93 protein-coding genes, 1 tRNA gene, 1 other RNA gene and 11 pseudogenes (1 of these 106 cut by a window edge) are annotated in these 115,343 nt (G+C 36.8%); 59 read left to right on the forward strand and 47 right to left on the reverse strand.

Annotated features, from left to right (window positions below; genetic code table 11):
• Positions 1-427: 427 nt before the first annotated feature.
• Together CICURV3402_RS03650 and CICURV3402_RS03655 are read right to left on the reverse strand one after the other, a co-directional pair.
• Positions 428-688: a hypothetical protein gene (locus tag CICURV3402_RS03650; protein ID WP_158379886.1), complete on the reverse strand. Its 261-nt coding sequence runs from the start codon at positions 686-688 to the stop codon at positions 428-430.
• A complete protein-coding gene (locus tag CICURV3402_RS03655) occupies positions 678-923 on the reverse strand; it encodes a hypothetical protein (RefSeq protein ID WP_158379887.1) in 246 nt (81 codons plus the stop codon). The genes CICURV3402_RS03650 and CICURV3402_RS03655 overlap by 11 nt, the downstream gene beginning before the upstream one ends.
• Positions 924-1,559: 636 nt before the next feature.
• Between CICURV3402_RS03655 and CICURV3402_RS03660 the strand changes: the two genes are divergently transcribed.
• The gene (locus CICURV3402_RS03660; protein WP_222837042.1) at positions 1,560-1,715 is read left to right on the forward strand and encodes a hypothetical protein; all 156 of its coding nucleotides are present in this window, start codon (positions 1,560-1,562) and stop codon (positions 1,713-1,715) included.
• A gap of 300 nt (positions 1,716-2,015) precedes the next feature.
• Here CICURV3402_RS03660 and CICURV3402_RS03665 read toward each other — a convergent pair whose 3' ends face one another.
• From CICURV3402_RS03665 to CICURV3402_RS03680, 4 genes are all read right to left on the reverse strand, one after another.
• Positions 2,016-2,210 carry a hypothetical protein gene (locus CICURV3402_RS03665; protein WP_158379888.1) on the reverse strand — a complete coding sequence of 65 codons (195 nt, stop codon included), beginning with the start codon at positions 2,208-2,210 and terminating at the stop codon, positions 2,016-2,018.
• A 111-nt stretch (positions 2,211-2,321) separates the two neighbouring features.
• The gene (locus CICURV3402_RS03670; protein ID WP_158379889.1) at positions 2,322-2,576 is read right to left on the reverse strand and encodes a hypothetical protein; all 255 of its coding nucleotides are present in this window, start codon (positions 2,574-2,576) and stop codon (positions 2,322-2,324) included.
• Positions 2,577-2,813: 237 nt separating this feature from the next.
• A complete protein-coding gene (locus CICURV3402_RS03675; RefSeq protein ID WP_187306927.1) occupies positions 2,814-2,972 on the reverse strand; it encodes a hypothetical protein in 159 nt (52 codons plus the stop codon).
• A gap of 283 nt (positions 2,973-3,255) precedes the next feature.
• On the reverse strand, positions 3,256-3,642 hold the full coding sequence (locus tag CICURV3402_RS03680; RefSeq protein ID WP_158379890.1) for a hypothetical protein: 387 nt from the start codon (positions 3,640-3,642) through the stop codon (positions 3,256-3,258).
• Positions 3,643-5,585: 1,943 nt separating this feature from the next.
• Between CICURV3402_RS03680 and rpmH the strand changes: the two genes are divergently transcribed.
• The 7 genes from rpmH to CICURV3402_RS03715 all read left to right on the forward strand — a co-directional run bounded on the left by rpmH (position 5,586) and on the right by CICURV3402_RS03715 (position 14,316).
• Positions 5,586-5,726, forward strand: coding sequence for a 50S ribosomal protein L34 (gene rpmH, locus CICURV3402_RS03685; RefSeq protein ID WP_158379891.1), 141 nt, complete (start codon positions 5,586-5,588; stop codon positions 5,724-5,726).
• 14 nt (positions 5,727-5,740) lie between these two features.
• Positions 5,741-6,088: a ribonuclease P protein component gene (gene rnpA / locus CICURV3402_RS03690; RefSeq protein ID WP_158379892.1), complete on the forward strand. Its 348-nt coding sequence runs from the start codon at positions 5,741-5,743 to the stop codon at positions 6,086-6,088.
• Positions 6,067-6,336, forward strand: coding sequence for a membrane protein insertion efficiency factor YidD (gene yidD / locus CICURV3402_RS03695; RefSeq protein WP_158379893.1), 270 nt, complete (start codon positions 6,067-6,069; stop codon positions 6,334-6,336). Before rnpA ends, yidD begins: the two co-directional genes overlap by 22 nt.
• Before the next feature lie 53 nt (positions 6,337-6,389).
• Complete coding sequence (gene yidC, locus CICURV3402_RS03700; RefSeq protein WP_407079076.1) at positions 6,390-7,979, forward strand: membrane protein insertase YidC; 1,590 nt, start codon at positions 6,390-6,392, stop codon at positions 7,977-7,979.
• A gap of 112 nt (positions 7,980-8,091) precedes the next feature.
• Positions 8,092-9,468, forward strand: a complete 1,377-nt coding sequence (gene mnmE, locus CICURV3402_RS03705; RefSeq protein ID WP_158379895.1) for a tRNA uridine-5-carboxymethylaminomethyl(34) synthesis GTPase MnmE — start codon at positions 8,092-8,094, stop codon at positions 9,466-9,468.
• Positions 9,469-10,021: 553 nt separating this feature from the next.
• The gene (locus CICURV3402_RS06615; RefSeq protein ID WP_235667656.1) at positions 10,022-10,177 is read left to right on the forward strand and encodes a phage integrase SAM-like domain-containing protein; all 156 of its coding nucleotides are present in this window, start codon (positions 10,022-10,024) and stop codon (positions 10,175-10,177) included.
• 3,986 nt (positions 10,178-14,163) lie between these two features.
• Entirely contained in the window at positions 14,164-14,316 is a 153-nt protein-coding gene (locus CICURV3402_RS03715) for a hypothetical protein (protein ID WP_187306928.1), read from the forward strand.
• Between the two features lie 1,169 nt (positions 14,317-15,485).
• Here the strand turns inward: CICURV3402_RS03715 and CICURV3402_RS07625 are convergent.
• Together CICURV3402_RS07625 and CICURV3402_RS03725 are read right to left on the reverse strand one after the other, a co-directional pair.
• On the reverse strand, positions 15,486-15,743 hold the full coding sequence (locus CICURV3402_RS07625; RefSeq protein WP_158380013.1) for a glycoside hydrolase family 3 N-terminal domain-containing protein: 258 nt from the start codon (positions 15,741-15,743) through the stop codon (positions 15,486-15,488).
• A 455-nt stretch (positions 15,744-16,198) separates the two neighbouring features.
• Positions 16,199-16,420 (reverse strand): hypothetical protein, encoded by a 222-nt coding sequence (locus tag CICURV3402_RS03725; RefSeq protein ID WP_187306929.1) that lies wholly within the window; start codon positions 16,418-16,420, stop codon positions 16,199-16,201.
• A 1,999-nt stretch (positions 16,421-18,419) separates the two neighbouring features.
• Here CICURV3402_RS03725 and CICURV3402_RS07165 point away from each other — a divergent pair.
• The 4 genes from CICURV3402_RS07165 (at position 18,420) to aspA (ending at position 20,894) form a co-directional block, all read left to right on the forward strand.
• Complete coding sequence (locus CICURV3402_RS07165; RefSeq protein WP_268904297.1) at positions 18,420-18,554, forward strand: hypothetical protein; 135 nt, start codon at positions 18,420-18,422, stop codon at positions 18,552-18,554.
• Positions 18,555-18,879: 325 nt separating this feature from the next.
• Complete coding sequence (locus tag CICURV3402_RS06620) at positions 18,880-18,975, forward strand: hypothetical protein (RefSeq protein WP_235667657.1); 96 nt, start codon at positions 18,880-18,882, stop codon at positions 18,973-18,975.
• A 145-nt stretch (positions 18,976-19,120) separates the two neighbouring features.
• Positions 19,121-19,197 (forward strand) — tRNA-Ile (locus tag CICURV3402_RS03735).
• Positions 19,198-19,463: 266 nt separating this feature from the next.
• Positions 19,464-20,894 carry an aspartate ammonia-lyase gene (gene aspA, locus CICURV3402_RS03740; protein ID WP_158380014.1) on the forward strand — a complete coding sequence of 477 codons (1,431 nt, stop codon included), beginning with the start codon at positions 19,464-19,466 and terminating at the stop codon, positions 20,892-20,894.
• Between the two features lie 168 nt (positions 20,895-21,062).
• Here the strand turns inward: aspA and CICURV3402_RS06625 are convergent.
• The 9 genes and pseudogenes from CICURV3402_RS06625 to pstS form a co-directional block, all read right to left on the reverse strand.
• A pseudogene (locus tag CICURV3402_RS06625) lies at positions 21,063-21,682 on the reverse strand (EscU/YscU/HrcU family type III secretion system export apparatus switch protein).
• 204 nt (positions 21,683-21,886) lie between these two features.
• The gene (locus tag CICURV3402_RS06635; RefSeq protein WP_235667659.1) at positions 21,887-21,955 is read right to left on the reverse strand and encodes a hypothetical protein; all 69 of its coding nucleotides are present in this window, start codon (positions 21,953-21,955) and stop codon (positions 21,887-21,889) included.
• 67 nt (positions 21,956-22,022) lie between these two features.
• Positions 22,023-22,751, reverse strand: a pseudogene (locus CICURV3402_RS07630) (EscT/YscT/HrcT family type III secretion system export apparatus protein); the annotation flags it as partial.
• A gap of 308 nt (positions 22,752-23,059) precedes the next feature.
• A pseudogene (sctR, locus tag CICURV3402_RS03755) lies at positions 23,060-23,705 on the reverse strand (type III secretion system export apparatus subunit SctR).
• Between the two features lie 142 nt (positions 23,706-23,847).
• Positions 23,848-24,561: a phosphate signaling complex protein PhoU gene (gene phoU, locus CICURV3402_RS03760; RefSeq protein ID WP_158380015.1), complete on the reverse strand. Its 714-nt coding sequence runs from the start codon at positions 24,559-24,561 to the stop codon at positions 23,848-23,850.
• A gap of 13 nt (positions 24,562-24,574) precedes the next feature.
• Positions 24,575-25,339, reverse strand: coding sequence for a phosphate ABC transporter ATP-binding protein PstB (gene pstB, locus CICURV3402_RS03765; protein ID WP_187306930.1), 765 nt, complete (start codon positions 25,337-25,339; stop codon positions 24,575-24,577).
• Positions 25,340-25,492: 153 nt separating this feature from the next.
• Complete coding sequence (pstA, locus tag CICURV3402_RS03770) at positions 25,493-26,395, reverse strand: phosphate ABC transporter permease PstA (RefSeq protein ID WP_158379897.1); 903 nt, start codon at positions 26,393-26,395, stop codon at positions 25,493-25,495.
• Positions 26,396-27,352: a phosphate ABC transporter permease PstC gene (gene pstC / locus CICURV3402_RS03775; protein WP_158379898.1), complete on the reverse strand. Its 957-nt coding sequence runs from the start codon at positions 27,350-27,352 to the stop codon at positions 26,396-26,398.
• 234 nt (positions 27,353-27,586) lie between these two features.
• Positions 27,587-28,606: a phosphate ABC transporter substrate-binding protein PstS gene (gene pstS / locus CICURV3402_RS03780; RefSeq protein WP_158379899.1), complete on the reverse strand. Its 1,020-nt coding sequence runs from the start codon at positions 28,604-28,606 to the stop codon at positions 27,587-27,589.
• A 409-nt stretch (positions 28,607-29,015) separates the two neighbouring features.
• Here pstS and CICURV3402_RS03785 point away from each other — a divergent pair, with 409 nt between their 5' ends.
• The 4 genes from CICURV3402_RS03785 to CICURV3402_RS07370 all read left to right on the forward strand — a co-directional run bounded on the left by CICURV3402_RS03785 (position 29,016) and on the right by CICURV3402_RS07370 (position 32,482).
• Positions 29,016-29,282 carry a hypothetical protein gene (locus tag CICURV3402_RS03785; RefSeq protein WP_158379900.1) on the forward strand — a complete coding sequence of 89 codons (267 nt, stop codon included), beginning with the start codon at positions 29,016-29,018 and terminating at the stop codon, positions 29,280-29,282.
• Positions 29,283-31,871: 2,589 nt separating this feature from the next.
• Entirely contained in the window at positions 31,872-32,090 is a 219-nt protein-coding gene (locus tag CICURV3402_RS06655) for a hypothetical protein (protein WP_235667636.1), read from the forward strand.
• A 73-nt stretch (positions 32,091-32,163) separates the two neighbouring features.
• On the forward strand, positions 32,164-32,286 hold the full coding sequence (locus CICURV3402_RS07170) for a hypothetical protein (RefSeq protein WP_268904298.1): 123 nt from the start codon (positions 32,164-32,166) through the stop codon (positions 32,284-32,286).
• A gap of 112 nt (positions 32,287-32,398) precedes the next feature.
• Positions 32,399-32,482: a hypothetical protein gene (locus CICURV3402_RS07370; protein ID WP_320410066.1), complete on the forward strand. Its 84-nt coding sequence runs from the start codon at positions 32,399-32,401 to the stop codon at positions 32,480-32,482.
• Between the two features lie 425 nt (positions 32,483-32,907).
• Here the strand turns inward: CICURV3402_RS07370 and CICURV3402_RS03795 are convergent, their stop codons facing one another.
• The 5 genes and pseudogenes from CICURV3402_RS03795 to CICURV3402_RS03810 form a co-directional block, all read right to left on the reverse strand.
• Positions 32,908-33,123 (reverse strand): hypothetical protein, encoded by a 216-nt coding sequence (locus CICURV3402_RS03795; protein ID WP_158379901.1) that lies wholly within the window; start codon positions 33,121-33,123, stop codon positions 32,908-32,910.
• Between the two features lie 157 nt (positions 33,124-33,280).
• On the reverse strand, positions 33,281-33,433 hold the full coding sequence (locus CICURV3402_RS03800; RefSeq protein ID WP_187306931.1) for a hypothetical protein: 153 nt from the start codon (positions 33,431-33,433) through the stop codon (positions 33,281-33,283).
• A gap of 314 nt (positions 33,434-33,747) precedes the next feature.
• Complete coding sequence (gpmA, locus tag CICURV3402_RS03805; RefSeq protein ID WP_158380016.1) at positions 33,748-34,497, reverse strand: 2,3-diphosphoglycerate-dependent phosphoglycerate mutase; 750 nt, start codon at positions 34,495-34,497, stop codon at positions 33,748-33,750.
• Positions 34,498-34,680: 183 nt separating this feature from the next.
• Positions 34,681-36,640, reverse strand: a pseudogene (locus CICURV3402_RS07635) (ATP-binding cassette domain-containing protein); the annotation flags it as partial.
• Between the two features lie 153 nt (positions 36,641-36,793).
• Positions 36,794-37,579, reverse strand: a complete 786-nt coding sequence (locus CICURV3402_RS03810; RefSeq protein ID WP_187306932.1) for an alpha/beta fold hydrolase — start codon at positions 37,577-37,579, stop codon at positions 36,794-36,796.
• 272 nt (positions 37,580-37,851) lie between these two features.
• On the opposite strand from CICURV3402_RS03810, the gene CICURV3402_RS03815 reads away from it, so the two are divergent.
• Genes CICURV3402_RS03815 through nuoF form a run of 5 tightly spaced genes read left to right on the forward strand, consistent with a single transcriptional unit; the run spans position 37,852 to position 42,739 of the window.
• A complete protein-coding gene (locus CICURV3402_RS03815; RefSeq protein ID WP_158379903.1) occupies positions 37,852-38,304 on the forward strand; it encodes an NADH-quinone oxidoreductase subunit A in 453 nt (150 codons plus the stop codon).
• 5 nt (positions 38,305-38,309) lie between these two features.
• Positions 38,310-38,990 carry a NuoB/complex I 20 kDa subunit family protein gene (locus CICURV3402_RS03820; RefSeq protein ID WP_158379904.1) on the forward strand — a complete coding sequence of 227 codons (681 nt, stop codon included), beginning with the start codon at positions 38,310-38,312 and terminating at the stop codon, positions 38,988-38,990.
• Between the two features lie 7 nt (positions 38,991-38,997).
• Positions 38,998-40,797 (forward strand): NADH-quinone oxidoreductase subunit C/D, encoded by a 1,800-nt coding sequence (nuoC, locus tag CICURV3402_RS03825; protein ID WP_158379905.1) that lies wholly within the window; start codon positions 38,998-39,000, stop codon positions 40,795-40,797.
• A gap of 2 nt (positions 40,798-40,799) precedes the next feature.
• Entirely contained in the window at positions 40,800-41,324 is a 525-nt protein-coding gene (nuoE, locus tag CICURV3402_RS03830) for an NADH-quinone oxidoreductase subunit NuoE (RefSeq protein WP_187306933.1), read from the forward strand.
• On the forward strand, positions 41,321-42,739 hold the full coding sequence (gene nuoF, locus CICURV3402_RS03835) for an NADH-quinone oxidoreductase subunit NuoF (protein WP_158379906.1): 1,419 nt from the start codon (positions 41,321-41,323) through the stop codon (positions 42,737-42,739). The genes nuoE and nuoF overlap by 4 nt, the downstream gene beginning before the upstream one ends.
• 522 nt (positions 42,740-43,261) lie before the next feature.
• On the opposite strand, the gene CICURV3402_RS06665 is transcribed toward nuoF, so the two are convergent.
• From CICURV3402_RS06665 to CICURV3402_RS07175, 4 genes and pseudogenes are all read right to left on the reverse strand, one after another.
• Positions 43,262-43,462 (reverse strand): ATP-binding cassette domain-containing protein, encoded by a 201-nt coding sequence (locus tag CICURV3402_RS06665; protein ID WP_235667637.1) that lies wholly within the window; start codon positions 43,460-43,462, stop codon positions 43,262-43,264.
• A 416-nt stretch (positions 43,463-43,878) separates the two neighbouring features.
• Entirely contained in the window at positions 43,879-44,016 is a 138-nt protein-coding gene (locus CICURV3402_RS06670) for a hypothetical protein (RefSeq protein WP_235667638.1), read from the reverse strand.
• A gap of 238 nt (positions 44,017-44,254) precedes the next feature.
• The gene (locus CICURV3402_RS06675) at positions 44,255-44,485 is read right to left on the reverse strand and encodes a beta-barrel domain-containing protein (RefSeq protein ID WP_235667639.1); all 231 of its coding nucleotides are present in this window, start codon (positions 44,483-44,485) and stop codon (positions 44,255-44,257) included.
• 938 nt (positions 44,486-45,423) lie between these two features.
• Positions 45,424-47,483 (reverse strand): annotated as a pseudogene (locus CICURV3402_RS07175) (ABC transporter transmembrane domain-containing protein).
• Between the two features lie 606 nt (positions 47,484-48,089).
• Here CICURV3402_RS07175 and CICURV3402_RS07640 point away from each other — a divergent pair.
• Positions 48,090-49,234 (forward strand): annotated as a pseudogene (locus tag CICURV3402_RS07640) (aminotransferase class III-fold pyridoxal phosphate-dependent enzyme).
• A gap of 484 nt (positions 49,235-49,718) precedes the next feature.
• Here CICURV3402_RS07640 and CICURV3402_RS03875 read toward each other — a convergent pair.
• The 5 genes from CICURV3402_RS03875 to CICURV3402_RS03895 all read right to left on the reverse strand — a co-directional run bounded on the left by CICURV3402_RS03875 (position 49,719) and on the right by CICURV3402_RS03895 (position 54,240).
• A complete protein-coding gene (locus CICURV3402_RS03875) occupies positions 49,719-50,105 on the reverse strand; it encodes an autotransporter outer membrane beta-barrel domain-containing protein (protein ID WP_187306936.1) in 387 nt (128 codons plus the stop codon).
• 254 nt (positions 50,106-50,359) lie between these two features.
• The gene (locus CICURV3402_RS03880) at positions 50,360-50,758 is read right to left on the reverse strand and encodes a hypothetical protein (RefSeq protein WP_158379908.1); all 399 of its coding nucleotides are present in this window, start codon (positions 50,756-50,758) and stop codon (positions 50,360-50,362) included.
• A gap of 1,513 nt (positions 50,759-52,271) precedes the next feature.
• Complete coding sequence (locus tag CICURV3402_RS03885) at positions 52,272-52,667, reverse strand: CS1-pili formation C-terminal domain-containing protein (protein ID WP_158379909.1); 396 nt, start codon at positions 52,665-52,667, stop codon at positions 52,272-52,274.
• The gene (locus CICURV3402_RS03890) at positions 52,667-53,029 is read right to left on the reverse strand and encodes a hypothetical protein (protein ID WP_158379911.1); all 363 of its coding nucleotides are present in this window, start codon (positions 53,027-53,029) and stop codon (positions 52,667-52,669) included. The genes CICURV3402_RS03885 and CICURV3402_RS03890 overlap by 1 nt, the downstream gene beginning before the upstream one ends.
• A gap of 914 nt (positions 53,030-53,943) precedes the next feature.
• Positions 53,944-54,240, reverse strand: coding sequence for a hypothetical protein (locus CICURV3402_RS03895; protein WP_158379913.1), 297 nt, complete (start codon positions 54,238-54,240; stop codon positions 53,944-53,946).
• A 549-nt stretch (positions 54,241-54,789) separates the two neighbouring features.
• On the opposite strand from CICURV3402_RS03895, the gene CICURV3402_RS06690 reads away from it, so the two are divergent.
• The 11 genes and pseudogenes from CICURV3402_RS06690 (at position 54,790) to zapD (ending at position 62,448) form a co-directional block, all read left to right on the forward strand.
• Complete coding sequence (locus CICURV3402_RS06690; protein ID WP_235667642.1) at positions 54,790-55,221, forward strand: DMT family transporter; 432 nt, start codon at positions 54,790-54,792, stop codon at positions 55,219-55,221.
• 17 nt (positions 55,222-55,238) lie between these two features.
• Entirely contained in the window at positions 55,239-55,412 is a 174-nt protein-coding gene (locus tag CICURV3402_RS06695; protein ID WP_235667643.1) for a hypothetical protein, read from the forward strand.
• A 123-nt stretch (positions 55,413-55,535) separates the two neighbouring features.
• Positions 55,536-55,664, forward strand: a complete 129-nt coding sequence (locus CICURV3402_RS06700; RefSeq protein WP_235667660.1) for a hypothetical protein — start codon at positions 55,536-55,538, stop codon at positions 55,662-55,664.
• Positions 55,665-55,811: 147 nt separating this feature from the next.
• Positions 55,812-56,918, forward strand: coding sequence for a 3-phosphoserine/phosphohydroxythreonine transaminase (gene serC / locus CICURV3402_RS03905; protein WP_158379915.1), 1,107 nt, complete (start codon positions 55,812-55,814; stop codon positions 56,916-56,918).
• Positions 56,919-56,987: 69 nt separating this feature from the next.
• On the forward strand, positions 56,988-58,337 hold the full coding sequence (gene gltP, locus CICURV3402_RS03910; RefSeq protein ID WP_158380019.1) for a glutamate/aspartate:proton symporter GltP: 1,350 nt from the start codon (positions 56,988-56,990) through the stop codon (positions 58,335-58,337).
• A 63-nt stretch (positions 58,338-58,400) separates the two neighbouring features.
• Positions 58,401-58,574 carry a hypothetical protein gene (locus CICURV3402_RS03915; RefSeq protein ID WP_187306937.1) on the forward strand — a complete coding sequence of 58 codons (174 nt, stop codon included), beginning with the start codon at positions 58,401-58,403 and terminating at the stop codon, positions 58,572-58,574.
• Positions 58,570-58,849 (forward strand): annotated as a pseudogene (locus CICURV3402_RS03920) (helicase-related protein); the annotation flags it as partial. The gene CICURV3402_RS03915 and the pseudogene CICURV3402_RS03920, both read left to right, overlap by 5 nt.
• A gap of 505 nt (positions 58,850-59,354) precedes the next feature.
• The gene (gene purE, locus CICURV3402_RS03925; protein ID WP_158379919.1) at positions 59,355-59,879 is read left to right on the forward strand and encodes a 5-(carboxyamino)imidazole ribonucleotide mutase; all 525 of its coding nucleotides are present in this window, start codon (positions 59,355-59,357) and stop codon (positions 59,877-59,879) included.
• Positions 59,876-60,973 (forward strand): 5-(carboxyamino)imidazole ribonucleotide synthase, encoded by a 1,098-nt coding sequence (purK, locus tag CICURV3402_RS03930; protein WP_158379920.1) that lies wholly within the window; start codon positions 59,876-59,878, stop codon positions 60,971-60,973. Before purE ends, purK begins: the two co-directional genes overlap by 4 nt.
• Before the next feature lie 102 nt (positions 60,974-61,075).
• Complete coding sequence (gene coaE / locus CICURV3402_RS03935) at positions 61,076-61,696, forward strand: dephospho-CoA kinase (RefSeq protein WP_158379921.1); 621 nt, start codon at positions 61,076-61,078, stop codon at positions 61,694-61,696.
• Entirely contained in the window at positions 61,696-62,448 is a 753-nt protein-coding gene (zapD, locus tag CICURV3402_RS03940) for a cell division protein ZapD (protein ID WP_158379922.1), read from the forward strand. The genes coaE and zapD overlap by 1 nt, the downstream gene beginning before the upstream one ends.
• 151 nt (positions 62,449-62,599) lie before the next feature.
• Here the strand turns inward: zapD and tal are convergent, their stop codons facing one another.
• Entirely contained in the window at positions 62,600-63,556 is a 957-nt protein-coding gene (gene tal, locus CICURV3402_RS03945; RefSeq protein ID WP_158380020.1) for a transaldolase, read from the reverse strand.
• A gap of 316 nt (positions 63,557-63,872) precedes the next feature.
• Between tal and rpsL the strand changes: the two genes are divergently transcribed.
• From rpsL to rpoC, 12 genes are all read left to right on the forward strand, one after another.
• Complete coding sequence (rpsL, locus tag CICURV3402_RS03950; RefSeq protein ID WP_158367542.1) at positions 63,873-64,247, forward strand: 30S ribosomal protein S12; 375 nt, start codon at positions 63,873-63,875, stop codon at positions 64,245-64,247.
• A 97-nt stretch (positions 64,248-64,344) separates the two neighbouring features.
• Positions 64,345-64,815: a 30S ribosomal protein S7 gene (gene rpsG / locus CICURV3402_RS03955; RefSeq protein ID WP_158379924.1), complete on the forward strand. Its 471-nt coding sequence runs from the start codon at positions 64,345-64,347 to the stop codon at positions 64,813-64,815.
• Positions 64,816-64,945: 130 nt separating this feature from the next.
• Positions 64,946-67,051 (forward strand): elongation factor G, encoded by a 2,106-nt coding sequence (fusA, locus tag CICURV3402_RS03960; protein ID WP_158379925.1) that lies wholly within the window; start codon positions 64,946-64,948, stop codon positions 67,049-67,051.
• A gap of 85 nt (positions 67,052-67,136) precedes the next feature.
• A complete protein-coding gene (gene tuf / locus CICURV3402_RS03965; RefSeq protein ID WP_158379927.1) occupies positions 67,137-68,321 on the forward strand; it encodes an elongation factor Tu in 1,185 nt (394 codons plus the stop codon).
• Between the two features lie 77 nt (positions 68,322-68,398).
• Positions 68,399-68,782, forward strand: a complete 384-nt coding sequence (gene secE / locus CICURV3402_RS03970; protein ID WP_158379928.1) for a preprotein translocase subunit SecE — start codon at positions 68,399-68,401, stop codon at positions 68,780-68,782.
• 1 nt (position 68,783) lies between these two features.
• Entirely contained in the window at positions 68,784-69,323 is a 540-nt protein-coding gene (gene nusG / locus CICURV3402_RS03975) for a transcription termination/antitermination protein NusG (protein WP_158379930.1), read from the forward strand.
• A 373-nt stretch (positions 69,324-69,696) separates the two neighbouring features.
• Positions 69,697-70,125 (forward strand): 50S ribosomal protein L11, encoded by a 429-nt coding sequence (gene rplK / locus CICURV3402_RS03980; RefSeq protein ID WP_158379931.1) that lies wholly within the window; start codon positions 69,697-69,699, stop codon positions 70,123-70,125.
• Between the two features lie 4 nt (positions 70,126-70,129).
• Positions 70,130-70,831 (forward strand): 50S ribosomal protein L1, encoded by a 702-nt coding sequence (gene rplA / locus CICURV3402_RS03985; protein WP_158379933.1) that lies wholly within the window; start codon positions 70,130-70,132, stop codon positions 70,829-70,831.
• Positions 70,832-71,189: 358 nt separating this feature from the next.
• A complete protein-coding gene (gene rplJ, locus CICURV3402_RS03990) occupies positions 71,190-71,687 on the forward strand; it encodes a 50S ribosomal protein L10 (RefSeq protein WP_158379934.1) in 498 nt (165 codons plus the stop codon).
• Between the two features lie 53 nt (positions 71,688-71,740).
• On the forward strand, positions 71,741-72,115 hold the full coding sequence (rplL, locus tag CICURV3402_RS03995) for a 50S ribosomal protein L7/L12 (RefSeq protein WP_158379936.1): 375 nt from the start codon (positions 71,741-71,743) through the stop codon (positions 72,113-72,115).
• 431 nt (positions 72,116-72,546) lie between these two features.
• A complete protein-coding gene (rpoB, locus tag CICURV3402_RS04000; RefSeq protein WP_158379937.1) occupies positions 72,547-76,572 on the forward strand; it encodes a DNA-directed RNA polymerase subunit beta in 4,026 nt (1,341 codons plus the stop codon).
• A gap of 264 nt (positions 76,573-76,836) precedes the next feature.
• Positions 76,837-81,060, forward strand: coding sequence for a DNA-directed RNA polymerase subunit beta' (gene rpoC, locus CICURV3402_RS04005; RefSeq protein ID WP_158379938.1), 4,224 nt, complete (start codon positions 76,837-76,839; stop codon positions 81,058-81,060).
• Between the two features lie 273 nt (positions 81,061-81,333).
• Here rpoC and CICURV3402_RS06705 read toward each other — a convergent pair whose 3' ends face one another.
• The 7 genes and pseudogenes from CICURV3402_RS06705 to hemC form a co-directional block, all read right to left on the reverse strand.
• Positions 81,334-81,480, reverse strand: coding sequence for a hypothetical protein (locus CICURV3402_RS06705; RefSeq protein WP_235667645.1), 147 nt, complete (start codon positions 81,478-81,480; stop codon positions 81,334-81,336).
• 898 nt (positions 81,481-82,378) lie between these two features.
• Positions 82,379-82,576 (reverse strand): autotransporter outer membrane beta-barrel domain-containing protein, encoded by a 198-nt coding sequence (locus CICURV3402_RS04015; RefSeq protein WP_158380021.1) that lies wholly within the window; start codon positions 82,574-82,576, stop codon positions 82,379-82,381.
• 504 nt (positions 82,577-83,080) lie between these two features.
• On the reverse strand, positions 83,081-83,476 hold the full coding sequence (locus CICURV3402_RS04020; RefSeq protein ID WP_158379943.1) for a hypothetical protein: 396 nt from the start codon (positions 83,474-83,476) through the stop codon (positions 83,081-83,083).
• Positions 83,469-83,978, reverse strand: a complete 510-nt coding sequence (locus CICURV3402_RS04025; RefSeq protein WP_158379944.1) for a hypothetical protein — start codon at positions 83,976-83,978, stop codon at positions 83,469-83,471. Before CICURV3402_RS04025 ends, CICURV3402_RS04020 begins: the two co-directional genes overlap by 8 nt.
• A gap of 412 nt (positions 83,979-84,390) precedes the next feature.
• Positions 84,391-85,098 carry a heme biosynthesis HemY N-terminal domain-containing protein gene (locus tag CICURV3402_RS04030; RefSeq protein WP_158379945.1) on the reverse strand — a complete coding sequence of 236 codons (708 nt, stop codon included), beginning with the start codon at positions 85,096-85,098 and terminating at the stop codon, positions 84,391-84,393.
• Positions 85,099-85,103: 5 nt separating this feature from the next.
• On the reverse strand, positions 85,104-86,189 hold the full coding sequence (hemX, locus tag CICURV3402_RS04035; RefSeq protein ID WP_158379947.1) for a uroporphyrinogen-III C-methyltransferase: 1,086 nt from the start codon (positions 86,187-86,189) through the stop codon (positions 85,104-85,106).
• Between the two features lie 700 nt (positions 86,190-86,889).
• A pseudogene (hemC, locus tag CICURV3402_RS04040) lies at positions 86,890-87,805 on the reverse strand (hydroxymethylbilane synthase).
• Between the two features lie 106 nt (positions 87,806-87,911).
• Here hemC and smpB point away from each other — a divergent pair.
• From smpB to CICURV3402_RS07180, 6 genes and pseudogenes are all read left to right on the forward strand, one after another.
• Positions 87,912-88,394 carry an SsrA-binding protein SmpB gene (gene smpB / locus CICURV3402_RS04045; RefSeq protein WP_158379948.1) on the forward strand — a complete coding sequence of 161 codons (483 nt, stop codon included), beginning with the start codon at positions 87,912-87,914 and terminating at the stop codon, positions 88,392-88,394.
• A 102-nt stretch (positions 88,395-88,496) separates the two neighbouring features.
• Positions 88,497-88,898, forward strand: a transfer-messenger RNA (tmRNA) gene (gene ssrA, locus CICURV3402_RS04050).
• Between the two features lie 462 nt (positions 88,899-89,360).
• Positions 89,361-89,570 carry a hypothetical protein gene (locus tag CICURV3402_RS04055; RefSeq protein ID WP_158379949.1) on the forward strand — a complete coding sequence of 70 codons (210 nt, stop codon included), beginning with the start codon at positions 89,361-89,363 and terminating at the stop codon, positions 89,568-89,570.
• A 1,690-nt stretch (positions 89,571-91,260) separates the two neighbouring features.
• Positions 91,261-91,584 carry a hypothetical protein gene (locus CICURV3402_RS06710; RefSeq protein ID WP_235667646.1) on the forward strand — a complete coding sequence of 108 codons (324 nt, stop codon included), beginning with the start codon at positions 91,261-91,263 and terminating at the stop codon, positions 91,582-91,584.
• Positions 91,585-92,083: 499 nt separating this feature from the next.
• A pseudogene (yfbR, locus tag CICURV3402_RS04065) lies at positions 92,084-92,587 on the forward strand (5'-deoxynucleotidase).
• 704 nt (positions 92,588-93,291) lie between these two features.
• Positions 93,292-93,426 (forward strand): hypothetical protein, encoded by a 135-nt coding sequence (locus CICURV3402_RS07180; RefSeq protein ID WP_268904299.1) that lies wholly within the window; start codon positions 93,292-93,294, stop codon positions 93,424-93,426.
• Positions 93,427-93,868: 442 nt separating this feature from the next.
• On the opposite strand, the pseudogene CICURV3402_RS04070 reads toward CICURV3402_RS07180, so the two are convergent.
• The 6 genes and pseudogenes from CICURV3402_RS04070 to putA all read right to left on the reverse strand — a co-directional run bounded on the left by CICURV3402_RS04070 (position 93,869) and on the right by putA (position 104,835).
• Positions 93,869-94,705: pseudogene (locus tag CICURV3402_RS04070) on the reverse strand (malonyl-ACP O-methyltransferase BioC).
• Between the two features lie 604 nt (positions 94,706-95,309).
• Complete coding sequence (locus CICURV3402_RS04075) at positions 95,310-95,450, reverse strand: hypothetical protein (RefSeq protein ID WP_187306938.1); 141 nt, start codon at positions 95,448-95,450, stop codon at positions 95,310-95,312.
• Between the two features lie 475 nt (positions 95,451-95,925).
• A pseudogene (locus CICURV3402_RS04080) lies at positions 95,926-96,655 on the reverse strand (biotin synthase BioB); the annotation flags it as partial.
• 141 nt (positions 96,656-96,796) lie between these two features.
• Entirely contained in the window at positions 96,797-98,551 is a 1,755-nt protein-coding gene (msbA, locus tag CICURV3402_RS04085) for a lipid A ABC transporter ATP-binding protein/permease MsbA (RefSeq protein ID WP_158379950.1), read from the reverse strand.
• Between the two features lie 774 nt (positions 98,552-99,325).
• A complete protein-coding gene (locus CICURV3402_RS04090; RefSeq protein ID WP_222837043.1) occupies positions 99,326-99,544 on the reverse strand; it encodes a ComEC/Rec2 family competence protein in 219 nt (72 codons plus the stop codon).
• A 1,466-nt stretch (positions 99,545-101,010) separates the two neighbouring features.
• Positions 101,011-104,835: a trifunctional transcriptional regulator/proline dehydrogenase/L-glutamate gamma-semialdehyde dehydrogenase gene (gene putA, locus CICURV3402_RS04095; RefSeq protein ID WP_158379952.1), complete on the reverse strand. Its 3,825-nt coding sequence runs from the start codon at positions 104,833-104,835 to the stop codon at positions 101,011-101,013.
• 214 nt (positions 104,836-105,049) lie between these two features.
• Between putA and putP the strand changes: the two genes are divergently transcribed.
• Positions 105,050-106,537, forward strand: a complete 1,488-nt coding sequence (gene putP, locus CICURV3402_RS04100; protein ID WP_158379953.1) for a sodium/proline symporter PutP — start codon at positions 105,050-105,052, stop codon at positions 106,535-106,537.
• 294 nt (positions 106,538-106,831) lie between these two features.
• Here the strand turns inward: putP and CICURV3402_RS06715 are convergent, their stop codons facing one another.
• A complete protein-coding gene (locus CICURV3402_RS06715; RefSeq protein WP_235667647.1) occupies positions 106,832-106,969 on the reverse strand; it encodes a hypothetical protein in 138 nt (45 codons plus the stop codon).
• A 1,448-nt stretch (positions 106,970-108,417) separates the two neighbouring features.
• Here CICURV3402_RS06715 and CICURV3402_RS04115 point away from each other — a divergent pair.
• Positions 108,418-108,558 carry a hypothetical protein gene (locus tag CICURV3402_RS04115; RefSeq protein ID WP_187306939.1) on the forward strand — a complete coding sequence of 47 codons (141 nt, stop codon included), beginning with the start codon at positions 108,418-108,420 and terminating at the stop codon, positions 108,556-108,558.
• Positions 108,559-108,625: 67 nt separating this feature from the next.
• On the opposite strand, the gene CICURV3402_RS04120 is transcribed toward CICURV3402_RS04115, so the two are convergent.
• Complete coding sequence (locus CICURV3402_RS04120) at positions 108,626-109,252, reverse strand: riboflavin synthase subunit alpha (RefSeq protein WP_158379954.1); 627 nt, start codon at positions 109,250-109,252, stop codon at positions 108,626-108,628.
• A gap of 203 nt (positions 109,253-109,455) precedes the next feature.
• Between CICURV3402_RS04120 and gmk the strand changes: the two genes are divergently transcribed.
• The 6 genes from gmk to groL form a co-directional block, all read left to right on the forward strand.
• Positions 109,456-110,073 (forward strand): guanylate kinase, encoded by a 618-nt coding sequence (gene gmk, locus CICURV3402_RS04125; protein WP_158379955.1) that lies wholly within the window; start codon positions 109,456-109,458, stop codon positions 110,071-110,073.
• A 104-nt stretch (positions 110,074-110,177) separates the two neighbouring features.
• Complete coding sequence (gene rpoZ, locus CICURV3402_RS04130; RefSeq protein ID WP_158379956.1) at positions 110,178-110,414, forward strand: DNA-directed RNA polymerase subunit omega; 237 nt, start codon at positions 110,178-110,180, stop codon at positions 110,412-110,414.
• 44 nt (positions 110,415-110,458) lie between these two features.
• On the forward strand, positions 110,459-112,561 hold the full coding sequence (gene spoT, locus CICURV3402_RS04135; protein WP_158380022.1) for a bifunctional GTP diphosphokinase/guanosine-3',5'-bis pyrophosphate 3'-pyrophosphohydrolase: 2,103 nt from the start codon (positions 110,459-110,461) through the stop codon (positions 112,559-112,561).
• Positions 112,562-112,671: 110 nt separating this feature from the next.
• The gene (gene recG / locus CICURV3402_RS04140) at positions 112,672-114,753 is read left to right on the forward strand and encodes an ATP-dependent DNA helicase RecG (protein ID WP_235667662.1); all 2,082 of its coding nucleotides are present in this window, start codon (positions 112,672-112,674) and stop codon (positions 114,751-114,753) included.
• Between the two features lie 223 nt (positions 114,754-114,976).
• On the forward strand, positions 114,977-115,282 hold the full coding sequence (locus tag CICURV3402_RS04145) for a co-chaperone GroES (RefSeq protein WP_158367599.1): 306 nt from the start codon (positions 114,977-114,979) through the stop codon (positions 115,280-115,282).
• A gap of 58 nt (positions 115,283-115,340) precedes the next feature.
• On the forward strand, positions 115,341-115,343 hold the start of the coding sequence (gene groL, locus CICURV3402_RS04150) for a chaperonin GroEL (protein WP_158379959.1). It continues 1,656 nt past the right edge of the window; only the first 3 of its 1,659 coding nucleotides appear in the window; its start codon is at positions 115,341-115,343; the stop codon falls past the right edge of the window.

Consider the following 115,343-nt stretch of genomic DNA (forward strand, 5'->3'; position numbering starts at 1 on the left):
AAGTTTTGTTTACTGGGTCAAGCAAGGCTGGTTGAGAAGAGGCTTGATCATGATCAACGATATATATCGTATTAAATTTCAGTTGAAATGGTATGTTTCATTGCTTCACAGGGGTCTTTATAAACGCAGGGAAAAGAGTCGCTAATAATAACCCGTCGTCTGTAATGAGGGTCAACCTATTGCTTAAAACAAGTAACACTTCGTTCTTTGTATCTAATCGGTAGACATCTTTTATTTTTATAATAGCTGCGCTGCTATTTTTATTATTCATTGAAAGCAGAACATAAAACGAATCTCCTTCTTGTAATAATTCAATTTTTTGAGCTCATTACAGTCATAATTTAGCATGATGTAACCGAACTCTCCAGGTTGATCGATGATATTCATTGTAAATTTATTAACTACGTTTGGATGCATATACGGTCTTTTAAAGACGCCTGCGAATAATATAATACGTATCCATTCCAATTCCTCCCATCGCCAGGCCGTTCTGTAGCGTTAAAATGTCATCGTCTACATGTGCACTAACACTCCTCAGCTGATTGTTAGAAAAAATTAATACATGATTTTGATCTAAACCATTAAGGTCATTATAATGAGTAGGTTTAGTAATCAATGGCTTATTCAGGAAAGACTCTCTTTCGAGCTGCTCAACAAGAGAAGAATTTTCTGATAATTCATATGGCATTAATCACATCATCTGACTCAGCGAATTGAACAAAATCGTAATAAAAATAGGAGTTTTCATTTTCTTGGTAATGCGTGATAAGAATGATCTTCCCTGGATTTGGCTTCATTTCATTGATTATTTTTGCATAAATATGTTTTGCTTCCACTTTTGCAAGATGCAGATAACCCGGTAAATTAGAATGGTCATAAATTTTGCTTTCTGTTAAAAAACCTTTAAAAGTAGGAGGAACCATTCATTTGGTGTGGGTGTGCGTGAAGTAGGCAATCTCTATATAATGCTTCTCTTATAAAATGAAATCCGATGTTATATAAAAATAGTCACTTGAATAGATATTTTGCAGTAAATTGAATGTTGTATAGGCCTTTTCAGCTACTTGTATATCAAATTTTTCTTTTAATATGTCTCTTATTTTCTTTTCAGTGAGCCTCTTTTGTGTTTTAGGTGTGGGATGATTTATTAAATAGATATAAAGATCCTCTCTTACTTTTTCGGCAGTGCTTAACCTGATCTCTTGTGAGATGATATTCAGCATACTGATAGAAGAATAGAATTTGGTTTCCAGCGCTATTGAGATGGACAATCCTAATCTCCACACGCTTATTTTTATCTTCTTCATTCGATGATAAAAATGTATTGCATCTCATCCACCATAAAATTAACCGTCAGATTGATGGCTTTCATATTTTGATATTTGGTTAGTTGAGATTCTTCTTAGCTCTTCCTCTTCTTTTTGCTGAAAAGGATAAAATATTTTATATAGTCGATCACAAAGTCTATTGTTAATCCTATTTTTACGATTTTTAAAGTCGTCTCCATACGCTGATCAATTTGTCTGAGCTTCTCTTGTTGTATTTTTTGCGACGCATTCTTGAATGCCGTGTTAGGCTCTGTCTTTTTAATAGAAGAACCTTTTGTCTCAGGTTTACTAGTGGTCACTTCTGGATTGACTGCAGAGGAAAGCAGATGTACGATTTATGCTCCAACGGTAATAGAAAGACTCTTTGGTTTATCAAAAACTTGTTGAAGATCGTATGATAATAAAAGTGCGTGAAGCGCACAGAGCGCGCTTTTTAGTTCAGATGCGGTATCAGAAACCTCTGTTAAAACGGGCCGGGGCAGTCATATTAAAATATGATAGCGATTATTTTCTTTTCTAAAGCTATAATACTCACCGATGGTGCGAACACTTTGATTTAGCGAGTCAATTTTTAATTGAAATACTTTTTAAAAGCCTATCAGAGTATTCGAGATGTCGTAGCAGTTTTATTCATACTAATTTTTAATTCACCGATGTTGGGGTCATACAAGGTGTAATGTCAAAGTTTTATTCTCTTAACGCCACGTTGATATTGTGTTGCACTTTAAACCTGCGTTCTAGAGCATACAATGCCTGAGAACCTTTAAAAGAAAATGTGAAATCTATTCCCTTTAAGTTAAAAATATAAGCGCCACAGTGGTTTGAAATTTCAGCATTAGTGATATCTAAAAGTAATTTTTTGGTGTCTAAAGTGCCTTTCATGTTATGAAAGGACGGCTAAATCTTTCTATTGAGTGGCATTAAGATAATTAAAACTCAGTTGTTTTTACTGCCGTGCTTCTAACAGTGCAAAAATGCGAAGACCTCTTTCTATCAATGGCTCATGGACTTCATAGGGATACGGGCAAAAATACCCTGCTCACGGAGAGACGAAATCAATATACTGTTAAATTCTTTCGTATTATCTATATTGTCACTGACAACGCTAAGGTTGATCGAATTAGGTCGAGGATTAAGCTGCAATTCTTCTTGTAGACTCGAAGTTAGATCGGCGATAACTTCCGCTAAAATTCTTATGGCCGAATATCCTCCGATAAAACGGCTTTTTCTTTCTCCTACTACCACCAATTTAATGATCGGTTTAAAATAGGTTTATTACAAAAAGCTTCGTATTCTTCTTATATTGTGAAAATAAGAAACAGTAGATTTCCTGATATTCATTGGCCATTTTGTGCGCGATTTCAGTAGATTTCTATTGATAATGAAATTTAAAATCACATTGCCCTACAATAGCATTCGTATCTGTCTCTGAACCTAATCTGAAATTGGGGGGGCTGCCTTGCAAGAATATTCATTTCCATTTCTTTAATAAGGGTATCGATATTTACGCTTGACCAAAGTTGGTAAAGGATTATTTGTAAATTTAGAGGCATTCTGAGGTTCTGTGGGAGGATTTTGAAAGTAACCAATGGTTTCTTCTTTTTCTGTATCTGCTTTTTCTTTATGAGTAACACGATAAACCACTTTCGCATATGTTGTGCGGTTGGCTGCCTGAGAAGCAGATACTAAAACATTACTTTGTAAAATGGATCGTGACTTTAAATGCTAAATTTATTCAGAAGTGAGTTTTATGAGAATTTTAACTGTGGCTTCTATTTCTTGCCTACCATCATCGATGGTCTTCGTTTCTAAAGTATCTAGCCTTGCTTTAAGTGGTGCACTGATAATTTTATCGGTAAAATTAATTTTAAAATTTCCCCCGAGAGCCAATGGAGCAATATCAGCGCAGCCATGCTGTAGATAATCATCAGGAATAAAAATATTTTTTATAAAAAACTTGATAAATGATTTCGTTATCGAAACCCGGTAACTGCAATTTACTTTCACCAAAACGATACCAGTCTAATATTTGTATTTCTCGAGGATTAAGGCATGAGATCTTAAGTTGAAACCCAATTATTTTACGATCAGTAGACTCATAATTACGCTCATTATAAATAAGATCAACTCGCGCATAGCTCATCATATTCTTTAAAAGAATAGGCGATTTTTTACCAAAATCATCCATATTTAATGCTCTATTTATTATCAAAGATTTTTGGCAAGTCTCTTGTACACTCATTATTTTTAATGCAGTAGGAGGGGTATTAAGCATTTTATTGAATATATCGTGGATAATTTCAATGCTTTTCATCTATCAAATAAGTTAAATCTGCTGTTGCAATATCTTTTATAGTGATCGGATTAATATAAGTAGAGATAAATTCATTTAAATTATTTTGAATCATTAAAAAATTGGGTTTTAAAAAAATTTTTATCTCACAACTCTCTATTGATGAGTTTATTTACAAAAATTTTATTATTTTTTATTAAGCTTTGAAACGCTAATTGAGTTAAAGAATTTAATTCTGAATTTTCAAAAATTATTTTGAAAAAAGTGCACTGTCTATTGATCATAATTTTTATGATTTAATAAAATATTAACAAGTTTTTCTTTCAAATATTTTTGAATATTTTCAATTGGTCATCTATGGTGAGTTTTAAATCTTTATGTATCATATTAATTAGATGATGATTATGTCGATGTGGTTCTCAAAAATTTAAGGTAGTACCATCATTAAATTTATATATAGCACGGCCAATTATTTCTTCTCTTTCTTTTGTAGTTATTAGAGCTAATGTTTGTAATATGTCTTTTTTAGTATAATCAAAATTATTTTTTATTTTAAATCTGACGTTAAAATTGGAATTTTATTAAATATAGAAAGATTCCATAAAAAATTATTTAAATATTATATTTTTTGACCTTAACTGCTTTACTGGTGGTTTCGTCTGATTTTTGTTTTTTAAAATATAGATATGAAGCGATTCTTCTTTAAATAAAACCTGATATTCATTGTTTTTTACAAAAATATAAAATAGCGGATTTTAGATATCACAAAATTTGGAATAACAATATCTATTTTTATTCCTGAGATTTCTAATTTAAAAATAAATTGATTTACTTTATTTTCTTGAGGTGTTTTATTTTTTTTTGACACGTGCAAATATCTTTTTCGTCAGGCAATGCTAATTAAATCATTTTATTCATATCAAAATCAAAAAACTACAGGTTGCCTTTTTTAAGTTATTTTGCCACCGTGACCTATAGCATTGCGGCGGAAATATATATTACTTAATTGATGAACTTGAATGGTAGCTTTCTTATGAAACCTAGGTTTCAAAATTTGAATAGGCCAATCTTCTTTTAATGTTTCCCAAAACATGTTCTATTAAATAAATTTAAGTTTTTCTTTAAAATCAACTTAGGGATATTGCTTCATTTCTTAGGCTATTTTATTGATATCTTGTGCGTTGATTTGAGAAAAGATAAAAGATTTAAGATGATGCTAATACTTCGTCCGCCTTCTGTATAATGAGAAAAATATTCTTTTCGACTTCTCGCGTATTCATCAACTCGTGGACATCTTTCTCTATTTCCTAATCCCAGTTATTCTAAATAGAAAAACTAACAGATCTCATGATCTCGTTTATTTTTGATTCTCTTTCCATAAGAAAGAGATAAAGGTCTGATTGACCTATATTTTACGTAAACCTGGCAAACGATTCAATAGAGTTTTCGATTTTTGCATTGAATTTTGATGTCATCCCTTCAATTTGGAAAGATATCTAGCTGATAAGCGCTTTTTAAAAATCTTTTTTAATCTATCCATGTGTTCTGTCCTTGTAATATAAGTTATCCTAATATTCTTTTTTAATAAATATTAACTAGTCATAATCATCATATTTATGATATATAAAATAAGTTAATAAAGTACATAATATAGTATAAAAATCATTTTTAATAATAAATATAAAAAATTATTTTTATTCATTAAAATGCAATATATTAAAAATCATTCATAATAAAATAACCGCTTCTGTAGATTATCTTAAATTAAACAATGCCAAAACCTGCAAAATGGAATGAGTTTTGAACACTTTCCTAAAAAAACAGTAAAGAGTTGTACTTTGTTACAGAATAAATTTGCTATCTAAAATTGACTCTAAAAGATGTAGTCATTAGAATCGCCGCCATAAGTCTATCAATTTTTTGTGCTTCATCTGTCATTATTTTAAGCTCAGGTAAATATTTTCATGAAACGTACCTTCCAACCTTCTATTTTAAAACGCAATCGTAGTCATGGTTTTCGTGCTCGGATGGCCAATAAAAATGGTCGTCAAGTTTTGGCTCGTCGTCGCGCAAAAGGCCGTACTCGTCTCACCGTTTCTCACTAATTATACATACAGCATTGGTTATTCAGTTTAGTTTTCCAAGAGAGTTACGTTTATTAACTCCCCATTCTTTTGGTTTTGTCTTTGAAAAATCTCAGCGAGCCAGTACTGAACAAATCACAGTGCTTGCTCGTATTAATGATTTAAAGCATCCACGTATTGGATTGGCTATTTCAAAAAAAAATGTGAAACATGCACATAACCGAAATAGGATTAAACGGCTGACTCGAGAAAGTTTTCGTTTACATCAGCATTTTTTGTTGCCCATGGATTTTATCATTTTGGCTAAAAAAGGAGTGGATAAACTCGATAACCAAGTTTTGAATGCAGTTTTGGAAAAATTATGGCGTCGTTACTCTCATTAAGTTCAAAAATTTTAATTGAGTTAATTCTGTATTTGATAAAATCTTATCAATTGATCTCCCACTTTTTTTTACCTCCTTCGTGTCGATTTTATCCCTCCTGCTCTGATTACGCCATTGAGTCGTTTCGCCGATTTGGAGTGATAAAAGGCAGCTGGGTTACTGCTAAACGTATCATAAGATGTCACCCTCTACATTCAGCAGGAAATGACCCTGTGCCACCGAAACATTACGATCACAGAGAATATTAAAGATGGATTCACAACGTAATCTTCTACTTATCGCTTTTTTTTTCATCTCTTTTATGATCTGGCAAACTTGGCAAGTCGATTGTAACTCGTTAAAAGCGGTTGAAAATGGTACTGACTTTGTGACTAATAATCGCACAGAGACTCCAACCCTGATGCCGCTCTCCAATACTCAAAGGCAAAAGATCGCTGTCAAAACAGATGTGTTGTCATTGACTATCGATACACAAGGAGGAGACATTCAACAAGCGAACCTTCTTGCATATCCAGATACTTTAGGCTCAAAGAAAAGCTTTCAGTTACTTGAAAGTACACCGAATTTTGTTTATGAAGCTCAAAGTGGACTCACTGGGAAAAATGGTCCAGATAATCCTATTAATGGTCATCGCCCTGTTTATTCCGTAAAACAGTCTCATTTTGTTCTGCCTGAAGGTCAAAATGAATTGCAGATCCCTCTGACTTTTACGGATAACAATGGCTTGGTATTGACCAAAACTTTTATCCTCAAACGTAATGATTATGCGATTCGTGTGCTTTATCGGATACACAATGCTTCTAGCACTCCATTGGAGTTTAATTTTTTTGGTCAATTAAAACAAAGTACTCAGCTTCCTAAACATCATGATACCGCTAGCAGTAATTTCTCTTTACATACGTATCGAGGTGCCGCTTACTCTTCTAAAGAAGATAAATATAAAAAGTACAGCTTTAGTGATATTAAAGATGCAAATTTAAATATCACGACTCAGGGAGGATGGGTGGCTATGCTACAGCAATACTTTGCGACAGCCTGGATCCCTAACGCCGGTGAAATGCATGATTTTTATTCTCGTCATCTAGGACATGGTGTGGTCGCATCTGGTTTTAAAAACCTTTCTATCTTGCTCAATCCTGGCGAGAGAAAGGAATTATCAGCGACCTTATGGGTGGGCCCCGCGCTACAAGATAAGATGGCGGTGATCGCACCTCATCTTGACCTGACTGTAGATTACGGTTGGCTGTGGTTTATCTCACAACCGTTATTTAAATTATTAAAATTTATCCATGGCTTTGTCGCTAATTGGGGGCTTTCTATCATCCTGATTACTTTTATTGTCAGAGGAATCATGTATCCATTGACCAAAGCACAATATACGTCCATGGCCAAGATGCGGATGTTACAACCTAAGCTGACAGAGATGCGCGAACGCATAGGGGATGACAGACAACGCATGAGTCAAGAGATGATGGCATTGTATAAATCTGAAAAAGTGAACCCACTCGGTGGGTGTTTACCTGTGATCATTCAAATGCCGATCTTTTTAGCGCTATATTACATGTTGATGAGTTCTGTTGAGCTCCGTCACGCGCCCTTTATCCTATGGATTCACGATTTATCTGCTCAGGATCCCTACTATATTTTACCGATACTGATGGGGATAACCATGTATTTTATTCAAAAAATGTCTCCAAGTACCATCACAGATCCCATGCAAAAAAAGATCATGAACTTTATGCCCGTGATCTTCACTGTGTTCTTTTTATGGTTCCCTTCAGGATTAGTACTGTACTATATAGTGAGTAATCTGGTTACCATTATACAGCAACAATTAATTTATCGTGGTTTAGAAAGTCGAGGCTTACATAACCGTGATAAAAAGAAATAATTTTCAATAAATACTTTATTGAGCGGTCAATAGATAACCTTATTTTTTAGAACAAGCTCAATCTGCTTTTGATGTATCAATGATACACAAAAGATTCTCAACCGAGGTTTGCATGAATCACACTGACACCATCGTAGCCCAAGCCACCCCTATCGGACGTGGTGGTATAGGAATTTTACGTATTTCAGGGTGTGCCACAAAAAAAGTCGCAACAAAGATACTGGGTAAACTGCCACGCGCGCGTTACGCCGAGTATCTTCCATTTCAGGATTCAGAAGGAAATATCTTAGATCAAGGTATTGCCCTATATTTCCCTGCGCCTCATTCATTTACAGGTGAAGATATTTTAGAGCTACAAGGGCATGGCGGCCCTATTATTTTAGATTTATTACTCAAAGCAATTTTAAATCTGCCTGATGTTTGTATTCGTATTGCTCGTCCGGGAGAGTTCTCTGAACGGGCTTTTTTAAATGACAAATTAGACTTGGTTCAAGCGGAAGCCGTTGCGGATCTTATTGATGCCAGTACCGAACAAGCCGCCCGTTGCGCTCTACATTCTCTTAAAGGCACTTTTTCTTTACGTATTAATCAATTGATAGAATCGCTCACTTATTTAAGAGTCTATATTGAAGCTTCAATGGATTTTTCTGATGAAGAAATTGATTTTTTATCTGATGGCAAGATTCAATCTCAATTAGATAGTTTGATTCATGATTTAGATAAAGTGAGATTAGAAGCTCGCCAAGGTCAGCTGTTACGTGAAGGCATGAAAATAGTGATAGCGGGTCGTCCAAACGTAGGTAAATCCAGTTTATTGAATGCACTAACAGGCAGGGAAACAGCTATCGTGACGCAGATACCAGGCACAACCCGTGATGTATTGCGAGAGCAGATTCAGATTAATGGCATGCCTTTACATATTATTGATACAGCGGGGCTTAGAGAAACGGAAGATCCAGTTGAAAAAATAGGTATTGAACGAGCTTGGCATGAAATTGAGCAAGCAGACAGAATATTATTCATTGTTGACGGAAGCACAAGCTCAGAAAAAACAATCTATCCACTTTGGCCAGAATGGGAAGCACGTGTATCCAGATCTCGTTTGCCTATTACGCTGATACGCAATAAGGCTGATATTACGGGTGAAGACGTTGTATTGACTGAAACCGAGAACGGTGCATTCATCTCTCTTTCTGCTCAAACAGGCGAAGGGATCGATCTTTTGCGTGAACATCTGCAACAAATAATGGGTTTTTCAGGAAATATGGAGGGAGAATTTATAGCGCGCCGGAGGCACTTAGAGGCACTAGAAAGTGCGGCCCATTATCTTTTATCCGCTAGACAAAAATGGTTATCTGGAAATTTTTTGAGCGAACTCTTAGCCGAAGAGTTACGGTTAGCACAACAGGTTCTGAGTGAAATAACAGGTCAGCGTAGTTCTAACGATTTATTAGGAAAAATTTTTTCCAGTTTTTGTATTGGGAAATGAAGTGACCCATTGAAAAGAAAAACGATGTAAAACCTTGCAAACATATTAAAATAAACCACTGTTTTTTTGATTATGTTTATAATTTCATTTTTAATCGGTTTTGTTCTCCATTATATGCCTTTGCTCCGTTTTGCGAAATATTGATCCGCGTTTGCTCCCAAGTTAAAAATTTGGATTAACGAGAGTAAAACGGAGCAATTATGAAGGTATCAGTAAACAAGCGTAACTTCTAACTCGAAGGGACTTCAGCAACTTAAGCTGTTGTACTACTGCGGTGTTGTTGAAGATAAGGATGTTACAAAATGTGCAAAGCGCGACCACAAGCCTGTATAGCGCTATCTTTATGAGAACTTAAAAACTTAATCTGACAGTCAACACAATAAAGAAATGTTGTGTCAGGCATAGGTTGCACGGTCAGCTTGGCTCACTGGATCTCATAGCAATAATTTCAAGCTTGAAGAGCGGGTAAAACCTTGCTTCGAGCCTTTACGAGTACTACGACAAGTTAACTACCAGCAAAAAGTCTGGAATTACCTCAAACTATTTTATTTAGATTTCTGCGGTTAAACATTTTCGGAGTTACCACGGAAGAGCAGAGCTAACTTTTGAAGAACTTGATAAAAAATCCCTGGAAAGGTTTAAGGAATATCTTCTGGAGGAGACTCTAACGACATCGAAGTTAAAACTTACCAAAAATACCGCCTCATAGAGATAAAAGAGTCTGTAAAGGACTTAAATATAGCACTTATACCAACGTGTCTTTACGACACTGGGCAATGCTAGAAGGAGTTCAAAAGTATGTTACTTTCTAGGTCGCAGACATACATTTTCTGTGGCTCAGCTTAACTATGGGGTTGATATTTATTCTCTCTCGGCTTCTTCTACACTCAGAGTTGAAAAAAACGGAAATTTATGCTGATTTCCTCGAAAACGGCCGAGTAACAGCAATAAGGAGTTTTCCAGATATTTTTGAAGATAAAGTGAAAGAATCTAGCACTTGCTGTCCTCACTTCGGAAAGTCCGCATTCCAAAAAAACTTGAAGATGCTCTACGGCTACGAGGCGAGTACGCAATGTAATTAGTAACGTCTTGATGAAGTTCATCTTTATACTGCACCCTATTTTTAAGCCATACTTGAAATTCTGATCGTTGAATTAGCACTCTATTACCTCCCGGCTTAGTAAAAGATATGTGCTTTTCATGGATTCAACGGTAGATGTCGGAGCATTTTGCTCCGATATAAGACTGTGCAGCTTCATCAAGCTGTAAGATACTCTTTATCGGACGGTGTCAAATTCGCTTTACCGCTGTCACTCAGGGTATTTTCAACAAACTGGGTCAGCAATTGTTTCATGTCCGCAATTTCGCTCCTAAAGGCATTTCCAGTTTTCATTTACGTATATAGTCATCACCCTATCCGTTATAAATAAGCTATTGACAGGCCTGGTTTACAAGCAGTATCAGCTGACCCCCAGGCTCTGGATCTGCTATTTTAGGGCGCAAATACAGTTATTAACACCTAAACATGATTAAACTATAAGGATCTTTATAAAATATTTTAAAGGCAATACCTATCGGTTGAGTGAGGCTGCTTATGTATAAAGATTTATACTCGCTGTTGCCCAACTATGCGTGGATAAAATCTAAAACTAACAGGGGTTTTCACAACTTTGTAAAGCGATTAAAACCGGTATATTGTTCGGTTTTCAATTCAATTACGGTAGAATATTGGTGGGAGATGGAAATCATCAAAATTTCGCCTGTCATTTGCTTAATTTTTTTAGCTGGATAAACAGAAAGCACTCGCTGTAGTGCAGGAATGAATTTTTTCTTAACGTTCTTGTCCGCATCCTCTCCAGGATATTTTTAAGCAAATCGCTCACGCAAATTATGCCAGTATAATACAACAGGTGTATCGTTAATGCGATGTAACCTATCCTGCAATGATGATATAGATGTCGAGAGCACTACTGCCAGTAAGCTCCTTGAAAGTCCTTAAATCAAGCGGTACAGCATTCGGTTAGAGTCGTAAAGTACTCGTGCTACAATCTAATAACACCAGGCCATAAAGCATCTTGATTCTCATTGTTACCAATCCAAGCCTCAATTTTTTAAATTGGGTTACCATCACACGTAAATGCTTTTTAGGCGGTACAAACTTATGATTTTTAAAAATTTTTATCTATCCGTTGTTACATTTTCATAAAGCAATGGCACTTTATTTCTAACAGAGTAGCTTGTCTCCGAACGCAATAACGTCAACGGTAATAATCATGATCAAAACGAACGTCGATAAAGTACGAGCACCTCCAATAGTTGGAATTAAATGTTTTATGCCGCATAACCGGTGATCCCGGTTGCTGGATATATTGATCATATGTTATTTGTTTTTGGCGACCCGATATCGCACATACTCAGCATAAGATTAAAGTTGATAGAAATTTAATAGCTCATACCTAAATCAACATGCGGTGTATTCGCCCTTTTGGGGCAATATTAGAAAATGCCAAAACAATATTATTGCGCAAGAGTACTCTTTAGATTTCTGTTTACCATAATTATAATAATGATAAACATATAAAAACGGTGATCTGGCGAGGTGTAAGTTCTGTTTAAAGAGTATATGACATCGGCATGATGGTTGCATCAGTAAAAGCAGAGTTTTTAGGACGTGAAGGTTCTCAAGGACGGTTAAGTAATTTTTACAAGAATCGGAACGCATAGAAGTGATTCCCTCATGTCGTCGTACTTCATCCCTGATGCCTGGTATAATACCTATGGATATAGGCTATTCCGACTTGCGGAGACGGAGCGTTGATTCCTGTCTCATTGGCGGCAATATCATTCAGGGCCGCAATAAGCTGTTTTACTATCTCTTGCTGAGAAGTTGCTCCTCACTGCACATCAACATAGCTTATTTCTCTAACCCATTTTTCCATTAATTCCTCCTTATGTTGCTTACCCCATATAGAAGTTTGTTACGTCTACACGACTATAGCCCAGCTCTAACGTAATCTCTATCACTCGATGTACAGCACTAAGGTAGTTGATGAGCCGTGGCTGTGGATGGCGCGATTCCTGCGCGTTCATAGCGATACTTAAGGTGGCTACATAGACGACCGAGTGAATCTTCTCTCTGTCGCGCATATTCCTAATATCCTGCTCGAACTTAATCCAGGTAAAGAATACGTTCCATCTGTCATGGATCGTGGCTATTGATTTAAAACTTTTCATTTCTTCAGCGCTTTTAAGCCAGCCTTGCCCATATCGCGGCTTTGGAGGCCGCGAAATACGTGGTTCGTTCTGAACGCATTGTGCTCCTCTTTTTATAATTAAAAAACATATAATACCTTAAATTTATTTAAGAAAATAAAAAAGAAGGTACGTATTATGAGGTTGTTTTCATATCTAAATTGTCTAAGGTTTAATCGAACAACTAAAACTCTAATGTAGTTTTAAAAATAAAAAAAAAGGAATCTGGCAACGATTCAAAAAATTTTTTGTAATGCTCAAAAACTTAAAGAAGGATAGCAAATCTTTTGTGTTAAGTAGAAATGCCTATTTAAAAGAAACCGGAAAATCAGCGGCTAGCGTAGCGTCAAACAGGCTCACCGTCAAAACCAGATCATAAGAATTAGTAAATGAAATTAAAGGAGCAATAGAATTATTCAAGCTCATTTAAAATGGAAAATATAAGTTATACACCGAAACTGCAAAAGAATACGAAGAAAAAGGCGGAGAATACTTAAGAGCAATCCAAGCAGCAATAAATCCTGCATCTTTCAATGGAATAGAAAAAAGTGTCAAGATCTGGATCCAGGAAATAAACACATTACTAAACTGGCATTTCGATTCGCTGCTCCCTAACAGGACACCAAGTATCGGTTCCTTAGATGGCAGTAATTATACCTCTACTCAGATCAGTCATGATGAGACTTTAGTGCCTAAATCTTCCAGTTTAGTTTCTTTAAATATGGCTATTGATCTGACAGGTGAGGCAAAATAATCTATGATTCTTTAAAAAAGTCTCAAGACACTTTTTTAGAGATTAATTCAAATAATCCTATAAAAATTAAAAATTTTATAGTTAACGAAAATGCAAAATTAGCAAGGATTACTGCTTTGATGAAGAATCTGGGACAAGATTTTATTAAAATACAATAAGATTTTGATATAGGACAAGCCTATCTAGAAGAAATAGATCGAATAAATGAAGAACATAAAAATTATTGATGCAAACACGATTTTTTATGAATAAATGGCACAAATTCACGGCCTAAAGAAAGCTCTTGATATTAATGATCAACGAGATAAATTCAAACGAAAAGAGTAACTTTCAGAAATAATTCGAAATTTTACGGAAAAATGAAAAAATTTATCTAAATACAATAAATCATTCCTGTTCTGAACATGCAGCAACTTTTTTAGCCCACATATTAGGTATGAAAATGATCTTTGTATGAAAATATCATATCCTAATAATGATTTTGAACCGGACTTAATGTCTTCTTTCTTTCTAAAGAAAGCTCTTGATAGTGTTAAAGCAAAAATAATTTTTAACTCAATAAAGGTAATTTTATGGAACGCCTCAACAAATTAGGTTACTATTTTTATAGTAAGATCAGGAATAGGTAATTTTGAACATTTTTTAGAATTTTAAAGCATCAGGGTGATTTGTATAAAATTTATTTACATATGAATAATACTGTACGAATATTAGAAAAAGGCAAACCAACAGAAGAAGCAAAAACGTTTTGCAATCAAGAATTAGTGATTGCACCTTTCGGCCTTAACACGCTTTCGAGTATGCTGACAAAAACACAAAATTTTATAAAATGTAAACGTTAGGAATAAAAATAGTCATGTGACTCTTAAGCCATTCTTGAACTGAAATGGTTTTTTAAAATATCCAATCGGTTGGCACTCCTTGTGATATCGAGGAAAATATCTTAATAAACCATTGATTTTATTGTACGCTATACTAGATTCGAACCAGCGACTTACGGCTTAGAAGTGCTCATATCCTCTTATTAAATCTTTCAATTATCGCATAAATTCTTGCCTATGACTGCTATCATGTAATAGTGATAAACAAGCTTATAAAGCCTTATTCTTTGTTCTGTATCCCAATTTTGTCTCAGTGTATTTGATAATTTTAAAAATAAAAAACGGAGATAAAAGAAAGCGTCATAAAACGTGTGCCATAATATGTGCCATAGCTTTTTGAAGTGATTTAATAATGAACAAAACTACCGCATATCTTATTTGCGTCGAAAATATCATCGTTAGACATGTTTAATTGTTTATCAAATTATCTTTCTTTTATCATGAACACCATCAATACTTTCAATTTTTTCAAGCATCTGCTCATTTTCAGATTTTTTGTTATTATGAAAACCTATGAAGAGTAAGAATCCGCTCGCAGGCCGGGCAACTGTGTTTACCTGGTCCCCAAATCGGATCAATAAATTTAAATCATCCTGATTGGTCTGGTTGAACTACCTTATAATATATCGAGCCAAACTCATCTTTCATCTTTGGTGTTAAATGGGGTGCAGCCGAGATACTGTCTAAAATTTCCTTTAACGTAATTTGTGATGGTGTTTTACCCGGTTTTTGTCATGTTCGTATCTTAAGCTCTTGTTCATGTTCTTTGTTTTACCCTAGATCACCAAGATATCAGACGACCCCATAATTTTAAGTTAATCAACGAAATTAAGATAATTGTTTGATATATATTCAATAAACTTGAAGATGCGGGGTAATAAAGTGCTATGCCCTTACATCCCACGCCTCTTTGTGCGATGAGCGACTGCATTGTGAGTATATAATCCTCTGTCACTATCAACCAAAATGCGTTACAATCTAATTGTATATCACAATTGTATGTGAATTATGTTAGAAATGTTTAAATCTACATGTAGCAATTTTTTTTAGGTGGATTAAACGTTGATAAGTGCTCTCAATTCTATTAGATTTGATCTCGCCTGATTATACAGGCGTATAAATAAGATCAATTATATCTGCGGGATTTTGCCAAATAGGAGATGCTGATTACTAAAAACCAATATATCTGGATCGGAATTAATAGACAGCTTTAAGGCCTCACTCAAGTTATAATTATCCGCGATAGCGCTCATTTGTATGCAATCGGTGCTGATAATGCCCTTAGATCGCATCTCATCACGAAACTTTCCTTGTATGATAGCCTTAGAGCAAGCCGATTTATTGCTGGGATATAAATGACGATTAACAATATGCGCAGTTATAACAATCTGGCAGGCGTCCTTCTGAGAAAGTAGTTATTAATATGGTTTTAATTCTTTTTTCTTTCAGGTATCGGTTACATTTACAAAACCCAGGTGAATATCACCTACTGCACTACCATGCTTGAGAAAATGTTTATAAGAAGAAACTATTCCAGCTTTTCCATAAGCAGGAGAGAACACTTCTGGCTCTATTCCACTTCTTCAGGAATGTTTGAAGAACTGCATTTTTCCTGCAATAAATGTTTCGGATTCGCATAACAGATAAGCAACTGTCGCAAAATTTACATTGATACATGAGGGTACTAAGGTTTCAGTTATATTTTTATCTTGCTGTACTGCTTGCTTAGCTGGTAATTTAGAAAATTGTTGTGCTAAATATATTTTAGACAAGCCATATCGGAAGTTTAACTAATCTACGGCTCCACCTTCATAATCAACTGCAATAATTAAAAATATAAAGATTATGCTAAATTCACTCTATATTGGTCAGCTTCTTTAGTCATATTTTGCAATTCTGTTATTAATCTCTTTAATTGAGCAGGATTCCTAATATTCCTTTGATGGGCGTGACGTTTCAAATCATAATCAATCAAAATGCTTCCTCCAATCTGTCTGTGGTGAATGACAAGAGCAATCGGCCTGTTAGGCTCTAAAATAAAGCCATCAAAACCTACAGTCAGCATTTACCTGTTTTTTATTGCATTGAAGTTTCTGTAATAGAAACTATCTGTTGTTTTGATGGAAAAGAACAGGCAAAAAGGGTAAAACTAGCAATCTACAAAAAAGTTTAATAGTAAAATGATTAAAAGAAATACTATATATTTCTCAATAATTTGTTTGTGATAAAGTTTTATTGATCAGCTATATTTTACGTCTTTTTAAAAAACTATCCGCTACAATCAACAAGTCTCAGTCACGACTCTACTTTTTGATTGATTTTACCTTTAAAAATCTGCTCATAATTTGCAAAAATGAGTGTTTTTCTATAAAGTGGTTTTTTAGTCATTTTGTAAGAACCTTATATAGCTAACTTTTTTCTAAGTTGATGATCAAACGAGTTAAAAAAGAAGAACTTGCTCGCACCCCGGGCAGCATATTTAAAGATGAAGTTAATGTTTGTATGACCGTTTCTTATTTTTTCACATAGTGAAACTTAATTACCGTTACCTGTCCAAGATAGATCCAGTTTTTCAGGTATATCCATATTTATCGCACGTTTTCCTTTTAAATATCTTACGTACCATCATCTGTTAGCATTGATGTAACTGTAAAAAAGTAGAATAGAATGTTCAGGTTAAGCCAAAGAATAATTATTCAGATAGTGGTTTGTGACCTTAATCTACTCTTATTTTAACATTTTTCCCCGCCTGTCTCACTAAATATATGTAAAATATTGATATATATCATGATTTAATATTTTATATTAGGAGGAGAGGACAGAAAAACAATGGCATAAATGCATCAAATAGAAAAAATCATCAAACCAAAATAAATTAACTTTAACTAATCAGGGGTGAGCGAAAATTATCATTAACATACCGCTCATACATTAATCGGATCATATATCTCACTACCCTATTAATTCCTTTTCCGCTCCATGTTCAGTATTTTAGTGGTCTGACGATGGAAAGCGTAGTCATTGTCAGCCGCCATGGCGTAAGAGCGCCCAGTAAATTCACACCTTTAATGCAAAGGGTGACTCCTAATAAATGGCCTTTTTGGGAGGTTTCTCATGTATGGATGACTCCCCGTGGAGAGTAAATAGTTTCATTCATAGGGAGATATCAACATCTAAGATTTGTCAATGACGGTCTGTTCCAGGAAGGCAAATGCCCAATAAAATACGCAGTTTCTGTTCTTGCTGATATAGACCAGAAAATATGAAAAACAGGAGAAGCTTTTCTTTTAGGGTTTATGCCATCATCTTCTTAACTCGTACATGACCCGCTAATTTTCAACAAAAAATCTCTATTTTTAATTAAATAAAAGCAGCTGTCTGTCATATGGATGAGGGGCATGTGAATCTAGCTGTTCTTATGCGTGTCGGGGGATCTGTGAATATTTTACTCAAAAGAAGCAGTCGGCTTTTTCTTTTCTAGAGAACGTTTTAAATTTCGCGCATTCTGATTTTTGTAAAAACAATACACTAGGAAAATCCTGCACGCTTACAAACGTTCTCCCAGCTGGCCTCCAAGTACATAGAGATAATGTGTCACTCAGTGGTGCACTTGTCCTTGCTTCAATGTTGAGTGAGCTTTTTCTTTTACAACAGGCCAAAGGAATGTCTCATATCGTATAGGGAAAACTTCTCATTAGAGAAGAGTGGGATTAATTTCTGAGTTTACATAACGCTCCAGTCGATCTTCTACAGCGAATGCCTTAGATAGTCCGCCACTGCGCAACGCCTTTGTTAGATTTAATACTGATAGCACTGACTCCGTAGAATAAAGGGAAAAATATTGACGGCATTATACTCACTGCGTCTTTGCTGTTTATCGCTGGACACGATATGAATATTGCGAATATTGATGGTGCGTTAGGTATGAAATGGCAGCTTTCTGACCAACCGAGAACACCTCCACAGGCGGAGAACGTGTTTTTGAACGTTGGGTTCGTGCAACCGATAACACATAATGGATAAAGATATCTATCATCTAGAAGACATTAGCGCAAATGCGAAATATGAGCCAGTTGTCACCCGAAAATCCGCCTGTTCAAGTGAACTTGGCTTTGCCTGCATATGAAGAACAAAACGAGCAACAGATGTGTGTACTGAAAAGTATTCATACAATCATTCAATCAGTACGTATGCTTTAACATAGCATCTGCAGTAAGCATCATTAATACTTTTAGTACTAAACAAATTTAACTGCTCAATTCAATTAAACATAACATCATGAACTGCACTTAGGATAGATGAGTCATCTTATTAATTCACCTATGAATAAAATAGCTTTTCCGCTCGATATTCCAGGGACTCTATTCCAGCTGAGCGTCCTGGCAGGCATGACGAGATATATCGTTTGGGAAGACACTGAGTCAAGATATGGCCAGAAGAATACACCGTCTTAATGCGGTGTGAGCGGTAGAAAACGTTTTTCTCTCTCATTACCTATCGCTGCTCATTCCTTTTCACCGTGTTATTGATACCGATGGTACGCTATCTGTTTATCGTTGTTGCATTGACCGCAACGGCAAACTATTAGAAAACGAAGTAAGATGTTTGTATGATACGTGACTTTTTGACGATGCAAACACCTGTGAGAAGCCATGCATCATCTCTGCCTGAAAAGGCTCAATTGAAACCAACTTATTTTAAAATCCTGAGCTGCTTAGATCTAGACCTACTCGATAATAATACCGTATAATGCCGGCCTTATTCGGGCCCCTTAGCTCAGTTGGTTAGAGCGCGCGACTCATAATCGCTAGGTCGCTGGTTCAAGTCCAGCAGGGGCCACCAATGAGAAATGAATTGACATTTCCTCCCTTCTTTTTTCATCTTCAATACAAAAGCACAGCCTATAGTTTTTGCAAGAGCTCTATTGTGAAAGAAATTTATTATAAATTGTTGAGCTTTTTAATCATTATATTTATTAAAACCTGATTTCTTTTTTAACTGATGTGATTAGGCTAATAGAAAATTTAAAGTGAAATTACCTTATTTTTTATAATGGCAGAGTCGTCAGACTCTTGGAATGCAGATACTTCATTAAGAGAATGATAATGATGACAAAAAAAAGCTTTCGTATAGAAGAAGACCTTTTAGGTAAACGATTCGTTCTCAATACTGCTTATTATGGGATTCATACCGTAAGGGCCATTGAAAATTTTCAGATCAGTAGTCACAAGATTAGCGACGTGCCTGAGCTGATTCATGGAATGGTGATAGTAAAAAAAGCCGCCGCCATTGCAAATGGTGAGCTAGGTATACTTTCTTGCGAAATTGCTGAGATCATTATAAAAGCCTGTGATGAAATTCTAATTAACCAAAAATACATGGATCAGTTCCCTGTAGATATTTTTCAGGGCGGTGCAGGGACTTCCTTGAATATGAATACGAATGAAGTACTTGCTAACATTGGGCTGGAGCTCATGGGGTATCAAAAAGGCCAATACGAGCACCTTAATCCTAATGATCACCTTAATCAATCTCAATCTACAAATGATGCGTATCCTACAGGGTTTCGCATTGCGGTTTATGTGTCTATTAAAAAATTGATCATTGCAATTAAAGAGTTACATCAAAGCTTTGGTAAAAAAGCAAAAAATTTTTGCGGGATTCTAAAAATGGGCCGAACCCAGTTGCAGGATGCTGTTCCTATGACATTAGGGCAAGAATTTAAGGCTTTTGAAGTTTTGCTTAAGGAAGAAATAAAAAATCTAGAGCACACTAGAAAACTATTATTAGAAATTAACTTAGGGGCTACAGCGATTGGTACCGGCTTAAACACACCGGAAGGTTACCAAGTGCTGGTGATTAAAAAATTGTGTGAGCTGACTCAATTAAAATTTGTAGCTGCAGATAATTTAATCGAAGCCACTTCAGACTGCGGTGCGTATGTCATGGTGCATAGTGCGCTAAAGCGTTTAGCGGTAAAAATATCAAAAATTTGTAATGATTTACGTTTATTATCTTCCGGCCCTAGAGCGGGATTAAATGAAATTAATTTACCTCAACTACAAGCAGGTTCTTCCATTATGCCTGCGAAGGTCAATCCTGTGATTCCAGAGGTGGTCAATCAAGTCTGCTTCAAAGTGATTGGTAATGATATTTGTGTGACTATGGCGGCTGAAGCGGGCCAACTTCAATTAAACGTCATGGAACCCGTCATTGCTCAGGCTATGTTTGAATCTATTCATATTCTGACGAGCGCTGGTAAGAATTTAAAAGAAAAATGTATAACAGGTATCACTGCTAATAAGGAGGTTTGTGAATATTCTGTTTTTAACTCTATCGGTATAGTGACTTATCTTAATCCTTTTATTGGACACCATAATGGAGATATCGTTGGTAAAGAGTGTGCAAAAACGGGTAAAAGTGTTCGTGAGGTTGTATTACAAAAAGGCTTACTCACAGAAGCGGAGCTAGATAATATTTTATCCGTTGAAAATTTGATGCGCCCCAGATACACCGCAAAGCGGTATTATGATGATTAGTTTTTAAGAAAATTTTTCTTACGAAAATATGCTCAGACTAGTCCTTTTACGCTGACTAAAGTTTTATCATTATGTTGATTTATCATCGGATTGATATGCTAAATTTAAGACAAAAAGTAATATCGCCGCCACAGGTTTCAAAAAATGCTACGGGATAATTTCATCATACTACACTGCATTGTGAAGTATTTGTGTGAGTCTCACATTTTCAGCCACTGACACATCAAATTTTTTGGCTAATTTAATAATGGTGTTAGCCCTTGTACCCTTTTCCTTTTCAAGCACGATAGGTAGTGGCGCTTCTTCTGGATGATAAAATAAATACACCATAAAATGAGTGGGATTTTTAAACATTGCGGTTGAGCCTGCAACTTTATTAGAGAGGCTTCTGTTTTGAATTTCTTGTTGTAATTATCGACGTTTAGATTTTATTTCAGGATCACCAACGGTATCTTTGTATTTCCGTTTGATTTCTTCACGGGATATTTTCATTTTTTGCATGGTGTTATAATGTTGCAGGCTGTAATACAAGATACCAAATATCACGTAACACGCGAGCAAAGATTTGAGCAAGCATTGCATTAAAGTACCCAATATCGGAAAAGTACAATGAGTGCTACAATAAGATAAATATCCAAATGTAGGTGCATATTTGTAAAGTAAATAAGTAAAAATAAAGAGATTAAAATCATTTTAAATAATGATTTATAAATTTCAAATAAGTTGCGGAGGGCAACTAAATTTTTAAAATTACTGAGAGGATTGATATGTTGGCCTTTAAAACCGATTGCTTTGGTTGCGAATAGAGGGCCAACCTATGCCATAACTACTAGTATGGTCGCTAATGCTAATTCCACTCCTAATACCCCCATAATCTGTAAAAACACATTAGCTATTTCAGAAGTCAGATCGCGAGTACTGCAATTCCTATAGGTTTATCTAATTTTTATACTACTGGTAATTAAAAGACCCATCAAATTCACTCAATTAGGCTAGACTAATGAAAAATAAATGAGAATAATGGCCAATTGTGTGCCTGAAGTAATTTCGACACTTTTCATGATCTCTTCCTTTTCTCGGGATTCTTTTATGCGTTTCTCCGTAGGTTTTTCGTTTTTGCAGGCATGCGCCGCCGCTCGTTAAAATTTTAACCAGATAGGTCATATTTTTAACATGTTTAATTGCATTCAAATAATGGTGAAATGTAACAGGCAAACTGATCAGCAATAAAAAGTGCGATAATGCTTTTAATAGGCATAGCAAGAAAAAATATTAAGTTGTTGTTAATAATCCCTAGCGAAAGGTCTGTTATGAGAATCACTAACAATGCAGATAAAGCGAAGTCAAAACAAAATGCGAACATTAATCCCTATTGCATTTTTATAAATGCTAAATAATTTCTCTCTAAAAACAGAATTTTTTCTCCTGGGTATAATAGGTCATAAGAACCATAAATTACTCTCAATAATGAATTAAATCCCACTGAAATTAAAAATTGCACAGCCAAAACTTGGCTAAATAAAATGCCGAAAACAGAGAATTGCATTCCCATATTCGGGTTAATAGCACTGACCATAGTCGCGCCATGCATGGTGTTTATTAAAGAAGTAGCCATTTCGATCGCCTCAAATGGCAACGTAGCAAAGAAACCTATAGTGATACCGATGACCAGCTCTGTCATGATAGGGAAGCGCTAATGAATTAATATGTAAGCATGTATTAAAGAAGAAGAAAAATAGTGCTGGGAGTGCTAGGCAAAGCAATCGCCACCAATAACCCATTACGTAATAGAGAGCTACCTAAACTGTGAGTCGTGAATACAGGAAAAATTAAAAAAATTCCTAAGGGGCGAGCCATCGCAAAGCCAATGTCGGTCAGCCAAAGAATATATTAAGTCATTTTATTGGTGCATATTTCCAATTTGTAAGAAAACTTAATGGGTATAATTCAGCATGGTACTTTCCATTTAGTGATAGCTTATCAGCAATTACAGGAAAACTGCCAATAATTTAATTAAAATTGTAATCTTTGATCCTGAATCTGTGTCAACGATTGAAATCAACTGACCAGCAAACCTACTAATAAAGCAACTAACATAATAAACATGAAAAGAATTAAAACAATCCAAAGTACCTGCGTGGTTAATTGAATAATAATAGAATTACTCATCGGTAAGATACTACCAAGTGCCCAAATATCATGTCCAAACCTCCCAGCAGAAGAAAAATAAGTATTTTGAAAGGTAATGAAATAGTCATAGGGAACATCATCATGCCTATTGCCAATAGAATATTGGATAAGATCAAATCGATGGCTACAAAAGAAAGGTAAAGCAATAGACCTATTTTAAAGGCTTCAATAAGCTAGCTTACGGTAAAAGCTGGCATTAATATTAGCAACGAATCTGAAGCAACTTTATTACAGTACTTTTTTAGCCAATTATTTTTAATTATATCTGAAAAAATTGATTTGCTCCGATGAGGCGTTATGAAGAAGAAATTGACGATAAGGATCGAGCGCTTTGTTGTTAATTTGTTCAATAAAAGCGCCAAAATTCTGTGATAATTTTTCTCATTTTAAGCTTTCATTTACCTCCAAACCGACCGGAGCCATGATAAAAATCATCACTACCAAAGCCAAACCATAGATAGCAATATTCGGAGGTGTTTGTTGCACACCTAATGCATGATGTAATAAAGGAAAAACGACCGACAACTTTAAAAAGCAAGTCCCCATCACGACTAATAATGGAAAAATAGATAATAAAAAGAGTAAAGTAAGTAATTTATAAGAGCTATTGACTAATTCCATAACCTATCTCAATAGAACTTTTGCAAGATCATTTCAAAAATCTATTAAAAATGACTATATATTATTGGAGACGATCAATAAATATCATGGGGTGATAACTGGATATCGAGCATTCAAGCGATATTATTTATGAATGATGATGTTACCTGGATAACAGCTTTTTTAATTCATTCCCACCCTTATGACGAATATCCTGTCCTTCAACATAATAAACAATAAACTCACAAATATTTTGGCAACGATCTCCTATCCTTTCGATGGAACGAGCACAAGAAAGCGCAGTGATCACACTGGGGATAGTGCGCGTATCTTCCATCATATAGGTCATTAATTGGCGAACTATTCCTTCATATTCTTGATCTACCTTTTCATCTTCTTGATAAATTTTGATGGCCATATTAAGATTCATGGTTGTAAAAGCATCTAGAACATCGCCGAGCATATGGATAGTGTGCTTCCCTAAAGATTCGAGACTGGCTAAAACAACTGATTTTTGTTGATCAGATAATGTTTTAAACGCCGTAGAACAAATTCTCTCAGAGACATCTCCGATACGTTCTAATTCTGAAATGATTTTGATAATCACTATCACTAAACGTAAATCCTTTGCAATAGGTTGACGTCTTGCGATAATAAGGACACACTCTTCATCGATTTTCATTTCCATTTCATTCACTTTTTTATCTGCTTTGATCACTTTTTTTGCTAATTGCATATCTTGGTCGTGCATGGCTGTAATAGCATCAGTTAATTGTTTTCTGACTAATTGTCCCATAGATTGTACCTGAGTATGAATTCCTTCGAGATCAGCATTAAACTGTCCTGAAATATGTTTATCTAAATTAAGATCGTTCATAAAGTGCCCTACGTTAGCCATACCTTCCTGTAATATAATCTTCTGTTTGTTTTTTTTTCGGCGTGGTAAACAAAATATCTGTATCACTGAATTCAATTAATTCACCCAAATACATAAATGCGGTATAATCAGAACAGCGAGCCGCCTGTTGCATGTTATGCGTCACGATGACTACGGTGTAATCTGATTTTAATTCACTGATGAGTTCTTCTATTTTACCGGTAGAAATCGGATCAAGAGCAGAACAAGGCTCATCGAGCAATAAGACTTCGGGTCGGATGGCAATCCCCCGTGCAATACACAATCTTTGCTGTTGTCCCCCGGATAAACTATAGCCACTTTGTTGTAGTTTATCTTTAATTTCATTCCAGAGTGCGGCTTTAGTCAGCGCCCATTCAACTCGCTCATTCATTTCAACGCGTGAAAGATTCTCAAAGAGCCTGACTCCAAATGCAATATTGTCGTAAATAGACATGGGAAAAGGCGTTGGTTTTTGAAAAACCATCCCGACTTTTGCTCGCAATAAGGCAATATCCTGTTTATCGGTCAGAATATTTTGACCATCCAACGATATACTGCCTTCTGTTCTTTGCTCTGGATATAATTGATACATTTTATTAAAGGTGCGTAATAGAGTTGATTTTCCACAGCCTGAGGGCCCTATAAAGGCAGTGACTTGATTTTGAGTAATATCTAAAGAAATATTCTTTAGCGCCTGAAACTTTCCGTAATAAAAATTCAGAGAACGCACCTGAATTTTGCTGATATCAGTAAGCATAATAATTAAGACTCATCTCTTTGATGACATTTTTTGTAGTGTACTTTATAGCAAGTATGAGAGTTCTATAAAAATTTGTTTATTTCTTAAAAAGAAAGTCGACATATTTAATATCCACTTATAATTCAAGATAAAAGCCTAATATCATAATTTTTAAACTTTCTTCTTTTGAGAGAAGATGATGTGCGCTAATATATTTAAAAATAACACACAAAAGGTAATTAACAACACGCCCGCCCAAGCTAACTGTTGCCATTGAGAAAAAGGGCTCATCGCAAATTTAAATATGATAACCGGCAAATTAGCAATCGGTTGACTTAAATCTGTGCTCCAAAATTGATTAGAAAACGAAGTAAATAGTAGGGGTGCGGTTTCTCCGGAAATACGAGCAATCGCCAAAAGAATACCGGTCAAAATACCGGGAATAGACGCTTTCAACGTGATAGAAAAAATTATACGCCATTGAGGAGCCCCTACTGCATAAGCCGCTTCTCTTAAACTATCTGGTACCAAAGTGAGCATATTTTCAGTGGTACGTATCACAATTGGGATCTGTAATAATGCCAATGCAACTAACCCCGCCCATCCAGAAAAATGTTCCATTTGAGTTACGACAAAAGTATAAACAAAAAGACCGATCACAATTGAAGGGGCTGACAATAAAATATCATTGATAAAACGAATCATCTCTGCCAAACGAGATTGACGACCATATTCTGCCAAATAAATGCCTGACATGACCCCCACTGGGGTTCCTACTAAAGTGGCTCCTAAAATTAACAAAATACTGCCTATAATCGCATTAGCTAAACCCCCTCCTTCTGTATTCGGAGGTGGGCTCATCTCAGTAAATAAAGCTAAAGACATACCATTCATACCTTTAACGACTGTAGAAAACAGGATCCATATTAACCAAAACAACCCAAAAATCATTGTGATCATTGAAAGTAACAAAGCCATTTTATTTTTATTACGGCGCCAAGCTTGCTTTCTAGTTCGAGTTTCTATTAAAGTCAGTCGATGCTTTATTTTTCTATTCTGATGAGCTTCCTTCATCTAATGCCCTTCTTTTTTAGAGATGCGTAAAATCATCCATTTAGACAGGGTGAGCACGATAAATGTAATGAAAAACAAAATCAGACTTAATTCCATTAACGCGGCAGTATGTAAACCAGATTCAGCTTCAGCAAATTCATTTGCAATGGCGGAGGTAATACTGTTGCCTGGCATGAATAATGAAAAACTGTTTAATTGATAGGTATTCCCGATAATAAAGGTGACTGCCATTGTTTCGCCGAGTGCTCGCCCAAGGCCTAACATGATCCCACCAATCACTCCGTTTTTTGTAAATGGCAACACAACATGCCAGATGACTTCCCAGGTTGTGCATCCAATGCCATAGGCAGATTCTTTCATCATAATAGGTGTTTGATCAAAAACATCCCTCATCACAGAAGCAATATAGGGAATGATCATAATAGCTAAAATCACCCCTGCAGCTAAAATACCAATCCCAAAAGTAGGGCCTGAAAACAACATTCCAATCATAGGAATTCCTGAGGCAACATCAGCGATAGGCTTTTGGAAATATTGAGCGAATATCGGTGAAAAAACGAACAATCCCCACATTCCATACACAATACTAGGAATAGCCGCCAAAAGTTCAATTGCCAATCCTAATGGTCTTTTTAACCAATTGGGTGCTAATTCTGTTAAAAACAACGCGATGCCAAAGCTGACCGGGACGGCAATCACAATAGCGATGAGCGATGTTATTATCGTTCCGCAAATGGGAACTAAAGCACCAAAATGATCAGCAGGAGGATTCCATTCTTTGGTCCAAAAAAAAGAAAACCCAAATTTTTCTATGCTAGGCCAAGAAGTCAACAGCAACGATAGGATGATCCCGGATAACAAAAAAAGAGTGAAAAAAGCGGCCAATTTTACTAAAGTACTAAAAACAATATCACCGTATTTACTGGGTAATTTTACAGAAAGACTGGACTGAACCATGTATAATTTCCATCGCAAGCAAAGTATTATTTTTATAAAAATCAAGGGTAAAATAGACATGAAATTTTCATGTCCGATTATAGTTGTTTAAAATGAGTTAAAAATACTTGTTTTTCGTTATTAAAAACAAGCTTATACAAAACATATCACAGACAAAAAATACTGCCTTTTTCGCTTTTTTATATTCGTTTGAGAATTGATTAAGCTTTTTAAAAAGCTTAATCAATTTTATTCTTATAGCTGAGTTTCCCATACATTACGTATCTGATTAATGACAGAGTCGGGCAGGGTGGCATAATCAAGATCATGTGCTTCTTTAGCGCCATATCTATAAGCCCAATCAAAAAATTTGATCACATCGATACGTCTATCATCAGTATTTTTAGGTGTTTTCTTTAACAGAATGAACGTTGCTGTTGTGATTGGCCATGAATTATCTCCTTTTTGATCTGTTAAATCCTGAGCAAAAGAGTGTGTCCAATCAACATCCTTGGCCGCCGATTCAAAGCTAGTTAAATTTGGTGTAATAGATCGATTATTTGCAAACATTAATCTAGTGTAGGCTAAATTATTTTGCTTCGCGTAAGAGTATTCCACATAACCAATCGAACCAGGTAAACGTTGCACAAAAGCGGCGACTCCATCGTTACCTTTCCCTCCTAATCCAATTGGCCAATTAATATTGGAGCCCTCGCCTATTTTTGCTTTCCATTCAGGATTTTTTTTAGAAAGATAATGCGTAAAAACAAAAGTCGTGCCTGAGCCATCTGCACGACGTACAACAGCAATATCCTGATCAGGCAATATCATCTTAATCTCAGGATTTAAAGCTATGATTTTAGGATCATTCCACTTTTTAATTTTACCTAAATAAATATCTCCCAGCACTTTACCATCTAATATGAGCTGATCTGATTTAATACCAGGGATATTAATGGCCAAGACGATCCCTCCAATCACAGTGGGAAATTGAAATAAATTATTTTTCAGTAATTGTTTTTCTGTTAAAGGAATATCTGAAGCCGCGAAATCAACTGTATTAGCAATAATTTGTTTGATACCTGCGGATGAGCCGATACCTTGATAGTTAATTTTAGCGCCCATCTTTTTTTGATATGAATCTGCCCACTTGGAATATAAAGAAGTAGGAAATGTCGCGCCAGCCCCCGTTAAGTTCGTACTAGAAAATGCTGAGGCCGTGATTAACAAAATACTACTTAAAACAAAAAGGAAAGTGATATGCCGTAATTTCATAATGGGCCTTTTATATTTTGCGATCTGAAATGAAAGTTAAAAAACTTGCTTGAACAAATTGTCTTCATAAAAAGAAAGATGTGCAAGCGATAAAAAATCATAGATTTTTTGTAAAATTATAGCCTGATGATTCAAATCATAAGTAAAATTCAAAAAAACACCATTCCCCATTTTTTCAGAAGGTCTTTTAGAAGAAAATTTGGATAAAACCCGCATTTTTATGTAAAGAAAAGAAATAACAAAAAATATTTTCAGATTTTCTTAGAAGCTTCTGCATTAAGTCCCCCAATCAAATTTTATCAATAAATTCATCGTAGTATAACGGACTAACAGAAAACGCAGATAAATTTTTTTTCATTTAAGCGGCGGCCGCGCGCTTTCTGTTTTAAAACGCCGTTATGGCTGTCAGGTGCGTTATTGGTGGTATTATCCTATTGATAAAGGTGTTCTACAAAACGGAAATTTACAACATCCTGAAAAATTAACTGAGATTTTTCATTTATTGGCTCAACTTATTTCAAAAAATATTTCATTATGTATTGATGTGCCCGCACAAAAAATTTTACAAAAAAGTATTCCTAAACTAGATAAACGATTAAGAAAGCCATCCTGCAGAGAATTTATTCAGTTTAATGCCAAAAAGCAGTTTTCATTAATGATTAAACCTTATCATTGAATTATCGAGCTCCAATAAAAAATGGCACGTCATTATTAATGACAGCGGCTCATCAACAAGAAACAATGCCTGGCAAAATTATCTGTAAAATGCGGGACTAAAACCGAATATAATTGACATTGCGCCTTGTGCTTTAGGCTATATGGCTATAGAAGCTAAATTATCATAGGAACATATTTTGTTACATCAGTGAGAAAATGAATGGCTATGGATATCCCCGTTGAACACGCCTTTTCGATATAGCTTATTTCTGGAACGCAAGAAAATATAATCGAAGAGGTCCGTTTTGTTTATTCAGACAGATATTGTCCGATGTCGCAAATTTATTACACGATTCTGCTAGAGGAAGCTTAACCTAAAAATACCATTTTATAGTCTCCTTTTTAGTATTGAAACAGTTTTAACCCCTATTATCTGTGTTATCTATGTCTTTTGCATTAGCAGGTTGTTTGGCTGTAAGTCCAAAGAATTTTTAATGTTTCAGGTTAATTTTTTATCTTTAAGGGAGAATAAGCCAAAAAATTGGCTATTTTTAGAGCGGGGTTTTTTTACTACAAATACTCATCATCATAAGAGTCACTCTATTTATTCATTTTTTTGAAAAATGAATATCAAAAAAGAGAAATAACTCTACATTTATTATTAAAACATAAGAAATTACAAAATACATATAATAAAACTAAACAAAGTTTAATTGATTTGCAAGACATACAATCAAGCATACAAATTTATGAAAATATATATCAAAAGCAAAAATTTATTTAACATGATTAAATCAATTATCAAATTTTATTCCATAACGTTGTTGGTTATTAGAAATAAAACAAAAAGATTAAATATTGATTTTTAATGGAATCAGTCATGACTACAATAGTAATGTATTTTTGATATAAGTATTAATTTAAAAATATTGATCTACAATATAAAATGACAGAAATTAAGTTCAAAAGGAATGTTTTACTATAGCGATAAATGAGTTTTTATCATTATAAAGTTATCAATCATAAATAAAAATTTAAAAATTATTTTTATATACTAATATGACATATTTTTATATCAATGGTTTTCAGGTATATTAATTCATGTTTATATATATTATATTTACATCTAATATTTAATCTATTTAACTTTAAAAGACGAAGTTTTAAATCAAAAAGATCGAAAAAATTAAAAATAAATTATTTTATTACATGAGTCATCTTCTTTAAAGGAAAAATATAAATATTAAATTTAGAAAACATTTTTTATTAAAATAGAGCATTAAAAAAGATGAAAATGATTTTTATCAAAAAATTAATAATGTAAACATTCAACTTGTCAATTTGGCAAAACAAAATTTTATATATAAAAATCGGATAGCTTACATTAATACTGATTATTATGGAGTCATCAACTTTTTAGTGTAATTACTAATTACCAATCTTCTGATTTTAATGAAAATATAGATATATTTAATAAATCAAAAAATTTTTATGATCTCATTTATGAAAAAGAAAATCTTGAAATGACTATGCAGATCATACAGATTTTACCTATAAATACGAGAATTAAGAATGAACAATAACAACAAAAATATAAATTTATTTATTTTTAATGTATTAGTCGATATATTTTTTCTGATAATCATATTCACTATGAAGAATTAAAAGAGATCCCTTTAAACCTTTTTATTAAAACCTTGTAACCAAGGTTTGGATAAAATAAAACAATGGAAAATGAATTGGTATTAAATAAATAAAATCATTATAAAGCTGTGGTGATCAATAAAAATTAGGAATGCATTTATTAAAAACAAAAGAATTTATTTTAACAAATTGGAAAATAAATTATATTACTCTAAATCAAATTAATATAAATTATACTTTCTTTTATCATTCTAAATATCACTTTTCCTTACTTCAGGATAAATAGAATCATAAATGATTGAGAATAATTAAAAAGTTTAAAATTTAATGATTAAAATAATAAAATTTTTTTCGGAGCCAATTTATTTTTATTAATCAGATTGAGTTGTTCTAAAGAACAAAAAGATATTTTGTCAATATAGAATTCCCAGATACGCCTGTGGTTGTTATTTTATAAGCTTTATCAGATTATCAAAAATTGAATTTTGTCATTACAAAAGGGGTACATGAAAATATAATCCTAAGATTAATAACGGTTCCTTATTTACATGTATTAGATGTGATTTTACGGATGAGTCAATTACGAATTGAGCATAAAGATAATATTCTTATGATTTTTACAGAACAGGAAATCATTAATAAATAAATATAAAAATTACAGATACAAAACGAAAAAAACCCAAATCAAAAAATGAATTATTTAATGTTTACATTCCAACGAGCAGGCTCGGAAGAAGTAGCAAAAAATTTGAATGATAACAGAAGTTTCTTGCTTTCGCAAGAAGATAATGTGATAACAGATAAAAGAACTAATAACCTTTTTATTCATGATAGCGCACAATCTTGAGCGGGATTAATAAAATAGTTAAAAGAAATAAAGTCTCCTTTACAGAAAATAGAATCATTGGCTCATATTGAGACAATGAGCAGTGAAAATTTATATGAATTAGGTATTAAATAAGGCATGAATGCCTTAGAAAAGGGCAACCCTCTTGGAATTAAAAATTTTAATATTAATTTACCGCTAAAAAACGCTGCAATTGCTCCAAATATTCAGGTTGCAAACATTAATAGCCGTTTTTTAGATCTTGAGTGCAGTGCATTAGAACAAGAAAATCAATCAGATATTATTGCGAGTCTCCACTTAATAACTTCTCACCAGCAAACAGCCAGTATCAAGTAAGGCACCAATATTCTTTATCAAATTAATGGTAAGAGAATGTTAGCATTAAATTTAAAGAAGCGGTATTAGAGGGATGAAAGTCATTCCTACCGTATTAGGCAATGATTACATTAAATTAAAACTAAAAATCAGTCAGAATATACCCGGTATTCTGATTAAACGCGGCGATGCAGAAACTCTTGCGATCGATAAATAGGAAATCACCACATAAATTATAGTAAAGCATAGCGAACCGATTGTTCTTGGAGGGATTTCAGAAAAAATAATCATCGAATCGATAAAGTGCCAGGGTTTAAAATATTCCTTTTTTGGGGGCTTTATTTAGACAAGATGTTAATCAACAACGACGGCGTAAACTGATCATTTTTATTACACTCAAATTGATTCATTAGAGTGATTTTCATATATTTCAGCTTGTTAGATATGCCACTGTTAACAAATTCTATTTGCAAAAATAAAATGCATTATTTTTGCTTATTTTATTCGAAACTTATTTGATTCCAAAAATTAGAAATGGATTCTGGTTGAAAATATCCGCTCTAAAAAATTAGAACTCTATGACTGATAATCTCCTTCGCTTTCGTCTAAGCTGCTATCAATAGGTTTATCAATATAAATAGATGCTTACCAAAGATCGTTAAAATCATATTGATTGTGATCTTGAGATAATACTTTAGACTTTATCAAGATGGTGTCTATAAAATATTTTAAAATATTTTTTTTGGTTTTTGCTCATCCTTATTTGAATTTTTTGATATATTTAAAAAAACGATCCGGGATCAAAGTATTAATAATTTTGTTGTGCCTGTTCTAAGGATCAATAAGCAAAAGCACGTCTTTTCTTTATGTTTTCAGTACACATATCGATAAAATGAGAATATGAATTATTATGAGCGTTATCTGCTCCAATATCACACTCATTTTCTATCTTTTTTAATAACTCTTGATTTGAAGAGTAAATAATTAAGGCGTGATTGTTTAAAGAATCAGGATCAATATCCGAATATTTTTGTGTAAAACAAATCAGCCACATTTCCTTCGAATCGACTCCTTCCTGATATAAAAATAATAGAATAAATAAGACATTTCTCCGCAGAAAATGGGGCGCCCTCTATATATTTATCTTCAGTTTCACTTATCATCTCAATTGTTTTAGGTAATGCTGATGTTGTCTTCTTAGAAGTTTTCTCTTAAAATAAAAGAGAGTCTTGATATGTTTTTGCTACCAGTTTAGCATAAATTCTTTGTATAGTGACCAGATCCCCATCTAGTTTAGCCTTATCAAATTCTTTTTCTAGGTCATTAAGCATATTGTCTAGATAAGCAGATAGACCAGTACACATAATTTTAATATCACTTGCCCAGAAAGCACCGTCTGTTATAACGTCCTGTCTGCTTGCTTTTTAAAATGAAATCTTTTCCAAGAGATGGATAGTATTTATTTTTAACATTATCAATGTCATTATCGGTATTTTCATGCCGTATGAAAGAGGGTTTTGATTTATATAACCGGCTTTTGATATCGCAGTTAGTTTTTGAATTTGAAATATAGATTATTCGTTATGCTCCTAAAATTTGAATTAACACTACATTAAACCACAATTATCCGTTATTCGAATCGAAAACCAGTGACAGAGAAATCATTTTATGAAGGCGTTCAAGATTTTCCTTGAGCTGCCACAGAAGCCACTTTTTGAATAATTTCTTCTGCGTTTCCTAAATAATAATGGTTGATAGGCTGCAAAGATGAATTAAATTCATACACCAAAGGAACGGCCGTTGGAATGTTAATTTCCATAATTTCTTCTTCACTTAAATGATCAACATATTTGATGAGCGCACGGATGGAATTTCCATGAGCGACAATAATTACCCTTTTTCCATCGATTATACGTGGCTTAACAACTTTATCCCAATAAGGCACTACGCGATCGACGGTGATGGCTAAGCTCTCTGTAAGAGGTAGATCATTTTTATTGAGTGTGGCATAAAGGCTATCATGAGTAGGAGCACGGGGATCATCTAAAGTTAATGCAGGAGGCAAGGTTGAAAATCCCCTACGCCATTGTTTCACTTGTGCAGCTCCGTATTTTTCTGCTGTCTCTGATTTGTTGAGACCTTGGAGTGCGCCATAATGACGCTCATTTAGGCACCAAGATTTTTCAATCGGTAGATTTTGTTGTTGCAACACTTCTAGAATGAGAGAAAGCGTATGAGTGGCACGTCGTAAAATGGAAGTGTACGCAAAGTCAAAAGAGAATCCTTTTTTTTTTAGTAAATTACCGGCTTGTTGTGCTTCAACCTGACCTTTTTCGGATAGCTCAACATCAGCCCAACCAGTAAAACGATTTTCTTTGTTCCATTCACTCTCTCCATGTCTTACTAAAATTAATTTTTTTATTGTCATCATTAAAATTCCTCAATAGATCACTGATTAAAATAAATATGGCTAACTCAGTTGGCCCACCCAAACACGCAGGGACCCTGCTTTTACTCTTACTTTGATTGTACAACATCAATTTTCTGGTGGACAATCACAGGTACTCTATCAATTTTGCATGACTAATACGCGATCGAAATATTCGATTCAATTACGCCTAGGTGTCACCATTAAGAATGTTTATCCGTCATAAAAGTATCTAAATTTTCAAAAATCTTTTTCTCGTTATTTTCGTCACATCCCACAAAAAGATACTAGCATCGCTACTCAGGCTACGTGCAATCGACAGCTGCTGCTGTTGACCGGCAGAGAGATTTTGAGCCATAAAATTAACAGGAAAACATAAGCCCATCGGATGTTGCAAGATAACATTACAGTTAGTCGAAGCGAGCGCTTGTAATATTCGTTTGCGATCTGAATGTGCTTTAAAAGCAAAGTTACTCTCTATTTTCCTGTAAATAATACATCATGTGCGTTGACTACACTCAATTGTTGAGACAAAAAGATTGAGATAGATGACATAGATTATATCCATCATAAAGAATAACCCCTTCTGCAAGTGAGATATAACCAGATAACAATGTTAATAATGCGCTTTTATCTGCTCTAGAATCACTACGTGTTGACCTGATGGAATATCGAGAGAAAGTTTACTAATTACCGCCGGTGACTGCGGATGATATTGATCATTAACTCCTATAAGAGAAATTTAACCACTGCAGTGGTTGATAGATTGTAGCGTGGGTTTTTATCATTTTCAAAAAAAAGCGATTAAATCTTTATCGGTTTTTTCAGTAGAAAGTAAGGAGATCAGCGTTGACGAAAAGTGAAAGATAATCCAAGGTATTCTACCTGAGACAATCACCGAGGAAACCATTGCTTCAATGGTAACGCTACCATTCATTACGATAAAAAGCGATTACCATAATACTAATATGAAAAACAAAAGATATGCCATTCTACTAGCATGGATTGATAAAAGAGATTAAATCTATGAATTTTTAAATTAAGATAAGATTGCTAATTAAAACTATTTATCCAATCTAATAACAAATTTTTATTACTTAACGTCTGGATCATTTTAATAGAATAAAAAACTTCAGTCATAAAAAACATTTTTATTTTTTGGCACTTTTCTTTTTTATTAATGAATATGTGTAGTAGTGATGAATTAATGCAATTAACATCGAAAATAAAAACATAAAAATGGGGATAAATATCACACATTCTCCATTGAGATAAATCACTAAAATAAAGATAATTAATAAAGGGATGCCTTCTAAGCGCTGAAAGACGGTATTAAGTAACACTTATTTTATTTTTTGAAATTCGTACCATCAAACGAAGCAGAAGACATCGATCGCCCATCTTTTTTTATTGTAAATAACCGCTTTCAAAAATGAGACATCAATATCCATATCATCTTTTCTTGAAATAATTGATTTATAAATATCTTTTGACGATCTCAGAATAAATTCAAAACTAATAAATAAGACCGCAATCAATATAATCCAAAACAATGACGCAGTTTAGGCACTGAGCACCCGTTTATCGTGATAAAGATTACTATAATACATGGATAGTTAAGGCAAATAGCGCCATAAAAAATGATGAGAAAACATATTTACTGTAAAAATTTTTTGGCAGATAGCGTCTGCTGTAATATATGATGCATTCGAATGCCATCGACCACTTTGTGTAATGGTTGCAATCTGAAAGCCGAAATCAGATAGAGCCTATCTGCTCATAGGCTCTTGTCACAAAGCTGCCCTCTAGCCTCAATCAATTTTAATTTTTCCCTCCTCCTATGCACGCCATCCATTCCATATATGGTGTTAATAAAATTATTGGCATGGCGTCATTAAGCAAATCTTCCGAGCCATTAAAAGGATTTTCCTTTAGCACGAGGCCTAATGATAAAAAATTTTTAATTTTACCATATTATTGGTGTTCTTTCTATTATATTGTGTATATAGAAGCTCCAATTCATTTGAGTCAATATTAATTTTAAGATCAATGCTTTTAGCAACAAGATATAAAAATCCTCTACTGAGAAATAGTAAGACTTAAATTTTTTCATGCATTTTATCCGTTGCAGGAGTAAAAACATCATTACTTACGATAGATTTCATCAGCGCTTATTCTACTGCATTCAGTAGAACTCTTAAAAAGTGATTGTTCAAATTTCAATTGAAGAAAAAAAGGTCGTCATAATATAAATTAGAAGTGGTTTCTGGGCTTACCTTTGATAATTTTAGTAAAGTTAGCTAAACTGGTTAATGTAGGTTTTTTCAAAAAAACGATGTATAGAACGTAAAACGACATCAGGTTTTTCGGCATGAGGGGAATGGCCACAGCCGGAAATCACATGTAACCGTGCTATAGGGAAATAGCTTACAATCTGTTCTCTATGCTCTCTTTTTATGTAATGAGACAACTCACCGCAGAGAAATAGTAAAGGGCCTTGCCATGTCGGAATAGGTTCCCAGCCCACAATATATTGGTATTGATCCCATAAAACCGGCACATTAAATCGCCAAATGCCTTCATGAAAAGATTTTAGTAAAAATAAAATAATATTTTCATCTTTGACAAAATTCCGAATTAATTTACCCGCCATATGACGCTGAGTGATTTTAGCATCAGTTACCGCATTCAGTGCCATAAATATCTCATTATGCCGGTGAAGAGGGTAAACAACAGGTGCAATATCAATGATCACCAACGTTTTAATTCTCTCTGGTATCAGAGCAGTCATCGTCATAGCAACTTTTCCGCCCATCGAATGCCCAATGATGATCATTTTTTCCATTTTTAACTGATCTAATAGTTCCAATACATCTTGAGCCATAACAAAATAATTCATCTCAGGTGAATGAGGAGACAGACCATGGTTACGAAGATCAAGCTGTATAATATCGTGGTGTTTTTGAAAATTACGACCAAGTATGCCCAAATTATCTAAATTACCAAAAAGTCCGTGGATCAGGATTATCGGTAAATTAGGAGAAGTACTGTCAGATTGACGTAAAATAAAGTTTAATTTCATCTCAAAATTCACACTGATTAAAAATAAATTTTAAGTTATTCTATTACGAATGAATCGAACAAAAATGGCACACAGACAAAACCTAAACAAATACCTACAACATCTTATTGAGTGATAATCAATACAAATAGTAAACACAAACGCACCATGTTAAAAATATGATAATCGCCATGCAATTTCCAAATAAAATAACAAAAAAGTGTCTCAAACAATATAGATATTTTATCATCCTACCTGACTTATCTACAGGAAAAATAAAGAGGCTAAATAAAATGCAAAATACACTCCAAATTTTTGCGCATCATTGGTCATTTGCCATTTTTGGTGTATCTGCAATAGGACTGTGTGTTGCTATACTGTTGGGGTCTTTTTTTTTGGGAGGCAGGGCCAAAGCCAGATCTAAAAATATCCCCTATGAATCTGGTATTGATTCGGTTGGCTCAACGCACATGCGCTTATCTGCTAAATTTTATTGTATCGCCATGTTTTTTGTTATTTTCGATATAGAAGCCATTTACCTTTATACTTGGGCTATTTCTATTCGTGAAAGCGGATGGACAGGTTTTATTGAAGTGAGTGTTTTCATTTTTGTATTATTGGTGGGGTTACTTTATTTATCTCGAATAGGTGCATTAGATTGGGCAGCGATTGGTTCTAGAGGTCGTGCTCAATCTAATCCCTCTATTTATAAAATGGCACAGCAGCGTCAGTCTAATAACGAGTAACTATCATGAAATACACTTTAACGCGTGCAGAACCGAATGATAACGATCATGTTATCTATCCTTTACAAACACAAAAAAATGTCAGCCGCGATCCCCTCGATGAACAAGCTCATCGTAATATTTATATGGGGAAGCTTGAACGTGCCTTGCATGATACAGTGAATTGGGGCCGAAAAAATTCGCTATGGCCTTATAACTTCGGCCTTTCTTGTTGTTACGTGGAAATGGTCACTTCTTTTACGGCGGTTCATGATATCGCGCGTTTTGGTGCAGAAGTATTACGTGCCTCACCTAGACAGGCTGATTTTATGGTGGTAGCCGGCACTTGCTTTACTAAAATGGCACCGGTGATACAGCGTTTATATGACCAGATGCTAGAGCCGAAATGGGTTATTTCTATGGGTGCCTGTGCTAATTCTGGCGGGATGTATGATATCTATTCTGTGGTGCAAGGTGTTGATAAATTTCTTCCCGTTGATGTCTATATTCCTGGTTGTCCTCCTCGACCTGAAGCTTACATGCAAGCCTTATTCCTTCTCCAGGAATCGATCGGTAAAGAACGTCGCCCACTGTCTTGGGCAATTGGCGATCAGGGTGTGTATCGCGCTGTCATGCCAGCAGAAAGAAAGCGTAAACATGCCGAGCGTATTGCAGTGAAAAATTTACGCACTCCAGACGAGATTTAATCTATTTATGACCGACTTAATCATAGCTGAAAACCTTCAGAAACCTTGCGAAACTAATGATCATCTTGATGATTCTGTGATAGAAAGGCTATCAGCCCGTTTTGGGCACAAATCACTGTTCGTTCAAGCAACGCGTACCGGCATGCCGGTCGTTTGGATCAAAGCAGATCAGCTTATTGAAGTTATTTTGTTTTTACGTCAAGCGCCAAAGCCTTATGTGATGCTTTTTGATTTACATGGGGTCGATGAACGACTTCGTACCCACCGTGAAGGTTTACCTGAAGCCGATTTTTGTATTTTTTATCATTTATTTTCAATTGAACGTAACAGAGACATTCTACTGAAAGTCGCTCTGTTTGAAAAAAAATTGTGCTTACCGACTATCACTTCTATTTTTCCCAATGCGAATTGGTATGAACGTGAAACCTGGGAGATGTTTGGCATTACTTTTGACGGACATCCGCACTTAAAACGTATTTTGATGCCGGATACTTGGAAAGGCTATCCTTTACGCAAAGATTATCCCGCGCGCGCAACAGAATTTGATCCTTTTGAGCTGACTAAACAAAAACAAGATCTAGAAATGGAAGCCTTGACTTTTAAACCAGAAGATTGGGGCATGAACCGAGGCACACAGAATGAAGATTTTATGTTTCTTAATCTTGGCCCGAATCATCCTTCTTCTCATGGTGCTTTTCGTATCGTTTTGCAACTCGACGGAGAAGAAATAGTCGATTGCGTTCCAGACATTGGATATCATCACCGTGGGGCTGAAAAAATGGCCGAGCGTCAATCTTGGCACAGCTATATTCCGTATACCGATCGTATTGAGTATTTGGGCGGCTGTATTAACGAAATGCCTTATGTTTTAGCGGTTGAAAAATTGGCCGGTATCACGGTTCCTGATCGAGTTAAAAGCATTCGTGTGATGCTGTCAGAGCTCTTCCGTATTAATAGCCATTTACTGTATATCAGCACTTTTATTCAAGACGTAGGTGCCATGACGCCGATATTTTTTGCCTTTACTGATCGACAAAAAATTTACGATCTGGTGGAAGCCATTACTGGATTTCGCATGCATCCTGCTTGGTTTCGTATTGGAGGTGTCGCACAGGATCTGCCTCAGGGTTGGGAAAAATTGCTTCGTACTTTTCTTGATTGGATGCCAAAACGCCTTAATTTTTACATCAAAGCCGCGCTTGAAAACAGCATTTTAAAAGGCAGATCTATGGGGATTGCCAGCTATAATGCATCAGACGCTTTGGCTTGGGGTGTGACGGGGGCAGGGCTACGAGCAACCGGCATTGAATTTGATGTTCGTAAATGGCGGCCTTATTCAGGTTATGAGCATTTTGAATTTGATGTTCCCGTGGGTTATGGTCAAAGTGATTGCTACACGCGAGTGATGCTCAAGGCAGAAGAAATACGTCAAAGTATGCGTATTCTGGAACAATGTTATCAATACATGCCCGCTGGGCCTTTTAAAGCAGATCACCCACTTACTACACCGCCGCCTAAAGAACGCACCTTGCAGCATATTGAAACCCTAATTACCCATTTTTTACAGGTCTCTTGGGGGCCAGTCATGCCTGCGAATGAATCCTTCCAAATGATTGAGGCTACCAAAGGAATTAATAGCTACTACCTAACCAGCGACGGGGGCACTATGAGTTATCGCACAAGAGTTCGCACACCTAGTTTTGCACATCTTCAACAAATTCCATCTGTGATCCGAGGGAGCTTAGTATCTGATTTAATTGTTTATCTGGGTAGTATCGATTTTGTTATGTCTGATGTGGATCGCTGATCATGAGTCATCATAAAAATATTTCTGAGCATCAAATTAATGCCATGAATGTCGTGCCATTTGTATTAAGTTTCGAAGAACGTGATGCGATAGAAGAAGAAAAGCACCATTATGAAGACGCTAGAGCCGCCTCTATCGAAGCGTTAAAAATAGTACAAAAAAAACGTGGATGGGTCCCTGACGAGGCGATTCATGCAATTGCAGAAGTACTCGGAATCCCTGCTAGTGATGTCGAAGGGATTGCGACCTTTTACAGCCAAATTTTTCGAAAACCTGTTGGGCGCCACGTGATCTGCTACTGCGATAGCGTTGTGTGTTACATCACGGGCTATCAAAAATTAAAAGCTATGCTTGAAGAAAAACTCGGGATTCAGTCTGGGGAGACCACAAAAGATGGCCGCTTTACTTTATTGCCAACCTGTTGCCTCGGCAATTGTGATAAAGGACCGACTATGATGATCAATGATGACACCCATAACCACTTACAGATAGAAAATATTGACACCTTATTGGAGCAATATCCATGAATTTATCCCCTGCTTCTATCACTGGTGCGTTTAAAAAAATTCACAAAGCCCCTGAAACGCACCCATTGACTTGGCGTTTACGTGATTCTCAACAACCACTTTGGTTGGATGAATATCGCAATAAAAATGGCTATTTAGGAGCAAAAAAAGCATTAACCTGCCTCACTCCTGAAGAAATCGTGCATTCAGTGAAAGAAGCGGGTCTTAAAGGTCGAGGTGGTGCAGGGTTTTCCACAGGCTTAAAATGGAGCCTCATGCCTAAAGATCCCAACAGGCATATTCGCTATTTGCTTTGTAATGCGGATGAAATGGAGCCGGGTACTTACAAAGACCGGCTTTTAATGGAGCAACTGCCGCATTTGCTGGTGGAAGGCATGCTCATTTCTGCTTTTGCGCTTCAGGCCTATCGTGGCTATATTTTTTTGCGAGGAGAGTATATTGAGGCGGCAGTCCATTTGCGGAGAGCAATTGTTGAAGCCACTCAAGCAGGGCTGCTCGGCAAAAACATTATGGGGAGTAGATTTGATTTTGAACTTATGGTCCACACTGGGGCAGGACGTTATATTTGCGGGGAAGAAACAGCCTTGATTAACTCCTTAGAAGGGCGTCGTGCCAATCCGAGATCCAAACCGCCTTTTCCTGCCTCCTCCGGAGTTTGGGGGAAACCGACCTGTGTTAATAATGTAGAAACTCTTTGTAATGTTCCGGCGATCATGGAGCACGGCGTAGCTTGGTATAAAGGCATTGCTCCTGATGCGAGTCATTTTGCTAAAAGTAAAGATACAGGCACTAAATTAATGGGGTTTTCTGGAAGGGTGAAAAACCCGGGTGTCTGGGAATTGCCATTTGGGATCTCTGCTCGTGAAATTCTAGAAGACTATGCCGGTGGAATGAAACACGGCCTTAAATTTAAAGCCTGGCAACCTGGCGGCGCAGGCACAGATTTTTTGACAGAAGAGCATCTCGATCTCCCTATGGATTTCGAACACATTGGAAAAGCCGGCAGTCGCCTTGGAACGGCGCTTGCAATGGCGGTAGATCATGAAATCAATATGGTTTCCTTAACTTGCAATTTAGAAGAATTTTTTGCCCGTGAATCCTGTGGCTGGTGTACTCCTTGTCGAGATGGCCTTCCTTGGAGTGTTAAAATTTTGAAAGCGCTTGAACGAGGCGAAGGTCGAGAAGGCGATATAGAAACACTGGAGCAGCTTTGTCGCTTTTTAGGCCCAAGTAAAACCTTTTGTGCACATGCACCTGGTGCAGTCGAGCCTTTACAAAGTGCTCTTAAATATTTTCGAGAGGAGTTCATAGCAGGTATCACCAAAAAAGAGCACCCTCATCTTTATCTCAAACCAATTAAAGGGGTTCAGCCTAATGATGTGATAGCAGATAACTTATTGAAAACACGTTGGTAATAGAGATTAAGTGGGAATTGGTAAACCTCTTGAAGAATTTCAGTAACCAATTTTCCAGAGGTTCTATTTCTCTTAGAGAAATAAAGCGATTAAGTGGTTTTTAGCGACCATAAACGTGCCTCATGACCGGACTGTTCAATCAGTTCGTGAGTCCCTTCCTCGTTAACACCCCTTCTTTTAACAAAAAAATACGATCACGACCCCGTCATGTATTGATACGATAGGCAATACAAATAACCGTATGATTGCGTGTGATTGTAGGCTATTGACGTATAATAGCTGCTTCTGACTCAGAAGCTCAGGCACTGATCGCTTCATCTACAATTAAAATAGGAGGATCCGCCATTAATTCTCTTGCCAACGCAATGCCTTAGCGTTGACCAAGAGAAAGCATACCTCCTTTTCAGCAACCTGTGGTTCATATCTCTGAGGTAAGTCCATGATAAAACCATGAGCTTCGGCTAAACAGGCCACGTTTTCTATTTCCATATTAGCACTAGGTCAACACTGATAAATATTTTCCTATATTGTCCCAGAAAACAAGATACTTTCTTGTAAAACCACACTCATTCTGCAGCCTAAATCGGTTGGATCTGTGATTGCTAAGTCTTGTCTATCGACTAAAATTTGACCGCTTTGTGGCATGTATACACGTTGTAATAATTTGGTCAGAGTGGATTTCCCAGAACCAGAAGGCCCTGTTATTCCAAAATAATTCACCATTTTTTATGGATATATGCAAATTTTGTAGTATTTCTGGGGTGTCCGGAGAATATCGAAAAGAACATGTTTAAAAGCGATACAGCTTTCACTTTAAACAGATGAAACCAAACCAGAATTACTGGGTTCACTTGGGCTATCTAAAATAGTGCTCACTCTCTTTAATGCAATTTTTATATGTTGCAAATCTTGCTAAATTCAGGCTAAACGTAATATGGGTTGGGTGACGTAACTCGAAAATATATTAAATGCGACTAACTCACCAGGAAAAAATTTGCCTTCTACGCGAGCTGAACACCATACCAAAGTAATAAATCGGAGGTTATTTTATAAATTTAATTAATGCCATAGACTGCTAAATTATCTCTTTATTTGGTAATGAAAGCCGAACGAACAAAATTCGCTAAATATTACTGAGACTAACAGTTAAATTGTTTTTCTGTCATCGTGGTTTTAATGGTTTCAAGACCCGTGATCACCTCGGTTAAAAAAGAAGTGGCATTGGCACTCTCTGCATATTTACGTTCGACTCTTTTTGTAAAATTTTCTCCACACACAGCCAAAATACCAGGTGACAGCACAAGGATATCAATACAATTGCAGTCAACTTGACAATTTAATGAAACATGATAGCAATAAGGTGCTGACAAAAAATAAATCTAATAACATGGTTATGGCTGATCCTGTCAGGAAGCTTATAATTTGCTCCATCTCACGGACCCTGGCAATAATTTGCCACGTTTGTCTGCTACCAAAATAGTTTAAAGATACACTCATCTTTCAAGGTATGATCCATTAATTTAATACGAGCATGGAAAAAAGTCCCTGTTTTTTGTCTGAAACCGCATACAGAGAAACGTGTTTGACTTCTCCTTGTAAAGTACCGTAAAGAGTATCAGGAAAACTGTAGGCCTTCACTGTAACTGTTTGCCATGGTAATATAAATGCGACATCTTTATTTAATACCATGGCTTCAATTTTTAGATGCGTTTCTTTTGGTACGATGGCCATTAATTTTTGTATCAAAGAGATGGCCCTATCTAATGTTGTATAGTACGTTACTGCACCACACCATCAATAGGTGATCTCAACATGTGTCAACGCTTTTTATCTATTAATTTGATTTTTTATTGTGTAAGTTGACCGATGTTTTCCTTGACCTTCTTAAGGCGTTCACCGTAATTGCGTTTTTTCTGCCATATAACGCTATTTTCCTACATTTCACTTAAAAGCGCTTTTCCGTGCAATCATTTTTTCTCTTACTCCAAAAGATTTGTTTTTTGCAATAGACTGCGTTTTTGCCAGCTTAGTAAGGGCCGGTAAGCCTTGCTCAATATTTTGAATAAGTTTTTAAATTCGATATTTATTTTTGTAGTGCTTTATAATGCATTTGATTGACCGCCATTTTCACATCTTGACGTTTTAACTCGGCGTTCACTGCATCAAACTCTCCTTGCACTCCAGTAAGGCATGGCTAGTTTGAGTAACTCTGCTTAATCATCAGGGGGAGAAAATTTGATAAAGGAGATTCAGTGAGTAGGGTCGTTAACCTGGCTTTTTCTAGTTTAGGAAGAGCGAGTTGTTCACTCACTTTCAGTACTGCAGTACTAATTCTAACTGGATTAAGCTCAAGCCAAATCTACCCAGATTTCACTTTTTGGCCATCTCTTATATTGATGGCAACGACCGTACCAGGGTAAAGAGATTGGATCACTTTAGTACGATTAGAAACGATAACTTTATCGAAAGTACTGGATGAATGTCCAGTTTTCCAATAATTGATCAGAGCAATACCAACAATAAAAATCCTAAAATTAACTAAGCAGTACGACGAGCCACTGGTTCTACGGGGCGTGCAATGATTTTTAAATAAGAGGGTAAAATCATATTCATCCCGAGTGAGTTGTACTTTTTTTTATTTCTCGCGCCCTTTCATTATTTTTGATAAAAGTCCTGCAAAAATTTCATTTCATTTTCTCAGTCCTAAAGTTAATTTGTTGTTGCCATAAACGGTAGTAGCCTCCCTTAAAGACTAATAATTTATCATGTGATGCTAATTCTGTTAGTACTCTTCCTGCAATAACGGAAATCCAATTACAATGACTGACTGTAGATAAACGATATGCAATGGTGATCACCGTTCGGCTAGCCATAATCTATGTCATATTTTCATGATTTGACTTTGAGAATTGTCATCTAATACGCTAGTGGCTTCATCAAAAATCAGTATTGCGGAATCCGCTAACAACGCATGTGCGATGGCAATACGTTGACGGTTCCCTCCTGAGAGAGAAGCTCTCACTTCAAATAAAACAGGGTCATATCATAGAGGTAAAGCCATAATAAATTCATCCGAACCTGCCGACACGCGACCTGCATCACTTGTTCCAAAGGCGCTATAGGAAAAGTATCGGCAATATTTTCTCGTACAATGCAATTAAATAAGTAATTTGCATGCATCATTACTCCGACCTGATGTCTTAAAGTATGAGCCTCGAACTGATTAACATTTTTTCCGTCTATTAAGATCTCCCCTTGTGCTGTTATATAAAGGTGTTTTATCAGACGAGCAATCGTGCTTTTGCCTGATGCAGAAGGCTAAACTAATCCAATATACTCCCATGAAGAAATTCGTAATGTCAATTCACGTAGTACGTGAGGAAGATCAGAACGATAACGAAAAATGACTTTATAAAGACTGATTTCCTCTTTAAGAGGTTGTTTTGGTTTAAAACCAGACCCACTATGCTCCATAGGTAAAGTCAATATATCTGATGATAAAGATAATCCCACTGGAGCACGGATGCTTTGTTGCGACAAATCTACCAGTTTCGTCATCGGTAACATGGCTTGCACTAATGCCATATGAAAGGTGATCAATTAATCAATACTCAGGTGAATCCCCATAACCTCGTAAGCCACAAACACGATCACTGAGGTTGTGGTTAATTTTTGTAACAGCTATGCTGTTTGAGTACTGAAATTTTGTACATGCTGTACGGCAAAATTCGCTTTAGCAAAATCGCGTGTTTTTCCTCCCTAGAATGTTGCATGCGGGGCTCTAACGTCAAGCTTTTCAGGGTTTCAATGTCTGCTACAGTTTCCGTTAAAAAAGCCACATTTTAGGACGCACAGAAATCCAGTGTTTCTACTTTTTTTGTAAAGGTTTTGTGGTCATGAAAGCCAAAACGAAAAACGTGGTAAAAACGCTAAAGCAATCATTGTGAGATAAAGGAAAATAAACCACATCACAGTAAAGAGAGCGACAGAAAAAACAACATCCACTGATAAAGTGAAAGCAGGCCAGTAATAAATTTACGAATACTGCCGAGCTCGCGTACTCGGGTGAGCATATTCCCCCGTGTCATTTTTTAAAGTAACTTAAAGGCAGACGAATCAAATGATGAAATAATTTACCAACTCTAGTTGAAGATCGACCCGAGTGGTCGTATGGGCAAATAAATATTTTCGTAAACTTTTGATCATCACTTCAAAGACACAAACCACCATTAAAGTTATAACAAGCACATCAAGCGTTTCCAATGCGTTGTGAACGAATACTTTATCTATCACCACTTGAAAAAAATAGAGGCGCAACTAGCGCTAATAATTACAACATCAAAGACGCCAATAATACTTGAGTTAATTGGCGATGATTACGAAGAAAAACAGGAATAAACTAACGCATATCAAAAAGAGATTGCTTACAAAGTAAACAAAGGCCGCCCCATAGATTTCTAATTCTGATCTATTGATCATTTCCGGTTTTTGTGTATTAAAGTATTGTAATAAAGCTTGTTGTTGATGTGTGCCAGCAAATATTACAAATTGATCTAGTTTATCACGGAAGGTTAAAAGTAAGTGTTATGGTTTTAATTTTTCTAATGTGAATGAACGCAAAGAAAATTTTGCGAAAAGAAATTTTTTAAACTAGTTTAAGTTTCTTTTTAACTGCTTTTGAGTAACTCGATCTTCATCATTTAAAAGGCAACTATCGCAGATTTTTAATACTAATGTTATGCAATCCAGCAAAGTTTAATCAACGCGCAGAACAAACCAGAGCTGATAAAAGATGATTTTCAATAACCAAAGTCAATTGTTTCTAAAGAATTTTTTATGTATTACGAAAATGAATGATTTTTGCTTAAGTTATGAACAAATATATTTGTTCATAAGATTTAATAGAAAGACGAAGGGAAAAAAGCGAATTTAAGAAAACACTTGTTTATTTTTTAATCTCTTTAAAATTTATTTACCCCAGAATTTATTTCTTATATTAATTATTGCAACTTAAAAAATAATCACATGGATTGTCAAATTTCTTTTCGTTAAAGAAGTGTCGAAAAATAAAGAGAGAAAAGATCTTAAAAATTTTAGCTTGATTTTTATAAATTAATATTCGAATTGTGAATAATTAAATCATAAGAATTATTAATATTTAAAACTAAAACTAAATTGAAACGACTATATTATGAACATAGATGTAAAAAATTCAATTAAAAATATACTGAGGTTTTCTTTAAATAAATTTACATTTTTAATTTATTTTTACGATGCATTTCCTGATATCTAGTATATTGCATATGGTGTTTTTTAGCACGAAAATAAGATAAAGAGAAAATCATTTTTGATGAAACAAGATGATCTGCATTTTGATCACCATCAAATCTGGCACCCTTAATACTAGAATGATCGATCCTGTACCCTGCTATCCCTTGAAGAGGGTTTATGGCGTTGAGCTCATACTGGCAGATGGGGGCGATGTTAATCTATGGGATGTCTTCTTGGTGGGCAGTTATTCTCGGCTATAACTGTTGAAAGATAAACAAAGTAGTTCATTAGACAACAGAAAAATGTTTCATGTCATGTTTGGTGGGATCACCCATTCGCCGTCCATTGATCTATGTCGACAATTAATCGCTCTGACACCTGATCCCCTAGATTGTGTTTTTCTCGCAGATTCTGGATCTATGTCAGTCGACGTGGCGTTAAAGATGACGTTGCAATATTGGCACGCCACAGGAGAGCGTCGATTAAAAATCTTTAGATTTTGTCAGGGTTATCATGGGGATACCTTTAATTCTGTTTCAGTGTGTGATCCTGAAAATTCTATGCAGGCGCTTTATCAGGGATATGTGGCGCAAAATTTATTTGCGCCCGACCCTCCTTCCTATCAATTTTCAGAGGGTCATTTTTTGACGCACTTTGGAATAACGAAGAAATTCAAGTATTTTCATAACTCATAGAAACAAATAATACGGATATTTCATCGGTTATCTTAGAGCCGATTGTACAAGGGGCTGTGGCATACGTATTTATCATCCCGCTTTTTTGCGGGAAGTCAGTGCTCTGTATGAGAGGCATCAAATTTTATTAATAGTCGATGAAAGCGCCATAGGATTTGTGGGCGCACGTGCATAGGCCAACCATTGCAGGCCAGATATCTTATGTTTAGGGAAAACAGGCTGTTTTATGCAGATTCCTACTTTTATGGCAAATCTATTGGCCTGTGCGATTACAAATGAAAAGCTGGCAATTTTGGCGCATCATAAATGGTAACATCAGGTGAACGCCATCGAACATCAGCTTTAGACAGAATTATCTCCTTTATCCGCGGATCCTACCATTTTGGATGTACGGGTGTTAGGCGAGATAGGGGAAAAAGCAGTGGATGTGGCCTCATTACAACGTGAATTTGTTGCGCAAGTAATGTGGATCTGGCCTTTTAGAAAATTGATTTATGTGATGTTCCTTTATATTATTCGCCCAGAATAGCTCACGCAATTAACTCAAACTATAATACATGTTATTTTTAATAGACAAAATTTAAAAATAATTCATTTAAAACAAGCAGACATATTACCATCCTAAATTTGTCTCAAGTATGACAGGCAGATAAGGTTTGTTTACGGCCATCCTTCAAAAATGATATTTAACGCCCATCGCCCATCTCCGTAGCTTTTTTGCTTATTTGATGTGCTACATGGCCTATAAATGTAAATCCTCATTCATTTTCGCTTACACATCCGTTTTGAATTCAGCGATCTGACGATTTCCCTGAATCTCATGCATGGATGTCATCCATGCGGATAGGCACGTATTTGCGATTATGTATCTAATTCGCTTCAATAGACCAGCGACAGGGCTATCCTTTGACATGGCTTCGGTATACCTGATTTTCACTCAGGCGTTCATGTAACATCATATAAAACATCCTATTTAACGCGTGAAGATTCTACGAATAGCTAAAGCTCTCAAGTCAGATAAAAAATAAAGATAGTAAATACCCAGCGTTTTTTTTGTCTTCTTTCGTTCTTTTTTGTAAAGAGTATTCATAAGAGCCTGCCACGATGAGGCCATCCTGAATAAAGGTTCCGTTCATGCCATCTTTGGCTTCAATTAATCGAATGCCGTCTTTGGTGGCACTCCCTTTCCCACCTACATTACGCACTGTAATACGGGTGGTGCCTTTGAAGGATTCATTGATAATCAGCTGATTTGTCGGCGAATCGTCGCCTTCCAAATGGGCGTGAAACAGGATTTTCCAGAAATCATTTTTGTAATGGTCTGTCGTGAGGGTAGAAAACGAAGCGGTGTCATGAAGAGGTTTAAAGACAATCTTTCCCGCATGCTTCAGCTCTGTCACATTGGCATTCTTCTTAAACGACAGGTACTGCCAGAGTCAAACGTCACGTGGGCTTTGTTGTTCTTTTCTGCAAGCATCTTCCCCTAAAGTGTTGTCTAATTCAGCGTTAAATCAACTTCTCCTCCTGTCCCAGCAACATGCATGGTATTTGCACTTCCCAGCTGGGAGGTGAGCACATTGTTAAGAATAACCTTCATTTTCCCCGTTAGACTAGATCAATTCCCCAACGGCGTTGAGAGAACTCCCTGTGATGGTCACTGTGTTCCTATAGAGTATTTGTACGAATAAAGAATCGCGTAGTGTTTGTCCATGGTTTGAATATAACTGTCATGAATATGAATCATTAAATTATCAACAGCTACTACAGCCTTAGCAGCTTGACTATCTACTTTGATGTCCAAAAAATGTCTTGTCACTGTGGCATCCTCCGATGCCCAAATACCACGAGCGTTTTGCCCGTGACTGCTGATGGTACTGTCTTTGAGAGTGTTCTTTTCACTGTAAGCAATGACCGTCTTACTATTATTTTTCTGTAAATTGATTTTCAGTTGATTACCCGTGACCTCTGTATTTTGTCCTGTCGCCCAAAGACAATAAAATTTATTTTGGGTGCCAGTAATGGTGTTATTCCCGACATCGATTTTTACTCTCATTTGAAGGGTGACTGCGTTTTTTATGAAGAAACGGAATGGAACGACAATGGTAAAATCGATAGAGGAGCACCGTTATCAGGTTGGCTGGGTTTAAAATCAGTGTGTTTACTTTTGATATGTTTACAATCCTAGATATTTATTTATTTTCTATTTAAATGATTAAAGATGTTTTACAAAAAAGCAATTTTTTGATGAACAACAGAGTAAACAGGATGACACTGTAAGCCCGAGCTCGGTGTTGAGAGTTGAAACGTTTACTAACAGAAGCAAGGTACAAGGGCCATGATCTGCGGCACTGTGCCTACTCAGTTTACTGAGATTTAATTGAATTCAGTGTCAAACAGAACCGTGATTTTTCCACTGTAAGTATCTGGTACGTTTTTTAGCATTGTTTCCACATTATCCGAAGTGACTGAAAAATTTATATCTCCTTGTTGATTATTAACATCCGGAGGAAAATAATATCATCGACATGATTTTTTGTTTGAACCAATTTATTTTCCGGAACAGCAAAATTAGGTAGCGACAGCTATGTTTGAACCGGCACCAATTTTTATTTTTTTACTTTCGATAGTACATCCACTTTGAGATTCATATTCACCTTCCAGATAAACTTTAAAAGGCTCAGAACTTGATAAAGAAAAATTGGGTTTTACCGGTTAGTGGGTATCTATTTTAGCGCCAGTTTTGCTAATTTTGATTGATCGTGGTTGCTCTACAGTTGCCTACTTGAGTACATTGGCCCCAGTTGCATCTTTGAAGGACCTATTAGGTGAACATTCAGGTGATGTTTCATCATTTAAAACAAACATAATTATAAAATAGTTTATGTTTTTACTGAAATTTGAATGTGTGTTAACAATATTGTCAATTGAATAACCCACGTCTCCTTGGTATCTTGCTAAATGAATTTTAAGAGATTATTGTTATTCACAAATATTTGAATAAGCACAACATATTGCAATTTGATCAGCTTGATTGCGATCAGTAATTTCAAATTTACAATTTTACCGTTTTTCAAGTTTATTAAATATCTTTTTTCAATTACGCCAAGATATAATTCTGTATTGGTTAATCTTTCACAGAAAGATTCTTCGTAATTGATATTTTTAAGATTATTTTCTATCGATGGTTGATATCTGAAATCTAATATATTTAGATGAAACATCAAATTTATTGTTTTCAAAGAACGATTTCGTAATTTTAATGTCACTGTTTTTAGGGGAATAGATTGCAAATTAATATTTGACTTTTGAGTATTAACATTAGAAGTCAGTTTCAAGTGTAGTGATGATGATACAAACTGCCTCGGAGGATCTCACAATCCATTCACGCAAGTTTGTATAAAATATGGTATCTTAAGAAGAATCAACTCCTTGTCTCACTTCAATGAATGTAGGACTGTTGTGATTTTTAGAATCCCATTCATAATAAAATATTACTTTATTTGCCCTCTCTGCCATGTTCAAAGTAAGCAATAAGATGCTTATTGAGAGCACACTGAATATTAATCTCAGGATTTTTCTTCTCCTACACTGACTGCTCTGTACAAGACAGTTTTGATAAAGTAAATTTGTTTTTTCTTCTCTATCGCTGAAGATGGCGAACATTGTATATTAGGGTGCCCTTCTTTTTCTCTGACGGTCAGAAATCGATTCAATACCCCAAAATCAAGGGTCAATACGCCGTCGGCATTGATCATCGCACCGGCCACATCGCTGCTCACGTGTCGATTCTGGAGCACGTTTCCTTGCTTGTCTTTTAACATGCCGAGCAACGTGAAGGTGTTCGTGGCTTGTACTTTGAGGTACTGCCTTCTTCCGAGATGCATTTGTACGCTATGATGCTCAGGGAAACACTGCACATCGTAGCCCCTCTGACCGTAAACTAGATCTTGTTCTTTTCCCATTACTGGATTAGCACAATATTTTTGCCCTTGAACAAACGTTTTTCGCCCATATAGGCATAAGCCAAAATATTGGTACTGTCATCATCTGCATCGCAATCTACAATAATCGCTGACTCCATTCTGTTATTTCCGTTAGCAGCGCCTACCTTGCCGACGCCAAATACTAATACCTGGCTCAAATTTCCGCCCACAGTATTGGAACTACCTGTTATATGATGTTGCGTGTAGACATTGCCGCTCAAGTAACGTGCTTCGAATGCCTCATTTGTGCTGATGATAGTATTTCTCGAGCTCTGTGAAACACAGGCACCCAGTGTGAGCAGAGGATTGTTATCATCATCTGGGTGCCATTGAGAGTTCAAGCTGGAGTAATTCTGATGTTGATTTAAATTCGTCTCTGCTGAAATTTTGTGCTGGTTAGTCAGCGCAAGCGTAATACTGACGCTCAATGAAATGCCTTGGTCACGATCTTTTTTGTGAAAGCCCAGTCTGTGAGACCTACTGGGTCTGAAATTCGTATTATGGCTTAATATCTGGATTTCTTTACTAACTAAGAGAGATATCCGCATCGAATTCCTTATTTTGTATTCTATCTATATATTCGGCGCTAAGCATGAGTGACGTTGATTAGGGTAGTCTTAGAGACAAATTCGTCCCCTAGGTATTTTGACGCTCACGAGAGCGTGTTTTCTGATCATGATATTTTTTGTTCGTGATATCGTAGAGACCATGTGGAAGCTGACTGATATCTAGTAATTATATGCCAAATTGAAGCTGTCGGTATAGATTAGTTTCTAATTTTGCTAGACTTCGGCAATGGATTGATTGCGCCAGGTGACATAAAGCGGCAATGTACTGACGCTGTCTTGCTGATGAGCAATGTATCAAAGGTGCCCCCACATAGCACCGACCACCGAGTGATGGCTAAACCTGATGTTTGGACGTTACTGGTATCTAAGCTGGGTGTGAATAACCCTAAACGAATAAAACTGCCTTGAAGCTCTTTTGAGAGAAAAGTTGATACAGGCTTGAGCTGCTTTTTCGATGATGGCTCTCTTCAGTGCCGGCAGAATAGAACGAAGCATTTTGTCTCTAGCTAGCAAGCCAGGATTTTAGGTTGGAGTTAATCCTCAAGCTGCGTTCTTTATGGGATATTCCCTTGGCAGACAACGTGTTATACATCATCACCCCGACAGGTATGTCTTTGGGCAGATAGATAAAATCCCTTTTGACCTAATCTTTTTTATACTGCGAGGTGTATAGTTTCAGCATAGAATTATCCAGGTAGTATTCCACCGCCATCAACCCAGAAGGGTAATGTTGGGTGCAGTGACATACAGAAACCCTGCTTTATGATGTAAGCCCATCGCGCCTTAATCTCTGGATCAATGTCATTATCCTGAAAAGATGTATCAACAATACGAATGAGCCGAATTTCACTATTTTCTTTCAACGAAATCGCCGCATCAAAAAGCGCCGTATCATTCAGATAAACCTGCACAATCAACTTATAGTCATAAAAATACCGCTTGAAATTGTCAGGCAACCCGCGCATATGAGAGGCCAGTGTCATTATTGTGCAGGGGCGAAAAGAGGTGTGATATTCAATAAAATAGATAAATATTTTTTCATAAATCGGCTGCCAAAAGATCTTGTCGGCCTCTGGGGGAGTAAATGATGATGAATGCAGTATCCTGCACTTCAGTTTATTTTCGCGGGTTTTATAATTTACATATTTGCATCAAATTGCAGAGTAACAGTTACTTCATACGTACCTTCTGGTATTTTTCATAAGATTTAGAGATAATTTCTAAAGGAATCATTTGATAAATAGAACTCAGATCATCTTAAGTTAGAGAAACTCCGAACTATTACTTACTAATTGTTTACCATTAATCAAAAATACTTTCCATAAAAGCCGTTTAAAACGGCTCATCATATCCTCATATATCTGACCATTTTCAGGGAAAAGGTAAAATGAATCCTAGATAACTAGTAGGGAATATGAATGGATTTTAAAATGACTGGTTGTGACTACGCTTTCATTTTTAATATTATTTATTAAAATTATTCATCGATATCTTTTTTATGATTAATGATCAAAAAATATTGATTTTGGGGTATGTACGGTTTATCTATCGTCGGCGATGGTGAACCTGCTTTCATTTTTGTGGAATATGATGATGCGCAAATTGATTGTATTCATGCTATTTACGTTAGTAACCTTCACTTGGGGAACCACTTGGATAGCAATGAAATAGCTGTTGATACCATCCCCCCCTATACTTGCAACAGGACTGCAATTTTTATGCGTGGCTCCTGTTTTGTTTTGTATTGCCTGTGCCAAAAAACACCGCTTTTATTTCCTTCTGGACAAATAGGGTTTCAATTCATTGTGTGTCTGTTTTATTTCGCTATTCCCTTCACATTAACCATCTATGGTAAACAATTCGTAGGCTCAGGCCTGGCTTCGATTATGTTTGCAAATATGCCTGTGGCTGTTTTAGTGGCTTCTCTATTTTTTTTGAAAGAAAACCGTATTTTTTACAAATAGTGGGATTAACCCTCTCAGTGACCGTCTTGTCATCTATCTTATTTCAAGAATATCAAACAGAGGCTAAAAGCAATGTATTCGGTGTTTTAAGCCTTTTTATAGTCGTTATTATGCATGCTTGCATGTATGCACAGTGTACAAAACGCGCTTGTCATGTTGCAGTCGTGACTTTCAATGCACTCCCTTGTTGAGGAGCAGGTATGATTTTATCTATTTTGGGATGGCACGCTGAGAAAGTGCATGTTTAATATTTCTCTATAGCTTCTCTATGGGCGGTAATTTATTTGGGGCCTTTTGCGGGTATTTTTGGTATTTTGTGTTACTTTACGCTTCAGCAAACAGTCAGTGTTTTTAAAGCTTCTATTGCCTTTTTGATCTTTCCTTTAATTGCGCTCAGTTTTGAAAATCTGGTGTGTGGCATACACTTTCCAATTGCTCTATGATTTGTGTGGTCCCATTGATTTTCGGTATTTTATTAACGTTGATTCCTAAAAAACACTTAAAAATACATTGAGATCAGTAAAGGGCGAGACATAATCCATTCTTAATCAAAAGAAATCAATGAATCAAAAATAAAAAGGTAAAGATCAATGCCTCTGATTTATAATTTTAGTGCGGGCCCCGCTATGTTGCCTGCAGAAGTCGTATTTCAAGCAGAACAGGAGCTGGCTGAAAGAAAAAAGAAAGGGATATCGGTGATGGAAATCAGTCATCGAAGTGAATATTTTCAAAATATAGCAAAAGAATCTGAGCAAGATCTCAAAGATCTGTTGCATATCCCATCAAATTATAAAGTGCTTTTTTGCCAAGGAGGTGCTAGAGGGCAATTTGTAGCAGTTCCTATGAATTTATTAGGTGAAAAAAAAACCGCGGACTATATTGTTGGAGGATATTGGTCAAAAAGTGCTATTCTGGAAGCAAAAAAATATGGAGTCCCGAACATCATTGATGTCAGGTTTCGTAAGCCAATCAGTGGTGTTTTTTTCCAATCGATCAAACCCATAAAAGAGTGGCAATTAAGTAAGGATGCCGCTTACGTTCATTACTGCCCTAATGAAACTATAGAAGGCATTGCCATTCATACCCCTCCGATTGTCTTTCATCGTAAAGATGTGGTGGCCGATTTTTCTTCTTCTATTTTATCTTGTCCGATTGATGTAGGCCGTTATGGGGTGATTTATGCCGGAGCTCAAAAAAATATCGGGCCTGCTGGCTTGACCGTGGTAATTGTTCGTGACGATCTTTTAGGAAAAGCACACCAACACACTCCCTCTATTCTCAATTATCAAGTTCTTGCAGATAATCAGTCTATGTTTAACACCCCGCCGACTTTTGCTTGGTACCTCTCTGGCTTAGTATTTAAGTGGCTCAAAGATCAGGGTGGGCTAATTGAAATACAAAAACGTAATCGCGAGAAGGCTCAATTGCTCTATTCCACTATCGATGAGAATGAATTTTATCTCAATCAGATTGACCCGACTCATCGTTCATTGATGAATGTCCCTTTTTCATTATCGACATCTATCCCAAGATTAGATGAGTTGTTTTTAAGCGAAGCTAAAAGAAGAGGATTAGAAGGTTTAAAAGGTCATAGAGAAGCAACAGGAATGCGAGCTTCTATTTACAATGCCATGCCCATAGAGGGCGTCCAAAAGTTAACGGAGTTTATGGTTGAGTTTGCCCGGCGTTATGGTTAATTTTTTCAATTGGCTAAGGTCAATTTTATATGTTTTCTATTAAATCATTTTTTGAGTGACATATTCATGATAAAAAATATCAACATCAGTCTGGCATGGCAAATTTTAATTGCATTAGTTTTGGGAATAGTCGTAGGGGCGGTGCTTCACCAAAATATCGAAGCAAAGGATTGGATAATTAAAAATATACTCAGTCCCGCAGGAGAGATTTTTATTCGTTTGATTAAAATGATAGTTTTTCCTATCGTGGTTCCAACTTTAGTTGTCGGCATCGCAGGGGTTGGTGATGCAAAAAAATTAGGCCGCATTGGTCTAAAAACCATTATTTATTTTGAAATAATCACCACCTTAGCTATTTTTCTCGGTATTACTTTGACGAATATTTTTCATCCAGGTGATGGCATTGACATGTCATCATTGGCTGTAATCGATATCTCGCAATATGAAAAAACCATGGAGAACGTACAACGTTCCTCTCACAGTTTAGCGAACACTATTTTATCTTTAATCCCATCCAATATATTTGCTTCCATGGCAAATGGAGATATGTTACCTGTTATCTTTTTTTCAGTTTTATTTGGTTTAGGTCTGTCATCCTTACCAGAAAAAACTCAAAAGCCGTTACTTCAAGTGTTTCAATCTGTTTCAGATACCATGTTTAAAGTCACTTACATGATTATGCGCTATGCACCTATAGGTGTGTTTTGTCTGATTTCTGTGACCGTCATTCAATTCGGGGTTACCTCTTTAATCCCATTAAGTAAATTAATCATTTTAGTTTATGGTTCTCTTCTTTTTTTTGGTTTTGTGGTGTTTGGTATCGTTGCAAGATTATGTCATTTGCGGATCTGGACCTTAATCTGTATTTTAAAAGACGAGCTGATACTGGCTTATTCGACTGCCAGCTCAGAAACAGTACTGGTTAAAATAATAGAAAAAATGGAGGCCTATGGCGCGCCTAAAGCGATCAGTAGTTTTGTTGTGCCAACAGGATATTCGTTTAATCTAGATGGCTCTACTTTGTATCAAAGTATCGCGGCTATCTTTATTGCTCAGTTGTACGGTATTGAGCTTTCTTTGAATCAAGAAATTAGTCTAGTCTTAACCATGATGGTGACGTCGAAAGGAATTGCAGGCGTGCCTGGAGTTTCTTTTGTGGTGTTATTAGCTACTTTAGGGAGTGTGGGAATCCCCCTCGAAGGTTTGGCTTTTATTGTGGGAGTAGATCGAATTCTGGATATGGCTCGTACCGCGTTGAACGTTGTAGGGAATGCTTTAGCGGTTTTAGTAATAGCGAAATGGGAAGGGCAATTTGATCACAAGAAATCATTAGAATACGAACGCACTTTTTTATTAAAACGTTTTCTCATTGTTACAAAAAGTAAACATAGCGATGTTAAGTATTCATCCCGTGGGTGAAGTACTATTAGAATGGTTCTCAACTGATACTAGAGATCTCTTCAAAAATCTGTAGCTTTTTATATGTCATTCTATTCTCTGGGCTTAAATTCTGATATCCTGCGATCCGTGTTAGAGCACAATTACTCTTTCCACACGCCAATACAACGCCAGGCGATACCTCTGATTTTAGCTAAACGTGATTTAATGGCAAGCGCACAGATAGGCATAGGAAAACGACCTTTTTTACTTACATAGCGCTAATCATCTTTCTGAACAGCATAACAAAGATGGTATTAACGCTGCTGCGATTCATGGCAATTAAAGTCAAGGGGGACCGTACCCGTGCGTTAGCCGATTTTAAGGAAGGTAAAATCACAGTATTAGTCGAGACTGACATCGCCGTTCGTGGTTTAGATATCAATCAATTCCTTTATGTCGTTAATTATGTTCTACCACATATTTCAGAAGATTGTGTGCACCGTATCGGTCGAACTGGAAGAGCTCAGCACGTTGGAGACGCTATTTCACTTGGACGCTATTTCACTTGTTTGTCTTAATGAGGTTCTTTCTTTGGCTACAGAGGTTTTATTAGCGGATGCTTCTAATAATTTCATCAGATACTTCCAAAAAAGACCTTTATATCATCTGCTTGGTCTTGCACTAAGGTTTTAAGAAAATTAAATAAAATTAAAGACATATTTTAATGGCGCAAACTCAGAGGTGCCATTAATTAAGTGTTTGTTTTTTATAAAAGCGTTCCATTAAAATAAAATTGCATTAAATATAATAATAAAATTATTAATTTTATTATTATATTTAATGCAAATTGATATTAAATAATTAGGTTTACTTTATATAAAATAACTTTATTTTGAGTGAAAAGAGTAGGGCATGTAAAAAAGTAAAAATTGGAAAAATAAAAAAATAGGGTCCCATTCAATTAAAAAATATTTCTCTCATTTTTCTTTATATTGGTCTCATGTTATCATCTCGCTCTTTTTTGATTAAAAAGTGTAAAGTTTGAGTAAAATTTTTATGACCATACATGTATTGTCTTCCGAAAAAATCCGAGCGAAAATTGCGATTATTATGGGCTCACAAAGTGATTGGGATACCATGAAACCAGCAGTAGATATATTGAGCGAGTTAAAAATTTCTTATGATGCTGAAATTATTTCAGCTCATCGCACCCCCGATAATTTATTCAAATTTGCTGAACAGGCAGAAACTCGTGGATTCAGTGTTATTATCGCAGGCGCGGGTGGAGCGGCGCATTTGCCTGGCATGATCGCAGCTAAAACTTTATTGCCCGTATTAGGTGTTCCCATAGCAAGCACTTCATTAAATGGAATAGACAGTCTTTATTCGATAGTGCAGATGCCACGTGGTATTCCTGTTGGGACACTGGCCATTGGAAAGGCAGGTGCAGCAAATGCCGCCTTACTCTCAGCGCAAATTTTGGGCTTACAAGATCCTACATTGTCATACCGTTTGACAGAATGGCGTAAACAACAAACACAGAAGGTTCTCAATCATCAGGATCCTCGTGAGAAAAAATGAAAACAATTTACATCTTAGGTCAGGGTCAGTTAGGGCAAATGTTAAGACAGGCAGGGGAACCCTTAGGGGTAAGGGTATATCCGCTTTGTCTTGAAATAGATGAATCAAGAGAAAAGAGAGCGCCACCGGACATCATTACAGCTGAAATTGAACATTGGCCCGACAACGTCTTTGTTCGTCAATGGGCTCAGCATCCCTTATTAATTAACCGTGATACCTTTCCGCTTTTAGCCGATCGATTCACCCAAAAGCAATTATTAGACGAACTGTCACTCCCAACAGCACCTTGGCAATTATTAACAAAAGAAGAGCATTGGCCAAAAGTGTTTTCTTCTTTTGACTCCTTAGCCGTAGTAAAACGTCGAAAGGGAGGCTACGATGGAAAAGGGCAATGGTGGTTGCGCCCTGGAGAAGAACATTCGCTGCCTCCTGATCTTTATGGTACCTGTATTGTTGAAAAAGGGATTCCCTTTTCGTACGAAATATCATTAATAGGGGCACGTAATCATAGAGGGGAATCGGTCTTTTATCCTATTACCTATAATTGGCATAAAGCAGGTATTTTACGTACTAGTGTTGCTTTCCCGACAAAGCAGCAAAAATTACAAGCTCCGGCAGAATTGATGTTATCTCGTATAATGAATAAACTTGATTATATCGGTGTTATGGCGATGGAATGTTTTGTCGTAGGGAATGATTTATTAATTAACGAACTTGCTCCTCGGGTACATAACAGCGGGCATTGGACACAAAATGGGGCGTCTATCAGTCAATTCGAGCTACATTTAAGAGCGATTTTAGACTTGCCTCTACCTTTACCAGTGGTTAGTAGCCCCTCGGTCATGTTGAACTTAATTGGTACTCACCTGAACCCATCTTGGATATCACTACCTTTAATACATGTTCATTGGTATGGCAAAGAAGTCAGAGCGGGGCGAAAATTAGGGCACCTAAATTTAAACGATTCTAGTATCAATCGATTAATCGAAACCTTGGATGCATTAGCGCCTTTGCTGCCTCAAAGTGACCAAGTGGGATTACTTAAAGCAAAAGAAAAATTGGAAAATCCGCCAAAAAATTTTACAGATCTTTAAAAAGAGGCGCCTACATTTTTATTTTTAATTTATTCTATTTTTTTTCTAAAATACGATATATTAAATTTTTATTTAAATTGCCATTTAATATTGAGAATAATCATGAGCTACATTGTTGCTCTGACAGGTGGTGTGGGGAGTGGAAAAAGTACTGTTTCGGATATTTTTGCAAGCTTGAATGTTTCCTTGATAGATACCGATATTATTGCTCGTCAATTAGTTGAACCAAGGCGTTTTGCATGGAATGCAATCATAAAACGATACGGCTATCATATTCTTTTAGATGATTCCACCCTTAATAGGGTGGCATTACGTCAAAAAGTATTTAATGAGAAAAAAGAAAAAGAATGGCTAAATCGATTATTACACCCACTTATTGAAAAAGAATCGCTGCATCAAATGCAGCAGTCTTCTCAACCCTATTTGATCTGGATCGTGCCTTTATTGTTTGAAAATCATTTACATTACAGGGCAAATCGAATTTTGGTCGCGGATGTCAGTGCTAAAACACAATTACTACGTACCATGAAAAGAGATAATGTCACTCAAGAAGAAGTTAAAAAAATTTTAGCGTCACAGCTTTCTCAAAAGCAGCGCCTCGCGTTAGCTGACGATGTGATTAGCAACAATGGGGGTATTGATAAATTGCCTGCAGTAGTACGATCACTTCACTATCAATACTTAAAACTGGCGTCCTATTTTTCATCAGAGGATTTACATTGATGAGTGATATCAACACAATGATACTTGTTGAACATCCACTCAATGAAAAAATGCGTACTTTGCTTCGTATCGAATATTTATTACAACAATTGTTGTATCAAAAAAATTTCAACAATATTGCATCTGCTTTAACTTTTTTTCGTGCTGCTTCAGATTTAATAGATATACTAGAGCGCTTCGAAATTCGAGGTGATTTATTGAAAAAACTAGAACATCAACAACAAAAATTATCAAATTGGCTCTGTGCACCTAACACAGATAAAGATCTGATTGACTCTTTAATCACAAAATTAGCAGACTGTACGAACGCACTCATATCGGCATCTCGTATTCAAGATCATCTAAAAGAAAATCGCTTAATTATATCGGTTCGACAACGATTAAGTATTGTTGGGGGATGTTGTAGCTTTGATTTGCCGGCATTACATCTATGGCTACATTTACCTGATGAAGATCAAACTCAGTATATTGATCATATCATTCAAACTTTAAAACCTTTACATCATGGACTGATGATGATTTTAGATTTCGTTCGGCAGTCTAGTTCGATCGAGATAGTAAATAGTTTGAATGGATTTTTTAAAGGGAATACAGAAAAAGGGGAGTTATTGAGGTTAGGTATTCCATTAAAACATCGTGTGTATCCGAAAATTTCGGGTCATAAAAACCGTTATGTGATTCATTTTATCCCCTTAGAGCCTGAACAGAGTCGCGCTGTAGATGATTTTTCATTTGAACTGGCATGCTGCTAAATATGCTGAATCTGGAACAGGTTTAAAACGAAAAGATTTACATACGTATGAAGACGCTACGCTTTACAAGATTGGGAATTGAGTTGATTTTTAGGCCATTGGTCAAAAAAATATTAGAAAAATAAAAAGGAAGTTCAATTAAAAAAGCATTTTAATCAAGCAGGTTAGAAATCATACTTTTTAATTTTTCTTGATCTTCTGCAAATTTACGGATGCCCTCAGAGAGTTTCTCAACAGCCATGGGATCCTGATTGTGTTGCCAGTAAAATTCAGATTCTGTAAGGGGTATCGGCTTTTTTTTCACGGTATCCCGAAACACTAACTTCTGTTTCACAGTACCTTGTTGCTCCGATAATTCTTGCAATAAGGCGGGTGAGATCGTTAAGCGGTCACAACCGGCCAATTCTAAAATTTCATCTGTATTACGAAAACTAGCACCCATTACTACGGTTTCATAACCGTGTTTTTTATAATAATAAAAAATTTTATGTACAGATAGAACACCAGGATCTTGAGTAGGTAAAAACTCTTTTGTATCACTATTCTTTTTATACCAGTCAAAAATACGACCAACAAAAGGTGAAATCAAAAAAACGCCTGCCTCTGCACAAGCACGTGCCTGAGCAAAAGAAAATAACAGGGTCAGATTACAACGAATCCCTAATTTCTCTAGGGCTGCAGCAGCACGGATACCTTGCCAAGTCGCAGCCAATTTAATTAAGATACGATCTTTATGAATGTCAGCTTCATGATAAAGTGAGATTAACTTTTGAGCTTTTTCAATACTGGCGTGGATATCATAAGACAGATAAGCATCCACTTCGGTCGAAATACAACCAGGAATCAATTTTAAAATTTCTACCCCAATGTCGACAGCGAGTTTATCGATAGCGTCAATCTGATGTTGTTTGGGATCTGAGCTTTGCCTTTTAGCCCAAGCCACGGATCTATAGATCAAGTGGCGATATGATGGAATTTTTATGGCATTTAAAATTAATGAAGGATTCGTGGTCGTGTCTTCGGGTCGATAAGATTGTATCGCTGAGATATCACCCGTATCCGCCACAATAGTGCTGAATTGGCGTAAAGCTTGTAATTTATTCATTATATTCACACTCTCATTCTTTTACGAGCAACATTTACGAACTATTTTTGTTTGAGTTTTAAGAAAAAAATGTATTTAATATTAACATTTTTAGGCATCAGTGAAATAAATTAATTAAAAATAAGAGGATTGCACAAATAAAACGAGATTAAATAAAAACATTATAAATTAATTTTTTACTTATATTTAAAGTTTTTCTAGATACGATATCTCTCAGATAATCTGTATATTTCTTGACACATTAAAAAGTCAGCAATAAAATTCTGCGTCCTCGTATTTTGCGATGACTTCATACAAAAAATGAGGAGTTCTTTAAAGAATGCCAACAATTACTCAACTGATTCGCAAACAACGCGTCAAGAAGTCTGTGAAGAGCAAGGCTCCTGCACTGGCAGCTTCTCCTCAGAAACGTGGGGTATGTAAACGCGTGTACACCACTACCCCTAGAAAGCCTAACTCTGCAATGCGTAAAGTTTGTACTGTGGTCTTTACTAACGGTTATGAATGTATTTGTTATATCGGCGGTGAGGGTCATAATGTACAGGAACACGGTGTTCTTTTGGTTAAAGGGGGAGGAGTTAAAGATTTGCCCGGTGTTAAATACCACATCGTTCGCGGTGCCCTTGACTGTTCTGGCGTCAAAGATCGTAAACAGGCTCGTTCAAAATATGGTTCAGCAAGGCCAAAGGCTTAATAAGTACTTCGTTAAGTAAGGCCAAACATTTCACTTTCATATCAAAATAAATGTTCAGAGTTTTGGGTAACCCTGAATTAACAACGGAGTTATTTTAATGCCACGTCGTCGTATTGTTGGTCAGCGTAAAATTTTACCAGATCCTAAATTTTCATCTGAATTATTAGCAAAATTTATTAATATCCTGATGGTGAATGGTAAAAAATCCATCTCAGAATCTATAGTATACACTGCGTTGGAAATACTAGTTCAACGTTCTTCTAAAAGTCATCTAGACGCTTTTGAAGCGGCTTTAAACAATGTGCGTCCTACAGTTGAGGTGAAGTCTAGGCGTGTTGGGGGTTCTACCTATCAGGTGCCTATCGAGGTTCGTCCAGTTCGACGTAATGCTTTGGCCATGCGCTGGATTGTAGAAGCAGCCCGTAAACGTGGCGATAAATCTATGGCAGTACGTCTGGCAAATGAATTGGCTGATGCCATGGAAAAAAAAGGGTCTGCTGTAAAAAAATGTGAGGATGTTCACCGTACGGCAGAAGCCAATAAAGCTTTTGCACATTATCGTTGGTAGTGTTTCACTGCCCGAGAATTTTGCTGAATAAGCGTATTTAATATAATAATAAATGAGCAGTAAGTTTCCCTTAAAAATCAGTCAGCGTAGGTGAAGCTCGAAGAGGCTTTTAGGAAAAATAGAGGATAACATGGCCCGTAAAACTCCGATTAAGCACTACCGTAACATCGGTATTAGCGCTCATATCGACGCCGGTAAAACAACGACAACTGAACGTATTTTGTTTTACACCGGTGTTAACCATAAAATTGGTGAAGTTCATGATGGTGCTGCTACCATGGACTGGATGGAGCAAGAGCAAGAACGTGGGATTACGATCACTTCTGCTGCTACCACTGCTTTTTGGTCTGGTATGGCTAAACAGTTTGAGCCTCATCGAATCAATATTATAGATACTCCTGGGCACGTTGATTTTACTATTGAAGTAGAACGTTCGATGCGTGTTTTGGACGGTGCTGTCATGGTCTACTGTGCAGTAGGTGGAGTTCAACCTCAGTCTGAAACTGTATGGCGACAAGCCAATAAATATCGTGTTCCACGTATTGCATTTGTCAATAAAATGGATCGTATGGGCGCTAATTTTTTACGCGTGGTGGAACAAATAAAAACTCGCTTGGCAGCGAATCCTGTTCCTATTCAATTGGCCATAGGTTCGGAAGAAAAATTTACCGGTGTAATTGATCTCGTAAAAATGAAGGCTATTCACTGGAATGAAAAAGATAAAGGTTTAACCTTTGAATATCAGGTTGTGCCTGATGATATGCAGCAACTGGCCGAAAAGTGCCGCCAAAATATGATTGAATCTGCGGCAGAAGCTTCGGAAGAATTAATGGATAAATATTTGGGTGGCGAAGAGTTAACGGAAGAAGAAATAAAGAAAGGCTTACGTCAAAGAGCATTAAAAAATGAAATTATTTTGGTAACATGCGGTTCTGCATTTAAAAACAAAGGTGTGCAGGCAATGCTAGATGCCGTTATAGAATATCTTCCAGCGCCTATCGATGTTGAAGCTATAAAAGGAGTTCTAGATGATAAAGAGACTCCTGCTATACGTCATTCAAAGGACGAAGAACCTTTTGCCGCATTGGCTTTCAAAATTGCAACTGACCCTTTTGTCGGTAATCTGACATTTTTCCGTGTTTATTCTGGTTCTGTGAATTCTGGCGACACTGTATTGAATTCCGTTAAAGGACAAAAAGAACGTATTGGTCGTATCGTACAAATGCATGCTAATAAACGTGAAGAGATTAAAGAAGTGCGTGCAGGTGACATCGCCGCGGCGATTGGTTTGAAAGATGCTACTACTGGCGATACCTTATGTGATTTAGCTCACCCTATTATTTTAGAACGTATGGAATTTCCAGAGCCTGTTATTTCTGTTGCATTGGAGCCACAAACTAAAGCAGATCAAGAAAAAATGGGAATTGCATTAGGTCGTTTGGCAAAAGAAGATCCTTCTTTTCGCGTATGGACGGATGAAGAATCTAGTCAAACCATTATCGCAGGCATGGGCGAACTTCATTTGGATATTTTGGTTGACCGTATGAAACGTGAATTTAACGTAGAGGCTAATGTAGGAAAACCTCAGGTGGCTTATCGTGAAACTATTCTTCATTCAGTTGAACAAGAAGGTAAATTTGTTCGTCAATCAGGTGGTCGTGGTCAATATGGTCATGTTTGGTTACGCATTGAACCTCTGGAACCAGGTGGTAAAGGATATGAATTTTTAAATGAAATTGTCGGGGGTGTGATACCAAAAGAGTATATACCTGCTGTGGATAAAGGGGTACAGGAACAACTAAAAAATGGGGTTCTGGCCGGTTATCCTGTCGTAAATGTGCGGGTTGCCGTTTTTGATGGTTCTTACCACGATGTCGACTCTTCCGAGATCGCTTTTAAAGTTGCAGGGGCTATGGCTTTTAAAGAAGGTTTTATGAAGGCAAAACCTGTACTTCTTGAACCTATTATGAAAATTGAAGTGGAAACACCAGAAGAATACATGGGCGATGTGATTGGCGATTTAAACCGTCGCCGTGGAGTGATTGAAGGTATGGATGATACATCCACAGGCAAAACAATTCGTGTACAGGTTCCTTTATCAGAAATGTTTGGGTATGCTACGGATCTTCGTTCTCAGACCCAAGGGCGAGCATCTTATTCTATGGAGTTTCTACAATACAATGAAGCGCCTGTTAATGTTTCTAAAACCATCATTGAATCACGTAATACTAAGTAAGTTTTAAGATAATATTCAATATCGTATTTTTTCTTCCATGTATAAAAAGCGTTATTAAAGAGCGCAAGAGTTAAGGAATATCACTGTGTCTAAAGAAAAATTTGAACGTATCAAACCACATGTTAATGTGGGAACAATAGGTCATGTTGACCATGGTAAAACAACCTTAACAGCGGCAATTACCACTGTTCTGGCTAAAAAATATGGGGGTAGTGCTAAAGCGTTTGATCAAATTGATAATGCACCAGAAGAAAAAGCCCGGGGCATTACCATCAATACCTCTCACGTTGAATACTCAACTCCAGCTCGCCATTATGCGCATGTCGACTGCCCAGGACATGCTGATTACGTTAAAAACATGATAACAGGTGCTGCGCAGATGGATGGAGCTATTTTAGTCGTGGCTGCTACAGACGGCCCGATGCCCCAAACTCGTGAGCACATTTTGTTAGCACGTCAAGTAGGGGTTCCTTACATTCTTGTTTTCTTAAATAAATGCGACATGGTGGATGATGCAGAGTTATTAGAACTTGTAGAAATGGAGGTAAGGGAACTGTTGTCTCAATATGATTTCCCGGGTGATGATACACCAATAATACAAGGCTCAGCCCTAAAGGCGTTAGAAGGAGATGAGGTATATCAAGAAAAGATTGTAGAGCTGGCAAATGCTCTAGATAAATACATTCCTGAGCCACAACGTGATATTGATAAGCCATTTTTACTGCCCATTGAAGATGTATTCTCTATTTCAGGGCGAGGCACGGTGGTCACAGGTCGTGTAGAAAGAGGAATGATCAAAACTTCAGATTCAGTAGAAATTGTGGGGATTAAAGATACGGTAACAACGACCTGCACAGGAATAGAAATGTTTCGCAAACTGTTAGATGAAGGGCGCGCCGGAGAAAACGTCGGTGTTCTTTTGAGAGGCATTAAGCGAGAAGAGATTGAACGAGGCCAAGTACTGGCGAAACCAGGCTCTATAAAGCCCCATACTAAGTTTGAAGCTGAAGTGTATATTTTAACAAAAGAAGAAGGAGGACGTCATACTCCTTTTTTCAAGGGTTACCGTCCCCAATTTTATTTCCGTACAACAGATGTGACGGGGACAATTGAGCTCCCAGAAGGGGTAGAAATGGTGATGCCTGGCGATAACATTAAAATGATAGTGACTCTGATTAATCCGATTGCAATGGACGACGGTCTCCGCTTTGCTATTAGGGAAGGGGGACGTACCGTAGGCGCGGGGGTAGTTGCTAAAGTTATTAAATAAATTTGATGCAGTTCTTTATAAAGGGGCATCAATCGATGCCCTTTTTTCCTTGGATATACCTTGAAGGACTTGGTTTTATGGGTGCAAATAGCGAAATTAAAAAAAATAAGCCTCGTCTAGATATGGTGAAATGGCTCATTGTTTTTTTACTATTGATAACGGCGATTTTAGGTAATTACTATTACCAAAATGTTAACTTACCGCTACGTGCATTTATCATTGTTATTATTATTTCTATTGCAGGTGGAATTGGACTTCTCACTAAAAAAGGTAAATCGAGTTTAGAATTTGCTCGTGAAGCACGTATAGAAATGCGAAAGGTCATTTGGCCAACTCGTCAGGAGACGCTTCAAACTACTTTAATTGTTGCATTAATAACATTATTGATGTCACTTATTTTATGGGGAATTGATAGTATGTTAGTCCGACTCATTTCCTTTATTACTGGCCTGAGGTTCTAAGATGTCTGAAGTAACGAAAAAACGTTGGTATGTTGTTCAGGCTTTTTCCGGATTTGAAAGCAGAGTAAAGCAATCTTTACATGAACATATTAATTTACATAGCATGGAGGATTATTTTGGCGATGTGATGGTTCCGACAGAAGAGGTCGTTGAAGTCCGCTCTGGGCAACGCCGAAAAAGTGAACGCAAATTTTTTCCAGGCTATGTATTAGTACAAATGATCATGAATGATGCGAGCTGGCATCTCGTACGGAGTGTACCCAGAGTCATGGGTTTTATTGGTGGAATTATGCCTACTCCTATTACTGATAAAGAAGCAGATGCTATCAACAATCGTTTACAACAGACCACAGATAAACCAAGACCAAAAACATTATTTGAACCCGGCGAATTAGTGCGTGTTAATGAAGGCCCTTTCGCTGAATTTAACGGTACTGTCGAAGAAGTCGATTATGAGAAAAGCCGCCTAAAAGTTTCTGTTTCTATTTTTGGTAGAGCAACTCCGGTTGAGCTCGATTTTAGTCAAATAGAAAAAGGGTAACTATTTTTTATTAAAATTTTGGCCAATTTTAAGATATAAATCATCATTTGAATCTTGCCGAAGATATTAAATCACAATACAATTGAGAGCTTTTTATTTTTTAAAATGAGTTCATGGCATTTTTTTTGGCATTAAAAGTAAAAAATTTTTTAATAAAATTCCCGTCAAAATCAAAAAATAATTGGCTGCTCGTTATAAAAAAGCTCAAAATTTATTGAGATGATCAAAGATTTATATAAATACATGGTTATACTCATTTTTTTAAAAACGTACCAAGTCAAATAACATAATTAAATCAACGATTTAATTTATTAAATTTGTAAAGCATGGGGAGCCCCAAAAGGCGCTATAACCCAAATTAAGGAAATTATAAATGGCTAAAAAAATACAGGCTATCGTTAAGCTGCAAGTTGCAGCTGGAATGGCTAACCCAAGTCCCCCGGTCGGACCTGCTTTAGGTCAGCAGGGAGTGAATATTATGGAATTTTGCAAAGCCTTTAATGCGAAGACTGAACTTTTAGAAAAGGGTTTACCAATTCCTGTTGTCATTACTATCTATACTGATCGTTCTTTTACTTTTGAAACTAAAACCGTTCCTTCTGCAGTTTTATTGCTAAAAGCAGTCGGTATTAAATCAGGTTCTCCAAAACCAAATACAAATAAAATAGGTAAAGTCACTAAAACTCAAGTTCGTGAAATTGCGGAAATTAAGCAGTCAGATATGACAGGGGCCAGTATTGATGCAAACATTCAGTCCATATTAGGCACGGCTCGATCTATGGGATTAGAGGTAGAGGAATAATAAAATGTCAAAATTAAGCAAGCGTATGCGTGTTATCCGTGAAAAGACGGATGCTGCTAAGCAATATGATATTGATGATGCCTTCCTTTTGTTAAAAGAGCTCGCCACTGCTAAATTTACAGAAAGTGTTGATGTGGCCGTAAATTTAGGGATTGATGCACGTAAATCTGATCAAAATGTAAGAGGTGCCACTGTTTTGCCGCATGGTACAGGCCGTTCTGTCCGTGTTGCAGTATTTACTCAAGGAGCAAATGTCGAAGCTGCCAACAATGCGGGTGCGGAACTGGTTGGAATGGATGATTTAGCCGCTCAAATTAGAAATGGTGAAATAAATTTTGATGTTGTGATTGCGTCTCCCGACGCAATGCGTGTCGTTGGTCAATTGGGCCAAATTCTTGGCCCACGCGGCTTAATGCCAAACCCAAAAGTAGGGACAGTCACTCCTAATATCGCAGAGGCAGTTACAAATGCTAAGGCAGGACAAATTCGTTATCGTAACGACAAAAACGGTATTATTCACACTACAATTGGCAAAATTGATTTTGATGCTCATAAATTGAAAGAGAATTTGGAAGCTCTTATTTCCGTATTAAAAAAAGCCAAGCCAGCTACAGCAAAAGGGCTGTATATCAAAAAAATTAGCTTATCAACCACTATGGGGGCAGGTCTGATGATTGATCAAAGTGCTTTGTCTTCTCTTATTTAACCTTGAGTGATTTTTATTATTTGTGCTCAATGTCAAGAAAAATAAATTTTAGAGCTATCGTTATTAATGCAAGATGTGGGTTAAAGTTCGATGCTAATGTAACCTTAGCTATCCACATTAAGTAATTGTATTTTCAGCTGAAGCTTTATTTATTAAAGCCTCCGTTCAAGATCGCTAGGTGCACAAAAAAGTGCTTAATTTCCTGCGTAAACGGTGACAGAGAAGCCATAAAAAGATAAATTTTATTTTTTGCTCAATTCTGTTCACCATGTTTCAGAACCTGTGCGAGGTTCTTTTTTTAATGAACCTCAAGTGATGTCAATGTCGGGTTCCCCGCCTAAATTAGGAGCAAAAATTAATGCCATTAAATCTTCAAGATAAAAAAGCCATTGTTGATGAGGTCAAAAAGATTGCTAAAGGCGCACTTTCTGCTGTAGTTGCTGATACTCGAGGGGTGCCTGTTTCTAAAATGACAGGCCTACGTAAAGCAGCTCGGGCGGCAGGTGTATACATGCGTGTGGTTCGCAATACTTTAATGCGTCGCGTTGTTGTCAGTACTGATTTTGAATGCTTGCAAGACACCTTTGTGGGCCCAACTTTGATTGCATTCTCTACTGAACACCCTGGTGCCGCGGCCCGTTTGTTTAAAGAATTCGCCAAACTCAATAAAGAATTTGAAATAAAAGCTGCGGCTTTTGAAGGCACTCTGATTCCCGTATCAGATATTGATCGTTTAGCCACCTTACCTACTTATGAGGAGGCAATTGCGCGATTTATGGCAACATTAAAAGAAGCTTCTGTAGGCAAGCTTGTTCGAACACTCGTGGCTTTAAAAGCAAAAAGAGAAACTATTTAACCAATTTTTACTTTTATCTATTCAACATAGATTCAATTTTAGGAATACTTTTTATGTCTATTGATCAAAAAAAACTTGTAGATATTACTAATTCTATTAAAGAAATGACCATTACAAACGTATTAGATCTAATCTCAATCATGGAAAAAGAATTTGGCGTTTCTGCAGGGGCAGCTGTTGCTGTTGCAGCTCCCCCTGCAGAGGTAGTTGAAGAAAAAACAGAATTTGACGTTATATTGAAATCCTTCGGTGAAAATAAAGTAGCTGTGATTAAAGCGGTACGTGGTGCGACAGGCTTAGGCTTAAAAGAGGCAAAAGAATTGGTCGAAGCTGCTCCAAAAAATGTGAAAGAGGGTATTAATAAAGAAGAAGCAGAAAGCTTGAAAAAAACGCTCGAAGCAGCCGGTGCTGATGTTGATATTAAATAAAAATCAATATTCGATACGCTAAAATCTTATAGTGCAAGGAATGTTAAACGCAATGTTCTTCAGAAAGCCTCGATAGTTCATTAAATGAATACAGGGTGTTCGTCGTTAAAAATGTGAAGCAATCCTTGTCATTGAAGGCGTCTATTACCTATAACTTGACGTATTTTAAGATCAACAGCCATCCTGAATTGAAGAAATATGATGGGCATCAAGTATTCGCAGAGTGATAGGAAACATTAAAAGACATATTGTCAATATTTCATTGACAGTTATCTAAAAAATCGTGTTGTATAAATCGCCCTTTTAAAGCATTCGTTAAACATTTTTTGTGATAGCACGAATAAAAACCATTTTGTCTGTGTTGCAATGAAAAATTTTATTCATTGCCTTAAAGGGGCAGACTAGGTCATTGAAAGCGAGCTGAGGAACCTATGGTCTACTCCTATACCGAGAAAAAACGGATTCGTAAAAATTTTGGAAAGCGTCCACAGGTATTAGATATACCTTATCTGCTTTCTATCCAGCTCGATTCGTTTCAAAAATTTATCGAGCAAGATCCAAAAGGGCAACAAGGTCTAGAAGCTGCATTTCGTTCTGTTTTTCCTATTCAGAGTTACAGTGCTTACTCTGAATTACAGTATGTCAACTATCGTCTTGGTGAACCTGTATTTGACGTTAAAGAATGCCAAATTCGCGGGGCAACTTACTCTGCACCTTTACGAGTTAAACTACGCCTCGTTGTTTATGAAAAAGAAGCGCCAGAAGGTACAATTAAAGACATCAAAGAACAAGAGGTCTATATGGGAGAAATTCCACTGATGACTGAAAATGGTACTTTTATTGTTAACGGTACTGAAAGGGTGGTGGTCTCTCAGTTACATCGTAGCCCCGGTGTTTTTTTTGACAGCGATAAAGGTAAAACACATTCATCGGGCAAAGTTCTTTACAATGCAAGAGTGATTCCTTATCGCGGATCTTGGTTGGATTTAGAGTTTGATCCAAAAGATAATCTATTTGTACGTATTGACCGTCGCCGTAAACTCCCTGCAACAATCATTTTACGCGCATTGGATTATACTACCACTGACATTTTGAATTTATTTTTTGAAAAAGTACGCTTTAAAATTTGTAACGACAAATTAGAAATGAATTTAGTTCCAGAACGTCTTCGTGGTGAAACAGCTTCTTTTGATATTCAAATCAATGGCAAAATTTATGTTGAAAAGGGTCGCCGTGTTACTGCTCGCCATATTCGTCAACTTAATAAAGACAAAATTCAGTGTATTGAAGTCCCTATCGAATACATTATTGGTAAAGTTGTCGCACAAGATTATATCGATGAAAATACAGGTGAATTGATATGTTCTGTTAATACAGAACTTTCATTTGATTTGTTGTCTAAACTCAGCCAAGCCGGTCATCAGCAAATTGAAACCATATTCACTAATGATTTAGATCATGGAGATTATATCTCTCAAACTTTAAAGGTTGATCCTACCACCGATCGCCTAAGTGCTTTGGTTGAAATTTATCGTATGATGCGTCCAGGCGAACCTCCAACACGTGAAGCAGCTGAAAATTTATTCGAAAATTTATTCTTTTCCGAAGAGCGTTATGACTTATCCGCAGTGGGTAGAATGAAATTTAATCGATCATTATTACGTGATGAAATCGAAGGATCAGGCATTTTAAGTAAAGAAGATATTACTGAAGTAATGAAAAAATTGATTGGCATTCGTAATGGTAAAGGTGAAATTGACGATATTGATCATCTAGGTAATCGTCGTATCCGTTCTGTTGGCGAAATGGCAGAGAATCAGTTTCGTATCGGTTTAGTGCGTGTTGAAAGAGCGGTTAAAGAACGTCTTTCTTTAGGCGATCTCGATACCCTAATGCCACAAGATATGATCAACGCTAAGCCCATTTCTGCGGCAGTCAAAGAATTTTTTGGCTCTAGCCAGCTCTCTCAATTTATGGATCAAAATAATCCATTATCTGAAATTACACATAAGCGACGTATTTCTGCTTTAGGTCCAGGTGGATTGACGCGAGAACGAGCAGGTTTTGAAGTTCGAGATGTTCATCCTACCCATTACGGTAGAGTTTGTCCTATTGAAACGCCTGAAGGTCCAAACATCGGTTTAATTAACTCTTTATCTGTGTATGCGTGCACGAACGAATACGGTTTTTTAGAAACACCCTATCGAAGTGTACATGAAGGTGCAGTCACCAATGAAATTCATTATTTATCCGCCATCGAAGAAGGCAACTTTGTTATCGCCCAGGCGAACTCAAATCTAGATGATAACGGTTACTTTATTGAAGATTTAGTAACGTGCCGTAATAAAGGTGAATCGAGCTTGTTTAGCAAAGAACAAGTCGACTATATGGATGTTTCAACGCAACAGATTGTCTCTGTAGGGGCGTCTTTAATTCCATTCCTAGAACACGATGATGCTAACCGTGCTCTCATGGGTGCGAACATGCAACGCCAAGCTGTTCCTACTTTACGTGCGGATAAACCTTTGGTTGGTACAGGTATGGAACGCGCTGTGGCTGTTGATTCAGGTGTCACTTGCGTTGCTCGGCGAGGAGGCAGTGTTCAGTATGTCGATGCATCTCGTATTGTTATAAAGGTCAATGAAAACGAAATGCATCCAGGTGAAGCCGGGATTGATATTTACAATCTCAACAAATATACGCGTTCCAATCAAAATACCTGCATTAACCAAATACCATGTATCAATCTAGGGGAACTAGTTGAACGAGGTAATGTACTTGCCGACGGCCCTTCAACAGATTTAGGTGAACTTGCATTAGGCCAAAATATGCGAGTGGCTTTCATGCCTTGGAATGGATATAACTTTGAAGACTCAATCTTGGTTTCTGAACGCGTTATGCAAGAAGATCGTTTTACCACTATTCAAATTCAAGAATTGGCTTGTATTTCTCGTGATACCAAATTAGGTTCTGAAGAGGTCACCGCAGACATTCCTAACGTTGGAGAATCCGCGCTGTCTAAACTGGACGAATCCGGAATTGTATACATAGGTGCAGAAGTCAATGGTGGTGATATTTTAGTAGGTAAAGTTACGCCTAAAGGTGAAACTCAATTAACTCCAGAAGAAAAATTGCTGCGGGCCATTTTTGGAGAGAAAGCATCTGATGTAAAAGATTCTTCTTTACGTGTACCTAATGGTGTTTCTGCTACTGTGATTGATGTACAAATTTTCACAAGAGATGGTGTAGAAAAAGACAAACGTGCATTAGAAATTGAAGAAATGGAGCTAAAAAAAGTCAAAAAAGATCTCTCCGAAGAATTTAAAATTCTAGAAGCGGCTTTATTTGGGCGCATCAAAGCGGTTCTTATTTCTGGAGGTATCACATCTGAAAAACTAAGTCGATTACCTTGTGAGCGGTGGTTGGAATTGCCTCTTTCTGAAGAACAAAAACAAGAGCAGCTCGAGAAATTAGCCGAACAATACGATGAAATGAAAGCTGGGTTTGATAAAAAAATGGAAGTGAAACGCCGAAAAATTACCCAAGGTGATGATTTGGCTCCAGGGGTCCTTAAAATTGTTAAAGTTTATTTGGCGGTCAAACGTCAGATTCAGCCAGGCGATAAAATGGCGGGCCGCCATGGCAATAAAGGTGTTATTTCTAAAATCAATCCTGTAGAAGATATGCCTTATGATGAAGAAGGCAATCCAGTCGATATTGTATTAAGTCCATTAGGTGTTCCTTCACGAATGAATATTGGTCAAATTTTAGAGACCCATTTAGGGATGGCTGCTAAGGGGATTGGAAACAAAATCAATGAAATGCTAAAAAAGAATGAACGTGTCTCTAAGCTGCGTAAATTTATTCAAAAAGCCTATGATCTCGGGGACGGCATTTGTCAAACAGTAGATTTAAGTACTTTTTCCGACAAAGAAATATTGTCTTTAGCTGAGAACCTGAAAAAAGGCATGACTATTGCAACCCCTGTTTTTGATGGTGCCAAAGAAAAAGAAATTAAACAATTGTTAAAATTGGCAAATCTCCCTACTTCTGGTCAAATTAATTTGTTTGATGGGAGAACCGGTGAACAATTTGAGCGCCCTGTGACAGTCGGTTATATGTACATGCTCAAATTAAATCATCTCGTGGATGATAAAATGCACTCTCGTTCTACCGGCTCTTACAGTCTGGTGACTCAACAGCCTCTGGGGGGTAAAGCGCAATTTGGCGGGCAACGGTTTGGTGAAATGGAAGTCTGGGCACTAGAAGCCTATGGTGCTGCTTACACATTACAAGAGATGCTTACAGTGAAATCCGATGACGTCAATGGGCGCACCAAGATGTATAAAAATATTGTTGATGGTAATCACCGTATGGAGGCGGGTATACCCGAATCCTTTAACGTACTTTTAAAGGAAATTCGTTCGCTCGGAATTAATATTGAATTAGAAGAATAAATTTATTAGACCTTTTGCAAAACTCGGAGAGGGCTTTTGATTCAAGATACCGGGAGCTCATGTATCTTCGTTTACATAGAGTACATCAAAATACCCAGCACCGCCCAATACTAAAGCTACAAGTCTAAGGTCGATTTTGTAAAAGGTCTTTTTGTTAGAGCGTAGGCTTTTAAATTTTAAAGATACGATCAGTGCGTTAGTTACAGTTGCATTCAAGCTTAGGTTTGGGTATTTCTCAGTCTTAACTCCGACAGGGGCCAATACGTGAAAGATTTAATAAAATTTATTAAGGCACAAAATAAAACTGAAGAGTTTGATGCAATTAAAATTGCCTTGGCATCTCCAGATATGATTCGTTCGTGGTCATTTGGTGAAGTTAAAAAACCAGAGACCATTAATTACCGTACCTTTAAGCCGGAACGGGATGGGCTTTTTTGTGCCCGTATCTTTGGCCCGGTGAAAGATTATGAGTGTTTATGTGGCAAGTATAAGCGTTTAAAACATCGTGGGGTCATTTGTGAAAAATGTGGTGTCGAAGTGACACAAACCAAAGTACGTCGCGATCGTATGGGCCATATCGAGTTGGCTTCACCCACTGCACATATCTGGTTTTTAAAATCCTTACCGTCTCGTATTGGCCTTTTATTAGATATTCCTTTACGTGACATCGAGCGTGTATTGTATTTTGAATCCTATATTGTGGTTGAAGGTGGTATGACCAACCTTGAACGTCGGCAAATTCTTACCGAAGAACAATATTTAGATGCACTTGAAGAATTTGGTGATGAATTTGATGCAAAAATGGGGGCAGAAGCCATCCAGCTTCTTCTCAAAAATTTAGATTTAAAAGCAGAATGTCAGCTTTTACGAGAAGAATTGAATGAAACAAATTCTGAAACAAAACGCAAAAAATTAACGAAACGTATCAAATTGTTGGAAGCCTTTATTCAATCTGGTAATAAACCTAAATGGATGGTGCTTACCGTCTTACCTGTATTACCCCCAGACTTGCGTCCATTGGTACCTTTAGACGGAGGGCGCTTTGCAACTTCTGATCTCAATGATCTTTATCGCAGGGTCATCAATCGTAATAACCGATTAAAACGTCTTCTTGATTTAGCGGCTCCTGAAATTATCGTGCGTAATGAAAAACGGATGTTACAAGAATCGGTTGACGCTCTTCTAGATAACGGCCGTCGTGGGCGGGCTATTATGGGCTCCAACAAACGCCCATTGAAATCTTTGGCAGACATGATTAAAGGAAAGCAAGGACGTTTTCGGCAAAATTTATTAGGTAAACGTGTGGATTACTCAGGCCGTTCTGTTATTACGGTTGGACCTTATTTACGCTTGCATCAATGTGGGTTGCCAAAAAAAATGGCACTTGAGCTATTCAAACCTTTTATTTATGGAAAGCTTGAGTTACATGGTTATGCGACTACCATTAAAGCTGCTAAAAAAATGGTAGAGCGTGAAGAAGCAGTTGTATGGGATATTTTAGACGACGTTATTCGTGAACATCCTGTATTGCTCAATCGTGCGCCTACATTACACCGTCTAGGCATTCAGGCATTTGAGCCTATTTTAATTGAAGGCAAAGCCATTCAGCTACATCCTCTAGTTTGCGCGGCTTACAACGCAGATTTTGATGGCGATCAAATGGCCGTACATGTCCCCCTAACTCTAGAAGCACAGCTTGAAGCACGTGCCCTGATGATGTCGACCAACAATATTTTATCGCCTGCTAATGGTGAGCCTATTATAGTGCCTTCTCAAGACGTTGTTTTGGGCCTTTACTACATGACTCGCGACTGTGTTAACGCCAAAGGGGCAGGCATGCTTTTAAGAAGCCCTAGAGAAGCAGAGCTGGTATATCGTTTAGGCCTCGCTTCTTTACATGCGAAGGTCAAAGTTCGCATTTCTGAAGAAATCAGGAACACGGAAGGAGATTTTGTTTCGCAAACAACCTTGATGGATACAACTATTGGGCGGGCTATTTTATGGATGATTGTACCTAAAGGTTTAGCTTATTCTATGGTCAATCAACCTTTAAATAAAAAAAGTATCTCAAAAATGTTAAACAGTTGTTATCGTATTTTAGGATTAAAATCTACGGTGGTTTTCGCAGATAAAATCATGTATACCGGTTTTGCTTATGCTGCGCGATCAGGGGTTTCTGTTGGAATCGACGACATGGTGATTCCGATTAAAAAAGCAGAAATTATTTCGGAAGCCGAATCAGAAGTAGCGGAAATACAGGAGCAATTTCAGTCAGGTTTAGTCACAGCAGGTGAACGTTATAATAAAGTCATCGATATTTGGGCAGCGGCTAATGAACGTGTTGCCAAAGCGATGATGAAAAATCTGTCTGTTGAAAACGTACTAAACCGTGAGGGTGTCGAAGAGCAACAGGTGTCTTTTAACAGCATATTCATGATGTCTGATTCAGGCGCAAGAGGGTCTGCAGCTCAAATTCGGCAATTAGCAGGCATGCGTGGCTTAATGGCAAAACCAGATGGCTCTATTATTGAAACCCCGATTACAGCTAATTTCCGTGAAGGCTTAAACGTACTGCAATACTTTATTTCGACGCATGGTGCGCGTAAGGGATTGGCTGATACGGCCTTGAAAACAGCGAATTCCGGTTATCTAACGAGGCGTTTGGTCGATGTTGCACAAGATTTGGTAATCACTGAAGATGACTGTGGAACACATGACGGTATTTTAATGACACCGGTTATTGAAGGAGGAGACGTTAAAGAGCCCCTAAGAGAGCGTGTATTAGGCAGAGTAACTGCAGAAGAAGTCTTGAAACCAGGAAGGGCAGATATCTTAATTCCACGTAATACTTTACTGAGTGAAAAATACTGTGATCTACTAGAAGAGCACTCAGTAGATAGTGTCAAAGTTCGTTCAGTCGTCAGTTGTGAAACTGATTTTGGTGTTTGCGCTCATTGTTATGGACGAGATCTCGCTCGGGGTCATATCATCAATAAGGGAGAAGCAGTGGGTGTTATTGCCGCGCAATCTATCGGTGAACCAGGGACTCAGCTCACGATGCGTACTTTCCACATAGGAGGGGCAGCATCCAGAGCAGCGGCAGAATCTAGTATTCAAGTCAAAATCAAAGGAAATCTGAAGTTAGGAAATGCCAAATTCGTGATGAATGCTTCAGGTAAACTAGTCATCACTTCTCGTAATACCGAATTGAAATTACTCGATGATTTTGGGCGTACCAAAGAAAGCTACAGAGTGCCTTATGGTGCAGTCATGGCTAAAGGTGATGGAGCGGAGGTAAATTCTGGAGAAACAGTGGCCAACTGGGATCCTCACACTATGCCTGTCATCACCGAAGTCAGTGGCTTCATTCGCTTTGCGGACATGGTCGATAGTCAAACCATTATCAGACAAACAGATGAGCTCACAGGGCTATCATCCCTGGTTGTGCTTGATAGTTCAGAGCGTATCGGAAGTGGGAAAGATTTACGACCTGCATTAAAAATAGTAGATGCCGAAGGTAAAGGCGTCTTGATCCCAGGTACGGATATACTGGCTCAATATTTCTTACCGGGTAAAGCGATTGTGCAATTAGAAGATGGTATTCAAATTACTGCTGGCGACACCTTGGCCCGTATTCCTCAAGAATCTGGTGGTACTAAAGACATCACAGGGGGGCTTCCAAGGGTGGCAGATTTATTTGAAGCGCGCCGACCAAAAGAGCCTGCTATTTTAGCTGAAATCAGCGGTATTATTTCCTTCGGTAAAGAAACGAAAGGCAAACGTCGTTTAGTAATTTCACCTTTGGATGGAAGCGATGTCTATGAAGAGATGATCCCAAAATGGCGTCAACTCAACGTCTTTGAGGGAGAGGTTGTTGAACGTGGTGATGTCGTATCTGATGGCCCAGAATCCGCCCATGATATTCTTCGTCTGAGAGGGGTACATGCTGTCACTCGTTATATTACTAATGAAGTACAAGAGGTCTATCGTCTTCAGGGAGTTAAAATAAACGACAAGCATATTGAAGTGATTGTGCGACAGATGCTACGAAAAGTAACCATAGTGAGCTCAGGTAGTACGGACCTTCTAGAGGGTGAACAAGTTGAAGTATCAAGCGTTAAGCTTGTAAATCGTAAGCTTGAATCTGAGGGTAAGATCCCTGCTATTTACATGCATGATTTATTGGGGATCACAAAAGCCTCTTTGGCAACAGAGTCCTTTATTTCGGCTGCCTCCTTTCAAGAAACCACTAGAGTACTCACAGATGCGGCGGTATCAGGTAAAAGAGACGGACTTCGTGGTTTAAAAGAGAATGTTATTGTGGGCCGTTTAATTCCCGCTGGTACTGGTTATGCTTACCATCAGAATCGTAAGCAGCAAAAACAAAAAGAAGAAAAATGGGGATCAGATGCTCTGCAAATCAGTGCCGATGAAGCGAGTGCTCACTTGGCTGAATTACTGAATGCAGGGTTTAATCAGTCTAACTAGAAATACTCGGCTCATTATAAAAAACGAGTGTTTTACCGATTTTTTATTTATTTTTTTCGTGAAACCTCATATCGATAGCATTTAGCTTTTCTAGAAAAATCCCTCGATTGAATCGAGGGATTTTTTATTAACGCAACTCAACTTTATTTTAAAATGATATTGAACGCCCATCACCCCTTGAGTATCTTTGTATCTTTTTTTGCCTATTTCATGCGCCACATGTCCCCACAAATATAAATACCCATTCATTTTCGCTGCTACTCCGGTTTTGAATTAAGCGATATGACGGTTGCCCTGAATCTCATGTCTTGAGTCGTTCATGCGGATGGCCACGTGTTCGAGATTATGTATCCAATTCGGTTCAACAAAAGGTTCAAACTCGCGATATTTCCCTTCATCCTGTAGGCTGTGCCCAAGCAAATGCACACGTAAACCAATCCAGGTTTTGAGATGTCCGCTTAGACCGTCACCAGGATGCCGTTGGTTTCAGTGTCAGTCCTGCGGTTTGACGTCCATCCAAGTTAGCTGGGCGGTGGGCTGGACCCAAAAAGAGTGAAATATGCCAGAGCGTGAGAGAACCTACGCGACCGTAAAGGAATATCCGCTCTATACCGCTGCGCTTAACCTCCTGTTTTTGTACAACTCGGTGGGCGCTCTTTCCTGTACGGCATTATCAAATCAGTGATAAAGCGCCCAGGTATCGATGTCAAACGAGAAGCGGTGTCGTTGCTCTTATACCAGGTAGCATAGGTCCGTTCTCTATGCTGGAGCCTATGACTTTTCCTTGGGAGGATAAATCGCTGTTATCGTGATGGGCGTCGGTGTGATAGCCTTGTCTATATTCGTCCAAAATCCTACATGGTAAGGTAATTGTTCAGGCCGTCTGAAGACCACTGCGATGTCTCCGTCGCGCATTATAACATAGCGGTGAGATTGCATGCGGATGCCTGATATGTAGCTGGTATGATGACCTCCTATGTCCCTTATCCAGATGGCGTAGGTCGGCCTTTCGCTTGCTAGCAGCATGTATACTAAATTTTTCCCAGACGTTCATGTAACGTCATTTGAAACATCGTATTAGACGCGTGAAGATTGTGGCATAGCTTAGGATCTCAGGTCCGAAGTGTACTTGAAATAACAGGAGCAGAAGGAAGACGAGCAGAAGGAGAGAGAATTATTGGGGACCTCAGGTCTGTAAGAGACCAGATAGCATCTGGTTTCATCTCTTCCAGATTAACTACCTTTTTCAGGTAGTAATAATAAGCCACTGCAACAAGACGCCCGTCTTGAATCAATCTTCCCTCAGATTCTTTTTCTTTTATCTCAGTGATTTTACTCCCCCTTTTGTTTGTGCCTTTTCACCGCAAAAATTGTTCACTTTAATAAAGGTGGTTTCTTTTGAGTTGTTGTTTATAATCCATCTATCTGTGGGAGAATCATCACTTCTTAAGCGTGTATTAAAGATTATTGTTCTATTGTTACCGCGATAATCGTTTGTTGTTATTGTATTAAAAATGTTGTTCTAAGATGTAAATGTAATATTTTTCATTTTTTAACTATTGTAAAATGGGATGACCTGCGACCAACCAGGTTCTAGTAGGGTCGACGAATAAATTAGTCGCCTTGAACCACTCATTTAACTGACTCTAATTTGATAAATTTACAGTGGCTTTGCTGACATTGTCCAATAAAAGATTACTGTACAGTTTTGTTTGTTTCACCTCCAAATTAATCTCTCAATTATAAACGACATTCAGGGCGTATCCACTTCCGGGAGGGGAGGCAATTACATTGTTTAGAACAACTGGGATGGCTCCACCTTTTGACAGAATGAGATCAGCGCCAGCCTTTAAGGAATTCCCTTTAATTTAAAGTACACTCTCTCTTTTTTCTTCAGAGTCTGTGGGTTCTCCATAAACAATTGCTGCATCTGTTTTTGTTTTTTCGATATGAGAATCATTGATTTTTAATCTACTGTTATGGAACAGCCTTAGTGCATGAGACAATGCGCCTGTGGTAGTCACGCTGCTGTTTTCATCAATCTTATTGCCCCACTTTGAATTGTGATAGCTCCGATGTCGTTGCTATGGATGTTTATTATCAGTTGATTGGCCATTAAATTTGAATGAGCCCCCTTTGTCGACATGTCGTCAACATTATTCCCTGTGACGGTAATCGCGCTACCTTCGTATATAATGCCAGTTGCGCCGATAGAGACCCTGACACCGGCGGGAGATTTAACACCGCTGCATTTTTTAGCATTCATTGTTGTTGTCATTTCATTCATCTCACAATTTGTTCCATGTCCGCTGGCCAAAAAACCGTAAATATTGTCTTCCTTATCGGTAATATTGTTGCTACCTTTAAAAATTACTTTTTCCCTATTTTTTGCCTTGACAGCAATATTTTTAATCATTCACATTGATATCTATCTTATTGATGGCCAGGGTTGTGTTTTTTCCCTTAGATAAAATGCCGATAAATTTTTTCTCTTCTCCGGTAATGGTGATATTATTGATATATACATTTGCACCGTCGAACACTTTGACACCATGAGAATTTTCTTTTGTTGGTGCAATATCGATTTTATTTGAAACAATATTGGTGCCTAGTTTTAAGGCGTAAAAACCAGACAGATTAGAATCTTTGCCGATAATGATGTTATTGTTAATGGTTATATCTACTTTTTCTGTCGTCATGATACCGTAATTAAAATCTATTCCTGTGATATGAATTTTATCTGCATAAATTTTTGTGTTTTTATCAGAGGCAGATAACCCAGCAATCACATTTTTAACTGGGATTTGAATCGGTTCATCCTCTCCCTCTTTCAAGGTTAAAGTGCAAGCATCAGACACGTTAATTGCATCATATTCAACAGTGAATAGTGATACTTTTAGAGCCCCTTCATTTATCACTTTAGCTTGGTTTGTTATTTCTATCCCTTTAGGGTACTAGATCTTATCTGTCAGTATTGTATCTTCTTCAAAAATCTCTGTTTCGGAAAAACCGGGGATAATTTGTATCATAAGGGTAAGCACATAAAGTGTTATGGTGTGTTTTGCTATTTTTTAATACCGAATAATGTTAACTACATTTAATGGGTCTCTCCGTTTGTTTATAGGTGATGAGGCAGGAGGTGAGAAAGTTAAAATTGATAAAGTGATTCTGAATTCATTATTCATGTTTTTATTTTTTGTAATTATTTTACAAACGTGAGCCTAGTGATCTTTCTAACTGATACCCAGATTAAACTTAAGTAGGTGATGAACAGATTTAATCAGATTTTAAACGCGGTTTTAAATCTGAAATAGTGGTTGTAGGTAGGCTTTAATGAAGCGTTTTTTCCAGTGCCTGTATTTCGTTTTCTGGGTGCAATCGTATTTTTCGCATTACTGGTAAAATTTTTAGCAAAGAAGGATAAGATTTTGTTTGTAAAAAAATTTTCTCGGCCAAACGTAATACTTCAGGATGTTCTGGAGCTTTTTTTAAGAGGGGATAAATACCGATTTGTGCCAAATCAATCTCTCCTCGGCTGAGCTGAATACGAACGCGAGTGATATTAAGTGTCAATTGATTTTTTTCTGCCTGTTTTCCCCCTGTAATTTTTTTTTTTATATATTGCTCTGCTTGAGTAAGATATTGGTCACTATCGGCATAACGGCTTTCTTTTTCAGCGGCCATCGCAGTGAGTAAATAGTTGAATATTGGGTTTTCTGCCTTTTTTATCTGAGACATCAGTTTCTTTTCTACCTTTTGAAAATCTCCCTCCAGAAATTTTATCAAGGCTTCTTTTTCTTGTGTTAGCGATTGTTGATGGATAAACCTACGCCGAAAATTAAAGATACTCTTTAAAAATTGCATAATAAAAAAGAAAAAAAGGAAAAAAGCGCCTAATAAAATGATCATCCCTGTTACTGTGGTTTCAATATCATAATGATCGACCCGGATGAGCACGTATCCTGGATCTGAGGGGAAAAAAAGAAAGCTAACAATGCAGACCAAAGGAAAAAATACTGACAGTAAAATACGCCGCATTTTTATTACTCTTCAATAGAATAAAAAGGATGGCTTTGAATAAATGCATGAGAACTTTTTTTTAGTAAGGCAGGGCTTTTTATGTACGCAGGCATTTGTATTGAAATGTCTTTTTGCTGCAGATTTTTTAAATCTTCCAAAAATAATTGATTTTGAATATCTTTAGAGTCTAAATAGATATGTATCCAAGTAGAGAGAATACCAAGCGACTGATGATAGATTGTATTTTGATTTCGGGCGGCAGCCTGCGCGGCAATCAGCAGATAAGAGCGAATATTTTCTCTTAAATAAATCGTTTGATCTGGCGATAAAAATGGCTCTGCCTTAGTGTCTCGGCGACGAACGGTGATATATGACGATAAAAATTGATCCCAATTTTTTTGGAGATTTTTTCGCCACTCAGAAAGTGAATTTGACACAGGGGAAAGTTGCTTTTTCATAAAGTCCCCTTTTTCGGGGAGCACAGATAAAGGCAGATGATTGATTTGTTCGGACATTTGATTCAGCTTAAGAATGATTCCATCAATATCAACCTGATGTAAAGCAGATAAAGCGCTGATATCTGATATCAGTGCCTGGCGTACTTGAATGAGACCCGGTTGATTAAGCTTTGCCAGATTTTCATCGGCAATTTTAAGAAAAAAAATCGCGCTGTTAATGTCTTTGTCTCTCCATAATTTACGCTCTGCCATTTTTGCCCAAAAATTTGCCTCAAAAAAACACCAAATTTGATCTGGATCCCCAGAAATATTGGCCATTTTTTTTTCTAATGCAGAAAGTTTATCTGTCGATTGTTTTGTTTGAATCGCCAAATGTTTTAAAGCATCCTCCTGTTTTTTTAGCTGTAATTTGAGATCTTTTTTTTCATTTTCTTGATTTTTTTTTAATCTGATGAATTTTTCCTGTAATGATTGGTTTTCTTTCTGCTGCTTTTGAGCATAATAGTAAAGTGCAGCACTCAGGCCGATAATGAGGCTACAAAACAACAGTATCTGTAACAGTCCCGTTTTTTTTTGAGATATTTTAGAGGCACTTGATCCTTCAGTAGAGATATTATCTGTTTTTGTTATCTGATTTTTTTCTTGTTTCATATATAAGCGCCCTAATCATTAGGCCGAGTGTGCATTACATTAAATTGAGAGCACCGTATGAAGTAGGGATTCATTACTTGCATTTTCAGCTATCTGAATATCATGCCAACCCAAATGAGTAGCTATATTAGCAAACGTACACTGATCACTATCAAACGAAATTTGATGAACCAAGAAAAACGCGCTCATTCAGGAACCAGAGCATACATACGATGTATGTATTTCTTCGCTAGTCACCGCAACAGTATCTACTTTTAACCGCTGTCATTGAATACTTTTTGTGCCCCATCATAGTGAACAGGATGACGTCTATAACACTTTCAATCAATGATCTGAGCCCCGTTGTTTCAAGCGGTCACCTAATAATTCTCTGCCTCCATTTCCTCTGATCACCCTAGATCTTCTGCCATGCTTGTGCCGTATTTCGAGCAATGGTATAATAAAAAATAAATGGAAGTTATGAAAGAGGATTGCCTCTTAAAAAAAGAGGCTCAGTAATCAATCGTAGTTTTTGACAAAATAAATATCATATCCTCTTATCGCATCTGTGTTATCCGTTGAGACAACTCCTTAGATCTTGCCATTGAGAAAATTCAATTACGGGACAATGATAGGTAGTATGTCTATGCGACTGAATAAATCGAATTAATTTTGCCCCCATTGGTGAATGGTCGGGTAACTAAAACAATCATAAAATCCTCTATTGTCGATTCAGTTGTGTCAAAATTGCCTCTGCGCCCAGAGATAACAACTCATGCGCTAATTCAAACCTGATCTTTTCCGCTGAATCAAAATTCCCTCGTCTTTCACCATGAATGATGAGCTGTCCATCAGAAGCCCCAACAAAAGCCCTGAGCCATAACTCGTTCTTTTCTATTTCAGCATAGCTACCAATCGGGATCTGGCAGACTCTTTCAAGGCGATTTAGTAGAGCTCGTTCACAAGAGATCTTCAATTGAGACGTTCGATTATTTAAAGTCGCAACTAGTTTAAGTGTGACAGTATCGTCTAATCAGCATGCAATCGATATTGCACCTTGATCTGATGACGGCAATGATGTTGCTGGCCTGAGAATCTGAGTCATGCGATTTTCTAACCAGAGACGTTTTAAACACGCGACTGCTAACACAATGGAATTGTAATCTTCTTGATCCAATTTTTTCAAACGAGCCCTTACATTACCTCGTAAATCTCGAACAACGATCCCGGAATAATTTTTGTATAATTGACATTGCCTCCTTCAGTTGGACGTTCCTCTACGCTATCTGCAGGAAATTGAGCGACATCATGATATCGCAAATAAATAAACGCATCTCTGGAATTCTCTTTCTTACACAATGTGACTAATCCCAATCTCTCTGGGCAATAAAGAGACATATCCTTTATAGAATACACGGCAATATCCGCACGATTATCTAAAATATCCCGTTCTAATTCTTTTACAAAAAGCCCTTTTCCCTCTACTTTTGATAAAGCTGTGCCGAGTATATTATTATCTTGAGTGACCATAGGTAGCAATATCATCTTCAATCAGGGTGAAAACATTCTACACCTGTTTTCACATAGTGTACCTGACAAAGTGCCATGGGGCTTTGTCTTGTAGCAAGACGGATCATATTAATTTACATAAAAATCGACTTTTTTGAAAAATGTAATAAACAAGAATACATTTTATGTAAATGAGATTTTATTTAATACTTCATGCAGTATAATCACCAGACTATGATCAAGAAAAAAACATATAAACCCGGCTCAGCCCCGATCGCACAAAATAAACGTGCTCGCTACGAATACTTTATTGAAGAAGAATTTGAAGCAGGCGTAGTTTTACAAGGTTGGGAAGTCAAAGCGCTTCGAGCCGGTAAAGTCAATATTAGTGACAGCTACGTTCTTTTAAAAAAAGGCGAAGCTTTTTTATTAGGCGCCACTATCACACCTCTTAACATGGCATCTACTCATACTGTCTGTGAATCCATGCGTACCCGAAAATTACTCCTGAAACAACGTGAAATAGATTCTTTATTTGGTCGTATCAATCGAGAAGGCTATACGGTCGTTGCTCTTTCGATGTATTGGAAAAATGCTTGGAGCAAAATTAAAATCGCCGTGGCGAAAGGGAAGAAAACATATGATAAACGAGACAGCATGAAAGATCGCGACTGGAAAATCAATAAAGATCGCATTATGAAAAATGCGAACAGATAGCGATTTTGTAAAAATCGGAGGATCCAATAGTCATAATAATCGTTTTTTGAAAAAACTTGATTGATTCATGCTCTATCTATTTGCTACACTCTGTTCACTTTTGGGGCTGATTATGGATTCGACGGGATAAGCAAAGCCCAAGGTGCATGCCGAGGGGCGGTTGCCTCGTAAAAAACCGTGAAAAAATAGTTGCAAAAATTAATAAAAACAGCCCCGCTGCTAACGGCTACATGCCAGTAGCTGCTTTAGCCGCTTAATCAGCTTACAAAACTGAGGGTCTCCTTTCTCCCTAGCCTCCGCTCTTAGGACGGGGATCCAGAAGGGTCAAATAAAAAGAGCTCGCGTTAAGACCTTGCTTAGGGTTCAAGCGTTAAATTTAATTAAGCTCATCTGTTAATAGAGTGTCTATCCTCTGCTTGCAGATAACATGAAGGATAGACTAAGCATGTAGTGCCGATGGTGTAGTTATTTCGGACGGGGGTTCAAATCCCCCCAGCTCCACCAATTTAACAATATGAACTGTTTCAGTTCACTTTTTCACCTATCCCTATTGCCACGAGCATTATGTAGAAAGAATTGACAGACTGTTACGCCTTTGTAATCTCGGACTTTCACCGTTAATTCTTTCTAATTGGCCCAACACTCTCAGTGTCTCTCCCCATTCTGCCAAGCCGAAGTACATGACCTAAGAATAAAAATTTTTTAAATTAGTAAATTATTATTAGAGTTATCAAAAGAGTTTTATTGTCAAATTGATTAGGGAAGGGAACGAAAACATGGCGATAGCATTCCGTACCCTTCGACTTTGAAGTTCTGGGAAAGGCGGAAGCTTTTTCTTAAAAGATAATTATATATATTACCGTTCAAAAAAACCAGAAATCACTATTAAAGAATACAAGACAAGGGGTTTCTCCTCTAGATAAATGGCGTGCGCCCTCATTTAAATGAAAAGAGAGCCCAATCACTATGCCCACTGTTTTTGTTAACGAACTTAGTGTACGAGAAATACGCGAAGATACTAAATACAGTCAAGTGATGTTGGAAGAAGAAAAAATTCTTACTGCTGAAGGGGAATTTGATTTTGCTGCGGTGATCCTGCGTGAGGTTATTCTCACAACAGGAGGGTTTCTTATCGTTTGGGAAGATATAGGGAAAAACAGTAAATTGGTTATGTAAATGTTATCACCCGGCCGCAATGCAACCGTGCGTATTTTTTCTCTATGCTGCGCTCCGTCCAGCGCTATGTACTATACAGGCCACTGTTTAATTGATAAAATTTCTTAGATCCTTTAGGTTTTCTGATGTGTATTTGGGCACTCTGCAGGGTTCGTTAAAATTTTATTCGGCAGCGCACTTAATACCACTGCTTGTACCAGAATTACTGATGACTTTGTCCAATGAAATTAACCAACTGAGTGGGGAATTGCGTAAGTTAAATAGATATAGTGAATTTTTCGAAGAGAAAGGCCATTAGAAGAAATAACAATATTTCTTACTTCCCTACAGGGTATTCCTTTTGACAGATGGAGGTTATACGGAGATAGGTTTTCTTTATCGATCAAACTACTGTGGGGTGCTAGAGTTCAAGTTTTCCAACGTCATCTGACGTTTCTTTAAATTAAATTTAATAAAATATTTTTAATTAAAAAAGCCAAAATTAAAAACTAAATTATTAAATTTTAAATTACAGAAGAATGACTCTCTATAAAGAGTGACTCTTTATCATGCTCGGTAATATATTTTGAATAAGAAATGCGCACCATATAAATTAAGTTCTGCCTAAAACATAAGATAATCATAAGAAAAGGATAGCCTGTGTTTTAGTCACTAGTACGACTGTGATTCTTAAACAAAAAACCAGTAAGGGTCTTATTAATCAAAAGTAATTTATTAAAAACATTAAATGGATTTTAACTACTCTAGCAAATAAAAACAATCAAACAAAAACAAGCGGCATAAAAATAAATCATTACTATCAAGTATGAGATAGAATCGAAAAGAGTATGCATTTGATTTCAACCAAGGTTATGCCTTACTTAATAAGCTTGAGGATATTGCTTTAGAAATAGGTGAAGTGTTAATTAGTAAGAGTAATAAGTCAAAGGCAAAAATTTATTAAAAAGCCTTTTTTTTGGTTTATCTGCACGTTATCTCATAGAAGAACGGGTTCATAGACCAGGCGGTGGGAGGAAGTATATGCGCATGATTGCGTATATTGTAGATCAATATCCTAAAATAGTTTCAAGGAAAGACGACAGCATTAATGCTTTAAAAAATTAGTTACTTAATCACTACTACCGTGTTATTAGGCCCTATGCTTAAAGATGTATTATCGCTATAATTTAGTCATCGTTTACCTTTAAATAGCGATGTGGGAAAAGAAGCCTATATTGATCATTTGAATAAAAGTGGTCTTTTCAAATCACTATATCAACCATTTCGTACAAGATTTACGCAATGATAGCCATCAATTCTTGATGGATAGACTACGCTAAATTAGTAAAATACTTTTATTTGTTTTGCGTCATGGAATCAGTGTATGGCTAGTAGCATCTATAAAAAAAGAAGATCCTAGCATCTGGATCATTCTATCATCCTAACATAGGTGTAATGTAGTTGATAGTTGCCATGATTTTCGGAATTTTATAGAGAAATTACATGAAGTTTGGCCGGCGTTTGGATATGCATTTAAACAACGTAACTAAGACTCCCCCTTAAGTTTGTTAAGTTTTAAGCGTTTTTTGCAGGAGATTTTAAAGAAAAAAACTACTAATGCCAATAACTGAAGAGTGGCTTGGCATAATGAATCAAGTTACTTATTCCGTGCCTGGACAGAACAAAACATCTCTTTTAAATTAGAAAAGAGATGGCTGGAAAGGTCACAGATTATACTTTAACTAAAGATGATAATGGGTTTAAACAAATTCAGTCCGTGACATTGCTGCTTACTAATAAGGAGAATAAACAAAGCCCGATTACCTTTACGGGTATAATGAATTTTGATCAAGCAATCAATGAATTGAACGGTTATGCAAATGATGGTGAAACATTTTGCCGAATACTAAAAAAACTGCGCACTTTGTTTGCGTTTAAAGTACTAACAGCAAAAGTGATTGATTATGTTCTTAGAGTAAAGGTAAAATTTAATCGGTCATATTTGAAGTTAATGATAAAAATGGCAACAAGATAAGCACAGTGATATATGTTACATATCCTAATCAAAATATATTTGAGCAAGTGAAGGTTAATTTATTAGTAAATGTCAATAATATTATCGCAAATCCTGGCAACGATTTAAATATCATTGCAACCACCGATTGGTCCTCTGAATTGTGATTAAAATCGTATTTTTAAATAGAAATACGCTGAAGAACCGACAAAAATAGTCTATGTTAGACTCCATCATTTTTTATGTGAATAGTGCAGTGAAAACGAAATGGACAGAACGCGCTGACTTTTTAACCCAGATCAATAAATGTGATTACCATTATGGGAAAATTTTGTGTAAATTCGGTCTTCAGTATCAGATTATTTTTAGAAATCACACTGTTCTCGCCTAATATTAAATTTATTTCTCAGTTCTTCAGCGGTTCTCTATAAATTAAAACATGAATAAAATGGAAAATATTTTCTATGAGTCACTTTTTGCACATTGATATAGGTTATAGCTTATTAATCGTTGGCTGTTAATGCGCAGTGTATGTACTAAAATGTTTCTGAACACAGTTTACAAGTTGCTTTTGTTGCACATGCTATCGCTATCATCAAAAATCTTCAATTCCAAGGCCATTTAAATGTTGAACGTATTGCATTATTAGCGATCTACCATGATGCCAGTGAAGTAATCACGAGTGACCTTCCTACACCCATCATATATTATGATAATAATATTTCTGATGCGTATAAAAATAGAAAAATAGCACAACAACAATTGATCAATATGTTACCCGTTGAGTTAAAAAAGATTTTTACAGTTTCTTAGATGACAGCTACCGAACTGAAGAAGAAAAATATTAACAAAACAGGCAGATTTTTTATGCGTTTATATTAAATGTTTATAGGAATTATCAGCAGGTAACAACGAGTTGCTTCAAGCAAAAAACGGTTAGCAAAAACTAAAAATGATAAATATGCCTTGAATAAATTATTTTATAAACTACTTACTTCCTAGTTTTTCGTTATATTTAGATTAAATCAGTGCGCAAAATTCTGAATAAACTTTTTATAAAACCTACTGACCTCTTCTAAAGAATCTGATTTATAAATTACCCAAAAAGTTTTATCGCATTTTTTAAAAATGCATTTTATAATATCAGCTAAGAATTGATAGCTAGATGGCGGTTCGATCGCCATAATTTGCCTCTTTTAAATTGAGAAACTTAAATCTTACTGATTGTGATCTTTTAACACAAATCAGAAATTGTCTTGAACGCTATCTTTTTATAAAAAGAAAATAATTTTATAAAAATTTTTTGAAAATATTATGGCTTGATTTTTATTAATTTATTGTTATTAAAAACCTTTTTTAATAAGGACAGAATAACATCAATTTAAAAAGAAACCCTTTCTATCTTTGATTTTAAGCATTTATTTATGGAGCATACATAAAGTTATCCGCAGGAATGGTGGATAACTCTATTCCCTCTATCTGTGATTAAGACCGATAAAATACTTAATTTTTTACAAAAATTTTTTATTTTTTGAATTTTTTCATATTAATTTGAATTTTTATTCATATTTGTGATATGAGCTGTCTTGCTTATTAAAATGAGATTAATAAAGATTACCCAGTTCCTTCATTAAAATCACGTTTTAATATTATTCATTTAATAAACAAATATTGAGATAATCACCAAGATAATTTTTTGTATCCTTCAAATTAATAGGAAGGTAATGGATGACACCTACTAATGGCGATACTAATCTTTTTTCCAAATTTGAAAAACATTCTTTTTGGCGATCTATAACGGGGGAAACTGCGTTGTCTATCCTGATAATGGAATATTATCTTGAAGAATGGCCTGATTTGTAAGGAAAGCGTGATTAAGGAAGCCTATTTTTAACGCCACCACCATGATCACTTTTAACTTTTCTTTTTGAACCCAATCTGCAAAGATGATGCGGCCTGATAGAGGCGTTAACCAACCGCCCGATTCCTCAATGCATATCCAATCGGTCGAACGTTCTTGCCTTAATCCCTGACATAAGTCAGGGAAGTATTTTCTTTCTGATAGGCTGGTAATATGAGATGCGCTAGCCTCTAAAAAGGTGATGGAGTTGACCTATTCATCACGTGAATTTTTGAGTGCTATAGGCTTGCAAAAATATCTCGTCTTTATTTTGTGGACCCTATAGCTTCATCAGGCTTCCTGAAGCGACTGGTTTATATCCCGCGGTAAAATGGCCTTGTTGAGAGTCGCTGTTTGCAATAATTCGCACATGGTAAAGGTTTGATACCCACATCTGTATCTATCCTACTTATCAACCAAGACGTAATCACGATAAATAATCCTATACACTAATTGATAACTGAGCAGATACTCTCCGAACTTGATAGGATCAGTATGTTCCAGTTTTTAGATGCATACACGACCTGCTTAAGCCCACTTTACGCCCTTGATGTACATGAGTTGTCATGACACCTCTTAAAGACTGTATGAGTGATCTCAGATCAGGATAACACACTTTGGATAAGCACATTTTGAATGTAGAGTGATAAGGCGTACAGATCTGTTGGATTATCCTCGAAAGATAAAAAACTATTAATATGTGGTTCGCTCTTCACCTTTGCCGGGCTTGAGCAAGTTCTTTAAGGGAACTCATGTCCAGATTTGAAAATACAATCACGCCTCTAAATTGAGGCGTGCGACGAAATTCTGCTAAAACTACTTTTAAATCATCACACTATTGAATCTCCATGTTACTAAAAAACTGAACTATTTTTTAATCTAAAATAGGAAGATGTTCAGTATCTAATAATAAATGAGCCTCTGCCATTGATTTTTTTTCACTTTTTTCAACATCTAGAGAGACAAATTTAGTGACAATACCCTGTTTCTATTTTGTCGTTAAAATTGACTGAAATGTTCTATACCAAAACTCGCATTAAGCACCCAATACTTTTGAATATCTCCAGTCATCTGTAACAAACGAAAGACCACCTCTTTTTGTAATCAAGCGACTTTCTGATAGCTATGAGCAGCTCGGCTGAAGACTGAAGTAATATCGGTTTTCTTAACCGATTGAATGAAAAAATTTTTTGAGATATAATAAAAATAAGTGAACTCCTTCCAATAACCTGGCAAGATCATCAAATTCTTTTGTTGCCGTGATCGTAATACGCAGTTTTTCTGTACCATTCGCATTGTAGAATGGCTGTATTGCAGGCATCCATAGCCTATAATCACGTAATTTCAGTTATAATTATTATATTGATGGTCAATTTTTTAAAAAATGGGTTGAATGGCAGAATCTCTACAAGTGCTTTATAGATTCCTGAAACCATGCATTCCCTGGCGAAATCGCACAATATTTGCTTGAAGCTGTTGACGCAAATAGATCTCCTATTTTCGCATGCATTTTAACGCCACCAACAACGCGTAAGCCTAAGCTGTCGGCATCCGCCGGGCTGTAGATCAAATGTCGTGAAAATTTTAAAAAGTACTGTGCAAGATCTTATGATCACAAAATCGCAGTACCACTTAAATCCAGGCTTTTCCAAAAGTGACTACCAGCACTTCCGGTTTAACTCTCTCTTGACAGCAACTCCCTCTCCCTTCTACGACGTCTATACCATACACATCGTCTACTAATAATACGTTACTATGTTGATGTAATAGGCCTAGATACGCTGAATCTTCGACTATACTAAATAACCCTTTTTGATCACTAAGGTCTCTCTAGATCAAGGATTTTTTAAGTGTTTTGTAATGAATCGAGTTGATGATATGCAAAATGAAAAAATAGAGTAGAGGAATAGAGCATTTCTTCCAGTAAAAAAGCATGGCTTAAACGATCCGCCAAAACACGATCGCATTGCTTTAATAGCGAAGCCAATAAAGCTTGATTAGCACTATATTCAGAAGTAAAAATAGTGAGCGCGAGTAATCCAGCGAGTCTGAGAGAGTTTCTTGAAACCAGCGTAAGGCTTTGTATATCCTATAATATATCTCTGGCCGCCACTGCCGATACCATACTATATTGCTCCTTTTTGACAATATTTAATCACTTCTTTATTCTGGCTGAGCCACAAATAATAATTGCTTGAAAAATTGAGATAGCGCCGATCGTTGGTGTGTAACCATCGACTTGTACCTGTTTGATTAACGAACAGAGTGCGATAAAGCCTCTGATACTGTCTATGTTGTAGGGCCTACGATATTTTTTTAGCCAGCTTTAAATGGCTGCATTATAAAAATAAGATGAATCTTCTTTTTACTCAATTTTTTAGTTTTGTGCAAAAAGAGACGAGTTTTCTGAGAGGGTTTTGACAAAAAAATTTTCCAAGCGGGGCGGTTTTTACTTGAATCCATTGTGGATTTAATTCTAATTGACGAAACAACTGTACATTCTTGTCTTCCGATGAATTTGACGTGATCAGCAAGTTACTGCCATAAAAAATCGAATTGGCACCGGCCATAAAACATAGGGCTCGTGTTTATGCGTGCATTTTCTCTACCTATAGAGAGACGAATATAAGTAGCAGGCATCATAATACGAGCAACCACGATAGTCCGTATAAAATCAAAGACATCCAAATCTTGTTTATGCTTAAAAGGAGTTCCCTTCACCTTGTCCAGAATGTTTATAGGGATACTTTCAGGTGTCGGTGATACATTTGCAAGCTGTTCCAACAAATTGATACGGTATTTGTGGCTTGCTCCCATCCCAATAATCCCACAAACTTTAATCCCTGCTTGACGGCGGACTTCATCTAAGGTATCGAGACGCTCTTGATAGGTACTGGTTGTAATCACACTTGAATAAAATTCAGGAGAAGTATCTAAATTATAATTGTAGTAATCCGAACCAGCGTTCATGAGGTGATCTGCTTGGGTTTTGTACAAGCTTCCAAGTGTTATACAGGTTTCCATCCTTTACAATCTTCATGGCAGGTGCCGGTTATTTATAGATAATGAAGTGCTAATTTGTACCTGCTGAGGCTCAAAATATTGACGATAAATCTGCCGGACACTGAATAAAAGCTCGAGTATGGGTTGCTTAAAAAACGCAAAGCTTTTTGCAATGTCTATGTTACCTATTTGGGAATCTGGTTTCTATAAACTTCTCCAAAAGAAATAATAGAAACAGTCTGAGCAGTTTAATTGATATCTGATCAGTTTGCGACGTGAAAGTTATCTCCTATAAAATAAATGGGATTGGTTAAAGAACAAATCCATCGGTCATGAAATATTCTCAAACTGGAGGCGATTAAGTTGAGCATAAGCGCCTTTTTGAGCTAGCAATTCAAAATGTCGCCCTCGTTCAATAATACAACCATTTTCTATCACCAAAATTTCATCTGCCTTTTCAATTGTTGATAACCGATGAGCAATCACTAACGAAGTCCGATTTTTTTTTAATTGTTCTAATGCTTCTTGAATAATTCCTTCTGACTCTATATCTAGCGCTGAAGTAGCTTCATCAAGAATTAAGATGGGGCAATCACGTAATACCGCTCGTGCGATCGCGATGCGTTGACGCTCTCCTCCTGACAACATAACCCCGTTTTCTCCAATAAGAGTATGGAGCTCTAGATCCATTTTTTTAATAAAATCAATCGCATGAGATACATGTGCTGCTTTTTCTATTTCTTCATCACTGTAATGTCCATGAAAAGGGTAAGCAATATTATTTGCTACTGTATCATTAAAAAGGTGAACATTTTGAGACACTAATGCAATCTGATTACGTAAAGACCTCAGCTTATAATCACGCAAATCACAGCCGTCTACTAAAATATGACCAGAGCTAACATCGTAAAAACGAGTTAATAGTTTAGCAATAGTGGATTTCCCTGAACCAGAGCGACCCACTAAAGCCACCATTTTTCCAGATTCAAGGTGTAGATTGATGTCAATAAGGGTCGGGGTATTTTTCCCTGGATAAAAAAAAGTGACATTACGAAATTCAATTTCACCTTTTGATCGTTTGATTTCTAATGTTCCTAAATCTTCCTCTTGTTGCATATCCAAAATGGAAAATAGAGTTTGACAGGCGGCCATGCCTTTCTGAAATTGAGCATTTACATTCGTTAAAGATTTCAGAGGACGCATTAAAGCTATCATAGAGGAAAAAACCACGGTAATGGTACCTGCTGTTAAGGTTTCTATTATTGACGGAAAACTCGCTGCATATAAGACGAACGCTAATGCAAAAGAAGCAATTAACTGAATAATAGGATCAGAGATGGATGAGGCTGAAACCATTTTCATGCCTTGTTGCCTCATGTCATTGCTAACTTTATTAAATCGCTCTCTTTCCGTTTTTTGGCCACCGAAGATCAACACTTCTTTGTGCCCCTTAAGCATTTGTTCTGCAGTAGCAGTGACTTGACCCATCGTATTTTGCATATCTTTGCTGATGTTTCTAAAACGTTTAGATACTATTCGTATGATGATTGAAACAATAGGGGCAATAACAATAAGAATTAGTGATAATTGCCAGCTGTAATAAAACATCAAAATAAATAAACCAGTAATAGAGGCCCCTTCTCTCACTAGGGTAATTAAAGCACTGGAAGCAGAAGAGGCAACCTGTTCTGAATCATAAGTAATCCTAGACAATAAAGTGCCAATAGATTGCTGATCAAAAAATGTGACTGGCATAGCCATCATATGGCTAAATAAACGGCGCCTAATATTCATGACGACTTTTCCTGATACCCAAGAAATACAATAATTTGAAATAAAACTTGTCGTGCCACGGATAAACATTAAAGCAATTACCATCAATGGCATCCAAGTCATTATTGTACTATTAGTTTTACCAAACCCATCATCTAATAAAGGCTTTAGCAATGACAACATGAAAGTATCACAGCCCGCATTAATAATTAATGCGACAACGGCAACGATTAAACCCATTTTAAAAGGATTTATGATTGGCCAAAGGCGACGAAAGGTTTGCCACGTAGAGAGATCTTGATCAGTTATCATTAAAATATCCAAAGCTTATTGATGTTTGAAACACCAAGTGGTTGATGATACCAAAGAGGCATGAATTCTTCGCGGTAACTCCGAATTTTTCACGTTTTATCAAAAAAAACACGGTTAATTGCCCAGAAAAAGAAGTGTCTTGCCATAAAATATGATTTTTTAATAACGTTTAATTATTTTTTGTGCTGGTAAATGCCATTGATTATAACGAGAGACCGCAGCGAAAGCGAAAGGAGGTTTCACTGCTCTTTAAAAAGGTGAGGTGGATGATGTTTTATTACCATGATGAGGTACTTATAAAAAAGTAGGGGCCAATTAATGGCCCAATTGTTGAATGAGTTGATATTCATTCTTGACTTATAAATCACCACTAAGGAATCAACTATATTGACGATCGTCAATCTGAATGACACAAGAATCGTTATTCTTAGCGTTTTCCTATCGTTTTTTAAGCCAAAATACTTCAAAATTGAGTTCTTGCTATTATTATTGATTACCCTTGCTAAAAACTGCAAAAGTGATCAAATATGGTGTCTTTTCCTCCACGATCAATCACCCCCGACAAACCATGGCTAACATCTAGCATATCTACCCGCCATTTGTATCTTTTATATCCATGTCGTTTAGTAAATATCCATAAAAGAATATAAATATAATAACTGATATGATGTAGTGACTCCTCCAAAATTGAAAAGCCAAATAAATAATGAAAACCAGCAAACCACTGTAACTAATGAGTTGTTCTTCTTTGCTGAAGGATAACTAGATCTTAAATTAAAATAATAACGGAGAAAAAAGAAAGCCGATAGACAAATCCGCTAAAAACCAAAAAAATGAAGGAATAAAAGGGATAAAGGTAGTTAAAAATGCTAATAAGATGGCAGGGATCGTGATAAACGAAATGATAGAGACAGCCCATAAATTGGCTGTCAAAGCAGATAGGCTGATGCCGTGAAAGAATCCCACTTGAATAGGCAAGAGCAGTAACATCATACCTAATTGTAAATGAAGCCATTCATTAATAATTGCCGCCGATATTGGTACCAAATACGATTTTCAGATAATCTTAAAGGGACTCCTGATACAAAAACTCAGATCGGCTACTGCAAAACAAGGTAACCAAAATCTATCTGACACATTGAACTCACAGTTCATAACTAGAGTTGCCATGCCGTATATTTTTTATAAAGACGCGTAACAGTAGTCACCATGTTAATGCTAGCGTCGCCATAAGGTGGGGTCACTGGCGTCGAAGAGTTATATATCGAATACGGCTGAACACCACATCATGAGTGGGAAGGCTTATCGTATTTAAGTGATAGGGAAGCAAAACCGTAAGGATCGTGCAAATAAAGCACCGAAAAGAGCCGCCATGGCAATATGCATACCCAAAATAGCCATAAGATGCGCAGTGACAGTTTTTTAAAATTGTTTTCAATCATTTTATTCAGTAATTTTCGCTTACCAAAAGCCACTGTGATCAGAATACGGACGTAATTATAAATATTGATACTATTTTTAACACTGCTGATCATTTTTTGTCGCATATCACATTGTAGCTCAATAGATTTAGCAGAGATTAATTATCCCGGATAAATATTGTTTATCGGCCAAAGCCCAACGTTGACTATTGACCCCCCTGCATTAAGAGTGCTGTGTATTGCGCGCATTTAAACTTTAAGTTGCCATTTTTGGCCTGAGTAAAACGACGGCAAATAGTCATTACAAATGACAGATACAAAAATCGCAGGAAATAAATACTTCCCTTCTAATTTATGCATATCTAATAAAACTCTTTGCTTTCATTTTTTTTGATGGTGTTTTTGCAATTGCACGCTTTTAACTATTGCAACGATATTTTTCTGACCTTGAGTGAGAAAATCTACCTGTTTTAATAACGTTTTGGAATGCAAACATCCCTAAAAAAGCTGATGCTGACGAGAGACAAAAAATGATAAGTTAAATTTATGTTATATTCAGCAATAAAAACAATATTAAAAATAAAATAATAATTTTTGTTCAGGTAATTTTTTGTAAAAATAAGAGGAAAAATACCACAAATCATAACAAAGGCCGATTTATATATGGATAGATTAATAATCGCTCTCGCTTATTTAATGATAGTATATCCAAAAATCTAGAGCGGCTTCTATTAATTTTGGTTAATGAAATAGATGTTCATTTATATATTTTATTTAAATCTTAATAAAATTTTTTTTAATCAGACTCAATAAACCACAGCTCTAATGACAGAATTTTTATAATAAAAAGACTATCTACTAATTAAAAATAATTTCTATTTAATGATTAAAACATTGAGATCGAGATCAAATTTTATTTTTTTATTTTATGAAAAATAAAAAATTGGGATGTTGATCTCAAAAATCGCAATTTGAATAAGGTGTTTTACATATAAGCTAAACAGATTTTTAAGCTCTATTTTTTGTTATTTTTAATTTTTAACTCATCGTCATTAAATAAGTATTACCTCCTGCTGCAGTGGTGTTAATACTCAAAGAACGCTCAAGGATAAGCCTTTCTAATTGAATATGTTTGTCTCCTTTATGTAAGCCTTGAACAGAAACGATAGGGCCTGATCTTTTGGCCAACTGTTGACACAAAACACTCAGTGTCGCGTGATCTCCATGATAGATAACTGCATCAAAAAATAGATTATCAGAGGACCAGTCGTTATTGTCAGTAAAGCTGATACGCTTTTGGACCAAAGGCGGCAGACTCGCAAACAATTGAATTTGTAGATTTTTTTTCGGCCAGATTACTTGGCTTCCAACTACTAAAACAGCAGCGAGCTGAATGTAAGCATCTTTTTCGTCATCTGCTAAACAGAGCACTTTTTCACGAGGACAGAGTTGATAAGTGTTAGATTCCCCAGTAGGGCCAGACAAAAGAAAAGCCTGACTTGATACTGTATATTTCATATACTCTTGAGCGAGCGCTAATAATTCTGATTTGTCTTTTTCTCGCAACCAGTCTTTAAAAGCCTCTTGAGCGTTTAGCTTTGTTTTATCTTGATTCACATCCGATATTTGCTCCTTTGTTTGTTGAAGCAGAGTCTGATTTAAGGCGTTATTGGAACGAGACGCTAACAACCGATATAGATAAAATGGTCCCCCAGCCTTAGGTCCCGTCCCAGAAAGGCCTTCTCCCCCAAAAGGTTGTACCCCTACCACAGCGCCAACCATATTTCTATTGACGTAAATATTGCCTACTTTTGCACGGGCTGTTATTTCAGCAATGGTTTTATCAATGCGACTTTGTATGCCTAATGTTAAGCCATAACCTGTAGCATTAACTTCATCCACCACAGTCATAAGACCGGTTCGTTTAAAACGAATCACGTGTAGCACAGGACCAAAAATTTCTTCTTTTAATTCGTCAATTGTGTCGAGTTCAATTAAAGTCGGCTTGATGAAATACCCCTGCGAATCAGTGTTTTTATCTAACTTCTTCAAATCAGCGGCCTGATAAACGGTTCGCCCTTTTTCTTTCATTGCTTGAATATGACTTTCAATCATCTTTTTTGCTTGGGCATCTATTACAGGTCCTATGTCTGTGGACAAATGATCCGGGCATCCTACACGATATGTTGCCATCGCTCCTCTTAACATATGTAACGTTTTATTGGCAATGTCTTCTTGAAGATAAAGAATACGCAAGGCAGAACAACGTTGACCTGCACTATCAAAAGCGGACTTCATCACATCCGTAACCACCTGTTCTGTTAAGGCCGAAGAATCGACGATCATAGCATTTAATCCACCTGTTTCAGCAATAAAAGGAATGGGCTGGTTCTTTTTATTCAAACGTTCTGAAAGATGGTTGTGTATCACACGAGCCACTGAGGTCGAACCTGTGAACATCACGCCAGCCACACGAGGATCCTTCACCAATAAGCTCCCGATAGATTCTCCCGCGCCTGGTAATAATTGCAATGCGTTTCGAGGAATCCCAGCTTCAAAAAGAATACGAACGACTTCAGATGCGATCAGAGGCGTTTGTTCTGCGGGCTTTGCTAATACACAATTACCTGCAGCCAAGGCGGCGGCTACCTGCCCTGTAAAAATGGCCAGCGGAAAATTCCAAGGGCTAATACAGACAACAGGCCCCAAAGGGATTTCCGTTTTATTGGAAAAATTTTGCCCGACAATTACAGCGTAATAACGTAAAAAATCAACGGCTTCACGAACTTCGTTAATGGCGTTTTCAAGGCTTTTACCCGTTTCGCGTATTAATAACTCAAGTAAGCTGTCTTTTTCGCTTTCCATGATATCTGCGGCTTTTAACAAAAAACTCGCCCTTTCATTAGGGGAGGTTTCAGCCCATTCTGCTTGTGTAGTATAAGCAAAATGTAAAGCCTGAATGGCTTCATTTGGTGTGGCTTCTCTGACATAACCGACAAGATCCTTTGTGTTGGCTGGATTAAAGATTTTTTTTTCAATCACTCCTTTTATTGGCTCTAACCCTATTATCGGATAAGCGCTTTTTACCTTTTTAGCACTGGCGAATAATCCTTCAGAAATAGAGGCTAATACCTGTTCATCAGATAAATCGACGCCACAAGCATTGGCACGTTTTTTATCACAAAAAGTGTCATGATATAGATCTCGAGGAAGAGGAAGCATGGGGTTCAGCAACCCTAACGTTCCTTCAGAAGCCGCTTTTTTTTCTACCCATTCAACGGGATCTTGTATCAGCTCCTCTAAAGGTATGTTTAAATCCGCAATACGATTCACAAAAGAAGTATTGGCGCCATTTTCCAATAAGCGACGGACCAAGTACGCCAATAATGTTTTGTGACTCCCAACTGGGGCATAAATACGACAAGGCCGATTGAGTCCACCGTCTGACACAGCCCCAACCACTTGTTGATAAAGGGGTTCTCCCATGCCATTTAAACACTGAAATTCATATTGCTCATGCGCATAGTTTTCCCCTCCAGCTAAATAATAAACGGAGGCCAAAGTATAGGCATTATGAGTGGCAAACTGAGGATAAATAAGCTCAGGGAAAGCCAATAACTTACGAGCACAGGCTAAATATGAAATATCGGTATGAGGTTTTCGTGTATAAACAGGATAATCGCTTAGCCCCTCGACCTGAGCATGTTTTATTTCTCTATCCCAATATGCCCCTTTGACCAAGCGAATTATCAAACGATGTTCGCTGCGTTTTGCTAACTTAATCAGAGCATCAATCACAAATGGGCAACGCTTTTGATAGGATTGGATCACGAAACCAATGCCACTCCAACCTTTTAGGTCCGGCTCAAAACATAATTTTTCTAAAAAACTCAGCGAGATGGGCAATCGTTCTGTTTCTTCTGCATCAATATTAATACCGATGTTATAACACCTCGCTTTTTGTACTAATGATAATAAACGGGGATAAAGCTCCTCCACTAGCACCTTATATTGCGAACGAGTATAACGAGGATGCAAAGCGGATAATTTTATAGATATTCCAGGGCTTTCATAAACCCCCCCGTGCTTAGAAGCGGTGCCTATGACATCAATGGCGTTGTGATAGCTCATCCAATAAGCCTTGGCATCTTCTTCTGTAAGCGCGGCTTCCCCCAACATGTCATATGAATAAAGAAATCCTTTGTTTTCATATTTTTTGGATTTTTTCAGCGCTTTTTCGATGGTTTCACCCGTGACAAACTGTTCTCCCATCAAACGGATGGAAACATTTAATGCTTTACGAATCACAGCCTTTCCGCTTTTTTTAATCACACGAGTGAGCGCATTTTTAAGGGTGAGTTCTGATGAGCTAGAAGATTGTCTAACGAAATGACGGCTCAGTAATAAACTCCAAGCACTGGCATTTACAAAAATAGAACGGCTACGACCCAAATGATTTTGCCACTTCCCTTGAGTGATTTTATCGCTAATCAGCAGATCACGAGTTTTTTTATCAGGAATCCGCAATAAGGCCTCTGCCAAACACATTAGTGCGATGCCTTCTCGAGACGATAAAGAAAATTCCTGTAATAAATTTTGGACGATGCCTGAAAACAGACGGTCATTTTTGTTTTCACGTAAGTTTTTACATAGTTTATAAGCCAAATTTTGGGTTGCTTGAGCCAAATCAGGCGTCAATCGTGCGTCTTCAAGTAACTCATGAATTGCGTCAGATTCTGGACGACGATAAGCAAAATTCATGGCTTTTTGTAGATCGCATGGTGTGTAAAGCGGATCGTAAAAATAAGAAAAAGGCGCGTGAATAGGCTCTATAGATTCGATATCGCTGATATTTGTATACATTGGTGATTCCCATTTTTATTTTTTAAAGAGAAATAACGATGATATAGATCCTATCTTAAACATTTTATATATATATTATTTTGTCTTGCCAAGTCATTCATCTGGCTTGATCGTAAGAATGGGTGATATAAAAGCGTTCCTACAAACATACCTACTGGCCTCAACGATATCCAGATGTCACTCTGGACTGTTTATTACATTATGGAGATTTTGTATGACAATAAGCACGCCAATGCTAGTCATTTTTTTGATTTACATTTTTGGGATGATTTTTATTGGATTCATTGCATATAAAGCCACTCATAGCTTTAATGACTATATTTTAGGGGGGCGTCGTTTAGGAAGCCTGGTGACTGCTTTATCAGCAGGCGCTTCAGACATGAGCGGTTGGTTATTAATGGGCTTACCAGGGGCTATTTTTCTTTATGGTATTTCAAGTAGCTGGATTGCTGTGGGTTTAATTATTGGCGCTTATCTTAATTGGCTATTCGTAGCTGGACGTTTACGTGTACACACAGAGGTCAATAAAGATTCTCTCACCCTACCTAATTATTTTTCTAATCGCTTTAATGATCAAAGCAAGTTTCTACGAGTAATATCTGCTTTTGTGATTTTAGTTTTTTTTACTATTTATTGTACATCAGGAATAGTGGCTAGTGCTCGTCTTTTGGAAACTACCTTTGAGATGCCGTATTCAACTGCGCTGTGGTTAGGTGTTGCCGCGACGATTGCCTATACTTTTATGGGTGGTTTTTTGGCCATCAGTTGGACGGATAGCGTTCAGGCGACGTTAATGATTTTTGCTTTAATTTTGACGCCTATCATGGTGATGTTATCAGTTGGAGGATTTGATGCTGCCATCACCATGATAAAAGTGAAAAATGCCGCGAATTTGAACATATTTGAGCGGCTCAATGGTATTGCGATTATTTCTCTTCTCGGTTGGGGATTAGGATATTTTGGCCAACCTCATATCTTGACTCGCTTTATGGCCGCTGATTCCCATCACACGATTCACAGAGCACGTCGTATTAGTATCACGTGGATGATCTTGTGTTTGATGGGTGCTATCGGAGTAGGCTTTTTTGGGATTGCTTACTTTTCACAGTATCCAGAAAATGCCATAGGTGTATCACAAAATTCAGAGCGCGTATTTATTGAACTAACGAAGTTACTCTTTAATCCTTGGTTAGCGGGTATTTTATTATCCGCTAGCCTTTCTGCTGTCATGAGCAGCCTGAGCTGCCAATTATTAGTTTGCTCGAGTGCGATAACTGAAGATTTGTATAAACCTTTTTTCCGTCAAAACGCCAGCCAAAAAGAACTGATATGGGTAGGGCGTTCTATGGTGTTGTTGGTTGCTTTAGTAGCTGTAAGCCTTGCATCTGATCCTAACAACCGTGTTCTCAGTTTAGTTAGCTATGCTTGGGCTGGTTTTGGAGCCGCGTTTGGGCCGGTGATACTCATCTCTGTCTTTTGGAAAAATATGACACGCAATGGGGCGTTAACAGGCATGCTGGTGGGCACAGCCACCGTTATCATCTGGAAGCAAGGCGCATGGTTTGGTTTATATGAAATTATTCCAGGTTTTTTATTTTCTTCTATCACGATCTACTTCGTCAGTTTATACGGCAAAAAACCGCATCAAAAAATTCTGGATCGCTTTAAAAAATCAGAAACACAATTTAAAGTAACAAAGTAATAATTCAATTGACACAGCAAACGTTCTCATCGTGTTTCGGAGTATTTGATTGCTCAGACGATTTATTGGGAATGATTTTTAGTCTAACGATAAAGATCTTTGGCTGTGTTAATGTGCATACAGTCTTTTTTGTCATTTTAATTTTAAATTTTTCACTGATCATAATCATCATGTCGATGAGCGTCATAGAATCCGCATACAAATCATCTACCAGGTTTTTTCAGGTGTAATATCTTTCTCATTGCAACCTAGGCAATCGCTTAATATGTCACGCATCCTCGTTTCTCACCTCATTTAATGAGTCGTGTTTTGCTTTTTGTTTAATGTATCACTATCAGGAAACGAACCATTCATATTGATTGCCCCCCATTGATTGCCACCGAGGCTCCATTCTTCGTTATCAAAGCTCGCCGAGTTGCCTAAATTATACATCTATTCCTGCCAAGACATAATGAAAGTATTCATAATCAATTTTTCTAATTTTTTGCCATACTGCAATGATTTTGTCTGTAGTTGTCTTAATGTTGTTTATTTCATGAATCTTAGCTTAAAGTTTTTTATCTTTTTTAAAAATATGCAGAAATTCGCCATACCTTGCTAAGTGCGTCTCTATATCTGAGCACTTTATTCAAAATGACATAAGGTTTTTCTTATTTATCAGATACATACACTTTTGTATGATTTGAATTTCCGGTTATGAGAGTTGTTGTAGTTTTAGCTAATCAGCCTCGTTTTATGTGTCTGACTCAGGCAAGATAGTCAAAAAATTGACGGCACGCTTTTATTGCATCTTGAGTTAACAATAACCGTTTTACAGCCATATCCATAAATTCTTCAGGAATAAATTCCACAATATGATCTTCATGTTTAATGACGAATCGGACAGCAGCACGAATGATTTTTTAGATTATTTCGATACAGCTATTTCCTTTTTCTTACCCGTTAGAATGGCTTCGTCCCATTCTGTATTGATAGCTTTCATCGCAAAATTTCATGTTTCTATAGAAATAATGTGATTAAAATCAATCTTTTTATTTACTTTCGTGCTGAAGAAATTCTTGTAATCAAATCTTGTTGCTTGAATTAACTTCTATTTCGAATTAAAATTCCTCTACATCAAAAGGAATAAAAATCATATTTTCAGGTAATTTCGCCTTATTTTCTTTTTTAAGAATGGCTTCTGCTTTAATTACCACAAATAATATGTTACCCATTGTCTAATGCAAATTCATATCCTTTTAGGATTCCGTTAAGAAGGCAAATAATCATTCGAGGATTTTCAATTTCTTTATATATCTGCGCTTCTATCATTTTTATTAAATCCTTTTTAAATTTTTATAATCGATATTTTTGATAAATATCAACAATGTTTTTATTGTTCATCATGATTAAAATATGATGAATTATTTTAATTTCATCAGTATTCAAAATAATAAAAATATATTGTTAAAAATTATTAATGATATTAATCCATCATAAAAATGAAATAACTTTCAGTAACTTTACAAAAAAATAAAGGTGATAAAGTAATCAAAAATGAAATATAGAGAGAAATTAAAAGGGAAAATAGGCATGTGTGGTGATGAAAAGTTGATCTAACGTGAAGTATTATTATTTAATAATTACGGATGTAAAGATACTTTTGTTTGATATGATATTCGGATTAACAAAGTTTATACAATAGAAGAAGTGGAAGATAGAATACTGAAACGTCACAGCTGGATTTGAACAGGCGTTTTATGTCACCCTCAAAAAGGCGCAAAACTTAATAGGGCTGAAAAATAGAAACAATACCAACACGTTCAGATTCAAAATTAAAACAAACAACCTCACCGGATCAACAAAAAGAATTAACGCAACAAGCATTAGAAAGAATTCAAATGCCGAACGATAAAAATATGACGACTGGTTTCATGACTATGCTGATATCTGGTTTTAATGAAAGCAAGAGCATTCTGTTAATGCAAATCGTCACTCAATTTCGGAATAAATTAATATCTGAAACTCTGGCCGCTCGTTAGTCGACTGGTAATGTATTAACCTCATTCTAAACGAAAAGGACATTTTTTGAAACGTGGATACCCATGTCTATTTTCGGGTGTCTACGGAGAGTTTTGATAAAGTTTTCGTTACTGTGTCTACTACTGCTTGAGTCTGTAGATCAATTTCAATATTTACTCTATCGCCTAATTTTTTTAGTCCTGAGGTGGTACGAGCTAAGGTTTCTGGAATTAAATAATTACAAAAACGATTTTTTTGAATCTCTCCTACTGTGAGGCTGATACCATCAACACCAATAAATCCTTTATAAAAAATATATTTCATGATCTCCGGATCTATGATTCGAAACCATATTTGACGATTGTTTTTAGTAACACAGATTTCGTCAATACAAGCAGTGCAAATAATATGTCCTGACATTAAATGTCCGCCTATTTCGTCGCCTAATCGCGCTGCTTTCTCCACATTAACATTCGAACCTATTTTAAGCTGATTGAATGTAGTCACACGAAAGGTTTCTTGCATGAGGTCAAAGCTCACCTGATCCCCATCTATTTTTGTGACGGTTAAACAACATCCGTCATGTGCCACAGAAGCGCCTGGTTTCAGGTGATACAAGAGTTTTTCTGAATATGTCAGCGTGATAGTCCGAAAATTTTGCCCTTCCTGGATATTAACCACGGTCGCTTTGTCTTGAATAATCCCAGTAAACATAAATACCCCCTTTTTACAAAAATATAGAAGCGCATTTTACTGCATCCCTAGTTGAGTTGATGTATGATTATCCTTAATATTTAGTGAGGCCTTTTACAACTTACTATTTTGCAAGATTCTCATCATCGATTTCTGATGCGCATTTTGAATGATTTTGACAATTTGCATCATCATCTATTTTAATTAATGAACTCTTTATTGATATGGAAGGTACTCTTTATATTATTTCTGCCCCAAGTGGGGCCGGAAAATCTAGCCTTATTCAGGCGTTGTTAAAAACATTATCTTCTTGCGAGATAAAGGTTTCTATTTCATATACCACTCGTGCTAAACGCTCAACTGAAAAACATGGGGAGCATTATTTTTTCGTTTCTGATAAAGAATTTCGTCAACTCATTAAAGAAGATGCCTTTTTAGAATATGCACAAGTTTTTGGGTATTACTATGGAACATCTCGTTCATTTATCGAAGCGATTTTATCAAACGGAGGTGACGTTTTTTTAGATATTGATTGGCAGGGAGCACGACAGATCAGAGCTAAAATACCAAAAGCGCGCAGTATTTTTATTTTTCCGCCCTCAAAAGAGGCATTGAGGCGGCGCTTGCAAAGTCGACAGCAAGATACTCAACAGTTTATTGATCATCGGATGGCACAAGCAGTGATGGAAATGGCGCATTTTATAGAATATGATTATTTAATAGTAAATGATGATTTTGAACAGGCTTTGTTGGATATCAAACATATCATTTATGGTGAACGGTTACATCTCAAAAAACAGCAAGAACTCCATCATAATTTAATCAGCAATCTTCTTTTATAATATCCCTATAAAGTCTATAAAATGGTTTTTAGACTTAACTTCAGTTTTAATATGATTGTTTTATGATGTTTTTTCATTCCTTTTTATTGATGAGGCGTAATATTATGGCACGTGTCACAGTTCAAGCCGCAGTAGAAAAAGTGGGGAATCGCTTTAAGTTAATTTTAGTGGCAGTACATCGAGCTCGTCTGCTGCAATTGGGACGTGAAAATTCATTAGTTCCTGAAGAAAATGATAAAGTCACTGTCATTGCCCTTCGTGAGATTGAGCAGGGTCTCATTACAGAAAGTATTCTAAAAAAAAATAATCAGCACGAAGATCAGATACAAAAAAATATATAAATGAAAATCATTGCTTCAACTCAATACTTTGATTGATATCTATTTTGCATTTATTTGATAACCTTTACCTGTTAATTAAAGAGTACTTACCAGAAGCGCAGATCAAGCGTCTCAGACAAGCTTATCTTGTGGCTCGTGATGCTCACGATGGTCAGGTACGATCCAGCGGTGAGCCATATATTACTCATCCAGTCGCCGTTGCCTGTATTTTAGCAAATATGCGATTAGATTATGAAACTTTAATAGCAGCTTTATTACACGATGTACTTGAAGATACGACGACGACATATGAAGATATGGAGCTGTTATTTGGAAAGACGGTTGCTGAATTAGTCGAAGGGCTTTCAAAACTCGATAAACTTAACTTTCGTGATAAAAAAGAAGCTCAAGCCGAAAATTTTCGGAAAATGATCATGGCTATGGTCGACGATATTCGCGTTATTTTGATTAAATTGGCTGATCGCACCCATAACATGCGTACTTTAGTAGCGTTGAATCCTGTTAAACGTCGGCGAATTGCTCTTGAAACCCTTGAAATTTATAGCCCACTAGCGCATCGTTTAGGGATCCATCATTTAAAAATAGAATTAGAAGAATTAGGATTTGAAGTACTTTATCCTAACCGTTATCGTGTGATTAAAGAGGTTATAAAAACGGCACGCGGTAATCGCAAGGAAATGATCCAAAAAATCTTCTCTGAAATTAAAGGCAGGCTCCGTGAAGCACGTATTTCATGTACAGTCAGTGGCCGAGAAAAACACCTTTATTCCATCTATTGTAAAATGCGCCGAAAAGAGCAGAAATTTGATTCTATATTGGATATTTATGCCTTCCGAGTCATAGTAAAAGAAGTAGATACCTGTTATAGGGTCTTAGGGCAAATGCATTGCCTCTACAAACCTCGTCCCTCTAGAGTAAAGGATTACATTGCCATACCAAAAGCAAACGGTTATCAGTCTTTACATACTTCATTAATTGGCCCTCATGGTGTGCCTGTAGAAATCCAGATTCGTACCGAAGATATGGATCAAATGGCTGAAATGGGGGTAGCAGCACATTGGAGTTATAAACAACAAGGTGAGTTCGGCACTACAACACAAATTCGTGCTCAACGTTGGATGCAAAGCTTGTTGGAATTGCAAAAAAGTGCTGCTAATTCGTTTGAATTTATAGAGAGTGTGAAATCTGATTTATTCCCTGATGAAATTTATCTCTTTACGCCTAAAGGGCGTATTGTAGAACTACCTGCAGGCGCAACCTCGATTGATTTTGCTTATGAAGTTCACACCGATATCGGTCATGCCTGTGTTGGGGCGCGAGTTGATCGCATTCCTTATTCACTGTCTCAGCCTCTTGTGAATGGTCAAACGGTTGAAATTATTACTGCACCTGGCGCTCGGCCCAATGCCGCTTGGATTAATTTTGTGGTCAGCTCAAAGGCAAGGGCCAAAATTCGGCAGCTTTTGAAAAATTTCAAAAGAGATGAATCGGTGAATTTTGGTCGTCGTTTACTGAATCACTCTTTCAGTAATGAAAAAACATTGTCTGATATTCCAGAGAAAAATATTCAACGTGAGCTTGAACGAATGAAACTCAGTTCAGTTGAAAGTCTCTTGGCAGAAATTGGCGTGGGCAATATCATGAGTGTAGTGGTTGCTAAAAATTTGGAGGGGAATCCCACAAATTTAACGGTCAGTCACGGCCGTAAACTTCCTATTAAAGGGGCAGAAGGAATATTGATTATTTTTGCAAAATGTTGTCGTCCTATTCCAGGCGATCCCATCATCGCTCATATCAGCCCGGGTAAAGGATTTGTGATTCATTATGAGTCCTGTCGTAATATTAGGTGTCATCAAAAAGAACCCGAAAAATTTATGGCTGTGGAGTGGGATCTTAATATTGCGCAAGCGTTCATTGTAGCGATTAGAGTTGAGATGCTTAATCAACAGGGAGTATTAGCTAATGTAACAGCGGCGATTAATGCTGCAAAATCTAATATTCAAAGCTTAAATACAGAAGAAAAAGATGGCCGTATCTATAGTGTTTTTATTCGTTTAACGACTCGTGATTGCACCCATCTTGCTAGTATTATGCGTAAAATTCGCAGTATACCACATGTGATTAAAGTCAGCCGTAACCGAAATTAATATTGGGCCTTTTATAAAACGTAATAGCAAAAGGTGTCCATTTAAGATACACGAAGAAGTCACAGTCCTTCGTAAATCTTGGATAGGCCTATTCATACATGGAGTCTTCAGTGAAAGGTGATTTCCTTCATCATATTCCTCTCAGTGATCTATCAGGTATCAGTGAAAATCATATGACAAAGCTGGTCAAGCTAAATTTGGCCAATGTACAGGACGTGTTGTTGCATCTGCCTTTACGTTATGAAGATCTGACTCATCTTTATTCCATAGAAAGTTTAGAGCATGGCCTTTGTCGTGCTGTTCATGGGAAAATAGCGCAGACTGAGATGAGCTCAGGCCGCCGGCGGATGCTCACTTGTCACATTGAGGATGGCACAGGCACCTTAATTTTACGCTTTTTTCATTTTAATAAAGGCATCCAAAATGCGCTATCTGTGGGTAAAAATGTGATTGTCTACGGAGAAGTGAAAGAAGGTTATTATGGACTAGAAATGATTCATCCAAAATTCAAAATACAAAGAAAGAATAATGAAACGCTTATGAGCACTGTACTGACGCCGATTTATTCCACAACAGAAGGTCTTTCTCAGAGGACTTTAAATAAATTAGTGGGTCAGGCGCTTGTCTTGCTTGAAGCCACGCCTATTCCTGAGATTTTACCTTCTCAATTGATGACTTCATTAATGAGCTTGCCAGAAGCTATAAAAACACTACATCGTCCGCCTAAAAATATTTCACTAGAAAAATTAACACAATGGCGACATCCGGCATGCATACGGCTGATTTTTGAAGAATTAATGGCCTATCACTTGAGTTTATTAACCGCTCGTAAAAATGCAAAACATCATCGTGCGCTTCCTTTTTCTAAAAAGGAGGCGTTGAAAAAAATTTTTTTATCTTCTTTGACTTTTAAAATGACGTCGGCTCAACAAAGAGTGGTTGTAGAGATTGAACGTGATCTGGCCCGATCGACTCCAATGATGCGGCTGATTCAAGGAGATGTGGGTTCGGGTAAAACATTGGTTGCTGCATTGGCTGCACTGCAAGTCATTGCTCATGGTAAGCAAGTCGCCCTGATGGCACCGACTGAAATATTGGCAGAGCAACACCTGACTCAATTTCAGCAATGGTTTACCCCTTTTGGATTGTCTGTAGGATGCCTCTTAGGAAAACAAAAAGGTAAGTTACGTCAAGCTCAGCAAGACGCCATTGCTTCAGGAAAGATCTTGATGGTGATAGGGACACAGGCTATTTTTCAACTACAGGTAAAATTTTCAGCTTTAGCTTTAGTGATTATTGATGAACAGCACCGATTTGGTGTTCATCAACGTTTAGCATTATGGTCGAAAGCAGAAAAACAGGGCTTTCACCCACATCAGCTTATCATGACAGCGACCCCTATTCCACGAACACTCACCATGAGTGCCTATGCGAATTTGGATACTTCTATCATTAATGAATTACCCTCTGATCGCATTCCTATTCATACGGTGGTCATACCGGATACTCGTCGTATTGAGATTATTGATCGTATTAAAGAAATCTGTTTATCAGAAGGTAGACAAGCTTACTGGGTCTGTACATTGATTGATGAATCTGAGCTATTAGAAGCGCAGGCCGCTGAAGTCACTTACGAAGAGCTAAAAAAAGCACTTCCAGATATTCAAATGGGTTTATTACATGGTAGGGTCAAAGAGTCTGAAAAAGATATTATTATGCAAGCTTTTCATCGCGGAGAAATACAGCTATTAGTTGCGACTACGGTCATCGAAGTGGGAATCAATGTGCCTAATGCCAGTTTAATGATCATTGAAAATCCTGAACGTCTTGGATTGGCACAATTACATCAACTACGAGGGAGAATTGGCAGAGGTTATATCGCCTCCTATTGCGTATTGTTATATAAAACCCCGTTGAGCAAAGTCGCCCAGCAGCGTTTGCAAATCATGCGTGAAACTCATGATGGTTTTTTGATAGCAGAAAAAGATTTAGAAATACGAGGGCCAGGTCAGTTATTGGGTACCCGTCAAACCGGTTCTTTAAAATTTAAGGTGGCAGATATCGTCAGAGATCAAGATTTATTATCTCAAATTTGTAAGTGGGCGCTTATTTTACATAAAGAATATCCTCAACAAGCAAAAATATTAATGGAGCGTTGGTTGCCTGAAGGAGAACATTATCGACATGCTTAATTTAAATGTAAGAAAAATATAAGAATTATGTCTTACATAAGGTAATAGACTCTCACTGAAAATTTTTTATAAACGTTTTCTCAATTCTGAATAATTTTTTTATCACTTCCCTTGAAGGCAAAGGAAAACACCCCCATTTACTATACTGAGGTGCTGATCGACTAAAATGGATCAGAATGAATCTTAAATATGATAATAATTGTCTCAATCAGGAGAACTATGAATGTCAAACAGTAAAGAACTTCGTCCGTTACATGACCGTGTTATTCTTAAACGCGAAGAGGCTGAATCTAAATCCGCTGGGGGTATTGTTTTAACTGGTTCTGCGGCGGGTAAATCTAGCCGCGGTAAAGTAATAGCAGTGGGTAAAGGTCGCATCCTCGAAAACGGTCAGGCGAGACCTATGGACGTTAAAGTAGGCGACCGTGTTATTTTCAACGATAGCTATGGTGTGAAGTCAGAAAAAATTGACAATGAAGAGGTTTTAATCCTCTCTGAATCCGACATTTTAGCAATTGTTGGGGCATAAATGCCCAACGCATCCGTCAATAAATTTTTAGAACCACAACAAATTTAAGGAAAGTAAAATG

Source organism: Candidatus Williamhamiltonella defendens (genome assembly GCF_900699045.1).
Lineage (GTDB): Bacteria > Pseudomonadota > Gammaproteobacteria > Enterobacterales > Enterobacteriaceae > Hamiltonella > Hamiltonella defensa_A.

Excerpts from the sequence above, each read along its gene's own strand:
- CICURV3402_RS03650 (WP_158379886.1), bottom strand. The coding sequence starts at position 688 with ATGCCATATGAATTATCAGAAAATTCTTCTCTTGTTGAGCAGCTCGAA.
- CICURV3402_RS03655 (WP_158379887.1), bottom strand. The coding sequence starts at position 923 with ATGGTTCCTCCTACTTTTAAAGGTTTTTTAACAGAAAGCAAAATTTAT.
- CICURV3402_RS03665 (WP_158379888.1), bottom strand. The coding sequence starts at position 2,210 with ATGAAAGGCACTTTAGACACCAAAAAATTACTTTTAGATATCACTAAT.
- CICURV3402_RS03680 (WP_158379890.1), bottom strand. The coding sequence starts at position 3,642 with ATGAAAAGCATTGAAATTATCCACGATATATTCAATAAAATGCTTAAT.
- rpmH (WP_158379891.1), top strand. The coding sequence starts at position 5,586 with ATGAAACGTACCTTCCAACCTTCTATTTTAAAACGCAATCGTAGTCAT.
- yidD (WP_158379893.1), top strand. The coding sequence starts at position 6,067 with ATGGCGTCGTTACTCTCATTAAGTTCAAAAATTTTAATTGAGTTAATT.
- yidC (WP_407079076.1), top strand. The coding sequence starts at position 6,390 with ATGATCTGGCAAACTTGGCAAGTCGATTGTAACTCGTTAAAAGCGGTT.
- mnmE (WP_158379895.1), top strand. The coding sequence starts at position 8,092 with ATGAATCACACTGACACCATCGTAGCCCAAGCCACCCCTATCGGACGT.
- CICURV3402_RS03715 (WP_187306928.1), top strand. The coding sequence starts at position 14,164 with ATGAATAATACTGTACGAATATTAGAAAAAGGCAAACCAACAGAAGAA.
- CICURV3402_RS03725 (WP_187306929.1), bottom strand. The coding sequence starts at position 16,420 with ATGCTGACTGTAGGTTTTGATGGCTTTATTTTAGAGCCTAACAGGCCG.
- CICURV3402_RS07165 (WP_268904297.1), top strand. The coding sequence starts at position 18,420 with ATGAGCCAGTTGTCACCCGAAAATCCGCCTGTTCAAGTGAACTTGGCT.
- aspA (WP_158380014.1), top strand. The coding sequence starts at position 19,464 with ATGACAAAAAAAAGCTTTCGTATAGAAGAAGACCTTTTAGGTAAACGA.
- phoU (WP_158380015.1), bottom strand. The coding sequence starts at position 24,561 with ATGAACGATCTTAATTTAGATAAACATATTTCAGGACAGTTTAATGCT.
- pstB (WP_187306930.1), bottom strand. The coding sequence starts at position 25,339 with ATGCTTACTGATATCAGCAAAATTCAGGTGCGTTCTCTGAATTTTTAT.
- pstA (WP_158379897.1), bottom strand. The coding sequence starts at position 26,395 with ATGAAGGAAGCTCATCAGAATAGAAAAATAAAGCATCGACTGACTTTA.
- pstC (WP_158379898.1), bottom strand. The coding sequence starts at position 27,352 with ATGGTTCAGTCCAGTCTTTCTGTAAAATTACCCAGTAAATACGGTGAT.
- pstS (WP_158379899.1), bottom strand. The coding sequence starts at position 28,606 with ATGAAATTACGGCATATCACTTTCCTTTTTGTTTTAAGTAGTATTTTG.
- CICURV3402_RS06655 (WP_235667636.1), top strand. The coding sequence starts at position 31,872 with ATGAATGCCTTAGAAAAGGGCAACCCTCTTGGAATTAAAAATTTTAAT.
- CICURV3402_RS07170 (WP_268904298.1), top strand. The coding sequence starts at position 32,164 with ATGAAAGTCATTCCTACCGTATTAGGCAATGATTACATTAAATTAAAA.
- CICURV3402_RS03795 (WP_158379901.1), bottom strand. The coding sequence starts at position 33,123 with ATGTGGCTGATTTGTTTTACACAAAAATATTCGGATATTGATCCTGAT.
- CICURV3402_RS03800 (WP_187306931.1), bottom strand. The coding sequence starts at position 33,433 with ATGTGTACTGGTCTATCTGCTTATCTAGACAATATGCTTAATGACCTA.
- gpmA (WP_158380016.1), bottom strand. The coding sequence starts at position 34,497 with ATGACAATAAAAAAATTAATTTTAGTAAGACATGGAGAGAGTGAATGG.
- CICURV3402_RS03810 (WP_187306932.1), bottom strand. The coding sequence starts at position 37,579 with ATGAAATTAAACTTTATTTTACGTCAATCTGACAGTACTTCTCCTAAT.
- CICURV3402_RS03815 (WP_158379903.1), top strand. The coding sequence starts at position 37,852 with ATGCAAAATACACTCCAAATTTTTGCGCATCATTGGTCATTTGCCATT.
- CICURV3402_RS03820 (WP_158379904.1), top strand. The coding sequence starts at position 38,310 with ATGAAATACACTTTAACGCGTGCAGAACCGAATGATAACGATCATGTT.
- nuoC (WP_158379905.1), top strand. The coding sequence starts at position 38,998 with ATGACCGACTTAATCATAGCTGAAAACCTTCAGAAACCTTGCGAAACT.
- nuoE (WP_187306933.1), top strand. The coding sequence starts at position 40,800 with ATGAGTCATCATAAAAATATTTCTGAGCATCAAATTAATGCCATGAAT.
- nuoF (WP_158379906.1), top strand. The coding sequence starts at position 41,321 with ATGAATTTATCCCCTGCTTCTATCACTGGTGCGTTTAAAAAAATTCAC.
- CICURV3402_RS06665 (WP_235667637.1), bottom strand. The coding sequence starts at position 43,462 with ATGGTGAATTATTTTGGAATAACAGGGCCTTCTGGTTCTGGGAAATCC.
- CICURV3402_RS03880 (WP_158379908.1), bottom strand. The coding sequence starts at position 50,758 with ATGAGAGTAAAAATCGATGTCGGGAATAACACCATTACTGGCACCCAA.
- CICURV3402_RS03885 (WP_158379909.1), bottom strand. The coding sequence starts at position 52,667 with ATGGGAAAAGAACAAGATCTAGTTTACGGTCAGAGGGGCTACGATGTG.
- CICURV3402_RS03895 (WP_158379913.1), bottom strand. The coding sequence starts at position 54,240 with ATGACACTGGCCTCTCATATGCGCGGGTTGCCTGACAATTTCAAGCGG.
- CICURV3402_RS06690 (WP_235667642.1), top strand. The coding sequence starts at position 54,790 with ATGTACGGTTTATCTATCGTCGGCGATGGTGAACCTGCTTTCATTTTT.
- serC (WP_158379915.1), top strand. The coding sequence starts at position 55,812 with ATGCCTCTGATTTATAATTTTAGTGCGGGCCCCGCTATGTTGCCTGCA.
- CICURV3402_RS03915 (WP_187306937.1), top strand. The coding sequence starts at position 58,401 with ATGTCATTCTATTCTCTGGGCTTAAATTCTGATATCCTGCGATCCGTG.
- purE (WP_158379919.1), top strand. The coding sequence starts at position 59,355 with ATGACCATACATGTATTGTCTTCCGAAAAAATCCGAGCGAAAATTGCG.
- purK (WP_158379920.1), top strand. The coding sequence starts at position 59,876 with ATGAAAACAATTTACATCTTAGGTCAGGGTCAGTTAGGGCAAATGTTA.
- coaE (WP_158379921.1), top strand. The coding sequence starts at position 61,076 with ATGAGCTACATTGTTGCTCTGACAGGTGGTGTGGGGAGTGGAAAAAGT.
- zapD (WP_158379922.1), top strand. The coding sequence starts at position 61,696 with ATGAGTGATATCAACACAATGATACTTGTTGAACATCCACTCAATGAA.
- rpsL (WP_158367542.1), top strand. The coding sequence starts at position 63,873 with ATGCCAACAATTACTCAACTGATTCGCAAACAACGCGTCAAGAAGTCT.
- rpsG (WP_158379924.1), top strand. The coding sequence starts at position 64,345 with ATGCCACGTCGTCGTATTGTTGGTCAGCGTAAAATTTTACCAGATCCT.
- fusA (WP_158379925.1), top strand. The coding sequence starts at position 64,946 with ATGGCCCGTAAAACTCCGATTAAGCACTACCGTAACATCGGTATTAGC.
- secE (WP_158379928.1), top strand. The coding sequence starts at position 68,399 with ATGGGTGCAAATAGCGAAATTAAAAAAAATAAGCCTCGTCTAGATATG.
- nusG (WP_158379930.1), top strand. The coding sequence starts at position 68,784 with ATGTCTGAAGTAACGAAAAAACGTTGGTATGTTGTTCAGGCTTTTTCC.
- rplK (WP_158379931.1), top strand. The coding sequence starts at position 69,697 with ATGGCTAAAAAAATACAGGCTATCGTTAAGCTGCAAGTTGCAGCTGGA.
- rplA (WP_158379933.1), top strand. The coding sequence starts at position 70,130 with ATGTCAAAATTAAGCAAGCGTATGCGTGTTATCCGTGAAAAGACGGAT.
- rplJ (WP_158379934.1), top strand. The coding sequence starts at position 71,190 with ATGCCATTAAATCTTCAAGATAAAAAAGCCATTGTTGATGAGGTCAAA.
- rplL (WP_158379936.1), top strand. The coding sequence starts at position 71,741 with ATGTCTATTGATCAAAAAAAACTTGTAGATATTACTAATTCTATTAAA.
- rpoB (WP_158379937.1), top strand. The coding sequence starts at position 72,547 with ATGGTCTACTCCTATACCGAGAAAAAACGGATTCGTAAAAATTTTGGA.
- CICURV3402_RS04020 (WP_158379943.1), bottom strand. The coding sequence starts at position 83,476 with ATGATTAAAAATATTGCTGTCAAGGCAAAAAATAGGGAAAAAGTAATT.
- CICURV3402_RS04030 (WP_158379945.1), bottom strand. The coding sequence starts at position 85,098 with ATGCGGCGTATTTTACTGTCAGTATTTTTTCCTTTGGTCTGCATTGTT.
- hemX (WP_158379947.1), bottom strand. The coding sequence starts at position 86,189 with ATGAAACAAGAAAAAAATCAGATAACAAAAACAGATAATATCTCTACT.
- smpB (WP_158379948.1), top strand. The coding sequence starts at position 87,912 with ATGATCAAGAAAAAAACATATAAACCCGGCTCAGCCCCGATCGCACAA.
- CICURV3402_RS04055 (WP_158379949.1), top strand. The coding sequence starts at position 89,361 with ATGCCCACTGTTTTTGTTAACGAACTTAGTGTACGAGAAATACGCGAA.
- CICURV3402_RS06710 (WP_235667646.1), top strand. The coding sequence starts at position 91,261 with ATGGCTGGAAAGGTCACAGATTATACTTTAACTAAAGATGATAATGGG.
- CICURV3402_RS07180 (WP_268904299.1), top strand. The coding sequence starts at position 93,292 with ATGACACCTACTAATGGCGATACTAATCTTTTTTCCAAATTTGAAAAA.
- msbA (WP_158379950.1), bottom strand. The coding sequence starts at position 98,551 with ATGATAACTGATCAAGATCTCTCTACGTGGCAAACCTTTCGTCGCCTT.
- CICURV3402_RS04090 (WP_222837043.1), bottom strand. The coding sequence starts at position 99,544 with ATGATGTTACTGCTCTTGCCTATTCAAGTGGGATTCTTTCACGGCATC.
- putA (WP_158379952.1), bottom strand. The coding sequence starts at position 104,835 with ATGTATACAAATATCAGCGATATCGAATCTATAGAGCCTATTCACGCG.
- putP (WP_158379953.1), top strand. The coding sequence starts at position 105,050 with ATGACAATAAGCACGCCAATGCTAGTCATTTTTTTGATTTACATTTTT.
- CICURV3402_RS06715 (WP_235667647.1), bottom strand. The coding sequence starts at position 106,969 with ATGTATAATTTAGGCAACTCGGCGAGCTTTGATAACGAAGAATGGAGC.
- CICURV3402_RS04115 (WP_187306939.1), top strand. The coding sequence starts at position 108,418 with ATGCCGAACGATAAAAATATGACGACTGGTTTCATGACTATGCTGATA.
- CICURV3402_RS04120 (WP_158379954.1), bottom strand. The coding sequence starts at position 109,252 with ATGTTTACTGGGATTATTCAAGACAAAGCGACCGTGGTTAATATCCAG.
- gmk (WP_158379955.1), top strand. The coding sequence starts at position 109,456 with ATGGAAGGTACTCTTTATATTATTTCTGCCCCAAGTGGGGCCGGAAAA.
- rpoZ (WP_158379956.1), top strand. The coding sequence starts at position 110,178 with ATGGCACGTGTCACAGTTCAAGCCGCAGTAGAAAAAGTGGGGAATCGC.
- CICURV3402_RS04145 (WP_158367599.1), top strand. The coding sequence starts at position 114,977 with ATGTCAAACAGTAAAGAACTTCGTCCGTTACATGACCGTGTTATTCTT.